This is a genomic window from Pseudovibrio sp. Ad5, assembly GCF_001623095.1.
In the GTDB taxonomy this organism is placed as follows: Bacteria; Pseudomonadota; Alphaproteobacteria; order Rhizobiales; family Stappiaceae; genus Pseudovibrio.
In genome coordinates this window covers 170,958-286,300 of sequence record NZ_LMCH01000061.1, presented here as the reverse complement: position 1 = coordinate 286,300, position 115,343 = coordinate 170,958, and the positions used below count along the sequence as shown (strand labels likewise).

Below are 115,343 nucleotides of genomic sequence, written 5' to 3'. Positions count from 1 at the left end.
CTGGCACTCGGGCGACAATTTCATCTGTCATTTCTGGACCAACTTTTTCGCGGGTATATTGAACGGTTTCTTTCGCGACCTGTTGAATTTCTTCAACTGAGAGGCCAAGGCTGGTCATCTCATTTAAGGCAGCCAATACGCCGACACTAGCATTCATTTTGCTGGCAAGGCCGCCCAGAAGCCCCTTGTTCTCAGTGGCTTCATCGATTGCAAGAAATCCCTCTGCAGCAGGGAAGGCCTCAAGCAATGCCTCGACTTCTTCTTTACTGCTGTTTTTGGCGATGAAGTTCAACATAATCCCAACAGCAGGTTGAGCCTTCTCAGGATCCAGTCCGGTTCTTTCGGTAATGCGATCAACAAGTACGTGCATTGTAATCTCCTGTCCCCTAATGAATCTAATATAGTGATCATTGGGTGCAATGTTAGAGACAACGAAACAGGCGCAGAGCAACTCTGTGTTACCATCACTAAAAAACAGGCCTAATCCCGTGTGTCTCCTTCAAATTCCGTATCGCATGGCCTCTTACGTGCCTTCGTTGTTCAAAGTATCGCTCACGCACCTTAAAAGAGTTTAACCGACCCGCTTAAACAGTGCAGCGGAATTACAAGTGGTTACCAAGGCAAAGCCGTAGCTTTGACTTTGGAAATTATGTTAGAGCTTCTAACAGCCTCATATCTACGCAGTGACCTGCGTCCTATCCCATCTTACAGGTGATACACACGAGCCTGCACTACAAAGGAATGAACCATGTCGAATCTCGACAAAGTCCTTGATCGTATTGACCAAAATTTGGATCAAAGTCTCGATCGGTTGTTTGACCTCCTGCGCATCAAAAGCATTTCTACTGATCCTGAATATAAAAGGGATTGCCGCGAAGCTGCTGAATGGATGGCTAAAGAACTGACTGCAATTGGCATTCCTTCAGAGGTCAGAGACACCACTGGCCATCCAATGGTTGTTGGTCATCGTGTTGCTGATGGAAAGCCGGGCCCACACGTTCTGTTTTATGGTCACTATGATGTGCAGCCAGTCGACCCGATTGAGCTTTGGAACGCAGACCCGTTTGATCCGCAGATTGTTACCCGTGAAGACGGCTCTAAAATGATCGTCGCTCGTGGGGCAAATGATGACAAAGGCCAGTTGATGACCTTTGTTGAAGCTGTCCGCGCCTGGGTTGAAGAATCTGGTGATGTTCCGATCAACATCTCTGTTCTGCTCGAAGGTGAGGAAGAAAGCGGTTCTCCATCCCTTCAGCCATTCCTGGATGCAAACAAAGAAGAGTTGTCTAAGGATCTGGCACTCGTTTGTGATACCTCCATGTGGGACAAAGATACTCCTGCAATCTCCGTCATGCTGCGTGGTTTGGTTGGTGAAGAAATCACCCTGAAGGGCCCAAGCAAAGACCTTCACTCTGGTATGTATGGGGGCGCAGCACGCAACCCGCTTCACGTCCTTTCTGATATGGTTGCTGGCCTGCGCGATGAAAACGGACGCATCACGCTTCCTGGGTTCTACGATGGTGTTCTGGAACTGCCGGAAGATGTCAAAAAAATGTGGGACAATCTTGGCTTCTCTACTGAGGAGTTCCTCGGTGGTATCGGCCTGAAGGATCTTGGCGGGGAAAAAGACCGCTCTGGCTTGGAGCAGATCTGGGCACGCCCAACCTGTGAGGTAAACGGCTTGTGGGGCGGGTACACCGGCGCGGGCTTCAAAACGGTTATCCCTGCAGAAGCACACGCAAAAATCTCCTTCCGTCTGGTAGGCGATCAGGATCCTGAGAAAATCAGAGCTGCATTCCACTCTTACCTCAAGTCCAAAACTCCGGCGGATTTTGAGCTGGAATTGCACCCGCATGGCGGCGATCGTGCGCTGCGCATGGACTTTGATGCACCAGCTCTGACCAAAGGCCGCGCTGCGCTCACTGCTGAGTGGGACAAGCCAGCGGCTTTGGTTGGCTGCGGTGGTTCCATTCCGATTGTTGGCAGCTTCAAGCGAACGCTCGACATGGACAGCCTGCTGATCGGCTTCGGTCTGGATGAAGACCAGATCCACTCACCAAACGAAAAGTACGAGCTGAAGAGCTTCCACAAAGGCATCCGGTCCTGGGCGCGTGTTCTGGAAGAGCTGGCGAAGTAATAAGCCATTGAAAATTTCTGGCTCTGGACTGTCTAGTTCAGAGCCAGCATCTTTGAATTGAAGTTGTATTTTGGGCTCAGCCGACTGGAGAATTGAAATGGCATCTATCTGCGTGTTTTGCGGATCATCAATCGGGAAACGTCCGGAATATGAAGCTGCTGCCCGCGTTTTGGGCACCGAAATTGCAAAGCGCGGCAATCGTCTCGTTTATGGCGGTGCTGAAGTTGGATTGATGGGTGTCGTTGCAAATGCAGCGCTGGAAGCCGGTGGCGAAGTCGTTGGCGTCTTGCCAGAAGCACTTGCAGCAAAAGAACTGGCACACAGATCTCTGACGGATCTCCACATTGTCGGTTCTATGCACGAGCGTAAAGCGATGATGGCTGATCTGTCTGATGCGTTTGTGGCACTGCCAGGCGGCATCGGCACCATGGAAGAGCTCTTTGAGGTTTGGACATGGGGGCAGCTCGGCTACCACAACAAGCCATGTGGTCTATACAACGCAAACGGTTTTTACGGGCGCATGCTGGCATTTCTGGACTTCATGGAAGAAGAAGCGTTCATGAAGAAAACACACCGTGAGATGCTGTTGGTTGGTGACAATCCGACCCAGCTGCTGGATCAGATTGAAAACTATCAGGCGCCGATCGGTCATAAGTGGATCACGCGCGCTGAAACTTGATGGCTTGACACTCTGCAGGACTGAATATCACTTGATTAAAGCATGCTACGCAAATGAAAATGAGCGCAGCATGCTTTAGTCCTGCAGATATCGTGGAAGGCGAGAAGGTTCGTTTGTCAGGTAAAGCGCAGCCAGCAAAAAGACGAAGCCAACGGCCTGCCCAATACCTATAGGTTCAGCAAAAACCCAATACCCTGTCAGGATCGCCAGTCCGAACTCAATGAAGCCGGTGGTATAGGCCGTTTTCCTGCCAGACTTGTCAGAACTTCCATAGGCAAGCAAAAGCTGCGGCAACAATCCTGCAATCAGTGCCAGCCCTAGAATTGGCAGGGTACTCGGCATGGAACCTTCACCATGCCACACCTTGAGTTCGACAAGAGCAAAAGGAACTGCTGTCAAAACCGCCCCGGCAAAAATACAGGCAGCAATGGACAGAGAAGGCAGGTAACTCGGCGTTTTACGGCTAACCATCTGCAAGCCGCCATAGCACAATGGTCCAATCAATCCGATTGCAACGGCGATAAAATCCACATCAGGCAGAGGTGTTGAGGCAATGATGATCAGCAGTGCGCCAAACACCAGTCCAAGCGTGAGCTTGTCACTGCTTCTCAATTTTTCGCCGCCAAGAGCTCTTAGTATCACCAGAAGCGCAGGATAGGAGAAGAACAGACTAGCTGCCAGATAGATCGGTAGCATGCTCAGAGCATAAAAATAGCTCCATGCCCCAAGACCCATAATCATACCAAACAGCACATAATGTCGGCTGCTTGGGCCGGACTTAAGCGCTTGTGGCAGGTACGGAGCAAGCAACACGGCTGGCAGAATGTAACGCAAGAGAACTGCGGCGCCAGGTGAGATGCCGGCGGCAAAGCCAATCTTTGCAAAATACGGGATGCTTCCGAAGCAGACGGCGCCCAAACCCAATGCAATCAGGCTCACAAGCTTGTGGCCTTTGCCTCCACTTTTAAATCCATGAAACATGAAGTCTAAGTAACGCCGATTGCTTCTACTCTGAAATAGGTTCTGGCCTCAAAGCCGCCACAAATATGAAACCTGCACGGACTAAGAGCAAGTTTATTCGCTGAGCCAGCTGAGTTTGAGCTCAGATGGCCACAGAAAATAGGCCTGTAATGAGGTTTATGCCAATTCAGGGTCAGGTGCACTCAAGGTTCAACCCAGCGCAGGAAGCCCACTCAGGTCTTTCAAAACAGCAGATGGCGCCAGGTCTGTATATTCATCTGGCATCTGAGAGCGATTAATCCAGACCGTCCGCATACCGTACTTTGTTGCACCTGCGATATCCCAGCGGTTGCTGGACTGGAATGAAATCGCTTCCGGATACATACGGAAATGTGTGGTCACAAGATCATAAACATCTGGATGCGGCTTGTAGGTTTGCACCGGATCAACCGAGAAGACCTCGTCAAAGGAATCCGTGATACCAGCGTTTTTAAGAGCGCCATCCATCATTTTCATAGGAGCGTTTGACAGGATCGCAAGCTTGGAACCACGTTCACGCAGATCTTTCAGCAGCTGAGGAACTTCCGGATAGCAATCTAATTCCCAATAGGCGGCCAACAGCTCATCGCGTGCGCTCTTGTTTGCTTCTGGTACAAGCGCAAATGCAGTGTCCAGAGCCTGAACTGTCAGCTCCCAGAAATCTACATATTGCTCCATAAGAGAACGAACCCAGGAGTATTCCAGCTGCTTCTCACGCCAGATGGATGAGAGTTTCTTGCCTTCAGGACCCACGGCACCCATGTGTTTTCTGGCGGCAGCATGCACGTCAAAAAGAGTTCCATAGGCATCAAAAACATAAACTGAGTGGCTCATCTCTGCTCTCCGGCTTTGCACCAAGCGTCAAGATTGGCAAATTCCAATACCTCTAAGAAAGCGATGTCATGCGTGTTCGTCAAGGCATGGTAAATACGTGCCCCCTATGCTTTGGGCGCAAAAATTTAACAATTGTTCCATGAAAACAACATTTCACTCCAAAATTGCTCATACACGCACAAAACACGGCCAGAATCTTTAGCCCGCTCTCACAAAGGTTGCGGCAATCTCAAAAGTCCTCAAAACACGATTGCATTAAAACTGTGCAAAAGAACAAAGAAGAGGCGTCAGGCCTGAAAACTACACGCAAGTCACAAGCCGCAATCTAATTGCGTTTTCTCACTATTTACTCGCGTGTAGTGACATTTAGTTGCGCTTCGGAGCTAAAATAGCTGCGGGATATAACTTTGAGCACGTTTGTGTTGGGCATGATGACCGCACCTTGGTGCTTTGTCTTCTTTGTCGAGAGTATGGTTGACCCCATTTGAATTCTCAGGTCGACTGACAATAGATAATTGGGCGGGGCCTTTCAGGCTCATAAGCCGACTTTTGAGGAGAGATTAATTATGGCCGAAATGTCGAAGACTCGGACATGGGTTGAAGGCAAATGGTACGAGGGTAATCCGCCACTGATCGGTCCGCGTACGCATTCTTTTTGGTTGGGTTCGAACGTATTTGATGGTGCCCGTGGATTTGAAGGCGTTATGCCTGACCTTGATTTGCATTGTGAACGTCTAAACCGGTCTGCCGTAAACCTTGGTATGAAACCAACCATGCGCTTTGAAGAGATGGTTGAACTCGCGACAGAAGGCATGACCAAGTTTGAAGCGGACGAAGCAGTTTACATCCGTCCGATGTACTGGGCTGAACACGATGGTCCTGGCATCATTGACGGTGATCCGGAATCTACTCGTTTCTGCATGTGCCTGTTTGAAGCTCCAATGCCGCCCAAAGGTGCTTCCAACAGCCTGACATTGTCTCCATTCCGCCGGCCAACAATGGAATCCATGCCAGTTAATGCGAAAGCTGGCTGCTTGTACCCAAACAATGCGCGGGCATCGCGTGAAGCAAAGTCCCGTGGCTTTGACAATGCGATCATGCTGGATGCTCTGGGCAATGTTGCAGAGCTGACCTCAGCCAACATCTTCATGGTCAAGGATGGTGAGGTGCTCACCCCTTATTGGAATGGCACTTTCCTGAATGGCATTACCCGCCAGCGCATTATCAAACTGCTCAGCAGCGCTGGCTATAACGTGCATGAAACAACGCTGACCTTTAAGGACTTCCTTGAGGCTGATGAGATCTTCTCAACTGGCAACTACGGCAAGGTGGTTCCAGTCCACAAACTAGAAGATCGCACAATGGATCATGGTCCTGTTGCTGCCAAAGCAAGAGAACTCTATTGGGAGTTTGCACACGCTAAAGTGCCTGCATAACCCCATAGGGATTGTTTGTTTTAAAGGGAGGCAGTGGCCTCCCTTTTTTATGCCGGTGTGAAACGCTTGATCGTGAGCAAAGCAGCAAGAATGAGAGCACCTGCAGCCACAAGCGAGGCAAGCAAAAAGTCGCCGTTCAGCTCATAGAGATAACCGGCAAAGCTCGGGCCAAACATCTGGCCTAAACCGAAGGCAGCGGTCATCAGGCCGACAATTTGGCGAGGGTTAGAACTTGCAAGACGACGCGCCTCAACAAGCCCGATCGATGTAATGCCAACAAACGTCCCACCCAACAGGATTGCAGCTGCTGAAAGCCCGGCGATAGTCGGCGTCAGAACACTCAAAGCCACGCCAATGGCTTCAAGTGTGCAGGCGACTGCAATTGCACGGCCATACCCGATACGGACTGCCAACTTCTCCCAAAAGAAAACGGAAGGGATGATCGCAAGTCCAACAAGCAGCCAACCAAGGGATTTCATTGGAGCCAGTTCAGGCGTCGAACTAGCCAATGCACCGAGGAATGTGGCGGTGATGACGTAGCCAAAACCGAAGCAGCCGTAAGCAAAGATCAAGCGCCACGCGCTCAGGTTCAGTGGCTTGTTCGTGGTCTCCGTTTGGGTGGCGTGAGAAGCTGCTTGAGGAGCAAGCTCTTTTCGTGGAGGAAGAAGAAACGGCACGCACAACGAAAGTAGAAGACTGAGCGCACCACTTGCGATCCAAAGCTGTGATGAACTTTCTAAGCTTGTGCCGAGCCATTCAATCATAAGGGACGAACCTGCAATGCCGATACCAACTCCAGTGAAATGGATCGGAAAGAGATGAAGGCTACGGGTCTCTGCCAGCCGCTGCATGACTATATTTGCGACCAAAACAAATGCATAAGCGCTTGCCAGCCCAGCTAGAAAGCGAATGACAACAAACCAGTAGACGCCAAGACTAAACGCCATGAAAAAAGTGACTACAGTGCTCGTGATCAACGCGATCATGAAGATACGATAGGGACCGCCGGGCAGGGGAGCGCGAGCTGCCAGCAGTGCTCCGAGCAGATAACCAAGATAATTGGAGGAGGCGACAAATCCTGCGTTGACTTCATTCAAAGTTCCGTCCTGCAACATGAACGGCAGAACCGGAGTATAGACAAATCTTCCGATACCCATGACTGCAGCCATAGCAAGGCAGCCACCCACCGCAGAAAGGACTGCAAACTGGTCTTTTTCGGTTGTAGTGGATGGTTTCATGAGTTTTTCGGAGGCATCTGACACAAATTGATTCCTTACAAGCCGCAGAATACAGCCAATAAAGTGACCTCACAGCTCCTGTAATTTCCAACTTAGAAGTTCTACTTACAAAAAAACAAGAAAAATATTTGCAAATTATGCTCTTCACCCGTTGCTCATACGGAAAAACATCACTATTTTGCACCATGAGTTGCAGCGCTGCTCGGTTGTAAAACTGAAAAGTACTGCGCCCAAAATTTCCTTTCCCATGGAGGTATACCATGTCTTTTGCTCTTGAAGACCTGCCATACGCATACGACGCTCTGGCCCCTTATATGTCTGCTGAAACTCTCGAGTTCCACCATGACAAGCACCATATGGCTTACGTAACCAACGGCAACAAGCTGCTCGAAGGTTCTGGTCTTGAAGGCAAAAGCCTTGAAGAGATCGTCAAGGAAAGCTACGGCACAAATGCAGGCCTGTTCAACAACGCTGGTCAGCACCTTAACCACCTGCACTTCTGGAAATGGATGAAGCCAAATGGCGGCGGTTCTTCTCTGCCGGGCGTTCTGGCTAAGAAGTTTGACGAAGATCTCGGTGGTTTCGACAAGTTCCGCGCTGACTTCATCAACGCTGGTGTAACCCAGTTCGGTTCCGGTTGGGCATGGCTGGCTGTTAAAGGCGGCAAGCTCGTGGTGATGAAAACACCTAACGGTGAAAACCCAATCGTACACGGCGCAACCCCAATTCTTGGCTGCGACGTATGGGAGCATTCCTACTACATCGACTACCGCAACGCGCGTCCTAAGTACCTGGAAGCGTTCGTTGATAACCTGATCAACTGGGAATACGTGGAAGAGCTGTACTCTGCAGCTGTTTAATCCCAAAGACAGATTATAATCAAGGCGGCCTCGTGCCGCCTTTTTTGTCTCGATGGCCTTATTTTTTTAAATTGTCACTATTGACAGTTAATTATTTGAAGCCTATCTCTACTCGTGTCCGATGAGTGAAAGCACATACCCATGCCGCGTCCTAGTGTTCAATCCGCCAGACTAAATGAAATTGTTGAAGCTGCTGCGAAATGCGTTGCTCAATATGGTTTGGAAGGCGTGACGCTGGAACGCATTGCTGAAGAAACCGGACTGAAACGACCGCTTATCAGGCACCATGCCGGTAATCGGGAAGAGATAATAAACGCTGTTGTAACCCATGTTCTGTCAGGCTTTGGTGAGTTGACGACAATGTTCGCAAACGCATTGCCAGCAAAACGTGGTTCCTACACTGCCGTTGATCATCTGTTTGATGATCACGGCCACTCTGATCCAGCTGAGATGATGGTGTTCCAATCCATTGTTGCAGCAGCAGACAGGTTTCCTGCTGAGGCAGAAGCTCTTCTGAAATGGGTTGGTGATTTTACAGCAGTTGTCGTCGAGGCAATTAAACGAGACTTTCCTGAAGTGGAGAGTGAAGCCGCCGAAACCGTTGCCCATGGCATCGTGGCACTCTACTTCAACGTTGATTCCTTGGCTCCCCTCAAGCCGCCACACGCGTGGAGGCGTTATGCAAAAAATGCAGCATTGCTGCTGCTGAGGTCCTTGGAAGATAATGCAGGTACTCAAAGAGCTCCTTAGAAAGATAATCAGCTACGGCAAGTGGCGAACCATTTTTGCTCTGATCCTGATTGCTACCTCACTTTACTACGGCTGGCAGTGGGTCTGGGGTGCGCTTTTCCTCCTCTGGACAGTTAGAGCGTGGCGGAGCCAATCCGTCTATGTTGTCGAAACTCTCACTCGTGGTGATAACCCGTTCCTGTTCTGGATCACGATCATCCTGTGGGCGACGCTTTCGCTCTATCTCATCCTCGCAGATCTAATAATGAAGCTAGGAGGCGTTCCCCATGTCTACTCATAGCAACGGTATGCCCGTTCTACCCAAAGAGGCCTACACCTCGCAAGAATGGTTTGATCGAGAACAGGCCGAAATCTTCTCCAAAACCTGGTCACTGGCAGGCTTTCAGGAGGACATCACTGAACCTGGCCAGTACATTTCCGTTCAGGCTGGTTTGAACAATATCTTCATCGTAATGGGTCGTGATCATCGCTTGCGTGCGTTTCACAACATCTGCCGCCACAGAGGCACCCAGCTTTTGCGAGCTGAAGGCAAGACGCAAAAGGCGATCACATGCCCTTATCATGATTGGACATATGATCTTGAAGGCAACCTGATTTCTGTCCCGGAAAAAGAAAAAGAGTTTCCCGGGATAGATTTGTCCTGCAATGGTTTGAAAAAGGCATCTGTCGATATCTGGCGCGGAATGCTCTGGGTGCACCCAGATGAAAATGCTCCATCTATCATCAATTGGTTTGGAGAGGTAGAGCCATATCTTGCGCCATATGATCCAGCTGGATTAATTGAGACGGAAGAGGGCTACTCAAAGCATGAGATCAAGGCCAATTGGAAAATTATCGTCGAGAACTACATCGACGGGTATCATCTGTCACACCTGCATTCTCATACGCTCAACATGTATGACCACTCAAAGATTGAGTGTGAGTTCATCGGCCCACACTTCGCCTTCTGGGAGCCCCTTGCAGATTTCTATGCAGCTGAAGTGGAAAAGGTCACACCAATGCCACTCATTCCGGGCATCCCGAAAGACAAGTTGGGAGCCTGGGTGCCAATGTTGTTTCCGGGGATTGGATTAGGTGAATCTGAGAATTCATGGTCCACCTTCCATATAACGCCAATCGCCCCGGACAGATCCGTGGTTGAGATACGGACCCGTGTGGCGAATGAATCCACTTGGGCCTTCACAAAAGCGGCCATGGCATCAGCCTCCTTCTGGGATAAGCATCTGGGTGCCAAATACAACGAAGATCCAAAAGCAGATCCGATGTCGTCTGGTGACTTTATGCAGGAAGATATCTACGCCTGCGAACAGCAGCAGAAGTCCCTGCAGAGTCCTTTCTTTGAACACGGCCCATCCTCCAAACACGGTGAAAAGCCCGTTCGCGATCATCAGCGTGTCGTGGCTGAATGGGTGGAGCGCAGATCGTGAGAAATATCGTTTATTCACTGAGGGTTTCAGAGGTTATCTCTGAAACAAAGTACGCGAAAACCATCCGATTTGACGTCCCTGCAGAGCTGAAGGAGGAGTTTTTCTGGAAGCCAGGACAACACATTACCATTGAGCTGGGTGTAAACGGCGAGAAGGTGCGTCGTCCCTTCACGATTTCAGCGGCCCCCAGTCACGGTAACGCACTACAGATCACGGTTAAACCCAATCCAGATGGCATTGTCTCCAAGTTCCTCTGTACAAAGGTGAAGGTAGGTCAGCAGCTAAATGTGATGCTACCCTTCGGAGGTTTCACGCTTGAGCCTCTAAAAGATCAGCAAAGAACGCTCTACTTCTTTGCCGGTGGCAGCGGAATTACGCCGGCTGTCGCAATGATTGAAGCTGCATTGGAAAGAGAGCCACGTTCAAAACTGTTCTTGCTCTATGCGAACCGGACAGCTGATGACATCATCTTTAAGGAACAACTGGAGCTGTTGGCAGAGCGCTTCCCGTCTCAACTGGAAATCAGGCATATTCTATCCAAACCATCCTTGTGGTCTATGTTCTCACCATGGAAATCTGGCCGGATAACCAAAGAGGTGGCCTTGGAGTATTTGTCTGGATGCCGCCCTGTTGCTCAGAATACGCAATACTTTATTTGCGGTCCCGGTACCATGAACGCAGATGTGCGCGAGGCTCTTCGAAACTGCGATGTTCCGACAGATCGTATCCATGCAGAGAGTTTTGGCGGGAACCTTGATACGCCAAAAGACGTGGCCAGCGTGCCAGCTCTGCTAAAGCTCGACTACTACGGCGAGACCATTGAGCTGGAAGTTGCAAAAGGGCAGTCGATTATGAATGCTGTCCGGGCAGCGGGCTTGGAGCCACCTTATTCCTGCCAGTCAGGAATCTGCGGAGCATGCCGGGCTCAGATCAAGAGTGGTGCGGTGAACATGAAGGCCAGAATGGCTTTGGAAGACTCTGAAGTCGCCAAAGGGGCAATTCTGACCTGCCAATCCTATGCAAAAACCGCAGAACTATCGATCAGTTTTAAGTAGTTCAAGATCCGAACAGTTTGGCGAAGAAGCCTTTTTCATATCCAAGCTGGCAACGGGATGTGATGATCTGGTCTAAGACCCCATTCATCAGATAGAGGAATGCTTCGCACTCACTCTGAGTTGTGAAGCAAGCCTCGGTTGAGACGTTATAGGGCTGATTATCACTCAAAACGCGCCCACCAACATTTGCTTGCCAGATATTGGACGCGCCATGTTCAGCAGTCGCAATGGAACAATCATACTGAGTGCCTTTCACGCGCGGCATGATTGGCCCTGTACGAGGTATCAGTTGTCGTTCCAGATAATTGGTGCTTGGTGGTTGACTGCAGCTGACCAGAAACAGAGACGCCGCTGCAAAGCAGGCGAGTGGGGCAATTGTCTTCATTTAATCAACGCTTTCGGGCCTTATCGGCCTCTTCTGTCAAAAGTGTATTTTAAAACCAGCCAAAAAGTCCTTTGTAATACCCGTGCTGGCAACTGGCACTGCGCGTAAGCTCCAAATACCCACGCATGAAATTCAGATAAGCCTGACACTTCTTCATTGTCCGAAAACAGGCAACGCTGGAGATATTGCGGCTGGGATCGCTGAAATACCCGGTCACAAACGCCTGATAAACATTCTCCGCCCCATCCTCTTTCACCCTGATCCGACAATCATACTGTGACCCATAAATCCGCGGCGCCGACCGCAAGTCATTCGGGATCAGATGATTGAACGGATAAAGCTTATTGTTGACCTGAGCGACTGTAGACGCAGGCAGCATAAGGATAAGAAGCAAGATAACCAGAATGGCACGCACAGGATGTTCCAGACTTTTTTTGTTGTTTATGTCTTTAACATTGAGCGCCAAGAGGAGTTAAAGCTCCTCATTCGACCAAATAATCTTAGTCCTATGTTGGTTCCAGTATTCTTAACGGAGTTTTTGAACTGAGAATAAGGTTAAGGCAAACTTGCAGCTATATTAATTAAAAAAGGCGCCCGTTTGAGACGCCTTTTTACATCACTTGGTGAAATTAGACTAGGCCTTGCCGGTCTGCTTTAAGGCAAAGGCATAGACCAAGGCGACCTCTTTCAGGCGATCGAAACGACCGGATGCGCCACCGTGGCCGGCATCCATGTTGGTGCGCAGCATCACCAGACTATCATTGGCCTTCTTCTCACGCAGTGTTGCAACCCACTTGGCAGGCTCCCAATAGGTAACGCGCGGATCAGTCAGGCCGCCAAGTGCGAAGATCGCCGGATAGTCTTTCGCTTCCACATTGTCGATGGGAGAATAGGAGGCGATATACCCATACGCGCTCTTATCGCGGATCGGATCTCCCCATTCCGGCCATTCAATAGGGGTCAGCGGCAACGTATCGTCGAGCATAGTGGTTAGCACGTCCACAAATGGCACTTCAGCAATCATTGCAGCAAAAGCCTCAGGTGCCATGTTTGCACATGCACCCATCAGCATGCCACCGGCAGAGCCGCCGTGCGCAACGATCCTGTCATGAGCGGTGAAGCCTTCGCTAGCCAGAAACTTCGAGGCTGCGATGAAGTCATAAAAGGTGTTCTTCTTGAATTCACGACGCCCGTTCTTGTACCAGGCATAGCCTTTGTCTTTGCCACCACGAATGTGCGCAATCGCATAAACAAATCCGCGATCAACAAGCGACAGGGCATTAGTGGAGAAGCTGGCAGGAATTGAAAGGCCATAGGACCCATACCCGTAAAGCAGGCAAGGAGCACTTCCATCCAGAACTGTCGAGCGTTTATAGAGCAGAGAAACCGGAACCAGTGTGCCATCATGTGAAGGAGCCATCAGGCGGCGCGTAATGTACTCAGAAGCATCGTGACCAGATGGCACTTCCTGCCGCTTGCGCAGCACTCTATCGCGCGTAGCAAGGTCATAGTCATATACTTCGCTTGGTGTTGTCATGGAAGAATACGTGAACCGGATGGTTGTGGTGTTGTATTCAAACCCTGCGGCTATACCGAGGCTATAGGCTTCTTCATCAAATTCAATGCTGTGTGAAATACCATCGATGAAACGATGGACGACAATGCGCGGCAAGCCATCAACGCGCTCAAGCCACACCATATAATCCTTGTAAACATCGTGCGATAGGATCAGACGGCCAGGCTTATGAGCAATCAGATCAACCCAGTGTGACTTACCCGGAAGAGCAAGTTGAGCGACGAGCGGCACGCTGACAATCTTGAAATCTTCAGCCTCACCAGCGTTGGTCAAGATCAGCAGGCGGTCACCATTGTCTTCAACGGAATACTCCACACCAGTCTCACGCTTGGCAACCAACGTAGGGGCTGCCAAAGGTTCATCTGCAGGAATAAGCCAAACCTCGGTGGTTTCATGGTCACCTGAACCAACACAAATGAAACGTCCGGATTGTGTTCTGCCAAGCCCAACAAAGAAACTTGTATCCTGTTCTTCATAAACAAGAACATCTTCAGACGGTGCTGTACCAAGCTTGTGGCGGAAGAGCTTGGAAGGGCGATGGTTCGCGTCTACCTGAACATAAAACAGATACTGACCGTCCGTAGACCAAACACCGCCTGCACCAGTGTCTGGTATGGTGTCTTCCAGATCCTGTCCTGTCGTCGTGTCGCGCACTTTCAGTGTGTAGTACTCGGAGCCTTTGTCGTCGTAGGCCCAGGCCAGATACCTATGATCATCGCTGTGAGATGCACCGCCAAATTTGAAGTATGCTTTGCCATCAGCTTCAAGGTCTCCATCGACAAGAACTATGGGGTCGCTTCCATCACGCTTGCTGCGCACAAATTTGGGATGTTGACCACCTTCAACAAACTTCGTCGCATAGGCGTACTCACCATCAGGAGAAGGAACTGAACTGTCGTCTTCTTTGATACGACCCTTTAGCTCTGCAAAAAGTGCTTTTTGCAGCTCTTTAGTGTCTTCCATCTCGTTTTCGGTATAAGCATTTTCTGCTTCAAGATAGGCACGGATCTCAGGATCAAGCAGAGTGGGGTCTCGCATTACCTCCTGCCAATTATCTGCGCGCAGCCAGGCATAAGGCTCGTTGCGAGTAAAGCCATGATGGCTGGTTTCATGAGTGCGCATCTGCGCGTTTGGTGGAGCTGACTTTTTCATTATACCTGACTGAGTTTACGCTTATGATTTTGAAATCTGAATTCTATTCTTCAGCATTTTAATCGGGAATGGGCATAAAGCCAGTTCCCGATTAAAACTTATCCCTGAGAAGATATGCGCTGAATCGAAGGTATAAATTTGAACCTGAAGCTTTTTACACCGATAATTTTCATGCTCATATGTCTTTCGAAGAGAGCAGATAATATTATTTCAATGTAATTAGAGTTGTTCTTCCACAGCTTCAAAACGTCGCTCTTTTGCCTCGCGATAACACCTATCTTGGATTTGATCAAAACTACGTGTCAGGTGTGAATGTCATCGAAGTACCATTCATGCAGTAGCGAAGTCCTGTTGGTGGTGGGCCGTCAGGGAAAACGTGTCCGAGATGTCCTCCACAACTTGCACAGCAAATCTCTGTGCGGACCATGCCAAGCGTAGCGTCTTTATGTTCTGTCACAGCATCGGGAGAGACCGCCTCAAAGAAACTTGGCCAGCCGCAGCCTGCATCAAATTTTGTGTCTGATTTGAATAGCTTAGAGCCACATGCTGTGCAGCTGTAGGTGCCTGTTTCAAAGGTATTCCAATAAGGGCCTGTAAAGGCTCGTTCGGTGCCTTTTTCCCTAAGGATACGATATTGCTCAGGGGTCAGTTGTTCCCGCCATTCCGACTCGGTCATGTCCTTAGGTGATTTTTTGTTAAACATGATAGAAATCCTTATTCACCGGGCTCAATGGTAGGGCCGTGTTAAGTTTACCAAGACATAAACAAACAGCCAATGCCTATAAGGCAAGTTACAATTAGGTGAGGTTAAAGTTTATTGGAGCCTGACAAAACTAGAATGTGATGAACTTGCCCTGCATGGGTGGGCAGATTATGTCTTTGGAGTGGTCGGGGGAGCGTGTTTGGCAAATTCGACTCGGTCTTATAGGTTAACCACACTAATAAATTTACGGAGTGCTACATGCCTTTATTCGGTGTCGAGGCAACGTTCTGGGCGTTATTAGGCCCGTTTGTTGCCGCTGCGCTTAGTCCCTTTCTGGCAAAGACTCTGAAACACAATGCTGCGTGGCTTCTCGCTGTTATTCCTGCATTGGCGTTCCTACAGTTTCTTTCATTTGTGCCAGGCATTGCCGAGGGGCAAACATTCAAGGCGAGCTTGGAGTGGGTTCCCACCTTCAACGTAAATTTCTCGATTTATCTGGATGGCCTGTCTGTCTTATTTGCGCTTCTGATTTCGGGAATAGGAACGCTCATTACGCTTTATGCAGGTGGATACCTGAAAGGCCATGAGAACCTTGGGCAGTTTCTGTCCTACCTGTTCCTCTTCATGGGAGCCATGCTGGGTGTTGTTGTTGCTGACAACGTCATCACACTCTTCGTCTACTGGGAGTTGACGTCTATCACGTCCTTTCTGTTGATCGGGTTTGACCACCTGCGCCGCGCCTCTCGCCGCTCTGCTGTGCAAGCGCTTGTTGTGACAGGCGGCGGTGGTCTGGCTCTGATGGCTGGTTTGATCCTGGCTGGCTACCAGGGTGGCAGTTTCGAGTTAAGTGAGTTGCTCAATTCTGGTGACGTTTTACGCGAAAGCCCATATTACACCGCGATCTTCATTTTGGTGGTGCTGGGCGCTTTCACAAAGTCAGCTCAATTTCCGTTCCATTTCTGGCTTCCAAACGCAATGGAAGCTCCGACACCTGTTTCTGCATACTTGCACTCTGCCACCATGGTGAAAGCCGGTGTTTACCTGCTCATGCGCATGCATCCGGTTCTGGGAGATACAGAACTCTGGATGACCGTACTTCCGATCTTTGGTGGCATCACACTGCTCGTTGGCACCATTCTCGGCATTCGGCAGACAGACCTCAAACTTGTTCTGGCCTACACAACAGTTGCGTCTCTCGGGTTGCTGGTGATGCTAACAGGCACATCTGACCCGGTGGCGATCCAAGGCGCCGTTATATACCTTTTCGCGCACTCACTCTTTAAGGGCTCTTTGTTTATGGTGGTCGGAACAGTCGACCATGAATCAGGTACACGCGATCTGAACAGAGTAGGGGGCTTGTTCTCACTGATGCCGATCACCGGTACAGCTGCGGTCCTCTCTGCGTTGTCAATGGCAGGTTTGCCACCTCTGGTCGGCTTTGTTGCGAAAGAAGTTCTTTATGACGGAACATGGCACGCTGTGAACGGTGGGCTTTGGACTGGCTTTGCCGTACTGGGCAACGCGATGATGTTTGCTCTGGCTGCAACCGTTGCCATTAAACCGTTCTTCGGCGCCAAGGTGAAAACACCAAAAGTTGCTCATGAAGGAACTGTCCTACTTGTTGCAGGATCAATCACTCTTGCGGTTCTGGGCTTGGCAGCCGGTGCATTCATCGCATCAGTTGGTCATCAGCTCTTGTCACCAATGACCTCTGCAATTCTGGGAACACCATTTGATGAAGAGTTGCATCTGTTCCCCACATACCTGTCACCAGCGCTCTACCTGTCTTTAGCGACAATTGCCCTTGGTATTATCATCTTCATGTACATGGATAAGCTCCGTGTGATTGTTGCTGATGCTCTGCGAACCATTGGGTGGGGACCGGATAAAGGCTTCGACCAGGTCCTGGAAATTATCATTCGTTTTGCAACCACGCTGACACAAACAGTTCAAACTGGCAGTATGGTCACCTATATGCGTGCAACGTTTACCGTAATCGCGCTAGTCCTGTTTGTACCAATGACCCTCACAGGCAATTGGCCAAAACTGCAAGGTATAGGCAGCTTCTACGCTTATGAGTGGTTTATTGCCGCGATTGCGGTGATTGGCGTTTATGCCGTGTTAACAGCACGCTACCGAGTAACGGCGATTGTCCTGCTTGGTATTCAAGGTTTTGCAGTGGCACTGATCTACCTGCTCTTTGGAGCGCCGGATCTGGCCTTCACGCAGTTTATGGTTGAGACACTCTCGGTTGTGATCCTTGCGTTGGTAATGACCCGTCTGAATCTGAAGCCAACCGATGCCCGGTCATCGCGTGGCAAAGCCTTTGATATCAGCCTGTCAGTGCTTTGTGGTGCGGGTATCAGCATGTTGCTGATGTCCATTATTCAACTGCCGTTTGACCCAACACTCTCTGAGTTCTTCACACAGTACAGTCGGACGATTGCGCACGGTCGGAACATCGTGAACGTTATTCTCGTTGATTTCCGCGGCTTCGATACGATCGGAGAGATCTCCGTTGTGATGGTAACGGGTCTGGCGGTCCTTGCACTTATCCGAGTGCGACCTAAATCAAACGGAAACTCGAACTCGGAGAAAAATCGCTAATGAATACGCTTATATTCAGAACGGTCGCTCCGTATCTCTCTGCCCTGATGATGCTTTTTTCCGTCTTCGTATTGCTCCGTGGGCACAACGAGCCCGGTGGAGGTTTCATCGGCGGGCTGATTGCCGTTTCCGCCTTCGCAATTTATGGCATTGCCTGCGGTGTCTCTGCAGTTCGCCGGGCAATGAAGTTTCATCCTATGTCCATTGCTGCGTCAGGCCTGCTCCTCGCAGTTGTCTCTGTGTTGCCGAGCCTGTTCTTCAGTCAGCCAGCAATGACAAGTCAGTGGCTTGCGCTTCCGTTTTTGGGCACGGTGATTGATCTATCAACACCGCTGTTCTTTGATATTGGAGTGTATCTGGTGGTGGTAGGAGCGATTTCTTCGATCGCTCTTTCTCTGGAAGAAAGGGCAGACTAATGGAAACGCTTTTCTCTGTTCTGGTCGGGATCCTTTTTGCAGGTTCCATCTATCTGCTTTTGTCTCGCAAGCTTGTACGGATCCTGCTGGGCATTGCCATTCTTGGAAATGCCGTGAATCTCTTGATCTTCACGGCAGGACGCCTGACACGGGATGTACCGCCAATTATTCCGCTTCAAAGCTATCTCCCCGTAGAAGCAACAGCGAACCCTCTGCCTCAGGCATTGGTGCTGACCGCAATTGTGATCTCGTTCTCCTTCCTGGCATTCTTCCTGGTCCTCGGGTACCGGGCCTATCAGGAGCTGGGAACAGATGACTTGCTTGATATGCGCGTCGCAGAACCCAAAGAACATTCTGAACCGCCGCTGGGGTACTAAGTAGATGGCTGCAACGAAAACAACAGTTGATATTACAGCGGCTATGGTGACGGAGGCGGTGCCTCTTGCCGACTGGCTATTGGTTGCTCCTGTCCTGCTCACCATGGCAGGCGGTGCAATTTCAATTATTTTCCGAAAGAAATCGGCTACTCAACCTTGGATCGCGATCACAACAATCGCACTGGTGATCCTTTCAAACATCGGCTTGCTCAACCACGTTCTCACCAACGGTGTTGTGACGATGGTGATGGGCAGTTGGCTCCCGCCATTCGGCATCGCTTTTACAGCTGATCCGCTCGGCGCGTTGCTGGCACTGACAGCCTCTGTCGCAACCATGTGTGTCGCCGTCTTCGCAATGAACTCAATTGCTGAAAACGAAAGACGCTACGGTTTCTATCCGTTCCTCCTGATGCTGCTCTGCGGTGTCACGGGATCATTTCTGACAGGAGATATCTTCAACCTTTATGTGTGGTTTGAAGTCCTGTTGATCTCATCCTTCGGTATGCAGATCCTCGGAAATGAAAAGGTGCAGATCGACGGTGCTGTAAAATATGCAGTGCTGAACCTGATTGCGACAACGCTATTCCTTGCCGCAACTGGCCTGCTTTATGGTCTGGTTGGTACGCTGAACATGGCGGACATCGCTGGCAAGCTGAAAGCCTTTGACAGCTCTGGTCCAATGCTTGGTTTGGCAACCTTGTACTTCCTTGCATTTGCAATGAAGGCAGCAGCGTTCCCAGTCAATTTCTGGCTTCCCGCCTCTTATCACACACCACGTTTGGTGGTAGCCGCAATCTTTGCAGGCTTACTCACCAAAGTAGGTGTCTATGCGCTGCTTAGAGTGATGCTTCTGCTGATGCCGGAAGGTCGTGACTGGCTCGCCTCTCTAATTGGAATAGTCGCCATCGCAACGATGCTGACCGGCTCACTTGGTGCGCTGGCTCAAACAGATATCCGACGGCTGATGGCCTATCTCGTCATCGCTGGTATCGGTGCCATGATGGCTGGTATCGCAGTTGGCAATGAAGTTGCTGTATCTGGTGCGATCTTCTACTCCATGCATTCCGTTCTCATCATGACCGCGCTTTACCTCCTGGTCGCCTTTATGTTCCAGATGAGCGGAACATTTTCCCTGCGGGAAATCGGAGGTCTCTACATCCGCACGCCTCTGGGCGCTGGAATAGGCTTGATCCTCTTGCTCGCAGTCGCAGGCTTGCCACCTTTCTCCGGTTTCTGGGCAAAACTGTTGCTCGTAGCTGGTGCGCTAGAAGCTGGTCGTGGCTGGGTCGCAGCTGGTATTCTGGTCTCAGGGCTGTTTACGACCATCGCTGTAGGACGTCTTTGGATCTTCGCATTCTGGCGGGGCGGGAACGAGCACACGGTGGATGGCATTCAAGCTCTCCCCATTGCCGGAAGCTCTGATGCCTCTGAGATATCGTGGAGCATCTGGTTGCCACTCGTCGTGTTGACCGCGCTGATCTTCATAATTGGAATTTTGCCGGAAACCATGATGTCCATAACTGAAAATGGAGCAAAAACGCTGATTGATCCGACAGCCTATATCGGTTCCGTATTTGGAGGCATCCGATGAACAACACGGTCTTTCTCATGAACTTGCTGCTTGCAGCAGCATGGGGTGCTGTTACCGGCTCATTCACACCGCTGAATCTGATTTTCGGTTTTATCTTGTCCAGTATTGCATTGTTCCTGATCCGGGAACAGATCGCATTTCGTGACTACTTTCAGCGCGGTGGGAAGATTCTCATTCTTGCTGGCAGCTTCTTCAAAGAGTTGGTGCTGTCCTCTTGGCGGGTGCTGATGATTGTTATCAAACCGAAGATCAATCTCCACCCAGGCATCATCGCAGTGCCGCTCTCAGTCAGCGAAGACTTTGAGATCACATTGCTGGCAAACATGGTTACGTTGACACCGGGAACGCTTTCCGTCGATGTTTCGGAAGATCGAAAGGTCTTGTTTGTGCATTGCCTCAACGTGCCAGACCCAGAAGAAACAATTGATGGCATCAAGAATGGTTTTGAACGTCAGATCTTGGAGGCGTTTCGATGAACGGATTTGAGGCTTTCGCATCAGATTTTCTGTATGCCTGTGTGAGCATCGCGCTCTTTATTCTCGGTCTGACATTCTTGCTGATTGTCTATCGCATCATCAAAGGCCCAACCTTGCCTGACCGTATTGTCGGACTGGATCTATTGGTGGTTGTCGCTATCGGCCTGATAGCGACTGTGGGTGTTGGGTCATCATACACGCTCTATATCGATATCTCGCTTGCACTCGGTCTTGTCGGCTTTCTGGCAACCGTTGCCTTCGCCCGTTTCATCTTAAATCGAGGGCAGGCCAAAGACTTTATTATCATGCAGGAAATCAAAGATTCCGAAAAGCAGGAGGAGCAGAAATGATGTCAGCAGTTATCTCTATCCTGACTGGGATTATGCTCATTATAGGAGCAATCTTCGCAGCTGGCGCAGCGCTTGGCATCAATCGTCTGCCAGACGTCTATACACGCATGCACGCAGCGTCCAAGGCGGGTACCTTAGGGTCTGGCTTGATGGTGCTGGCGCTTGGCCTCTATTCGCAACAGTGGGATGACTTCATGCGTGCTGTCGCGACCGTCTGCTTCTTTCTGTTGACGGCTCCGGTTTCTGCACACCTCATCGCACGCGCAGCCTATGTCGTGGGCTACAAACCTTGTAAGGAAACCAAGTTGGACGAGTTGAGTGTGACGAAGAAGTCTGCGGAGCCTGAAACACCGCAATAATATGTCAGCTTCGATCACAGTTTCTGGGGTTTAGTGCAACCAAATCACCAGAAATAATCGACAATGCCCTTTGGGAAGGCGGTTGACTAGAAACGTGAGTTTCACCGGCACCGCCTTGCCAACAGCCAATTACACAGCAAAGTCTCATTCTTTTACCTGTACATTAGGGCAAGCAGTTTATCTAGTTTACTTCTATGATTTCTCAAGTTTGTTGGAAGTCTGTAAGGTCCTTCTAAATCACAATGCACAAAAAACCATAGTAAATCTGCTTTTTCATACCGAATTTAACTTGTTATCCTTATTTCCTGTCTCTATAAAAGCCTCCTATGGTTTTTGCTTGTTTAGAGTCGAAGCTTAGCTGAGATAAGTACGGATCTAACGTTTAATCTTCGGATTGAAGTATTAGCTCTGTAGTAAGTAAGCACACCTACGAAATTTAGATCCACAAGATGACAGGTTAGAGATGAGCGAGATCCCTGCAGATAATAATTTGATGGAACTGACTGCTGATATCGTGTCAGCCTATGTTGGTAATAACACTGTGGCCTCTGCCGATTTGCCTGTGCTGATCAACGACGTTTACGTCGCTTTGCAGAAAACCAGTGGTGATCTTTCCGAGCCAGAGCCAGAGCCACTCAAGCCAGCTGTGCCGGTGAAGAAGTCTGTTACGAACGATTACATCATCTGTCTTGAAGATGGTAAGAAGTTCAAGTCCCTGAAGCGTCACCTACGCACGCATTACGATATGACACCTGAAGAATATCGTGAAAAATGGGGTCTGCCTTCAGACTACCCAATGGTTGCTCCTCATTACGCGGCAGCTCGTTCTGAGCTTGCTAAGAAAATGGGTCTCGGCCAGCAGCGTAAACGCGCTAAGTAATTTCAGGACATATCCTGACAGAAAACCAGCCTCAATCGGGGCTGGTTTTTTTTATTCCCCTTCTGCTGTTTCTTATCCCCTCATTATTGATGAATTTCCCTTAAGGGTGCACGTGTTGTGCATAGTGCCCTGGCACGCCTTCTTCGACCTTCCGTAAAGGTAAAATTAGTTCATCTGACACTAGAGCTTAAGTTCTAATTTTCTTGTGCTTTACTAAGTTGTGATCTCAAAACACCTGCAAGTCTCAAGAGTTAATTCAAAAAAATAATTCGATAAGGTTTTAAGGGCAGCTTTCGAAATTTCGAAGCTGGACTCAAAAATCGCTTAAGTCTGCCAGTCGTTTAGAAAAATTTATGCTTTGAGACCGCGAGGTACCAATCTTATCCCCCCCGAGTATCGCTAGGGCAACAATCAATTGTTCTTTGACGATAACCAATCAGTTCATTGGAGTAATTAAATGCCAAGATTTTCTGAGGGGGAGAAAAATGAAATGTCCAAGAGTCCGTGTTCGGAGTCTTCGGTTCATTCTGGACTGTCCCAAAAGCCTCTGTCAGCGGTGGACTGGATGGCGACAGGCCGTGTTGCACTTGCATTTGGATTGAAGCCAGAGGAGCTTCATTCTGCCTCCCGCGGTTATGCAAAAGCTGCACAGGCCCGCCAAGTCTCTATGTATATTCTTCACGTCTCAATGGGTATGACCCTGTCCCAAGCAGGTGCAGTCTTTGGGCGTGACAGAACAACAGCAGCTCATGCCTGCAAGGTGGTTGAAGATTTAAGAGAAGATCCGAAATTTGATGCTGTCCTCTCAGAGATAGAGGGGCAGCTGTCTGCGTCTGTTGCCAGTGCGCGCATGCATTCTTCCCTAAGCTCCGGAGGTCAGCCTGATGCCTACCCAGCCTGAGGAAGCAGTATCTGAAATACAGCTCATCAAATTCTGCAAAGGGCTAGCAGTTGCAAAGCAGCATGCGGAACCTGAGGGGGAAGCTAAAGCTGTCTTATCGCGTGCAATAGCCCTGTCGCTGGTTGCTCCCTATGCGCAGGGCTACCAGCTGACCAAAAAGGGCAAAAGCTGGTTGCGGCGAAAATTAAGCCTTGGAGGGTTGGAAACTCAATCTAAAACGGAGCAATCTCAGATCAATACCATCAACTCAGAAAGTCCACTGGCTTGGCTAAGGAGTAGAAAGGACAAAAAGGGGAGAGGATACATCTCGGAGCTCCAGTTTGAAGCAGGTGAGCGATTAAGAGAAGATTTCACCTACGCGCAACTTTGGGGAACCGTTAGATCGAACTGGCGCAGCGAGCAATCATCAAGATCGAGTACTAAGATAGATGATGTATCCGACAGCGTTTACGATGCCAGAGATCGCCTTCAAAGAGCTCTCTCAACTGTCGGACCAGAGCTCTCCGGCGTTCTCATGGATGTGTGCTGTTTCTTGAAGCCTTTGAAACAGGTTGAGAGCGAGCGTCAATGGCCACAACGAACAGCCAAGATTGTTCTGGGGTTGGCGCTAGATCGACTTGCTACACATTACGGCTCGTCTCGTAGTCGTGCGGTCGGTCCCGAAAACGCTCGAATGGCGAGTTGGGCAGCGTCTAATTCGGAGTTAGAGCATCGGATGCATCATCCTTGATACGCTGAACCATGGAACTCAAGCCATTGGAACGCTGAGGCGTCAGGTGTTCTTTGAGGCCAATCTTGCCAAATATACTCTCGATGTCCGTAGCAAGAATTTCCTTTGCAGAAACACCGGAGTATTGCGCAAGAACGATAGCAACAAGACCGCGAACAATGTGTGCATCGCTGTCGCCCTTATAGAACAGGATCGGGCCTTTATCGGTATCTTCCTGAATGTTCTTCGAAAGCCAGACCTGAGAAACACAGCCATGAACGCGGTTTTCCTCACTGCGTTCATCATCTGTCAGGGGCTCAAGTTCTCGACCCAGCTCGATGACATAGCGATAGCGGTCTTCCCAGTCTTCGAGGAACTCAAAGCCTTCCAGAATATCAGCGATCGCAGTGGTCATAATACTATTCTCTCACTCAGGGTTTTGAGGGCGTTTCTACCGCGCCAACCGGTTAGGGGCAATACGATTGGATTCAAAATATATAACGGCCCACACTCCAGATGAGAGTATAGGCCATAAATAGCTCAGATTTATGGAAATTGACCTTAATTCCGGCCGTAATACAGCGGATTAGGACGCGGTAACGGAACAGCAGCAACTGGAGTTGCATAGATTGGCTGAACTTCAGCAAATAGACCTTGTTCAGACGGATCTGCTTGCGCAGAGCTGTTCTGTTGCTGGTCTTGATCGAGTTGCCATGGAATGTCCCGATCAGCTGAACTAAGTGTACCGGAATGTGCAGGCTCGTCTGATGGGCTTGTAAGGCTCGGCAGCAGCTGGCCAGCTGCAACTTCATCAAACGGTATTGCCTCGATAGCATCCTGAGCTGACGGCAGAGCAGCAAACTTTGTGGGTTGCAGATCTTCTGTCTCACTGTCGCTGAGGTAATTGTAGGTCAAGCGAGCAGCTTCTTTTGCCTTTAAACCGACGAGAGTGATGACCGAGCCGCCCATCTCGCAAGCATTGGGATTACGATCACAAAAACCCCCAAGATCCTTCACGGTGGATTGAGCAGCAAGGTAAACCTGAACGATCCCAATAGATGGTGCATCCTCATCACTGCCAGTTCCAATTGGAAGCAGAAGCAGTACAAGTCCGATCCAAAATGTAGTTCTAAGCAAAAAGAACATTGGCTTCGCCCGTGGGTTTCAAGTGCGCCGAATAGGCTGACAATTTTTAGATAGTCGTTTAACTTGTTGAAACTATAGGGTTTACTCTCAAATATAACATATATTGTTCTCAATAAAATTGAATCAAATTTTATGTAAATTGGAAAACTACTGAAATTTATGGCTATTTTTGGTCTTTCGAAAAGTTGGCGAAGCGTATCTATGATTAATAAAAGGTGTAGAAAAAGTATCCCAGCGGTATCTTATTGAACTGAAAAGCCACCAGATGGAGCTCACAATTAAAACTCAAAAGTGCACATAAGAGTTTTTTTAAGCAAAACTTGATAGAAACAGTAGGGCTGGAAAACTGGAAACGAGCCCAATTTAACCCAAGGTTTTATGGTGGTTCTCGGTGGGCAGAGAGCTATTCAAAGTGGACTTGCTGAGGTGAGGGCGATATCTCTAACCTCTCAGGAAGACACCAGTTAAAATTGGTAGTGACCGAGTACTCGGGTAACACACAAATTGCGTTGAAAGAGGTAGTGCTTGATGGTGGGGCGAAAGCCAAACGGCAAAAAAGCGAGCAAAGGTGGAGCCCGTCGGGGTTCTGCACATACGCAGCCTGATGGTGATTACCAAATGCACGTAGACTATGACGAAGACGGTGTTTTCTATGAAAATGGCGAAGTCGATCATGCTGCTGTTGCTAACGCTGCCTCCAAAAAGTCTCCAGGCATGAACAAGCTCTCTACACTGGTGCTGTTAGGCTTCGTTGGCATGGCATCGCTGATCGCGGTGAACGCTGCCTTTTTGCAAGATGCCAAGCATCCCTCTCCAATAGTCGCCACTCGGGTTTTTCAAAGCCAGTTAGATAGCTCAGAACTTGTAAGAGCAACTCAGAGATTGAGACAGCAAGAGCTGGTTGCTGAAGTGCAAAAAGAACTGCGCCGTTTAGGGGTGTATCCGGGCAGTTTGGATGGCCAGTTCGGTCCCGCGACAGAACGGGCAGTCCGTGCTTATCAAAGACAACGCGCAATGAGTGAAAACGGGCAGGTGACCGAAGCGCTGCTCGCACGGCTGACAATGGACTTTGCCGCGTTTGCGCCGTCTCCAAACACCGCGTCTGCTGAAGGGGCTGAGATTCCTATTCCTCGGGCAAGTCCTGAGGAAATTGAAGCATTGACGCAAAGTGGCTCCAATCTGACACAAGTCTCCGGTCAAACGGATGCAATGACTGAGCGTATCAAGCGCCTGCAAAAAACATTGGCAGATCTGGGGTACGGCCCGCTTACAATTGATGGTATTCCGGGTGGCCAGACCGCTTCTGCAATTGCCGCATTCCAACGCGATAATGCTTTGCAGATAGACGGGCAAATGAGCGAAGCTCTCTTCTCTAAGCTTGCTACCGTCAGTGGCACGCGGATCTGATAGCGCGACTAATTCAATAAGAAAGACAACTTGATGCGAGTAACCTCTGAATTTTGGGTCGCTGCTTACACACGCCGGTGCTTCGGGGAAGGTGCTTTCGCAGGCATACGCCGCAAAGGCGCGCTGGAAGCAGGTGCAATCTTCATCATTGTTGATCGGTTGGACACGACCTACGACTTTTACGGTCCTGCCCCACAGTCTTTCTTTGAAGAGGAAAAGCCACTTGATCGCGAGTTTGAGTGTTTGATGGAAAAAACTTCACGAGAGGAAATTGAAGCCAAACTCACACGCGAAGAACGCATGGACCCTGACTTCTGGGTTGTCGAAGTTGAAGATAAGGAAGCCAGAAGCTTCCTGTCACTGCCAAAAGAGCCGGGGCCTGAAGATTTATTTTCAGGCTTTAAGGGTCGCAAGTTCTGAATGGTAATGTGAGGGCCGCGTTAAAGACGTGCCCTGGGCTTTGAGTTCCCGCACAACTGTCTCGGTTGCCTCAAAAATCGTGTGGTAGCGAGGCTGAGAAATCTCTCCACTCCAGCTGCAGAGCAACTGTCGCGCAATCTTCTTGCTAACACCAGCAGCAGACTTTTGCAGGTCTCTCATGCGATCCGTCTCAATGAGTGTGCCCCAAAACCGGACGAGCAGCTGATCGACAAGACGGGAAGAGAACCCAAGACCAACGAGCATGACAATGAATCCGTCCGGAGAAGAATGCGTACAGCATTGATGAATCTGATCTGGAGTCATGCGGCAGGCGTGCGCCAACTGGCCAACCATGCTCGTATGGCCAAATTTTAGCCCTCTAAGTGTTAGCTCCTGCGCCTCATTTTCCGTCAGAGCGTCAACCGTGTCATCTGAAGCAGAGGCATCTGACAGGCTTGCTGAGAGGTCTTTGTATGATGAGATCGGCGCGCTCTCCAGGAAAAGACCAAGCAGATCTTCTGCAAGCTCATCAGAGGAACTGGCTGGATGTGAAGGGGCAACGGTGCTCCTGGAATTGAGAGCAACGTATTCTCCAATCATCTGGTCATGGTCATTTGCAAGAGCTTGCATGAGAATGGCCGATTTGAGCAAAAGCCTCTGTTGCTGCAATTAGGAGTTGAGACCTGTCTTCCATGAGTTAAGGAACCTGTATACGCAAAACAATGATTTCTCGATGTTTTTCGCAATCGCCAGAAAAACACAGCGACACATATGACATCGAATATAATTACTAGCTAAATTTAGGAGCAAATGCTTTACAGCTCATTAACTGAAACTCCGCTTAACTGAGGCTTGGAAGAACCACAGAATTGACCGGTAAATGTGCCAGAGGACAAACTATGGGTACACTTCATGATCTCGTGATTGAGCGCTCGCGCAGGCAACCCTTAGAGATACGCAGAGGCTTTGATCGTCAGCTTTCATCAGCCCAGATCCATATATTCCCGGGTGTCTACAAAATGCCGTCAGGATTAGCCTGCCGCAGCAGAGTTGGTGTTATTCGCGTTGTAGAAGAGCACTCGGAATACGAGAGGGACTAGCTTCCTACGTTTTTTGCCTGTATCTCCATTGCTGCAAGCAGTGGGATTGTGAGACATGGGCAAATTCGGGAAAACAGAGTTGATCAGCAAAGGTCGCACCTTTGCGACTTGTCTCTTACTTGTGTCTTCAGCCACCCTGCTGTTGTCTGCATGCGCCAAGCCCACTGGAGATTTTGGCCGCGCTAAGCCCAATTTCCTTCATGACCGCGTCGCAAAAGATCTGGGTATGCTCTATCGTTATTCCCAGAAGCAAGACGTTTCCAACCTCAATTTGACAGATCAGGAAAATGAACTGCGCGATCGCGGATGGACACTGGTTGTTCCTCCGGCCTCTGAGGATTGGATTGGAGCCAACAAGGCTCAGTTGGAACGTCAGGGTTTTTTGAAAGATCCATACGCTGCGATCAATCCATCAAATTATTACGTTTATCTGCGCTCGGATAAGTACCGCTCCAGCGAAACGCGTTATACCCGCCTGATTGATGACATGGGGTCCGATCAAAAGCTCCTCCTGCCGTTTTGTAAAATTGCCCGTCAGGTTCTGGTGAGTGATCATGAGCGACTAGAGGCACTGAACCGCCAAACTCAGGTGAACCCGCAGTTCGCAACGGGAGTAAAGGCGAGGGTGCGCGAGAATAAGTCCTTTGTGGACTGGGTACTCCGCGCCACAGGCCGCCGCCTGCAGGCCTATCAGATCGCCATCAACGCGCTGGAAGTGGAAACCCCGTCTGCCCAGCAAATCTGGGACGCGAGCAAAGGCTATGAGCAGCTGCGTCGCACCTATGAAGAGCTGCCATCCAAATGCTATGCCGAAGTTAAGCGTCCGGCCGAAAAGGTTGAGAATCCGTCTCGCATCTTTACCGGATGGGGTTTAGAAAGCACTATTCCGCAAAAATAGCTGGAAGGTTTGCTCTAAATCTTTGGCAGATCAGAGCAAGTTGCGGATCGTAGTGCTGCTGAGATCTGTGGTAGATACGCGTTGGACGGTGCAAAGGCGCGGAACAACGCAAACCCCTTCAGCTCATTCGTCTCAACCACAATCATCTCTTCCAGGTCTTCTGGTGGGTTCTCACGCAGGATCGAAAGCTGCTGCGGTGTCAGCACCAGCATGCGCACAGCTTCGCCCTCAGACGTCTTGTCATTGAGACTGTAAGTCACCTGTCCCTTTTCATTGAACAGGCCAAGCGACCAGAACGGAGAGGGAGCAAACGCGCTCACAATCAGCGGCCCGTTCTCGAGGGAATAACGACAGATCGCATGGCGCATAGATGGGTCGAGATCCGGCAGAGGCTCACTACGTGGCAGGATCGGTGGCAGCATCTGAAAACTGCGATCCGCACCAAAGCCACCAACACGTTCGTAAGGAGAATGCGGAACATAAGCGGGAACGCTCAAAACAATGGCCACATGAATTATCCCCGCGACGAACAATCCGCCGACGCCCCACAAAATCCAACGAGGCGAAATGTAAAGGTCCTGTAGTTTTTTGAGTAGATCATTCATTTGCAGCTCACCAATTCAACAGCAGGCATCACTGGAGCACTCAAGCCGGCACCCGTGGTGTAGGGGATATCGTAAAGACGCATGGCAAACACCAGCCCGTTACTCCCCCCGGTTGGCAGCCAGTTCCCGGGTCGGGCTTCAGGAGAAACCTGAATTGCAAACGCGCCTGTGTGATCCGTCAAAATCCCATGGCTATGCAAGGAGGCGCGTCCAGCATCAGTCGCAAGCAGCTCCAGGGCGTTGTTCAAAGCCGTAATGGTCCAAAGCCGGGTAGATGGCACCTTACCGGCAATTCGGTAATTGCACTGGGGGTCTAGCGCCCGTCCGCTGTCATCAAAGGCAGCGTAAAACGCAATGCCTTCACCGCTTCCAAGCGGCACGCGCCCAGTTCGTGCAAAAATGGCTGTACTGTAAGGATCACTGTCAATCGTCCCTGCATGCGGGTGCGCAACCCACACACCGCTTTCCAGTGCGCTGAATGGAGAGCCTCTGTTGAGCGACAGATAAGCACTGCCTATCCCCACAATCAAAGCAATCATGATGGAGAATAAAAACGGCCCGAACGAGAAAAACGGCGCTTTGAAAAGCAATGGCGAAATATGAGGCCAAGGCTTTTGCCAGGAGGTTTCTCCATCAAAAATCTGGGTGGTTTCTGGTTCGCGAACCGCCACCAAAGGCATGTGAGGGGTGTGGGTCATCGGGTATAAGTCACATCCGCCTTTGCGTCAGAGCCCAGTTGGGCCTGCACGTTTGACTGAGAAATACTGTTGAATGGAAGCGCACGCAGCCGCTTCCCAAGCGCTTCCAGAACCTGCTGAGACGTTCTGTTGAGCAGTTCTGGCGGGCCAGTCACCTCAACATCACTGAGACCATTCGCGGCAATAACATCCTTACCTTCAGGCGGCTCCACACCGGGCATAGCTTTCAGCTCCAACCCCTGGTGCGCATACTTCATAAAGTTGCCCCAGGTCATCGCAGGCAAACTACCCCCGGTCATGCGTCGTGAGGAGGAGAAGTCGTCGTTTCCGTACCAGACCGCAGCTGCAAGGTTGCCCGTGTAGCCAATGAACCAGGCATCACGATAAGCCTGTGTCGTACCAGTCTTACCGGCAGCAGTAATCCCATCCAACCGGGCACGTCGGCCAGTGCCACGTTCCACTACATTCACCAGGATATCATTCATCATCGAAACCTTATCAAACGGCAGAATCCGCAGAGAAGGGCCAGCGTCACGATCATGGTTGTAAAGCAACTCACCTTTTGAATTACGCAGCTCTAATATGGCGTAGGGGTCAATTTTCTTCCCGCCAGCTGCGAAGGCCGCATAGGAACTTGTCATATCAAGAACCGTAACCTCAGAGACGCCAAGCGGCATAGCACGGGTAATACGCAGTTCGCTGTTGATCCCCATCATGTAGGCGGTGGTTGCAATCTTATCGCGCCCGATGGCCTGTGCCAGTCGAACGGGAATGGTATTGATTGACTTGGTCAAAGCGGTCTTCAGCGTCACGGCACCTGCATAGCGGCGGGTATAATTACGTGGACTCCAGCCGCCAATACTGATTGGACGATCGGGCACAACACTCTCGCTCTCATATCCATTCAGGAAGGCCGTCATGTACACAAACGGTTTGAACGAGGAACCTGGTTGGCGAAGCGCATCAGTGGCTCTGTTGAACTGGCTTTCATCATAATCGCGTCCACCAACCATGGAGCGCACGGCGCCCTCAGTGGTGATAACTGTCATGGCCGCTTCTTCAACACCGTAACGGTCACCGTATTGGCGTAAGGTGCTCTCGATTTGGTTGGTAGCTTCCTGCTGCATGCCCGGATCAAGCGTGGTGCGAACAGAAATAACCCTGTCATTACTGAGCTCTGGGTACTGTTCGGCAAGGTCTTTCACCTGTTCAAACGCCCAGTCGAGAAAATGATCCGGTGCCCGGCTCTTGGTCCGGTCAATCGCCTCTGCCGGGTTGCGCCGCGCGCCGATAACTTGGCCTTCAGTCATGAAGCCCGCTTGCACGATATTCGTCAGGACCTCGTTGGCACGAGCACGGGCAGAAGGCAGGTTTTTATGCGGCGCATATTTGGAAGGGGCCTTATAAAGCCCTGCTAACATTGCAGCTTCTGCCAGCGAAATTTCGCGCACGTCTTTACCGAAGTAAAATTCAGAAGCAGCAGCAACACCAAATGTCCCCGCGCCCATGTAGGCGCGATCGAGGTACAACTTGAGGATTTCTTGCTTCGTCAGGTTCATCTCAAGCCATAAAGCGAGATAAGCCTCTTTGATTTTGCGTTGTAATGTGCGTTCGTTTGAAAGGAACAGGTTTTTTGCCAGCTGCTGTGTAATCGACGAGCCACCCTGCACAACAGAGCGGGCTTTCACGTTGGCAACCATGGCGCGGAAGGTACCAACAAAGTCGATTCCCAAGTGATCAAAAAACCGTCTGTCCTCGGTAGCAAGGGTGGCCTGGATCACGTGATCGGGAATTTCATCCAGTGGAATTTTGTCGTTCAGCAAAATGCCGCGTTTGCCGATCGGGTTTCCGAACCGATCAAAAAAGCTCACGGAAAAGTCGGAGGTGGTTTTCCAGTCAGAACGCTCCGTTGCTTTAAAGGCCGGTTGCGCAAAGGTCAGCACGATCAGAAAGCCGAACGCGCAATAGGTCAGCCCTTCAGAAGCAAGCCCTGCAATAAACTTGGAGGGGCCGCGCAGAGAGAACCGGCGCATGAAGGCCGAGTACTCACGAAAGAACACCCCCAAAAACTGTGAGGTGTGCCAAAGCGCAGAATCCAGCCATGCATCGGTTGCAAGCATCCGCTGAGATAGATCCTGAAGGGTAAAAGATCGCTCCTTGCCCTTTTTTTTCACATTTTCAGCAGAATTTTCCGTGACATTCTGCTTTTCGCTGTTATCAGAGTTCTCTTCCAAACTGATTACCCGTAGTACCGGTCACACCCCTGAATGCGCAAAGGGGGACAATGAACCAAACCGAAGAACTAGCTAAGCGACATCCTCGCGATATTCCCATCGGAATTTTGCAATGAGAACGACATAAATGGTATCCGTAAACTCTGAGAGTCACCGCCCTTTCTGGCAGACCAAAACCCTAGATGAGATGACCCATGAAGAATGGGAGTCACTCTGTGATGGATGTGGACGCTGCTGCCTGAACAAACTTGAAGATTGGGACACAGGCGCAATCTACTGGACAAACGTTGCGTGCACTCTGCTGGATGGAACCACATGTAGGTGCAAAAACTATGAACAGCGCTTCGACACAGTGCCCGATTGCGTACAGCTTTCGCCGGAAACTGTAAGAACTTTGAAATGGTTACCGCCAACATGTGCGTATCGTCTAATCCGTGAGGGCAGGGATCTGTACTGGTGGCATCCGCTTGTTTCCAAAGATCCGCAAAGCGTGCATGACGCCGGAATCTCAGTCCAAGACAAAACCATCAGCGAAGATGGAATGGAGCCAGAAGAGTTCGAAAACTATCTCGTCGACTGGCCGGATGAGGAATACACCAAAGACTGATCCTGCAAAATATGTTTATTTTCAATTACTTCTCCACAGGTGAGAAGCGGGTATAAGTCAAAATTCAAAGCAATTGTAAAGCCAGCGCAGTGCCTCAGGGCCTGCGCTTTTTTTAATGTCGCATCAAAGCCTTACAGCTTTCTTTATTTAAAGTTGAACGAGTTTCAATCCTAACGTGAAACGGGGATAAGTGTCCATGCCTCTTTGGATGACTTACCTTAGGAATATAATCTTGACAGCGCGCCGCTGTTTTGATAGGGTTTTGGCATGCTAGAGAAAGTGTGACGGTGCCTGCAGAGGCAGTCTTACTCTTTCTATCTGCACTACATTTTAGAGAATTGACCAGCTGCTCCTTGTTTCAATGGGCGGCTTTTTTTGTGCCTACAGCGTACCGCCGAAAAGTGAACATCGGTTTTCGGACAACGATACGCGAACAGTTTTAGAGACAGGAGGAATGATGGCGGAGGAGCAAGAGCCCCAGCAAGAGGATGAGCAGGCAGCACGACTGCGTGTGCCATTAGAGGTCTGGCAGGTCGTCCGCCGCATGGTGGAAGAAGAGGCCATCTCAATTGCTGATATCGCTCGCAAAACAGGCCTGCCAAGCAGCACCATCACCACCAAGATTAAACGGGAGGGATGGCTGCGCAAGTGGGAGTTGGCGCAGGAGCTTGCCAGCTCTCAGCCAGAAGAACGCAGGCGCCTGATCGCCCGTCTCTATGCTGCCTTTGAAAAGCAGGTCAGCGCACTGGAAGCCAAACTGAAAAAGCTAAGCGGTGATCCGCAATCAGCAGCGGGAGAGATGGATGCCACAGCAAAAGCCATCACCAGCCTCGCCAAGACGCTGGATATGTTGATCGACCTGCAGCAAGCACACGGTGAGGACAACACAGAAGAGGTGAGTGATGACCAGATGCGACAACAGCTTTCGCAGCGCATTGAAAGCTTGTGTGGCGCAGGGCAAACTTCATGACTTTGTCGCCTCTTTGAATGCACATGAACTGAGTTATCTTCAATATAACTGGCAGGTGTTCGCGCACGCCCATCAACGACCGCCAGATGGAAGTTGGACCACATGGCTGCTTATGGGCGGACGCGGTGCAGGCAAAACCAGAGCAGGGGCAGAATGGGTCAGAGGCAAGGTTGCAGGGGAGGCATGGGCTGGTCCGGCGGCTGGCAATATTGCGCTCGTCGGGCAAACCTATGCAGATGTGCGGGAGGTGATGATCGAGGGCATTTCCGGTCTGCTCACCGTCCACCCAGCAGGCCACAAGCCTCAGTGGAACCCATCACGGCGCCGTTTGGAATGGGCGAATGGAGCGGTCGCTCGGGCCTTTTCATCAGAAGACCCTGAGGCTCTGCGCGGTCCTCAATTTGACGCCGCCTGGTGTGATGAAGCAGGCAAGTGGAGCAACGCAACAGAAACCTTCGACATGCTCCAGTTTGGTCTGCGTCTTGGGGTGCAACCACAGCAGCTGGTGACCACAACACCCAAGTCCACGCCGCTGTTAAAACTGCTGCTGCAAGACAAAGGCACCGTGGTGACCAAGGCTGGAACGAAAGCGAATGCCGCGTTTCTGGCAGAGGTGTTTCTGCTGCAAATGGCAGAGCGGTATGGTGGCACCCGATTAGGCCGGCAGGAGCTGGATGGAGAACTGATTGAAGACCGGGAAGACGCTTTGTTCGCCCGCAAATGGTTCGAGATGGGTCGGGTGCGGGATGCCCCCGAACTGAAGCGCATTGTTGTTGCCGTGGACCCGCCAGCCACATCAGGCAGGACTGCAGATTCCTGTGGCATCGTCGCTGCAGGTATCACAGAGGCAGGTGACCTGCATGTCTTGCGAGACAGAACCGCCCAGGGCCTGCGCCCCGCTGCATGGGCTGAGCAAGCCATCAAACTCTATCATGAGCTGGAGGCGGACTGCTTATTGGCAGAGGTCAATCAGGGTGGCGAGATGGTGCGTGAGGTCATTGAAAGTGTCGATGCCAGCGTGCCGGTAAAGTCCGTCCACGCAACCAAAAGCAAACGCCGCAGAGCAGAGCCTGTCGCCCTGTTGTATGAGCAGGGGCGAGTTCATCATTGCGGTGTCTTTCCTGAGCTGGAAGATGAACTCTCCGACTTTGGGGTTGGTGGCCTGAGCAACGGAAGATCACCAGATCGGCTGGATGCACTGGTCTGGGCCATAACAGAACTCAACCGACGCCCGGCAGGCAAACCACGCCTGCGCAAACTGTAAAAACACCAATAATTTGAAGGGTTAGCTCGCAAACTTGAATCTGTTTGTGAGGATTAGCCCTCCGTGTATCGCCGAAAAGTGGGAACCGGTTTTCGGATAAGGATACGCGAGAAAATGAGTTAAAGCTGTTTATCAAGGCAGACCAAAAGCAAACAGCTTTGTGCACTCAAATACATGAATCAAAACATTAAGTTAGAGCGAAAAGGACTCTGATCTCATGGGGTTACGCAGACTTCTTGATTCAGTTTTTTCACCAGTAACTGAGCAAAAGGCATCACGGGCAAAATCAGTCGCCTTCATGCGGTTTGGTGAAGGGGCCGTCTGGACCCCGCGCAACTATGAATCACTTATAAACCAAGGGTATTTACGAAATCCTATCGCCTACAGATGCGTACGCCTCATCTCCGAAGCCGCCGCAAACGTGTCCCTCACTGTGAAAGTGGGCGATGAAGAGCTGGAAGCCCATCCCCTGATGGAACTTCTGAACAAGCCCACCCCCATGCAAACACGGCGCTCGTTTCTGGAAGAAGTCTACGGCTTCCTGCTGGTCTCCGGTAACGCGTATATAGAGGCCGTCTCGCTGGAAGGCGCACCGCGTGAGCTCCACGCTCTCAGGCCCGACCGCATGAAGGTGCTGGTGGATGAGGTAGGCTGGGTGGAGGCCTACGAGTATCAGGTGGCAGGCCGCAAAGTAGAACTGCGCAAAGCCCCCGGTGACAAGGTCCAACCCGTCCTGCACATCAAGCTCTTCAACCCGCTCAACGACCATTACGGCTTCGCCCCCATTGAAGCCGCACAAATTGCCCTCGACATTCATAACGCAGCCGGAGAGTGGAACAAGTCTCTGCTTGATAACGCGGCTTGCCCGACGGGGGCGCTGGTCTATGGTGCAGGCGATGCGATGAACATGACGGATGACCAGTTTCACCGCCTCAAAGAAGAGCTGGAAAGCTCCTATCAGGGTGCGAAAAATGCTGGCCGCCCCATGCTGCTGGAAGGCGGGCTCGACTGGAAACAGATGGGCATGTCGCCCAAGGATATGGACTTCATTGAGCTGAAGAATGTCGCCGCCCGCGAAATCGCACTGGCCTTCGGCGTGCCGCCTATGCTGCTCGGTATTCCGGGAGACAACACCTACGCCAACTATCAGGAAGCCAACCGCGCCTTCTGGCGTTTGACGGTCGTGCCGCTCGCCGCGCGGGTTCTCTCCGAGCTCTCCAATTGGCTCTCTGCAGCCTATGACGAGCAGGTCACACTGGAGCTGGACCTTGATGCTGTCGAAGCGCTGGCGCTGGAACGCAAAGCACTGTGGGATCGCATCACCGCAGCGGACTTCCTTTCCCGCGATGAAAAACGCATCGCCGTTGGTTATGGGGCGGAGGGCAAAGATGAATGAGCTGCTGGCAGCGCTCGCTGCAAAAGGAGATCTTGCCCATGTGGCGCTCGGTGCCTGGGCAGGCACTTCCACATCACTGCTCTTGTGGGCATTAAAGCAAGTCATCCGGTTCAATCGCAGGTTCGAGGAGTTCATGAGTGAACTGGAAAAACTCAACCAGCTGCTGCGCATGGATCCATGAAAGTCGCACACTCAGACTATTGAGATTATTTGAAAGGTTGAAGGTGAAGCCTTGACCCAAAATCACAAAACACAAGCCGTGCCCGTTGAGCAAAAACAACAGCCAACTCAGCGCGGCAATGAAGCCCCTGCACAGACCTTCGCCAACTTCACCAAGGCACTCGCCGGAGCACTGGTGGAGCGACGCGCGGCAAAGTCGGAGGGAGCAAACTCCGGCAGAAAAAACAATTGAAAGCTCGCTAAGGGAGGCAATCAATTTGAACACAGATCACCCCATCGCAATTGAAGGTTACGCCAGCCGGTTTGAACTGAGCGATCAGGGCGGCGACGTGATGCGCAAAGGTGCATTTCAAAACACGCTGCAAAAGCAAAAACTCACGGATGTAAAAATGCTCTGGCAGCACGATCCATCCCACCCCATCGGCAAGTGGCTGCACATTCAGGAGGACAGCATCGGCCTCTTTGTAAAGGGCTTGCTCTATCCGGGCATCACACAGGGCCGGCAAGCCATCGCCATGGTGCAAACGGGTATTCTGGACGGACTGTCCATCGGCTTCAAAACCCGCCGCGCCCAACGCAACAGCAAAACCGGCAGACGGGATGTGCTGGCGGTAGACCTCTGGGAGATCTCGCTGGTCACGTTCCCGTTGCTGCCATCAGCACGGCTGACCGTGGTCTCCTGAAGCTCCTGATTATTTGAAAGTACGATCTGTGGTCCCAACTGGCACCGCAGTTTTTTTATATTCTTTATAAGGAAAATAATCCTATGAAAAACACATGCAATCCAGCATTGGAAACCAAAGACTTCGCAAGGGAAGCTGCAGGAAAATCAGCTCATCCCGCAATTTCTGGCCCGGCAACAGGGCAGTTTGTGTCCGGAATGGAGGCCTCTGGCAGCTTTAACCAGCTGAACCACGCTTATTCTGAGTACACCCAGACCAACGACATCCGTCTGGCTGAGCTGGAGCAAAAATCCGGCTCGGATGTGCTCCTGGATGAAAAACTGGCCCGTCTGGACGAGATTATCGACGGTCAGCTGCGCCACCTGAATGAGCTTCAACTCAAATCCCAGCGCTTGCCGCGCTCTACGCCAGAAACCACCGGCGGCCCATCAGCTGAGGTAGAGCACAAATCCGCGTTTGAGACTTATATGCGAGACGGGCAGGAGACCCGCCTTAAAACGCTGGAGCAAAAGGCCATGTCCTCTGGCACTGCTGGCGATGGTGGGTATCTGGTGCCGGAGCAGCTGGAAACGGACATCCTGCGCCGCATCACGGCCTTGTCCCCCATCCGCTCCATCGCGTCCAACCGCAAGATCTCAGGCGCATCCTACCGCCGTCCTGTTGTGACGGTGAACCCGGATGCGGACTGGGAAGGCGAAACCGATGCCCGCAGCACGCCCACAAACGCAATGAAATTTGAGATGCGGGAGGTAAAGATCTTCGAGCTTTCTGCTCTGCCAGCCGTCACCCAAACTCTGCTGGATGATGCTGCCGTCAACATCGGGGAAATTCTGGCAGAAGAGGTGGAAACTGTCTTTGCAGAAAAAGAATCCGCCGCCTTCCTCAATGGCAACGGCACCAGTCAGCCGCAAGGACTGCTCAAAGGCACCATCCATGGCTCGCTGGATGATACGGGCCTCTCCATCGGGTCCATCAAGACAGGACAGGCAGGGGCGTTTCCCTCTTCCAATGGAAGCGATCTGCTGATATCGCTGATTTACGGGGTCAAAACCGCCATTCGCCGCAACGCCCGCTTCCTCTTCAATCGCAGAACGCAAGCTGCCATCCGCAAGCTGAAGGACGGGCAGGGCAACTACATCTGGCAACCACCAGCCGCTGCAGGTGCTGACCCAAGCCTCATGGGCTTCCCGGTCACTGAAGCTGAACACATGCCAGACATGACCGCTGGCTCTGATCCATACGCTATCGCGTTTGGTGACTTCCACCGTGGCTACATGGTGGTGGACCGCGTCGGCATCTCTGTTTTGCGTGATCCGTACACCAGCAAACCAAACGTGCTGTTTTACATCACCAAACGCGTCGGCGGCGGCATCATGGATTTTGACGCCTACAAACTGCTGAACTTCAGCGCCTAATCATCTTCAACAACAATCGAGGAGGAGCCGCGGTGACGGCTATACTCACAGTGCCACCGGCTCTGGAGCCGGTTTCGCTTGCCCAGGCGCATGCGCAGCTCAGGGTCTCCCACACCCACGAGGATGATCTGATCGAGCGTCTGATCAAAGCCGCACGGGAACAGGTGGAGACACTCACACGGCGGGCCCTTATAGAACAGGAGTGGCGACTGCTTCTGGATGATCTTTCACCAGACCGCCTGATCCGCCTGCCTGTCGCGCCGGTCGCACAGATCCTGCAGGTCTACACCTATGACAGGGAAGGCAACCAACAGCTGGTGCCAGCGTCGAACTATCAGGTGGATTTGGCCGGAAATCCCGCCCGCCTGCGCTTCAAGGCAGGCGCGGTTGGGCCGTTGCGAGACCTCAACGGCATCGAGGTTGACTTCAAAGCTGGCTACGGCTCAGCAGCAACCTCGGTTCCCGCAGGCCTGCAAACCGCGATTCTGATGCTGGTCGGCTTCTGGTACGAGCGCCGCTCCATGCTGGAAGAAGATCGCCTCACAGGCCTCATGCCCCACGGCTTCGAGGCAGCACTCTCGCCTTACAAGGTGCTCAGGATATGAGAGCAGCAGGCACACTCAACGAGCCATTGCTGCTGCTTAGACCTGAGATCACCAACGGCACGGATGGCTCTATCACCAAAAGCTATCAGCAAGTCGCCATGGTCTGGGGGCTGGTAGAGGCATCCACTGGCTCACAGAGTACCGTGGCAGGCCGCATTGCCAGCGCTTACCCGCTCACGCTCACCCTCCGCCGCCGCACAGATGTGGCAGAGGGCTGGCGGGTGGAGCGGGATGGACAGAGCCTCAGGGTAAAAGCAGTTCTCCCGCACTCAGAGCAGGAGCCCTTCATGCAAATCCTTTGTGAGCAAGAGGAGGGCGATGATGGGGGAGCTTGAATTCCGCAAAGCCCTGTTTCAGGCAATCCACGCCAAGGCATCGCTAAAACCCTATCTGGGAGATCCAATGCGGGTGTTTGACGGCGTGCCAAGGGGAGCAACCTTGCCCTATGCAACGCTGGAGGCTGTCACCACACAATTGCTGACAGGCCATCTGGACGACGGCGGCAGGCTCACAGGTTCCATAGGCATCTACTCCCGCCATGCAGACCGGGCTCAAACCCAGGAGATCCTCCAGATCTTCAACGAACTGCTGGAGACGGGTGTCACGTCACCTGCCGGACTTGAAACCTCAGGCCTGACCATGACTGAAACCAGCTGCCGCCGTCTGGGCGATGGTCGCACATGGTACGGACGCATCAAGTTCTCCGTCCTGCTGCAAAAGACTGCTTAACACCAACCTTTGAGAGGAAAACAGATGGTCGCTCAGGCTGGAAAAGACCTGCTGTTGAAACTGGACACAGTGGGAGATGGCACCTTTGAAAGCGTGGCAGGTCTGCGCTCAAGACGCCTCGCCCTCAACGCCACGCCCATTGATATCACCGATGCCGAAAGCGCAGGCCGCTGGCGCGAGCTGCTGACAGGAGCCTCCACCCGCCACGCCTCGCTCTCTGGCAGTGGCCTGTTTCGCGACAAAGCATCCGCAGAAAAAGTCCGCACCGCTTTCTTTGCTGGAGAGCTGCATACATGGCAGGTCATCCTGCCCGGCTTTGGAACACTGGAAGGCCCGTTTCACCTGTCTGCATTGGAATACTCCGGCGACTACCGATCTGAAGTCACCTTCGAGATCTCGCTGGAATCCGCCGGGGCTCTCACGTTCACCCCGCTAACCTGAGGAGTACAGGATGCCACCTAAAACCTATGGCAGAGGCGTTAATCGCAGGCGCGGTGAAGTCCTCGCAGACCTTGGCGGTCAAAAGCACATTCTTGTGCTCACACTCGGGGCACTGGCAGAGCTGGAAGACGCGCTCAGCTGCAGCACATTACAGCAGCTGACCGAGCGGTTTTCCTCTGGGAAGCTGAGTGCTGCCGACATCATTAAAGTGCTCGGTGCAGGCCTTCGCGGTGGTGGACTTGTCATTGAGAATGAAGAGGTTGCAGAACTCTCCCATGAAGGCGGCGTTGCAGCTCTTGCCAAGCTGGCAGGGGAACTGTTGGTCGCCACGTTCTCTCCACCTCAGCAGTCAAAATCATGAAGCGCGGGCAATCTAAAAACCAAGCTGTGCCTTGGCATGATCTGTTGCACAAAGCCTGCCGGGAGCTTGGTTGGTCACCGCGCACCTTCTGGCAATCAACACTGGTTGAGCTGGAAATGGCTTTCACGCCACCGGGAACCCGCAATGCCCGCACGATCACGCGAGGTGTACTGGAAGGGCTGCTGGCCCAGTTCCCAGACAAAGAGGATCAACAAACACCATGACGGATAGTTTTAATGAACCGCTGAACGTAGAGGACGCGCGTGAGTTGGAAACAACCATGCAGGAGGTCAACGCCCTTGCCAAAGAGTTCTCTTCAGAGCTTGGCAAAGGCCTGCAAAGCGCAGTCACCTCTGGCAAAGACCTGCAATCGATCCTCTCACAAGTGGCGCTCAACATGTCCAGCTCTGCACTCAACAGTGCATTGAAGCCACTTGAAAACCTGCTTTCTGCTGGAATCTCATCAGCTATTGGCAATGTGGCAGGCGTGACGCCCTTTGCAAAAGGCGGTGTCGTTTCCAGCCCGACGATGTTCGCAGCAGGCAACACGGGCTTGGGGGTGATGGGAGAGGCGGGGGCAGAGGCAATCCTGCCTTTGCAGCGCGGCAACGATGGTCGTCTGGGCGTTGCCATGAATGCGGGCAACACGCAGCCCAACGTCACAATAAATGTGGCGACACAGGATGTGCGCAGCTTTGAAAGATCTCAGGGGCAGATTGCGATGATAATGGCCCGCGCCACCGGACGGGGGCGACGCGGGCTATGACGTCGGCATTGAAGAGGAGGGACTCAAGGACCGACGTGGCTTTGCTACCGGACGGTGGTAGCAAACTTTTTGGAAAAATCCGTTGCTTTGCAAAGAGGGAGGAGCATCGACAACGGGTCTACGCAAATCACGCAGATAACTTTCCCATGTCAAACCTATTAGATGCTTCGCGGGCGTCCAGCCTTGAGCCAAGTCAAACAGGAGGGTGAAATGCAACCATGTTTTGTTGATGAATCATTCCCACTTGGAATTTCCCTAGGGGCTTCTGTCAGAGTAGAAAAACGCAGTCAGGTCACAAGGTTACTCAATGGCGCAGAAACCCGAAACGCCATCTGGAAGGGAACGCGACGGCATTTTGATGTGGGGACCGGATTGCGCAGCTCGGCAGACCTGCAACGGGTGCTCTCATTTTTCGAAAAAGTGGGTGGTCGCCTCTGCGGATTCCGGTTTCGTGACCCCATGGATCATAAATCCTGCGCCTTTGATGCAACTCCATCTGCAACCGATGTGACGATCGGAACTGGCGACGGGACAACCAAGACGTTCCAGCTCATCAAGCAAGTGGGAGCGGCAAGCGTTGCCTGGCAACGCAAAATCACGAAACCAGTGGCAGGAACTGTCTCGGTTGCGGTCGCCGGTCAATTGAAAACCGTCGGCAGTGATGTGCTTCTCGATCCTCTGACAGGCAATCTTGAATTTCAGGCAGGCCACATTCCCTCAAACGATCAGGTGATCACGGCGGGCTTCCTGTTCGACACGCCCACGCGCTTTGAAAACGACCAACTGGAAATCAATCTCCTGCACTTCGAGGCAGGGCAGGTGCCGTCCATCCCCCTCGTCGAACTTCTCATCTGAAACCAACTCTGCGAGCAAACCCATGTTCAATGCTGCTTTGAAAGAACACCTGACCGGTGAGGGCACAACCGTGGCCTACTGCTGGCGCTTAACCGCTCCATCCGGCCTCAGCCTCGGTTTCACCACCCACGACCACCCAATCTCACTGCTCGGTAAAACCTATGAACCCGGCATCGGATTGGATGGCACTCAGGCCATGGCTCAATCTGACTTTCAAGCCGGACAGGAAGAAGCGCTGGGCGTCCTCTCTTCCGACAGCTTAAGCGAGAAGGAGTTGAGTGCGGGCCTTTGGGATAATGCCGAAGTCGAGGTCTATCTGGTCAACTGGCAAAAACCTGAGGAGCACCAGTTGCTCCGGCGCGGCTCTCTTGGCGAAATCACAAGAGATGCCGATGTTTTCCGTGCTGAGTTCCGCTCATTGGCCGCCAAACTCTCTGAGCCCAAAGGCAGGCAACTCTCCCATCAATGTCATGCAGATCTGGGAGATCATAACTGCGGGATCAGTCTGGACGCCGCTGCCTACACAAGACAGGTGAGTATCACAGGCAAAGAAGATGGCAATCGGTTGGTCATCGAAGGTAACACCGATATCGGCACTGGCTGGTGGTCCTTCGGCAAACTCACCTTTCAATCCGGCCCATACGCCAATCAACCCTTGCGCATAGCCAGTCACCTCATTGAGCAAGGCAAGCACAAGCTCACGCTCTGGGCTCCCGTGATCCTGGAGCAAACTTATCCGTTATTCGCGTCCGTTTCCGCAGGCTGCGATAAAAGCTGGAGCAGCTGCCAGACTAAGTTCCAGAACACCGAGAACTTCCGGGGCTTTCCTCATATGCCGGGCAACGACTTCATCCTTGCCGGACCTGAAAGCCAATCCGCTGCCAACAACGGCGAAAAGCTGGTGGAGTAATCATGCAGCAGTCTCCGCACACCCTCCTAAGGGAAGCGCGCAGCTGGGTTGGAACGCCTTACCAGCATCAGGCCACAACCAAAGGTGCCGGCTGCGATTGTCTTGGCTTTATCCGAGGCCTCTATCGCTTTTTGCATCACACCGAGCCACCCGTTCCCGCCAGTTACGCACCTGAATGGGCGGAGCTGAACGGCGAGGACCAGTTGCTTAACGCTGCGCATCAATATCTGAACGAGGTGCAAGGGTCTTTGCAAAAGCCAAAGCCAGCGGAGGTCATTCTGTTTCGCTGGGCACCGCAGTCTCCCTGCAAACACCTTGGATTTATGACCAGCAAAGACCGCTTCATCCATGCTTACGAGGCGGTGGGAGTGGTTGAAAGCCCGCTGGTGCCCATGTGGCGCAACAAGATTGCAGGGCGTTTTTCATTCTTCTCAAGTCAGTGATCCGGAAAGGACAGGACCATGGCAACAATGGTGCTATCAAGTGTTGGTGCAGCCGTTGGCGGCGCAGTCGGTGGCCCTTTCGGCGCTATCATAGGACAAACACTGGGGGCTATTGGCGGGGCGTGGATCGATCAGCAGATCTTCGGTGAAAACCGGGAACTCTCTGTCGGCAAGCTAGGCGACCTGCAATTGCAAACCGCAGCTGAAGGCGCATCTCTTCCCTTTGTCTATGGCCGTGTCCGCGTGACTGGCAACATCATCTGGGCAACGCGGCTCGAAGAGGTGGTCTCCGAAGAAAAGCAGGGTGGAAAATCCACTGGCTCATCGACCAGTATCACCAGCCACAGCTACTTCGCCAATTTCGCCGTCGCCCTTTGTGAAGGCCCTATCACCGCAGTACGCCGTGTCTGGGCCAACGGTACGGAGCTGGACACCAGCGCAATTAACATGAGGGTGTATCTGGGGGCAGAAGAGCAACAACCGGACCCCCTAATAGAAGCCAAGCAAGGCACTGCACCAGCCTATAGAGGCACCGCGTATGTGGTGTTCGAACGTCTCCCGCTGACTGAGTTCGGTAATCGGATCCCTCAACTCGCCTTCGAAGTGCTCCGCTCCATTGAACCACTGGAACAGCAGATCAAGGCGGTCACGCTCATCCCCGGAGCAGGCGAGTTCGCCTACCATCCGCAGGAAGTCATCGAGGAACTTGCCCCCGGCAACACCCGGAGCGTCAACCGCCATGGCAAGGGAGAGGAAACCGATCTGGTCTGCTCTTTGGATGAACTTCAGGCACTGTGCCCAAACCTGAAAAGCGTCGCGCTTGTCGTCGCCTGGTTTGGCGATGACCTACGCGCTTCCCAGTGCACCATTCAGCCCAAAGTGACCTACCAGACCACAAAGCACTTACCTGAGAACTGGAGCGTTGCAGGCCTGACCCGCGCTGAAGCGCAGGAGGTCTCCCGCATCAATGACAGACCTGCCTATGGTGGCACGCCCTCCGATGCCTCCGTCACTGAAGCCATCAAGGAACTAAAGCGCCGTGGCCTTGCCGTCATGTTCTACCCGTTCGTGATGATGGACATCCCCGATGATAACCAGCTGCCCGACCCATATGGCGCAACCAAGCAGTCCAGCTTCCCCTGGCGCGGACGCATCACCTCTGACATCGCAGCAGGACAACCCGGAACGCAGCAGGGAACCAGCGCAGTTACGCCTCAGATAGACGCTTTTGTCGGCTTAGGCAGTGACTGGCGGTTCCGCCGTTTCATCCTGCACTATGCCAATTTGGTAAAAGAGGCCGGGTGTGTGGAAGCGTTTCTCATCGGCTCAGAAATGCGCGGTCTCACCCAATGTTGGGCAGGCGGCGGCACGTTTCCTTTCGTTGATCACCTGAAAACACTGGTCACTGAGGTCCGTCAGATTGTCGGCAGTCAGACCAAACTTTCTTACGCAGCCGACTGGAGTGAATACGCGGGCCACACCCCTCAATCCGGTGACCTGCGATTTCCTCTGGATCCGCTCTGGGCACATGCAGACATCGATTTTGTCGGCATCGATAACTACCTGCCATTATCGGACTTGCGTCAGAACGATGACCCGCAAACAGCCTACAACCTCAAGGACCTTCGGGAGGGAGTAGCCTCCGGCGAATATTACGACTGGTATTATGCCAATGACTCAGACCGAGCTGAGAAAACCCGCAGCCCGATTACGGACGGAGCCTACAACAAGCCATGGGTGTTCCGGCAAAAGGACCTTCAGAACTGGTGGCAGAACCAACATTTTGAACGTGTTGCAAGTGCTGAACAGAACACGCCAACCCCCTGGGTGCCGCAATCCAAACCCATCTGGTTCACCGAACTCGGCTTTCCTGCAGTAGATAAAGGAACGAACCAGCCCAATGTCTTCGTGGACCCCAAATCTGCCGAAAGCGCATTGCCGCACTTCTCCAGCGGGCGGCAGGATGACCTTGTCCAGCGTCGCGCATTGGAAGCAAGCCTCAGTTATTGGGGAACAGACCATCCGGACTGGCCGCAAGGCGACAATCCAGCCTCAAGTGCCTACGCAGGTACGATGGTCGATGCGGACAACGCCTTCCTCTGGACATGGGACGCCCGCCCGTTCCCTGAGTTCCCGACATATTCCGATGTTTGGGCAGATGGTCAGAACTGGCAGCTCGGCCATTGGCTGACAGGTCGTCTCGGTGCAACCTCTCTCTCAGGCCTCATCCGTACCATGCGTGATGATTTTGGACACACCCAAGAGCTGACAGAGATCGCTGAACTGGGCGAAACCCTCGAAGGCCTGATCGTGACAGGCCCAACGTCCTTACGCTCTGCGCTTTCTCCCGTCCTGCAACTCGCCGGAGGCATCGCCGTTGATCGCGGAACCCATCTGGCCATCCTCCCCAAATACGCCAAGGCCACAGATTATGGAAAACTGAGCCTTGCTGACCTGCTGGAAGCTGAAGAGGAGGAGGGCTACATCTCCATCAGCCGCAATGATGGTAGCGACCTGCCAGCTGAACTCCGACTGCGGGGAATGGACCCCAATAACAATTATGAGCCTCTCGTCGTCTCCTCCCGCCGTCTGGAAGGCATGGACAGGCGCACCTCCAATATCCAGCTCCCCATCACAGCTTCGCTCTCCTCAGCCAAAAAGCTGGTTCAAAAAATGCACCAGAGCGTGTGGCTGGATCGGGAGGCCCTTCAGTTTAAACTTGCTCTGAGTAAAATTGCTCTGAGACCGGGGGATGTGCTTGAACTTCCCGGCGAGCTTCTGGGTGATGGCACCACTTCCGTTCAGTGCCGGATTGATCAGATCTCATCTGGTGCTCATCTGGACGTTCAGGCCATACGGCTCAACGGATATCCTAATATCGCTGCAGCAGTCACGGAGGGATCATCACAACGATCTTTCAACGACACCACCTCAGGTCCGCCAATTGTCAGCGTCTTGGATTTGCCAAGGTTCCACAGTGAGGGAGCGGATGATGGAAGCCCGGTGGTCGCTATCTACAATGCGAATTGGCCGAGTGCCTATCAGCTGTACAGCTCCAGCTCAGGTGAAGAATTCACACCGCTAGTGCAGGTGACAGAACCAGCCACCATGGGCATATTGCAAGAACCTCTCAGCCCCGGCCCACTTTGGCGATGGGATTTGGTCTCTCATATCACCGTAAAACTCTACGGAGGCCAGTTACAAAGCCGAATGCTACTCGATGTGCTGTCAGGCGCAAATGCCTGTGCCATTCGCAAAAATGATGAGTGGGAAGTGATACAGTTCTGTAAAGCAGAACTGATCGCCCCCATGACCTACAAACTCACGCAGTTGCTCAGAGGACAATTGGGTACGGAGCATCTGGTTGCTTCGTCGAGCGCTGAGAACGCTGATTTCATCCTGTTAGATCAATCCCTGCTGAAAATGCCATGGACCAGCGACAAAGCTGATGTTGCGCTCTCATATCGTGTCGTTCCAGCTGGCAAACCTCTGGGCTTTAAATGGGCCGTGAACACAAGCCATGCCGGAAAACAAAGCTCACTTAAACCATTCGCACCGGTTCATCTGAGTGCAAGCCAAGCAGATAATGGGGATTTGGAACTTAAATGGATTCGCAGAGCCAGATGGGAGGCGGACAGTTGGGCAACGCCAGATATTCCCCTCCAAGAGGATAAACTTCAGTTTTCTGTCACGCTTTATCGTCGGTTTGAAGGCGAAAATGAACGAACAGCCTTGCGTGAATACGAGGCCACACAGGAAAGCCTGACAATCCCACAAACCCAGCTGCAATCGCTATTTGGAGCAGGTCAGCATCTGGTGGCCTGTGAAGTTGCTCAAAACTCAACGAAATTCGGTTTGGGGACAACTTCAGATTGCTTGGCGAGCGTAACACTTTAACAATTGCTTTTACCGGATTATTTGCAAACCAAGCCAAGAAACATCACAGACCCCAGAGAATCTGCTAGGTCTTTGTTTTGAAATATATAACACCTCGTTCATGTGAGGTTCAGCCAGTGCCAGTTAGAAGACGCCCTATGAGACACCAATTCCACAACCTCTTTTTTCGCTCATTGATGGCACTGGCTTTGGCGGCAACGGTTTTTACATGGTCTGCACCTGCGCAGGCCGCGTGTTTGTCCTCCAGCCAGACCAGGCAAGCTGTTGCCAGCGGTCAGGCGCGACCTTTGGGTTCGCTGCGGGTCAATGGGCAGATACTTTCAGCCAAACTCTGTGAGCGAGGAGGGGGGTTGGTCTATGTGCTGTCCGTACTCAACAACGGCAACGTCTCGCAAGTGACGCTGGATGCACGAACTGGGCGCCGGTTGTAACCGAGCTGAGAAGAACTCTGGATAGAGATTTTTCTGCCTGAATTTGAACGAATTTTGGAAGCGATATTAGGCGATACTGCGCATTCCTATCTGAAAAGTGGGTAACGGTTTTCAGATAGGAATGCGCAACTGAAAAATTAAAGCAGTCTGAACTGCTTTATGAGCCTGAGTGCTTGTGTGGGGTAGATCTTATGCGAATGTTGATCGTTGAAGATGATCGGGATTTGAACAGACAACTGTCTGAAGCGTTGGAAGACGCCGGTTACGTTGTCGACAAAGCATATGATGGCGAGGAAGGCCATTTCCTCGGCGATACTGAACCTTATGATGCTGTCATTCTGGATCTTGGTTTGCCGCAGATGGATGGTCTCAGCGTATTGGAACGTTGGCGCAGAGACGGCCATTCCATGCCAGTCCTTATCCTGACGGCTCGTGATCGTTGGAGCGATAAAGTCGCTGGCATTGATGCTGGCGCAGATGATTACGTTGCAAAGCCCTTCCACATGGAAGAAGTGCTGGCACGGGTGCGGGCACTGGTGCGCCGCGCCGCCGGTCTGGCCTCCAACGAGATCTCCATTGGCGACATTGTTCTGGACACCAAAGCAGGCAAAGTGACGAAAAACGGCATGTCCGTAAAACTCACCTCTCACGAGTTCCGCCTGCTGTCTTACCTCATGCACCACAAAGGCCGAGTGATTTCCAGGACCGAACTGGTTGAACATCTGTACGATCAGGACTTTGACCGCGACTCCAACACCATTGAGGTGTTTGTAGGCCGATTGCGCAAGAAGTTTGGTAGTTCACTGATCGAGACCGTGCGTGGATTGGGCTACAGGTTACAGGAAGAAAATGCCTGATAAGAACAGCGCAGACACCAACAACTTGCAGGGGCTGCTCAACTGGAACCCCATCAGGTTCATTCGCAAGAAGCAACAGGCGTCATTGGCATGGCGTCTGATTTTTGTTGCAGGCCTGTGGGCTGTTGTCAGTCTTGTGGTTGCGGGTGCTATTCTTGTTGCTCTGTTTCGTGAGGCGGGTGAGAAAGCACTGGATGAGCGCCTTGAAGTCCACATGACAGCAATTGTCAGTGCGCTTGCTGCGGAAGGAGAGCAGAAGAACCCTGCATTAAGCCGTATCGGTGATCCACGGTTTAACATGCCGCTGTCGGGATGGTACTGGACCGTACAGCGCGGTGGCAAAGTTCTGTTTGAAAGCGAATCTCTTTTTGGTGACACGCTGCGCCTGCAAAACATGAAGGGCGAACTGGAACTCAAACAAAATATCACTGGCCCAGCTGGTCGCGATCTGCGCCTCTTGCAAAAGCGTATCCAGTTTGGTGGTCTCCAACCTGTAACAATTGCAGTTGCCGGAAGCACGCGAGAGCTTGGTGAAAGTACCGCATCCTTTGCATGGCAAGCGGCGATCACGCTGGGCGTTCTCGGTCTTGGTCTTGTCGCCGCCATCTTCCTGCAGGTGCGCTTTGGCTTGCGGCCGCTAACAGAACTTCAGGAGAGCCTTGGTCGGGTCCGTCAGGGAAAAGAGGAAGAAGTTCAGGAAGATCTGCCAAAAGAGCTGAAACCGCTCGCTGTTGAACTCAATGCTCTCATCCACTCAAATAGAGAAGTAGTGGAACACTCCAGAACTCAGGTGGGAAATCTTGCCCATGCCCTGAAAACGCCTCTCTCTGTCATTACCAACGAGGCTAGAAGTTCAGATGAACCGCTCGCCCTGAAGGTTTCGGAGCAAGCGGATCTTATGAGAGGGCAAGTTCAGCACTATCTGGAAAAAGCACGAATGGCGGCTCAGCGCCGGGTGATCGGAGTATCATGTGAGGCTGCTCCTGTCGTGTCGCGCATGGCGCGCGCTATGGAAAAAATCCATCGCGACAAAGAGCCGGAGATCACGGTTGATATGGATGAGACTCTGTTGTTCCGCGGGGAACAACAAGATCTGGAAGAAATCCTTGGGAACTTGTTGGATAACGCCTGCAAATGGTGTGATAAAAAAGTGTCAGTGGCGCTGAAAAGCAACAATTCCTCTGCGTCACTCATCGCTCTGATCGTAGAAGATGATGGCCCTGGGTTGGGGACTGAAGAGAAAAAACGTGCACTGCGCAGAGGGCAAAGATTGGATGAAACTGTTCCAGGAACGGGTTTGGGTTTATCCATAATTGTTGACATTGCAGGTATTTACGGTGGTTCATTTGAACTTGGTGATAGCGAGTTAGGTGGATTGAAGGCAACGGTGATCTTGCCGTCTCTGACAATCTGATCTGTTTTGGGGCAGGGGTTGCATCTGTTTCAAACAGTCCTGATAGTAAGTGTAACTGTGTTTTAAGGGGTTGCTCCACGATAGCGTTTTCAAGCTAATGACGCTGCTTTGGTTTGAGGCCTTACTGGAAGACCTTGGAAGGGACAAAGAGCCTTTCCGAAAACGGATAAGTCGCAAAAGCGACAAAGAGGATGCATGTTGGTGCGAAACTGGAAAAAACTGATGGTCTTACCTGTCGTTGTTGGCGGTTTAGCCAGCTGTGCGACATCTGATCATGCCACCAGTGCTCAAACCGATGCCGAATCCTCATCTATTTTCGGTTTCTGGTCTTCTGATAGTGAGCAGAATGCAGCAGCTCAGGCTGCAATCGACAGCGCCACAGAAGGCGAGTTGAAGCAACTGCTCAGAAGCGGTGACCTCGACACCGTCTATAAAGCACAGAGCAAAGCGTTGAATGCCTCTGATGCAGGCAACAAAGTTGTCTGGCGCAACCGATTCTCTGGCGCGCAAGGCACAGTTAAGTCTGGTCCGGTCTATTACGTGAATGACCGCCGTTGCCGCGATTTCCAACATACCATTGCGTATGATGAGAAAACGCAGCTGATCAAAGGTGCGGCCTGTAAGGACGGTGAGCGCTGGGCAGCGCTGAATTAGCCCAAAATCCCTCGCTATAAGCAGTTTTTGCTGAAGGAAACACACCTTTCGCATGCGGAAAAGGCTGCTTATCAAGATTTGATTAAGCAATTCCGCCGATAGTTTTGATCAACAAATACAATTTTAGCAGTTGTCGTCTGCTGCGAGTTGTGAGGGTTGAGCGTGTATAAGCTCAACCAGTGTAAAGCTGAGTACCAGAGAGATTTGGATGCACGAGGTCAACCATAAAGCATTGCAAATGGAGAAGGTGTTAGGAGCCTTGTCTCAATCTGCTTTGCGGATGTTGGAACGGTCTGTCGATGATACCGTGCAAAGCGGAACATCCGTGCCAAATGCCGAACTCATGCTGCTCACTATTCGCAGGCTCCTTGGTGAAGCCTCCTACATTCCTGAGAATAAGCTGTCTCTGGATACGCCACTCAAGCGCGCAATTCTAAGCCCCCTTCAACCATTCCTCATTCAAATACCGCTGAGCACGCCACAACAAGGTCGGATCGATGCCACAGTAATGGAGCCGCTCTGGACCTACATGCGCCAGGTGCTTCTTTCTAATGAGTTTACCGAAGCGGTAGAGGCCTTGGAAGAGCTGTGTCAGCAACAAGATTTGCCCACGACCCACGAAACTATCCAGAAAGCACTCTATACATGCGCTGAAGGTCTCCGTCTGCGTTTGGTTGCTGCTGCAAAAAAAGAGCTGGAAGCAGCAGATCAAGACATTCAGATAAAGACAAAGCTTCGCCGCAAGGTTGGAGGCCATGTCAATTTTGATTTCTTCTGTGACGTTCTGGTAATTTTGGAAAGAGCGCCTGCATGGGAAAAGGTGATAGCAGACACTCCACCTTTTGCAGAAGACATCCTGTCCATGACCTCCGGTAACAGTTTGGAAAACATGCGTGCCCATATGGAGCAGTACAGAGCTGAGGCCAATTATCTTGCAGCGCTGTCATTCCTTCGTCTGGACGAAGCGCCTGTTGATCTCATTAAACTGGCTCAAACCCTAGCTGCTGTTCCTGCTCTGAAAGATGTTACGGGCACCCCTTACGCAGCCTTTATAGAGTTTGCTTTGTCTTCTTTGGAGCAAAGTGTGTCTGTCGTTGAAGGTTGGCGCATGGAAGAGGAGGCCATTGTTGGGCTTCCGGAAGCAGCCAACGCCTGCTTGCTGCATTTTGAGGAACTGGAAGACCTTGAAGGCTTCAGCGCTTGTGGTCAATGGAATCAACGCGCAGTACAGCTCAAAAACCGTTTGTGTATTCTGCTACGCGATGAACTGCGCAACCTTCCGGCACAACTGGAGGAGGCAATTGCTTCAGAAACAAAACCTGACCTTGCAGATTTGCAGGGTGGTTATCGGCTGGTGCAGATTCAGCGCGCATATCACAAATGTTTGAGGGGATTAAAACTCGCCAAGTTAGCGTCGCAATATGCAGGTGTGCTTGGCTTGAACGAGCTGCAAATCTCAACCAGAGATCATGTCGAACGTTTCATCGATCGCAACTCCGAGAAGCTTTTGACAGCTCCCAAAGACGAGCAAAACAAGACTGAAAACCTTCCGAATTATGGCGAAATTTCGAGAAAATTGAGCCGTTTAATCTCGATGAGTGAGATCTCGCTGGAGCCGGAAGACACCGCGAACCTCATCCGCAGGCAGAAGACTTATCTGAAAGATGCCGCCTAACCCCCTAGTAGTGCATGCGTCTTTTAGAAAATAAGTGCAACTTCATAGGTATTTTGTGGGTATATGGCTTGTGCGACTGCCCGTCGCAGGGGGGGAACTGTTGCCTTTCACATTTAGAACCTGTCTATTTAAGCCACTATGACATTCTGGTTAGTTCTCGCAATTTTGACGGCGGCGGTCGCATTGGCCGTACTCGTTCCATTGGCTCGCTCTCCCAAGGTTAGTCCTGATGAGCGCAATGATGAAGCTGTGTTTCGTGCCCAGCTCGAAGAAATACAAAAAGATCTTGAGCGCGGTGTAATCGCGCCGGACATGGCAGAAGCCGCCAAAATTGAAGTGTCGCGTCGCTTGTTAGCCGCGCACAAGCAAAACCAGGGAGACCACCAGTCAGCTCCCTCTAAAATGCGCATGCGCATTGTGCAGCTGACAGCGGTTGTTTTGATACCTCTGGCAGCGCTAGGTATGTATTTACAATACGGTTCTCCGGAAATCCCTGACCAGCCACGCGCTGAGCGTTTGGCTGAAACCGCAGGGCAGGCTGATCTTGAAGTTCTGATTGCCAGGACTGAGGATCACCTCAAAGAAAACCCCAACGACGGACAGGGTTGGGCTGTAATCGCACCTGTTTACATGCGTACGAGCCAGTTTGATAAGGCTCGCCGCGCCTATGCGCAGGCGTTGAGCCAGTTCCCTGAAAATCTCGATTTTATGGTTGGTTGGGCTGAAGCAAGCATTTTCGCAAATGAAGGACAAGTGTCCGATGAAGTTGAAAAGGTTTTGCGTCGGATCAATCTTGCTAAGCCTGAAATGCTGCAACCCTACTACTATCTGGCAATGGCTATGGGCCAGAAGGGCCAGATAAACGAAGCGCTGGCTGCCTGGAATGCTCTGCTGAAGACTGCAGATCAAAATGCTCCTTGGGTGGACGCGGCAAAAGCACAGCGTGATGAACTGATCGCACGAGGCGCTGTTGTATCTGGTGAGGCTGCGGCAATCCCGGCACTTGGACAGCCTGCAGGACCTTCTGCTGATGAAGTTGAAGCAGCAGCTGAGATGAGTGCGGAAGATCGCAATGAAATGATCAACCAGATGGTTGTTCAGCTGGATGAACGCCTTAATGAACAAGGTGGTTCTGTTTCCGAGTGGGGACGCTTGATACAGGCCCGCATTATCCTCGGGGAGCAGGTGGAGGCCGCAAAAGCAGTCGCCCGCGCAAAGCAAAATCTCAAGGACGATGCAGCTGCACTGGAACAGATCAACCAACTGGCCACGAGCCTGAATTTGAGCCCTGTCGAATAAAGCAGGGGTTACATATCTTTGATGAATGCCAAGCGGTTTTCGGAAATAAGATATGCCTAGGACAAAGAGGTAGAGCTTCTTTTGATGTTCTATTGAGCTGCAGAATACAAACGCCGTAAGGCATTAGTTGGCAACGTATCTACGGAACTGCGAGTATGACACGTAAACAAAAAAGACTCGGGCTTATTGGTCTTGCGGGATTGGTGCTGGGGTCAGCTGTCGGCTTGGTTCTTTATGGACTCTCCAGCAGCGTGACTTATTTCCAGAGCCCAAGCGACATCGCTGAACAGCAAGTTGAAGTTGGGCAACGCATCCGTCTTGGCGGTTTGGTTGAAGATGACTCTCTTGATAAGAGCCGGGGCTCAGTGATCCTCTTCCGTGTGACCGATCAGGCAGAAGCTATTCCGGTTTCTTACAAGGGCATTTTGCCAGATCTGTTCCGTGAAGGGCAGGGCATCATCGCTGAAGGTCACATGGACGAGAAGGGTGTTTTCATTGCAGACACAGTTCTGGCCAAGCATGATGAAAGCTATATGCCAAAAGAGGTCTACGAGACCTTGAAGGAAGATGGCCACTGGATGGAAGAGGAACAGGCCGCCTCCGCAGAGCAAAGCACCAAAGTAAACTAAAAAGTAAAATCAACCGGCTCTGCCCAAAAGAGCCGGTTATCCAGCGCCAAATGGATACTAGGATATCGTAATGATAATTGAACTTGGCCACTATGCACTCATTCTGGCATTGGTAGTCGCGGCTGTTCAGTCGGTCTTTCCAGTGTGGGGTGCAGTGAATTCAGACCACCGTCTGATGGGGATGGCACCTGGCCTTGCCGTACTTATGTTCCTTTTGACTTGCGTTGCCTTTGCCGCATTGACCTGGGCATACCTGAACTCAGACTTCTCGCTTCTGAATACCTATCAGAACTCTCACAGCGACAAACCGCTGGTCTATAAGATCTCCGGTGTGTGGGGCAACCACGAAGGTTCTATCCTTCTCTGGGTGCTTATTCTGGTGCTGTTCGGTGCATTGGTTGCAGTGTTTTCACGCAACATTCCACAGCGTCTCCGGGCTGCTACTCTTGGCGCTCAGGGCTGGGTTTCCTTTGCATTCCTGCTCTTCGTCATTGTTGCATCAAACCCGTTCACCCGTATCAGCCCTGCACCCTTGCAAGGCTCGGGCCTCAACCCAATGCTGCAGGATGTCGGCTTGGCAATCCATCCGCCAATTCTTTACATTGGCTACGTTGGCTTCTCCATCGTGTTCGCATTCGCTGCAGCTGCGCTCATTCTTGGCAAACTTGATGCCGCCTGGGCGCGTTGGGTACGTCCTTGGATCCTCGTAAGCTGGATCTTCCTGACCCTCGGCATCGCAATGGGTTCTTACTGGGCTTACTACGAACTCGGCTGGGGTGGCTGGTGGTTCTGGGATCCGGTCGAAAATGCATCCTTCATGCCATGGCTCACCGGTACAGCGCTACTTCACTCCGCAATCGTAATGGAACGTCGGGATGCTCTGAAGGTTTGGACTGTCTTCCTTGCACTGCTGACATTCTCCTTGTCGCTGCTGGGGACCTTCCTCGTCCGTTCAGGTGTTCTCACCTCCGTACACGCATTCGCAGTTGATCCGGCACGTGGTCTCTTTATCCTTGCGATCCTGCTGATCTTTGTCGGCGGGTCACTCACACTGTTTGCCTGGCGCGCACCATTGCTTCGTCAAGGTGGCCTGTTTGCACCAATCAGCCGCGAAGGTTCGCTGGTACTGAACAACCTGTTCCTGACAACAGCCTGTGCCGCGGTCTTTGTCGGTACGCTTTACCCACTCGTTCTGGAAGCCTTCTCTGGCGACAAGATCTCCGTGGGTGCGCCATTCTTCAACCTGACATTCGGCCCAATCATGGTGCCAGTACTGATCCTGATGCCATTTGGTCAGCTTTTGGCATGGAAGCGTGGTGATGCGTGGGGTGTGGCCCAACGATTGACCTCCGCTTTTGTCATCGCAATGCTAGCGACTTTCGGCCTGATCTGGTTCATGGGCGTCAGCACAACAAGCATTATGACAGCGCTTGGCTTCGGTTTGGCATTCTGGGCGATCTTTGGATCCCTTTGGGAAATCGTTGAACGTTCTCAGCTGTTCAAAATTGGCTTTGGTCGTTCCATGGCCCGTATCAAAGGCTTTGCACCAACTGTCTGGTCTACTGTGCTGGGCCATGCTGGTCTTGGGATTACCGTTCTGGGTATTGTGACAACAATGGCGTTCGAATCTGAACGCGTTGAAGTGATGCGCCCAGGCGATACGCTGGAACAGAACGGTTACAATGTGACCTATGAGAAGAGCTGGACCCAAAATGGTCCGAACTATCAGGAGATGGTCTCCCAGTATACTCTTCGCAAAGGTGGCAATGTCGTCGGTATCATGGAGCCATCCAAGCGTGCTTATAATGCCAGCGGAATGCCAATGAGTGAAACATCCATTGCGACCTTCGGCTTCTCGCAGGTGTACTTTGCAACGGGTGACTCTGACGCAAATGGTGGTATTGTTACGCGCATCTACTTCAAACCGCTGATCACGCTGATCTGGATTGGTACTCTGCTTATGTCTTTGGGTGGTTGTATTGCCCTCTTTGATCGTCGCCTGCGTGTTGGTGCTCCTGTTTCAGCCCGCAAGCGCAAAGGCGTAGCAGGCGGTGTTGCAACAGCAACCCCAACTCCGGCGGAGTAATGGCCATGAAGATGAAGTTCGTACTGGTATTGATCTCTTCTGTTCTTCTGGGAGCTCCAGCTGCTTATGCAGTCAATCCGGATGAAGTCTTGAAAGATCCTGTTCTGGAAGAACGTGCACGCGAAATTTCCAAGGAAGTGCGCTGCGTGGTCTGCCAGAACCAGTCTATCGACGACTCCAACGCTAAACTGGCGAAGGATCTACGCCTGCTGGTGCGTGAGCGACTGGTGGAAGGGGACAGTGACAAGGAAGTCATGGACTATCTTGTTGACCGCTATGGTGAGTTTGTCCTTCTCAAACCGCGCTTTGCGTTCCATACCCTGTTTTTGTGGGGCGGTGGACCTCTCGCATTACTGCTTGGAGGCTTTTTCCTGTGGCGTACATCGCGAAAGAAAAAGCATGCACCGCTGAAGAGCAGTACAGCGGGTGTCAAGCCACTCTCGGAAGAAGAGCAGGCCGAACTCGACAAGCTCATGTCTTCTAAATAAGACTAATAACAGAGCCCCGCAGACATGGTTTGCGGGGCTCACGTTTAATCACATCTTCTTGCAACCAGTTGAATTGTAAAGACGCCTGTAAGCGCGCACTAGATACCTGTCTCTTAATATATATTCCGAATGTGCCAGCTGCGCAGGAAATGACAGGAACAGTTCAAATGGCAAACGATCCCATTAAATTGGAATTTGAAGGCTCTCAGGGAGCGCATCTTGCAGCGCGTCTGGACACACCAGACGGTGAACCAAAGGCCTATGCCCTGTTCGCCCATTGCTTCACTTGTTCCAAGGATCTTTCCGCAGCACGACGCATTGCATCTGCTTTGACCAAAGACGGGATTGCTGTTCTGCGCTTTGACTTCACTGGTCTTGGCAACAGCGGCGGCGACTTTGCCTCCACCAACTTCTCATCAAATCTTCAGGATCTTGTTCGCGCCGCTGATTACCTGCGAGAGCATTATGAAGCACCAAAGCTGCTTGTAGGGCATTCTCTGGGCGGCGCAGCTGTGCTTGCAGCAGCCTCTGAGGTGCCAGAGGTAAAAGCAGTTGCAACAATCGGTGCACCAGCCTCAGCAGATCATGTGATTCATAACTTTGGGGCTTCCCTTGATGAGATAAAAGAGAAGGGCGAAGCTACCGTCCAGCTCGGTGAACGACCGTTTAAGATTAAACGCCAGTTTATCGAAGACCTTGAAGCGCAGGATGTTCGGTCGCGCGTTGCTGTGCTGAAAAAGGCAGTGTTGGTTCTTCATTCGCCAATTGATGCCACGGTTGGCATTGAGAATGCTGCTCAGATTTTTGAAGCAGCGAAGCATCCGAAATCATTTGTGTCTTTGGATGATGCCGATCACCTGCTGTTTAAATACAAAGATGCAGATTATGCAGCACGCGTGATTGCAGCATGGGCAAGCCGCTACATGCAGGGCTAATAAAAGACTGGTGGGAGCAACTACGAAGTTTTCCCATCATTACAGAAGATTAATGTGGCAGATAGGTGTTTGTAAGGTTCGCTCTGGCATAGTCATTCTCAACGAAATGCAAAAGCCCGTTTTCCCCGGTTGGGCTGAGATTGACTAAATGGAGTTGAGCCAAATGAAGTTGACCAAGAACGCAAGTTCCAGCGTTGTTTCCCTGTCTGCTGCAAAAACCACTTCCAAACGTCGTTCCCGTCTTCTCAATGGCACCATGGCACTGGCAATTGCAGGTGCAATGGTTGCTCCGCTGACACTTGTTCCGGCAACCGCTCAAGCCGAGCCTGTCCGCGTAAACGCGCCAGCAATGCCGAGCTTTGTTGGTTTGGTCGAAGCCGTTCAGCCAACAGTTGTTTCTGTGCGTGTTCGCTCTGAGGTTAAAGAGAATGATCGTCTGGCGGGCATTCCTCCAATGTTCCGCGATATGCCGGATGATCACCCACTGCAGAAGTTCTTCCGCGAGTTTGGTGGACCAGGTGGTGAGCAAAAAAAGAAAGCCCCACCACGCAAGCGCTTCGATCAATCTCAAGGGTCCGGCTTCTTCATCTCTGATGATGGCTATGTAGTGACCAACGAACACGTGGTTGAAGGTGGAACAGAGTTCACAATCGTAACCAGTGAAGGCGAAGAACTGGAAGCCTCATTGGTTGGTTCTGACAAGCGTTCTGATCTGGCTCTCCTGAAAGTGGAAAGCGAAGAAAAGTTTGAATACGTCGCCTTTACAGATGATGCACCACTGGTTGGTGAATGGGTCGTCGCAGTTGGCAACCCGTTCGGTCTGGGTGGCACTGTAACGGCAGGCATTGTCTCCGCCCGTGGTCGTGACATCGGCGCTGGCATCTATGACGATTTCCTTCAGATTGATGCCTCTGTAAACCGTGGCAACTCCGGTGGTCCTGCATTCAACGTGAAGGGTGAAGTTGTCGGCGTGAACTCTGCGATTGTGTCTCCAAGCGGTGGCAACGTGGGAATCGCATTTGCGATCCCGGCGCAGACTGCAAAAAAGATCATCTCTGACCTGAAAGAAGACGGCGCAGTAACCCGCGGCTGGCTTGGCGTTCAGATCCAGCCTGTGACCAAGGACATCGCTGAATCCCTCGGTCTCGAAAACGAAAACGGCACGCTGGTTGCCGAAGTTCAGGGCGATACCCCTGCAAAAGCAGCTGGCTTCCAGGCTGGTGATATCATCCTCAAGGTCGATGGTGAAGAAGTGAACGGCCCACGTGAACTGGCAAAGGTCATCGCCGGATATTCACCAAACACCGAAGTGAAGATCGAATACTGGCGCAATGGTGAAATCGAGACCGCGACTGTGAAGCTCGGCACTATTCCTGAAGAGAAAAAACAAGCCTCAGCGAGCAAAAGCAAGGATGCGAATACCGCATTGGTAGACAGCCTTGGCTTGGAACTGGCAACTGCTGAACAGGCAGGTGTTGATGAAGAAGGCGTTGTTGTCACCAAAGTAGATCCAGATGGACCTGCTGCTGACAAAGGCCTCGCACCTGGTGCGATCATCACCGAAGTTGCTGGTGTTAAAGTTGAAACACCAACGGATGTTGCAGAACAGGTTGATACAGCACGTGAACAAGGACGCAAGGCAGTTCTGCTGCGTGTCACCCGTGGTGAGAACACACTCTTTGTAGCGATCCCGCTGGAAAAGGGTGAAGAATAAGCCACTTACAAGAATGCGGATCACGAGAAACGCCCCTCTCGTGATCCCTCGTCGAAACACCAAAGATACCCTCACAGGTGTTTCGGTTGTTTGAGGGGCTGATAGCAAGGGTAGCCCTCTACTTGATGTCAGTCCTAAAAACCAATGCTGGAAGAAAAGGCAGGGACCTTATCATCTGCCAACTTCACCTATAAAACTCATGCAAATGCTGACGGTTACCCCCAACAGCATTTGCTTTTTTTTATCGTTTCCCGTCAATGTGAGGAAACGACCAATGCCTTGCTCTGGGAAATGAAAAAATGAGAATCTTGATTATTGAAGATGATCGGGAAGCGGCAGACTATCTGCTCAAAGCACTGAAAGAAGCAGGGCACTCACCTGATCACGCAGACAATGGCGAAGACGGACTTGAGCTGGCAATCTCCAACACGTGGGACGTGCTCGTCGTTGATCGCATGCTGCCCAAACGTGATGGCCTCTCCATCATCGAAACACTGCGCGCCTCTGGTGATGAAACGCCCGTATTGATCCTCTCCGCGCTTTCGCAAGTAGATGATCGCGTTACCGGTCTGCGCGCAGGCGGAGATGACTACCTTTCAAAACCCTACGCCTTTTCTGAGCTGCTCGCCCGCGTTGAAGTGCTGAGCCGCCGTAAAGCTGGCCCACAAGTTGAAACCAAGTTGCAAGTTGCTGATCTTGTGCTGGATCGCCTCGCGCACTCTGTTAGCCGTGCTGGGCAGGAGATCGTGCTGCAGCCCCGTGAGTTCCGCCTTCTTGAGTACCTCATGAAGCATGCCGGACAGGTAGTGACACGCACCATGTTGCTGGAAAACGTCTGGGACTATCATTTCGATCCGCAGACCAACGTGATTGACGTTCACATCTCAAGGCTTCGGTCAAAGATCGACAAAGGGTTCGACTTCCCGTTGCTTCATACTGTTCGTGGTGCAGGGTATTCCATCCGTGACAGCTCTAACTAGGATCCTCTCAACCACAGCCTTCAAGCTGGCCGCAATCTACCTGACGTCGTTTACGGCGCTCTCTGTGTTTCTGTTCATCTTCATCTCGCAGAACACCGATGACCTGATGAACAAGCAGGTGGTGCAGACGGTTGATGCAGAAATTCAGGGCCTTGCCGAACAATATGCACAAAACGGCATCAACGGGCTCGTAGTTGGTGTGGAGCGCCGCGTCCGAAGCCCGAACTCAAACCTCTACCTCATTCTGGACTACTCTGGAAACGTCATTACGGGCAATATCGCCTACCTTCCTGAGAAAGTTCTCTCAGTGTCCGATGGCCGAATTCAGTTTGTCTCCTACACACCACTAGGGTTTGCTGAGACGGACCAGAACAAAGCCAAAGCGATCGTCCGCATCTTCGAATTGCCCGGCAACTTCAAGCTGCTGGTCGGACGTGATCTGGAAGATCAGGTCCATCTGAAAAGCTTGCTCGGTGACGCTTTGACCCTCTGGTTGGTCGGAATGGTCGTTTTGGCTGGCATCACATGGTTCTTCCTCAATCGCCGTATCCTGAAACGCATCGATAACTTGTCCATGAGCTCCCGTCTGATAATGGAAGGTGATCTTGCCGGTCGCCTCGATGTGACTGGTAACGGAGATGAGTTCGATCGTCTGGCAAGCAACCTCAATGTGATGCTGGATCGCATTGAAGAGCTGATGAAGGGCCTTAAGGAAGTCTCCGACAATATTGCCCATGATCTCAAAACACCGCTCACACGTATGCGAGGGCGCGTGGAAGCTGCACTGCGGCAAAACTTGAGTGAAAATGAAGGCCGCGAATGTCTGGAAGAGACACTGGTTGAGACCGATGAGCTGATCAACACCTTCAACGCACTGCTGCGCATTGCACGTGTGGAAGCTGGTTCCACTGGAGCGGAGCTGCAATCAATCAAGCTGGGCAACATCGTCAAGGACGTGTGCGAACTTTATGAACCCGTTGCCGAAGATGATGGTGTCGAGTTCTCTGTTTTACTGGAAGATGAGCCTGTCATCGAAGGCGATCGGGAGTTACTGGCGCAAGCTCTCGCAAACTTGATAGAAAATGCTCTCAAATACGGTCGCCCAACCGAAGAGAATGTCAAACCCACAATCAAAGTCGTACTGTCTGGAAATGATGAGCAGGCTATACTCAGCATAGAAGATAATGGTGCTGGTATTGCTGCTGCTGATCGTGAGCGGGTGTGTAATCGCTTCGTTCGGCTTGATAGCTCTCGCCATGCACCGGGTTCTGGGCTTGGATTGTCACTTATCAAGGCGGTGGTAACTCTCCATCATGGAGAATTGCAGCTAACATCGGCTGGGACAGCAGATGATTCTGAAAGTGATAAGCAATCTGGCCTGCGGGCCCGGATTGTTCTGCCTTTAAACAAAGGGCAAAGAGGTGAGGGAGAGGGCAACGAAGCATGGGACAAGGCTCGGAAGAAGAACGCCACCAGCTAAAAAGCAGCATTCTGAAGCGCGAACATCGTGAAGGAGCTCTTGCTCCTTTATTTGAGCGCTTGGAACGCCAGCCCATCTGTGCAGATGATGATCTGGGTGATCGGCACCTGAAAGATCTTACTGAGAAGCTGGAACGTAAGGACCTCATTTCTGAGTTTGAACAGCTCTGTCAGGGCGCCCCCCATCTGCGCAGCTTTGTAAAAGGCTTCATGGTCAGTGCGCCGTTCCTGCGCGAGACCATGCTGCGCGATGTTCAACGCTTCCTGCGTATCTTGAACACGCCGCCAGAAGAGACCATTGCGATCCTTTTACAGGACTGCCTGAATGCCCGACCTGAAAGCGAAGCTGCACTTATGCAGTCGCTGCGTCTGGCAAAACAGGAAATGGCTCTCACGGTTGCGTTGGCGGATATTGCAGGTGCATGGCCGCTGGAAAATGTAACGGGTGCTCTCACCAAGTTTGCAGATGCATCATTGACCGCCTGCCTACGCTTCTGCCTTCGTGAGCTTGAAGTCAAAGGTAAATTTATTCCGGTTGATCATGATGAACCGGAAAAAGAGGCAGGTTTCTTCATTCTGGCCATGGGCAAGCATGGTGCAGGTGAACTTAACTACTCCTCAGACATCGATCTGATCGTTCTTTATGATCCTGAGCGTAGCCGCCTGATTGGTGGTGCAGAAGCGCCTGTTGAGTTTGTCCGTATCACCCGCCGTCTGGTGAAGCTCATGAACGAGCGTACCGGGGATGGATATGTTTTCAGAACCGACTTGCGCTTACGACCAGATCCAGGAGCAACGCCGCTGGCAATCTCTGTTCCTGCAGCGCTGGTCTATTATGAAAGCCTGGGCCAGAACTGGGAACGTGCAGCGCTCATCAAAGCACGCCCATGTGCAGGCGATATTGAAGCCGGTGAGATCTTCCTTGAAGAAATACGCCCATTCGTCTGGCGCAAATATTTGGACTATGCCGCCATTTCAGATGTGCACTCCATCAAACGCCAAATCCATGCTCACAAAGGCTTCAGCAAAATCACAGTTGCTGGTCATAACGTAAAGCTGGGACGAGGTGGCATTCGTGAAGTTGAGTTTTTCGCGCAGACCCAACAGCTGATCGCAGGTGGCCGCAACCCGCAACTACGCGACCGGCGGACACTGATCACGCTGGAAAGACTGGCTGATTGTGGCTGGATCGACCAATCCGCTGCAGAAGATATGGAAGAAGCCTATCGCTACCTGCGCGAGGTTGAGCATCGCATTCAGATGATCAACGATGAGCAGACCCACATCCTGCCTAAGGATGAAGAGGCATTAGCACGTGTCTATCACCTTATGGGCATTCAAGGTCGCTCTGAGTTTGCTGACACGATCCGCTCTAAGTTTGAGTTGGTGCAAAAACACTACTCTGGCTTGTTTGAGCATGAGCCAGATTTGGCAACCAATCTTGGCAATCTGGTCTTCACAGGAGATGATGAAGACCCCAATACGCTCGAAACTCTCAGCCAGCTTGGCTTCCAAAGGCCCGTTGATGCAATCCGCACGATCCGCCAATGGCATTACGGCAGATATCCGGCAGTTCGTGCGCCAAAGTCTCGTGAACGGTTGACCGAGTTCACCCCAATCCTGCTGGATGCATTGGCGCGTACAGAGAATGCAGACAAAGCACTGCTCACATTTGACTCCTTCCTCTCCAAACTGCCAATGGGAGTGCAACTCTTCGGGTTGCTCAAGTCTAACCCGCACCTGTTCAACTTGCTGACGATGGTTATGGGCAACGCACCTCGTATGGCCGAGATCGTCTCCAAACGCGTCCACGTTCTGGATGCGCTTCTCGACCCGGCATTCTTTGGTGGGGCGCCGTCTGCAGAGCAGATTGAAACAGCGCTTGCTGTGACGCTCGATCAGGCTGGGTACTATGAAGAAGCGCTCGACCGGGCGCGTATCTTTGTACAGGAGCAACAATTCTTGCTCGGCCTGCGCTTGATCACAGGAACGATCACAGCAGCAGAATTAGGGCAGGGGCTTTCAACACTTGCAGACGCAGTGCTCTGTCAACTGCTGCCACGTGTTCAGCAGGAACTGGAAGATGCTCACGGCAAAATTCCAGGAGCTGAACTTGCTCTTGTTGCCATGGGCAAACTGGGTGGACAGGAAATCACTTGTGCATCGGACCTTGACCTGATCCTGCTCTACGATTTCCCCGAGGATGTCGTGCAAAGTGACGGCAAACGTCCGTTGGCTCCAAGTCAGTATTACAGTCGCCTCACACAGCGCCTTGTATCCGCGCTGACTGCGCCGACGGCAGAAGGCGTCCTCTATGAGGTCGACTTCCGTTTGCGGCCCTCAGGTAACTCCGGACCACTTGCAACGCGTTTTGCATCCTTCAAAGACTATCAGTCCAACGATGCCTGGACGTGGGAGCATATGGCCCTGACGCGTGCTCGTGTCATCACCAGCTCAAGCCCTGAGTTCGCTCAGCAGATCGACTGTGCAGTCTCCCAGCTGTTACAGGACAAGCGAGACATTGACAAACTAGCTCGTGATGTCTGCGATATGCGTGCGCGCATCCAGAAAGAAAAGCCAGCAAAGAGCCCATGGCAGATCAAGGGTATTCCGGGTGGCTTGATCGACATTGAGTTCATCGCCCAGTTCTTGCAGTTGGCTCACGGTGTCGAGCATCCTGAAGTCCTGCAGGCGCGTACCGAAGATGCATTGCTTAAGGCGCGTGATTTTGGAGTATTGCGTGAAGAGGATGCTGACACGCTTATTCCAGCCCTTCGAAACTATGAGGACCTGACGCAGATCCTGAAGCTTGCTCAAACCGGTCACTTTGATCCAAAAACAGCTCCGGGCGGCTTGCTCGACCTTCTTGTAAATGCAGGAGGTGAGCCAGACTTTGAACGTCTGACCATCTACATGCAGGAACAACAGATCATGGTCCGCAGAACCTTTGAACACCTCATTGGCAAAGTGGAAGAAGCTGAAAAGACCAGCTAAGACACTTTACATCTAAGAAAACAAAAAGGCCGCTGATGAAGCGGCCTTTTCTTTTAAGATTGTCTTCTTGCTCTTAAGCAGCGTTCAGGTTGCTGATGCCTGTCAGGCGACCTTTGTCGCGTCCCTTTGCTTTCAAGGGCAGCTTAATCGTAACCTCGGTGCCTGTGCCAACTTCAGAAGCGATTTCCATGTAACCGCCGTGCAGCTCGCTGAGAGACCGTGCAATTGCCAGACCAAGGCCAGACCCTTTGTGCGTCTTGGTGAATTGGTTTTCCACCTGCACAAACGGCTTGGCAAGACGGTCGATATCCTTCTTGGAGATTCCGATACCATTGTCAGAGATCTTGAGTTCAGCAAAGGCACCCACCTTGCGGGCAGAGACCCGAACCTCACCATTGTCTGGTGTAAACTTGATGGAGTTTGCAAGCAGGTTGAGTAGGATCTGCTTAACAGCGCGGCGGTCAGCCTGCAGATGCATGTGAGGCAGATTTTCGCTAACAACCTTGATGTTCTTCTCAGCTGCTGTTGCAGAGATAATCCGGGCTGCATCCTGAACGATCTGCTGGATCTGAACATCCTCAACAGACAACTCAATCCGGCCCGCTTCAATCTTTGACATATCCAGAATGTCGTTGATCACATTCAGCAGATAGTTACCGGAGGAATGAATGTCCTTGCAGTATTCTTTGTACTTGTCGGAACCAAGGTCACCGAACATGCCTTGATCCATAATCTCAGAGAAGCCGATGATCGCGTTCAGCGGTGTTCTCAACTCGTGGGAGATGTTTGCAAGGAATTCGGACTTCGCTTGGTTTGCATCTTCCGCGCGGGTCTTCTCATCCGCATATTTCTCGGTCAGTTCCACCAGCTGTTGAGCCTGTAGTTCAAGTTTCTGGCGGGACTGGCGCAAGTCGGCAATGGTCGCCATATGACCGCGCTCAGACTCAAGCAATTTCTCTTCTTTACGCTTCAGCTCTGTAATGTCGGTGCCAACGGAAACGAAGCCACCATCTTTGGTCCGGCGTTCCGATACCTGTAACCAGCGACCACCTTCCATCTCGACCTTGTAGGAACTGCCCATATCGCTGTCGATGTGGTCGCCTTCCTCAGGCTCAGAAATAATCGGTTGGCTTGCCGAGGACATGACAGTCGCATAAGGCGTGCCCGACTGCACGACATGGTCTGGCAGCTGATGCAGCTTGCGGTAGTTGGAGTTACACATCACCAGATGGTTGTCAGCATCCCACAAGACAAAGGCCTCGGAGATGTTCTCAATCGCATCACGCAGGCGTAGATCAGCAGTACGGCTCTGCTCTGCCAAGCGCTTCTGCTCGGTCACATCCATACAGATGCCGATCAGGTGAGGCTCATTGGTGCCCGCATCAGTTTGAACTTCAGCACGAACCCGAAGCCAGACCCAGGAACCATCACTGTGACGCATGCGCCATTGACGATCCACGTTGCTCTTGCCGGTATCCAGCAGGCTCTTTGCAAGATCGTAAAGATCAACGTCATCAGCATGGGTCAGGGATTGGATCTCAGCAAAGCCCATAATATCATTACGCGGATCCATGCCCAGCATCTCATAAAGCGAGGCGGACCAGAACACGCGGCCACGGGAAAGATCCCAGTCAAACAGGCCGCAGCGACCACGGTTGAGGGCAGCGTCTATGCGAGAGCGCGTCGCCGAGTAAATGCCATCTGCCTGTTGCGCTCGGGTTGCCTGCGCAAAATAGGCGTAGATAATGACCAGCAGCACCATGGAAGTTGCAACAAAGATCGTGACATTGGCGGAAAGTTCAGCACGCCAGGAAGAGAAAATCGCGTCTTCTGGCTGCATGATAGCAACCATGCCGATTTTGTTTGGTAAATGATGAACTGTTGCCCGGGTTGCGTCTTTGGTGCCCTCATTGAGCGTCAGCACACCTGCGCGCTTTCCAAAGAACGTCATTGGCTGAGTGTCACCAAGGAAGCTGGTAATTTTCAACCCTTCCATATCAGGGCGGGTCGGAGCACTGGCAACAATGGTACCGTTCGGGTCAGTCAACAGAATTTGGCGGCTTTGGCTGGTGGCCCGGGGGGGCAGGGCCTCAGAAAGTGCACGCTGCAAAGCAGAAGTCAGGCCGGCGGAGCCTTTTTCTTGCTCGGAAATTTCAATGCTGGCGGTCAGGGCAGTTGCAATAAGTGTGAGATCGTCCTGAGCCTTCTGGCTGACATTCTCATAATTGTAAGCAATCTCAAGTCCGCGGAAGATAGCGGTACACGCAATGAACACGATGCAAAGAGCAGGAATAATTCTGCGCATCATTGGTTCCGTTGTTAAGAGGCGTTGGTAGGCTGGTTGAGCGAGCAACTTGATATGTCCGGTCAGAGCGTCTTTTTTGCCTGTCCGTTTGGTCGAGTTCAAGAGTCGTCGAGCGGTCGCGCCCCCTGCAAAGGCTCGTGCCATGAATGCCCCCATGTGTCAGATTCCGCCGCAAATAACTCGGGTTGCAATTCACCCGAATCACATTCATTTGAATCTATCCGAATCAACTTGTCCAGAGTCTCGACACAAAAAAATGGTTAACGGCAGCGCTTTTTGCTGCCGTTAATTTTCATAGGACTCTCAGAGACTTCGCTGGGTGCAAAGTAGACTGTCTTAGTCTAGACACAGCTCAACTATTTCTTTGACATCAGTAGAGAGTTGCTGATCAGCTGCAAGAATTCGCTTCAAAGCGGTCTCTGCCTTTACTCTGCGTTCCGCATTCATATTCTTCCAGGAGCCAAAGCTTTTGACCATTCTGGAAGCAACCTGAGGGTTAATCTTGTCCAATTGCAACGTGATTTCAGCAAGATAATCATATCCTGAACCATCAGCCGCATGGAAACCTCTTGTATTGCCGCCTAGGAAGCCACCAATGAGCGCGTAGATACGATTTGGATTATCCCAAGAAAATGCCGGATGTTCTGTAAGAGTACGTAGAGCGCCAATCGTGTCTTTGCTCGGCGCGCTGGCCGCGACACCCAGCCATTTATCCATGGCAAGAGCAGTGTCCTTGTGGCGTTCCTCAAAGGAAGCCATGGCTTCTTGCGCCCCCGCCAGCTTGAACTTGACCAGGCAGTTCAAGGCGCTGATCCGGTCCGTCATGTTATCGGCAGCATCAAAATGTGCCTTAGCCAGAGTAGCGCTGCCTTCACTATTACTTGCTGCTAAGTAAGACAAACAACGCAGCTTCAGCGCACGTTTGCCAGCTGAAAGAGCATCCGGGCTAAACGTTGCTGGCATCTCCAAAGCATCATAGATACGCTTGAAGGTGTCATAGAGTGCAACGCCGATCTCTTTGGAGAACGCATCACGGGCATCACCGATCGCATCAGTATCGACGTCTTTGCCGATTTCAAGTGCGATTGTCTGCTCGCTAGGCAGCATCAGGCCAAAACCACGGAACGCATGGTCAAGGTTCTCATCCTCTGCTATGTGACCGAGCGCCTCAATGAAGGCGTCCTTGCCTGTCGGCTCTGCACCATTGGTCAGTTCAATAAGCAGATCGGTCATCAACGTCTGAGCAGCCTGCCAGCGATTGAACGGGTCAATGTCATGTCGCATCAGGAAGATCTGATCTTCACGGGACAGACCTGTTTCCAATTTAACTGGAGCCGAGAACTCACGCAGAAGGGAAGGAACTGGCCTACTGCCAATACCATGGAAGACAACGGTTTGTTTGTTGTCGCTCAGACACAGCAAGTCGCCATCGACTTGAGCACCTTCGGCATTGGAATAGGCGAGATCATCTCCATTCGGGCCAACCAAGCCAAAGCGAATTGGAATGAAGAATGGTTTCTTTTGGTCTTGTCCAGGTGTTGGAGCATTAATCTGTTCCAGCTCCAGAGTGAAAGTCTTTGCAGCTTCGTCGTAAGAACTTTTTGCTTTCACAACTGGTGTACCGGACTGGTGGTACCACAGGCTGAAATGAGACAAATCGATCTTGGTCGCATCTTCAAAGCACTTGAGGAAGTCCTCAATGGTTGAGGCATCACCATCATGTCGCTCGAAGTAAAGATCCATCCCTTTTCTGAAGTTGTCTGCACCAAGAATAGTCTTGATCATGCGAACCAGCTCAGCGCCTTTGTCATAGACAGTCGCCGTATAGAAGTTGTTGATCTCTTTGTATTCTGTCGGGCGCACTGGATGCGAAAGAGGTCCCTGATCCTCAGGGAACTGACGGGATTTCAGGCGGATCACATCAGCAATACGCTTCACAGGGCGAGAACGTTCATCAGAAGAAAACTCCTGATCGCGGAATACAGTGAGACCTTCCTTCAGGCAAAGTTGGAACCATTCGCGGCAGGTGATACGGTTGCCAGTCCAGTTGTGGAAGTATTCATGGGCAACAACGGTCTCAATACCCTCGTAGTCTGTGTCGGTTGCTGTGTCACTATCCGCCAGAATGAACTTGTCATTGAAAATGTTGAGGCCCTTGTTCTCCATCGCACCCATGTTGAACGCAGAAACAGCAACAATGTTAAACACCTCAAGGTCGTACTCGCGGCCAAATACTTTCTCGTCCCACCGCATGGACCGGACCAGACTGTCCATGGACCAGTCTGCGCGGTCCTCATTGCCTTTCTCGACAAAGATGTTCAGATCGACTGGTGTGCCGGAAGCTGTCGTATACTTTTCTGAAATGCAGGCAAGATCGCCAGCAACAAGCGCAAACAGATAAGCTGGCTTCGGGTGTGGATCATGCCACACGGCAAAGTGACGGTCAGTGCCTTCAATGTCACCTGCGTTCTGTGGATTGCCATTACCCAGCAAAATCGGATTGGTCGCTTTATCAGCCTCAATGCGTGTCGTGAATACTGAAAGCACATCCGGGCGATCATAGTAATAAGTGATCCGGCGGAAGCCCTCTGCCTCACACTGAGTGCAGTAGATGCCCTGAGAAAGGTAAAGCCCTTCCAGCTTGGTGTTCGTGGTTGGGTTCACCTTGGTGATAACTTCCAACTGGAAGCGCTCAGCAGGTGGTGCATGAACCGTCAGCTTGTCTGCAGAGGCTTCGAAAGCGTCTTCTGCTAATGGTGCACCATCAATAGCGGCTGAAATTAGCGTAAGCTCGTCACCATCCAGCTCAAGTGGAGCTCCGTCTTCTATGCCATCACGCTTGGAAATGGTGAGGGTGGAGATAACTTCGGTTGCTTCTGGTTGAAGTTTGAAGACAAGAGAAACACTCTCAATGACGTAGGGTGTCTCTGTGTAGTCTTGCAGTCTAATGAGCTGAGCTGTTTCAGATCGCATACCTGTTCTCCCAGTAAGTGTTAAAGCAGCTTGATCACCCCTTGGCGCAGCGCTTCCAAATTTTTATGTAGATCGGCGGTACCGTTGAAAACGGTTCCGGTCAAATGCAGGGAATGAAAACCTCATCACTTTTGCACCCAAAAATCAAATTATCAAGCAAGGGAAGGACTGGAAGGAGATCATGACAGATCCTCGTAAGCACTATCCCGAAAAAACAGGTAGCACTGAGCTCCTGAAACAGATCTATACAAAAAGGCTGAGGTTGCTTCCGTGACAGCTCCCCTGGAAAACATAAAAGTATTGGAACTGGCGCGCATTCTGGCAGGCCCATGGATTGGACAAACCCTTTCTGATTTGGGTGCCGATGTCATCAAGGTGGAAAGCCCGCGCGGTGATGATACCCGGACCTGGGGACCTCCGTTTGTCGAAGAAGAGGGCGGAAGCAAAAGTGCAGCCTACTTCCATGCCTGCAATCGCGGCAAGCGCTCCATAACTGCTGACTTCTCAAAGCAGGAAGACCTTGAGTTGATTTATGATCTGGTACGTCAAAGTGATGTGCTGATCGAAAACTTCAAAGTTGGCGGGCTAGCCAAGTTTGGCCTTGACTATGATAGCCTCAAGAAGATCAATCCGAAGCTGATCTATTGTTCCGTGACTGGTTTTGGTCAGGATGGCCCTTATGCCCATCGCGCTGGATACGATTTTATGATTCAGGGCATGGGCGGTATTATGGATCTGACTGGTTCGCAAGGCGGCGAGCCACAAAAGGTAGGCGTTGCTTTTGCTGATATCTTCACGGGCCTATACGGGGTCATAGGTATTCAGGCAGCTCTGCGCCGCCGTGACCTGACCGGTGAAGGCGAATGGATCGATATGGCTTTGCTGGATGCTCAGGTCGGTGTTTTGGCCAATCAGGCGATGAATTATCTAAGCAGCGGTAATGTCCCTAGCCGTATGGGCAATGCTCATCCAAACATCGTTCCATATCAGGTTTTTGAAGTGAAGGATGGTCATCTCATTGTGGCGGTTGGCAACGACACTCAGTTTGCGAACTTCTGCAAGATTCTCGGGCAGGAAGAACTGTCTGAGGACGGGCGCTATGCGACCAACCCGTCTCGTGTGAAGCACCGCGAGGAATTAACAGAAAAGCTTCAGGCTCTCGTGCTGAACTTCAATCGGGATGAACTCCTGTCAAAAATGGAAGAACGCGGCGTTCCGGCAGGTCCGATCAATACAGTTGCTGATGTTTTGCAGGATCCGCAAATTGAACACCGGAAAATGAAAGTCAACTTGCCAACAACATCTAAGCATCAAGGCGAGCAAACCTATGTCCGTACGCCAATTCGGTTTACTAATTCTAAGCTGAAACTGGAGAAGGGTGCACCAGCTCTCGATGAGCATAGAAATGAGATATTGAGAGAATTAGGCAAAGAAGCAGTAGAATAAAGACTAGCGACACTATGTGCAGGAAGGCAGTTTGACCCTCGGTCCGGGGAGTGGTTTAACGGGCTGGCATTCCTCACACAGGTGGGTCACGGTTTGAAGCTTTGGAATAGGATCAGGCGTAAAGCAATCGGCATACGGCGGTGCTATTATAAGTTGTCATTGACGTGGTTGGTGAGCCTTACCTTCGTGACTGTGGTGACCTTGTGCGGCGGTATTGTGCTGTACATGTCTGTTCATACCAACCTGAAGAACACCCGAAGCTTGATCGAAAAAGCGTCGATCATGTCCACCGAGGCAATCAACAATGCCTTGAGTGCCTATATGACCCCTGCATTTTCCTCGGTACATGCAATCAAAGTTTATGCGGAAGAGCAGCCAACGGCGCAAAATGCGATCTTTCGTGCACGCCAGACGTTTCGTGGCGTGTTGTTCGGGGTGAAAAGTGTCGAAGGCTTGGTGTTGTCACTGCCCAACGGAACAGTCTGGGGCTTGCGTCACGCCGAAAACCGGCAAGATCTGATCTCATTCCAGCCTGAACAAGATCTGTTTGAATTCTCCAGAATGCAAAGCATCGATGCGCAAACTGCCGAAGACCCATTCTGGGGAGATTTCTACGCATCTGGTGAAGACCCATTTGCAACAGCGACAAGCGCTATCAAGTTTGATGGAGAGACGATCGGCTACGTTTCCGCAATCATCACGATGAAGGGAGTTGGCTCGGTCCTCGCCTCTTCAAAAGAAGATGGTATTGGAAACGAAGTAGACGAAGAGGATGTCACTCGCTTTATCCTGACTGACAAAAATCGGGTGCTCGCGTATTCCTCTCCAACCAATGAGCTGCAACAGCACAATCTGCTGGCGCATGTCACAGAGTTTGGAGATCCCGTTCTTGCAAAGTTTGAGGGCAGTAAAGCACAACCATTTAGTCAGCGCGCGCGCAAACGAGGTGTTGAACTGCATCTCATTTATGATGGCGAGGACATGTATGTTCTTGTTTTACAAAAGCTTGTTTCACCAGATGGCGAGGTCTACTACGTCGGTGAATATCAGTTGGCAAACTCGCGTTATGATGAGTTTACTCGCCTGATTAACTCGGTCTTTGCTGGCGTGGCTGTTGTGTTCCTGTCCGCACTTGTGGCGATCTTCTTCGCGCGTCGTCTGTCATCGCCGCTGAAAGGCATTGCTGCACGCGCTCAAAAGTTCGGTGCTCTGGAGTTTGAGCACCTCGAACCACTGCCACGCAGTCATATTCGTGAAGTAGATCAGATTACGTCTGCAATGAATGCCAGCACCAGCGGCTTACAAGCCATGAGCCGGTATATCCCAAAGTCACTCTATTCCAAGTTGATGGCTATGGGGATCGACCGTGCAGCCAAAGCGAAAGAAGCTGAACTGACGATCCTGTTTACCGACATTGAAGGTTTCACGTCGATCTCCGAACACAGAAGCGCTGGCGAAGTGGCTGGACTGCTCAATGATCACTTCAAACTGCTTGTGTCTGCTGTGGAGGCTCATCAGGGGACTGTCGATAAATTCGTCGGTGACGGCATGCTCGCATTCTGGGGTGCACCAAACGAGATGGAAGATCATGCCCGCCGCGCAATCTTGGCTGCAGAAGATATGGTCAGCGCCATCCAGCAAGCCAATGCAGTTACACCCGAAAATGCTTTGAATGTACGGATTGCCATTCACACAGGCCCAGTAATTGTTGGCAATGTGGGAGCAGTCGAACGTTGGAATTACACCATTGTCGGCGATGCCGTGAATGTGTGCAGTCGCCTGCAAAGCCTGGGTGGTACCATCTCCTCCGTTAAAGGAGCATGTGTGGTGTTGAGCGGTGAAACTGTTGAGAGGGCAGGCCGACCCGATAACGTAACCCATCGCGGTAGCCATGACATTCGTGGCCGGAAGGGCAAAGTCGAGGTTTGGCAGCTCAACTCGACCATATGCGACGACTGATAATCCCGGCATTGTCTTCTAGTTTAATTTAAGTGTGCCACGTAACCCAACCTCATTGAAAGAAAGCCCTGTTCTAGTGTGAAAGCCGCGAAAGGTTTTCTCGCGTGCGCTAGCAACAGACCAGTGAGGAAGGGACGCACGTGAACCTGCTTGACGTCAAAGGGTTGTCGGTAGAGTTTCATGGAGACGAAGGGCATCACCAAGTTGTCCGCGATGTGTCTTTTAGTGTCCCGGAAAACAAATGCGTCGCTTTGGTTGGTGAGTCAGGGTCTGGCAAGACTGTGATCTCCAGAGCGGTTATGGGGATCCTTCCTGCAAAATCTCGCATCACATCAGGTCAAATTTTATTTCGGGACAATCGCAAAAACGGTGAGAAAGTAGACATTGCAAAACTGCCGCCGGCTGGTCCTGCCATGCGCGCCATTCGCGGCGATCAGATTGCAATGATCTTTCAAGAGCCCATGGTCTCGCTCTCACCACTGCACACCATTGGAGATCAGATCAGCGAAGCAGCAAAACTGCACCGCTTTGTTGGCACTAAAGAAGCCCAGGAACTGACCAAGGATATGCTGCGTCTGGTTCATTTCCCTGAGCCCGAGCGCGCAATCCGTGCCTATCCATTTGAGCTCTCTGGCGGCTTACGGCAACGCGCACTCATCGCCATGGCGATGATCTGCCGCCCCACGCTTCTTATTGCAGATGAGCCGACAACTGCGCTGGATGTTACCATTCAGGCCGAAATTCTGAAGTTGATTAAGGAAGTGCAAGCTGAACTGAACATGACGCTACTCATGATCACGCATGACTTTGGTGTAGTCACAAATATGGCTGATGAGGTTGTCGTGGTCTACAACGGTGAGGTCATGGAAAAGGGTAGTGTTGAAGACCTGTTCCTGACCCCGCAGCACCCTTATCTGAAAGCGCTGCTCAACGCGGTTCCTTCGCTTTCTATGGAGCCGGATGAACGCCTTGTTCCAATCCGCCCAATCAAACCCCGCACGCATCATTCTGACTTTCAGCCAAGTCCGGTTGGCAAAGCTCGCGCATTCCGTGGAACGCCGCTCATTGAGCTGGAAGGCGTTTGTAAGAACTTCACATTCAAGAACCTGCGCGGCAAAAAACGCAGAGGCATGACAACCGCACTCGACAATGTATCTTTGACGGTCCGTAGAGGTGAATGCCTTGGTATTGTTGGAGAGTCAGGTTCCGGAAAAACCACAGCCGCGCTTGCTATGCTGCGAGCTTTTCCTTTGACGCGTGGCAAAATCTCCTACACCACTGAGGACGGCGCACGCGATATTCAGGGTTTTTCTGAAAAAGAGCTCTTCCAATACCGTAAACGGGCTCAAATTATCTTTCAGGACCCGTTTTCTTCGTTAAACCCACGCCGTACACTCAACGAGATCTTGCAGGAGCCGCTCGTCATACACCGTATGGGCGACAGCCTCAGTCAAGGAGCGCGCATCCGGGAACTGATTGATCTTGTCGGCTTGTCGCCAAGATATCTGCGTCGTTACCCGCATTCCTTCTCCGGAGGGCAAAGACAACGTATCGGGATCGCAAGAGCTCTGGCGCTAAACCCGGAGTTCTTAATTTGCGATGAACCAACATCAGCGCTTGATGTCTCCGTTCAGGCACAGATCTTGAACCTTCTCAAAGACCTCAAAGATGAGTTGGGCCTGACCTATGTTTTCGTCAGCCACAACCTTGCTGTGGTTGACTACATTTCTGATCGCATAGCAGTTATGTGCAAGGGCAAGGTTGTCGAAGTCGGACCAACGCGGCAGATCATAGATAATCCGATCCATCCCTATACGCGTACACTTCTCAAAGCAGTGCCAGAACCCTCTTTGGACCACAAACTGGATTTTTCATCTCTGGCAGGAACCGCAAGCTCAGACCCGACACAATGGCCTTCGCCCTACCGGATGCGCTACTCAACCGTACCGTATTTGGTTGAGATTGAGACAGATCATTGGGTATGTGCTCCGGGAATGGAAAGCATGCGCGATATCGTGGGTTTAGGGGGGAGCCATATATGAGAAAATTTGGCCTCCTCACAACGGTTGTTATGCTTATCAGTCTCGCAGTACCTACGGTCTCGGCAGCTCTGGTCCTGAAGGAAACTCCGGGAATTCCGCCGGGCCTGCCATCTATCGTAGATCGTGTTCCCAAAGAACCACTTGTGACCTACCCTGATGATATTGGCCGTGTAATCGGAGTGCAGGGTGGTGCGATGCATACGCTCATTTCGCGGCCTAAAGACGTGCGCCTGATCAATGTGTGGGGCTATGCAAGGCTGGTTGGATACAATGAAAACCTCGAGTTAAATCCAGACATTTTGGAGAGCGTAGACAATCACTATGACAAGGTCTTCACTCTAAATCTGCGTGAAGGCCATAAATGGTCTGATGGAAGTTCCTTTAATGCAGAAGACTTTCGGTTTTGGTTTGAAGATGTCGCCCTAAACGAGGAACTGAACCCCATCGGCCTACCAGGGTTCATGCTGGTGGATGGTGAAGGTCCTGAGTTCTCAGTTATTGATGAGACGACTGTTCGTTTTGAGTGGCATGAGCCAAATCCTCTGTTCCTGCAAGAACTTGCAAAAGCACGCCCACCGTTCATTTACCGGCCAGCTGCTTACATGAAGCAGTTCCATGAAGAATATGGAAATCCGGAATTTATCAGGCAGATTGCTCGAATTGAGAAAGTGCGTGGGTGGGCACCTTTGTTCAACCGCATGGACGACATGTACGGCGCATCCAATCCGCATATCCCCACGTTGCAGCCATGGGTGCCACGAAACACTTCGGGTGATCGCAGGGCAGTTATGGAGCGCAATCCGTTCTTCCATCGCGTAGACAGTGCAGGCCAGCAACTTCCCTATATCGACCGCATAATTATGGATGTGGTGGATGGTAAACTTATTCCGGCAAAGGCGCTGGCTGGTGAAAGTGATTTGCAGGCACGTGGGCTTGGGTTCTCTGATATTTCCGTTCTTAAACGTGGTGAACAGACACAGGATTATGACACCCGTCTCTGGCTCAACTCCAAGGGATCTGAGATTTCGATCCTGCCCAACCTCAGCGTCAAAGACCCAACATGGCGCAAACTCATGCAGGACCGCAGATTTCGCCATGCACTCTCGTTGGGCATTGATCGTGAACTCATAAATAAAGTGCTTTATTTTGGTTTGGGGAGAGCTGGCAACGATACGGTTCTCAACATTTCTCCGCTGTATCAGCCAGATTTTCAAACGGCTTGGGCGGAATTTAATCCAGACCTTGCCAACCAGTTGCTGGATGATATTGGACTGACAGATAGGCGAGGAGACGGCGTACGCTTGCTGGAAGACGGACGCCCGCTGCAACTCATTATTGAGACCACAGGCGAGAGTGCTGAACAGGATGATGCGCTGGAGCTTGTTGCAGAAACCTGGAAGGAAATCGGTGTTTCTGCTTTTATCCGCCCAAGCCAGCGCGACACGATCCGGGCTCGCGCGCTCTCTGGAACTTTGATGATGTCTGTCTGGTCCGGTTTTGAAAACGGTGTACCAACAGCAGATATGCCGCCGATAGATTATGCTCCCACGCGCGAAGATTTTCTCTCATGGGCTCCATGGGGCAACTACTATGAGAGTGACGGACACGCAGGTGTTAAACCTGATTGGCCCCCGGCAATTCGATTGATTGAGCTCTTTGATCAATGGCTCGTGAGCAGTAGTTTTGAAGAACGGGATATGATTTGGGAGCAAATCCTGCAGATTCACGCAGATGAAACAATTCATATCGGTCTGGTCAATGCTGTCCGGCAGCCGGTGGTTGTTAAGGGGCTTTTGAATGTACCTGAAATGGGCATTTATGGATGGGATCCCGGTGCTCAGTTCGGCATCCACCGCATGGATCTCTTCTTTTTTGAAGATCTCTTACCGGATGAAGACGATCTCCCTCATTGATTATTTCACTTGCCTTAAGCGCGGGCTAATAGGGCTTCTCAAACCTGATTAGATTTTCTCAGAGAAAGCCAAGAGAGCTCCTTTAGACTTCACCCACGAGTGGTGTGAGAAAAGAAAGGGAAGCGGGTGCTCAATTACATCCTGCGGCGGCTGTTGGTGATGATACCAACGCTTGCTGCCATCAGTTTCCTGGTTTTCTTCATCATTGAATTGCCGGAAGGGGATTACATCTCCAACCAGATCTCCATGCTCCGCTCAACCGGAGAAAGTGCTTCCATTGGCAGATTGGAGTTTCTGCGTAAAGAGTTCGCTCTCGATAGGCCGTTTGTGGAGCGTTACGGAATTTGGGTGGGGCTCTGGCCCGGACCCAATGGTTTTGATGGATTAATTCAGGGCAATTGGGGCTGGTCCTTTGAGTATGACCAGCCAGTCGGTGAAGTGGTTGGCCCAACATTGCCGCTTACAGTTGCGCTCAACCTTGCTACGATCCTCTTCATTTACTGCGTTGCCTTTCCTATCGGCATTTACTCCGCGACACATCAGTATTCGGTGGGGGATTACACCTTCACACTTATTGGATACCTCGGTCTAGCGACCCCTAACTTCCTGTTGGCATTGGTTTTAATGTATCTGGCCAACAGCTGGTTTGGACTGACGGTAGGGGGCATCATGGAGGAGCACTACATTGGCGAACCCATGAGCGGCGGTAAAGCCCTGTCTATTGTGGCACATCTTATTGTTCCGGTGATTGTCATCGGAACATCCGGCACAGCCGCCATGATCCGCCGATTACGCGCTAATCTTCTGGATGAGATCTATAAGCAATACGTCACCACTGCTCGTTCAAAGGGAATGCGAGAAAGCAAACTCCTCGTCAAATATCCCCTTCGTGTCGCTCTCAACCCATTCATAGCAGATATAGGCAATTTAATTCCCTCGCTTGTGTCAGGCTCGGTTATTGTTTCTGTCGTCCTCAACCTTCCCACTGTCGGTCCTGTCCTTCTTGGAGCACTTCAATCGCAGGACCAGTTCCTTGCAGGGTTTATCCTCCTCTTCGTCTCTATCCTCACATTGATTGGCATGTTGGTCTCTGATGTCTTGCTTGGTTATCTGGATCCACGAATTCGCCTTGGCAAAGAAGGGGCAAGACAATGAGCCCGGGCGAACGTGGAGAGGACAAAGCAGAGCACTACGTCAACCCAAAGGGCTTTGACCCCAAGGATGTAGAGATCCTGACCCGAGAGCAGGAGAGATATTATCAAGCGCCACAATGGAAAATCATCTGGTGGAAGTTCCGCAAGCATAAGCTGGCCGTTATCTCAGCGATCATTCTCTTCTTCTTCTACCTATGCGTCCCTTTTGCAGAAATTATTGCACCTTATCCAGTGGCAAAGCGAAACGTAGATTTCCTCTTTGCTCCGCCACAAGCCATCCACTTGTTCCATGAAGGCAAGTTGGTTGGACCCTTTGTGTATGGTCTGAACCCTTCAGTTGATCTGGAAAATTTGAAGTGGGTCTATGAAACAGACACCACAAAAGTTCAAAAGCTCCGGTTCTTTTGCAAAGGAGACCCCTACAAGTTCTGGGGCTTGTTTCCCGCAAGCCTTCACGTCATTTGCCCTGCGAAAGACGGGACACTGTTTATTGCAGGTACGGACAGATTGGGGCGTGATCAATACTCAGGCCTCGTCTATGGAGCACGGCTGTCTCTCACCATTGGTCTTGTCGGTGTAAGCATATCCATGGTGCTTGGTGTCTTGCTCGGCGGACTTGCTGGTTTCTTCGGTGGGTGGATCGATAGCTCAATTCAACGCGTTATCGAAATTATGCGCTCATTGCCCGAACTCCCACTCTGGATGGCTCTATCTGCCGCCTTGCCCATAACATGGTCGCCAGTCTGGATTTACTTCGGCCTGACGGTCATTCTGGGCCTGTTGGACTGGCCGGGTTTGGCGCGTGCCGTCAGATCTAAATTGCTCTCACTGCGAGAAGAAGAATATGCCAAGGCTGCAGCTCTGATGGGCGCTAGCCCAAGTCGTATTATCGTCAAACACTTGCTTCCCGGTTTCACGAGTCACCTTGTTGCATCAGCAACGCTTTCTGTACCGGCGATGATACTTGGTGAAACGGCTCTGTCCTTCTTGAATCTCGGACTGAGGAGGCCTGCTGTATCCTGGGGTGTTCTTCTCAATGAAGCCCAGAATATCTCCGTTGTTACCATTTATCCGTGGTTGATGGCGCCGGTTATTCCGATCATCATTGTCGTGCTTGCCTTCAACTTCATGGGCGACGGGCTGCGCGATGCAGCTGATCCGTATAAGTAGCTGGAGCCTCAATATAATGGAAGATCTCTCAGGTGATTGGGATCGCCAGTACGAAGCAGGTCGCTGGCATTTTCTTAATGATATCAAAGAGGCTGCGCGCTACGGAATTCTCTCCGCATGGCTTAGGCAAACTGCAGCAACACGTGCGGTCCTTGATGTCGGTTGCGGTGAAGCAATTCTGTATCACTATCTCAAGTCATCAGGCTTACAGCGGTATTGTGGTGTCGATCTCTCAGAAATTGCACTAAGCAATGCCAAGGTTGTGGAGGAGCATGTGCAACTGGTGCAATCTGATCTTGAGAGCTTCAACGCTAATCCAGAGGAGACGTTCTCAGCAGTTGTCTTCAATGAAGTGCTCTACTTTTGTGAAGAGCCAGAGTTGCAACTCAATCGCTATGCACAATTTCTTGAAGATGACGGCGTTATTGCAATCTCCATGTACACGCCAGCGCGAGAAAAATCAGGGGCAAACAAGTCCATTAAGAAGATCTGGGATGAAACGGACAAAACAGATCATTGGCAAGTGCTCGATGACCTTGAGTTAAAGTCTTTTTCAAAGAATGTAGGGTGGAAACTTCGGTTGGTCAGACCTGCCCGGCAGCCAAAGTGAAATCGCGTTTTGCTTGATCCAGAAGGTCTCGAGAACTAAGCCATTTAACTGCAGGATGAGCAGACGTGAGCTTGAAAAATGCCTCCAGAAACTCAGAGCAGCCTTCACCGTGATCAAGATGATGTGTCAGCAGTCCGATCGGCTCAGCGACATTGGTTCGACGTCGGCAAAGCTGCAGATCTAACCGTTTGCGAGCGGCCTCCCAACCGATAAAGCGTTTGTTTTTCTTCCATTTGATGATGTCGACGTGGCTTTGGAGGCGTGGCAGGCGGAAATGATTGATCCAGGTAAATGCGGATAATCCGTAATCGGCTTGCTGCTTGAGGAGTTGCACAGCACGGGGCGCAATCCGGTTCCAGGGAGGCACAAACAACGGCACAAAGCGTTCACCGAACAAGTTTTGCAGGATCACTCGGCCTTCTGCCAGTTCTTTTGCCATCTCCTTAGACGTTCGCCGCCAGCCAAACTCACTGGCTTTCTCGCCGTATATTTTCTTCTGATAATTCTTATGCTGCCAACCATGATGAACGGCATGAACATCCTGCGTGTTCGCAAGACGCTGTGCGAGTGCATCTGTTGCGAACTTGGGAATAACGGCAAGCGAAAGCGGAATGCGGAACTGGTCAGAAAACACAAGCAATTCTTCAAGCGCAGGAGTTGGCGAAACAGCATCATCGTCCCGCCACCAGAACTTGACAATAAGGCCGCGCTCTTCAAACCAATTGAGGTGCTGGGTGAGATGATGTTCAAACACCCCTTGGCCGTCACCTGCGAATTGTTCGGTTTCCGGAACAGGCTCAACGACAGGAGCGATACTAGAGATCACGAGAAACGTTCCTCTCCCAGATAATCCCGAGTGCGTGGTCCATGGGTGTTTCCATGCCAAGATCTGCGGCAAGCACTTGAGCTGAAATCTCCGCTCCATTGAGCGCTACGTGTAAGTCTGGCGCTGGAAGGGAGAGTGCTTTTTGTGCTGCTTGTGCAAGCGTATTAGGGCTGAGCACTTTTTCGGGAACAGCCACCGCTCTGTGATGCTTCATGAGGCTGAGCGCGCGTTGAGTTTGCTCTGTCTCAGCTTCTTGTGCGAAAGGAACCAGAACGGATGGAATGCCTGCACGCAGGATATCGACAACCGTGTTGTAACCAGCTTGAGAAATAGAAAGTTTGGCATTCTTCAAAAGCGCAGGGAAGTCTTTTCGAGCCCGCTCAATAATGAGCTCTGATGAGGAGTGCCTGAAAAGCTGGTGGAACTCAGCGTCGGGAACGTCCTGTCCAACAAGCACGCGCCACCGGTGGCTGATGTTGGGTGACATATGGTTGGGAGCAGAAAGCGCAGCCCGCAACAAAGCAGAGCCGACAGCTCCACCTCCACACGAAACAATAATCTCACCTGCACCGTCAATTGAAGGTGCGGATGTTGTACGGTCATCACTGATATAGCCGGTGTAGCGGATATGCGAACTCACCCTGTTTGAGAACGGAAAACTCTCATCAAACGTAATGAGTTGCGGGTCTGAATGGACAAGGATCCGATCATAAAAGGCGGAGGCTTGTGAGGCCATCCATTCTTCCTTCCATAACTCGTCCTTGCGCACCAGAATGTCACGCACGGAGCAAACGACCCAGGGCGGGGAGAGTTTGCTGCCAGCACATTCAAGAAGACGCGTCATCTCGGCTGCAAACATCCTGCGCCCAAAGGGGTAGGTTTCTGTGATCAGCAAGTCAAAATGCTCAGAGGAAAAGGCAGAAAGGGTTGCCGTGATGCGTTTCTCCCACCACGCCTCATCAATCGGGACGTTATGTTCATCCAGCAGAACATCAAATTTTGCACTGGCAGCACGTACAGCAGGCAGCCGGACAACAGATAGCCCATCACAATTCAACGTGTCAGGAATACGGTTCCCAGTTGCAAGGGTCACTGCAATGCCTTGACGAACCAGCGCCTTGGCAAGCGCCATTGCCCGGACGATATGGCCCGAGCCAAGTAAGTGCTGAACATGGATGAAGGCTTTCATCATCGGCCTCCGTGAACTCTCCGTTTAAATTTGTGATGTTCAAGAGCTGCGTTGAGCACCTTATCCAGCCCTCTCGCACCAGCTTCAAGACTATGGTTTTTGTGAATGTTTTCTATAGCTGCGAGCGCCATATTCTCCCGCTTGTGTGTGTTTTTTATGAGAGACATCAGGTTCTGAGCCAAAGCAGAGGCGTCGCCTTCATCTGAAAGCAAACCACTGGTACCTTCCTCCACGATGTCAGGTACACCAAACACCCGCCCACCAACCACGGGCAAGCCACAGGATTGAGCCTCCAGAAACACAAAGCCAAAGGCTTCACGAATGGCAGGCCAGACAAAAATGTCGTGAGACCGGTAAAGACGCGGCATCTCTTGCCAAGGGATGAGCCCGACAAACTCGGTGCGTGCCGGATCAAACAGCGGTTCAATCTCACCTCGGGCTGGTCCGTCTCCGGCAATGGTCAACCGCCATGGCAAATCGGCAATCTGTTTCAGGGCAGCAGCAAGCACCATGTATGAAAATTGCTTGTCGCCTTCACGCATCATACCTGCACATAGCAGCCGTATCTTTCCATCAGCCGAGCCTTTGGTGACACTGTGACTGACCTCAAACTTTGCAGTCTCCAAAAATGGTGGCAGAACCGTCAGAACGTCTTCATTCAAGACCTCTTTCAGACATTGCGCATCAGATTTGGTCAGAGCGACCACCTGACTGGCCTGAGCAAGAGCTGCATCAGCTGCATTAAACCCGAGAGCCCAGTTGCCTGCCTGTCGTTTTGGGGCACGACTGGCTTCCACGACCACATAAGGAATGTTGAACTTTGCGCAAAGGTACGGGCCGATCCAGTCAGGTGCTTTGTGGTAGAGATGATACGTGAGAAACACATCAGGCACTTCACTGTGTTCAATCCAGCGCTCTGCGATAGCTTTTGCCTCTGTAAGCGCCAGCTCTTTCACGTCGCGTGTCACGTCCTCACCACCCTCAGCGCGCCAGCTGCGAAAAGTGGAGGCAATTTCAACCTCATGCCCCGCCAAATGCAATGCTCGCACGATCAATCGCCCCATGGTTCGGTCTCCCGAAGGCACAGGGTGGTCAATAGGCTTCATGGGCGCTGTAAAGGCGACTTTCATCAGCAGAGCTCCAAACTTCTCGAGAACTTCTCCTCTAGAAAATCCAAACCGGGCGAAGCACTGAAACGGCGATGAACGCTTTCAAACGCATTGGTTCCAATGCGCTCTCGTTCAGAAGGGTGTGTGATCAGAAGCTGCAGTGCCTCTGATAAGGCTGAGATGTCTTCAGCAGGGCAAAGCAGGCCAGTCTCATTACTTTCAATGATCTCAGGAAGAGCAGATACCTCTGTTGAAACACACGGCAACGCCATAGCTTGTGCTTCCATCACCACGTTCGGCAGACCGTCCCGGTCACCTGACTTTGAGACACGGCAGGCAAGAGCGAATATATCGGCGTTTTCCATCTCTTCCAACACAAGTTTCCGCGGTTGGGCTCCCAGCCACGATATACGGTCATCCAGACCAAGTTGCATACCAAGGTCCTTGAGTGAACATGACAGCTCACCTCCACCGATGTGGGTGAAGTGCCAGTTCAAATCCTTTGGGAGTTTGCTGAAAGCGCGCAGCAAGTTGTCATAACCCTTCTTGTCTACCAGTCGCCCGACGGAGATAATCCGAACGCCGTCTGCTCCTGTTCCATCCCGTAACGTGGCAGGATGGGGAGCCTCAGGAAATCCGCAAAAATCGAGACCATGATAAACAAGACTGATTTTGTCAGCTTCCTTGCAAAGGGAACGCAGGTAAGCAAGGTTTGCTTTGGTACAGGTTACTCCCCAGGCAGCATCAGCAAGTTTTGTCTCAAGCTCCCACCGTTCTGTGGTCCATATGTCTTTGGCATGAGCTGAGAATGACCAGCGACGCCCCGAGAGCAGAGCTGCGTAACGTGCAACACTACAAGGGCTGTGAAGGTAATGCGTGTGTATCCAGATAACATCCTCTGGCAGTTCATGTGCCATCACACAAGCTTGCCCCCATCGGCGGAAGCGCTCTGCATTTTTCTTGTGCTCTAGGTCTTTTTCAAAACATGCTCTGGCTGCTGCATATGCCGGTTGCTTCTTCGCCCATGCCATAGCTTTTTGGACACGAGGAGGATCATCCTTGAGATACTCAGTGAGGTAAAGCACGTCGGAAGTGATCTTCTCGTGGACGTCATGCACATAAGGATCATAGGGGCGACGCAGCGCGACAATAAGCTGGCCTACACCGCGTTCCTGCAGGCCGTAGATTTCCTGGGCAATAAAGGTCTCGGAAAGACGAGGATACCCTTTAACAACTACAGCAATGCGACCAACTTCCATCACTACCCCGCATTATATGTCAGTTTGACATCGTCTCGAGGACCAAGACGTTGTGATAAATGCTGTTCACGCATGCCAAGAATTTCGGCAGTTCGCAGATTGATAATATCCAACCCGCCCAGATAGTTTTCTGAATGAGCATGAGACGGTGGTGCGATAAATGGTAGGTTTGCCAATGCTTTCACCATCAGCTCTACACTCGGGTATGAGTCAATCGGAAGCATTTGCGCAAGACCCAGCCGCTGGGCTTGCTCTGCTCGAATAGCCTGCTCTCTGCGTGGCACAACACGTGGAACCAGAAGGGCTGGATTGTCAAAGGAGAGGATTTCGCAGAACGTGTTGTACCCTCCCATGCCAATCACAGCAGTCGCATTGGCCATATAGGGCTCAATTTCTGGGGTAAATCGAAGGATCTCAACATCGCGCAAATGAGATGCACGCGTTGTAAACGCTTCCACATCTGCCTTGCTCATGAAGGGGCCAAGGACAATGAGAGCAGGGAACAAGGGACGCAAACGTGCTTCATAGGCCCGTATGACCCAATCGACGAGCTCAACACCGTCACCACCCCCGCCCGGGGTCACCAACACATAAGGGGCACCATCAAAGGGCGCTGTGAAATCCTGAGCTGAACTTGGCATTGACCGGCGCAGGTAACCGGTAAAAAGCGTCTTTTCCATCACCGACTGGTCAAAGCCAAGCCCATCCAATGGATTGTTCATCACTGAAGGGCCGTAAACCCAGATTTCATCATAAAGATCATTGAGAGCAGGGTAGGCTCGTTTGCGAAGCCACTCCTCCTTCAGAACATGTGGGTCATCCATCACATCGCGAAGACCCAAAACCAGCCGCGTTTTTTGCCCCTTGAGGTATTGAAGCGAGGGGAGAACCTCACCACGCAGCCCAAGCGGCTCCTTATCGACGATGAAGATATCAGGTTTAAACACCTTGGCCGTGTGTTCGATGATGGATGATCGGATGGCGATAGTCTCATTGATATCAAGCTGCAAGGAGAGCGAAGTGTACTCCCCACTGCGCAGTTTGATCACGCCCGGAATGCGGACAAAATCGACCCGGGAACGAAACTCGAAACTACCAATGATGGGAGATCCTGAAAGGATGAGAACGGACATTTCCTGAAAGGAGCCAACCAAAGATTGTGCGATTGTGCGGCACCGCCGCAGATGGCCCAATCCAAAGGTGTCGTGGCTATAAATCAGAATTTTTGGCGTCATTACCGTCATGCGCTTCTTATTCCATCTGCTGCGCATAAACCTCAGCATCAGATCAGTTTGGCGGGGGAGGGCCACCAAGGAACGGTCAGACCTGCTTTGAAGCGTTTAAACACCAAAGAAGTACCCCCATAAATCCAAGGGATCTTGCGGGTTTATGCCGTTTTTTAAGATCTTGAAGCGTAAAGTTCCCTTGCGTCAGTTAGAGCGTAAATCGCATCGCCTCAGTTTGGGTTAGCCTGATCTGAGCTTAATCGGAGTGGACATGGAAAAATCGCTTTTCCAATTCATCTGGAAGAACTCAGCCCGCTATCAAGTGGCGATTCTTCTAGTCACCATATTGTCCTATCCGGTGAGTTACATCCTGCTGGATCTACCTAAGACAATTACCAATGAAGCAATTCAGGGTAGCAATTTTCCAGTAGAACTTTTCGGAATGCAGCTCGGTCAGATTCAGTATCTGGCGGTGCTGTGTATTTTGTTTTTGGTTCTTGTTGTTGTTAGCAACTGCATCAAGCTCTACCTCAATGTCTACAAGGGTAGACTGGGTGAGAGGATGCTACGCCAGTTGCGGTTTGAGCTGTTTCAGCGCGTACTCCGCTTCCGCCTGCCTCACTTTAAGAAGGTCAGCTCCGGCGAGATCATACCAATGATTACCGCCGAGGTCGAGGATGTTGGTGGTTTTGTTGGCGAGGCCTTCGCTTTACCAGCCTATCAAGGCGGAATGCTGGTCGTTCAGGTCGGCTTTATTTTCATGCAGGACCCACTGCTCGGGCTGGCCGCTATCTCACTTTATCCGGTGCAGGGATATATCATCCCCAAGCTTCAACAGAAGGTCGTTCGCCTGTCTCGCCAACGTGTGAAGAATGTGCGCGTGATCGCCGATAAGGTGGGGGAGAGCATCTCAGGTATCTCCGAGATTCATAGCAACGACACCTCAGCGTGGCATTCAGCAGACCTCTCAGACAGACTCTATCGAAACTTCCGTATTCGTTTCGATATCTATAATCGCAAGTACTTCATCAAATTCGTCAATAATTTCATGAATCAGCTGACGCCGTTTTTCTTCTACTTTATCGGCGGCTATCTGGTCATCAAAGGGCAGCTCAGCATCGGTGCGTTGATTGCGGTGATTGCAGCCTACAAGGATCTGGCTGGTCCATGGAAAGAGCTGCTGGCCTACTACCAAATGACCGCAGACGTCTCAGTCAAATACCAGACAGTGGTTGAAAACTTCGATCCACCTGATCTCTACGACAAGCAACGCCTGCTGGATGATGAATCTCTGGTGCTCACAGGCCCACTCACCTTGGATAAACTAGCGCTATCAGGAGTAGGGACCGGGCAGGAAGTGCATAATGTTTCACTTAATGTCGAGCCGGGTAAACCACTGGCTGTTTCTGGTGTGGATGGTTCTGGACGCGCTGAATTGTTGCAGATGGCAGCTGGATTGCTGAGCCCCACGTCAGGATCAGTCACCATCAACAACACCAATTTCGAAAGCATGCCAGAAGCGACCCTGGGTCGGCAGATTGCCTACGTGGGTGGTCATTTGCATGTCTGGACAGGGACAATTCGAGATAACCTCTTCTACGGGCTGCGTCATCGGCCTCAGGAAAAGGTCGAGTATGAAGGCAGCGATCTGAGGAAAAGGCAGCGTCAGTTGAAGGAAGCTGCCATGACACTCAATCCTTACTTTGATTTGAAAGCGCGCTGGGAAGATTACGAATTAGCTGATGCTGGGTCCATGCAGGAGTTGGAAGACAAAGCCCTCGAGCTGTGTAAAGTGGCAGGTTTCTCCCGTGATCTGTACTTACTGGGCGTCGAGACAGTGATCAATCCAAACGAGACTGAAGAGCTCAATGGCGGCCTCATGCCCAAACTGGTTGAGGCGCGAAAAGCCTTGCGCGAGAAAATCCAAAATGACACGAAACTTCAAAATCTTGTCGAGTTCTGGGACCCTGAAAAATTCAATATGTCTGCTAATCTGGCGCAGAACCTGTTTTTCGCCAGCCCCAAAGAACACTTTATGACCATTGAACATGTTCCGACAGACCCGCAGATTTCAGCTTTCCTCAAAGAGACCGGGTTTGATGTGCTCCTGGCAGATATCGGACTGAAAATCGCAAAGACCATGGTCGAGCTGTTTGCTGATGTCAGCGCAGACAGTGATTTGCTGAACAGGTACTCTTTCATCAGTCGTGAGGATCTTCCGGAGTTTGCCCGTATTGTGAATGAGCAAAAGGGTGAACAGCGGCGCAAACGGCTCAAAGATGTAGATCGGGCCCGTTTGATTGCGTTGGCGCTCAAGCTCATTCCAGCAAAGCACCGCCTTGGCGTTCTGGATGATGATATGCGGGAGAAAATCCTGGCAGCTCGGAAACAGTTTATGGAAACAGTGGGCAAAGACAATGAGCGTTTCGAGTTCTTTGATCCAGACACTTATCTCACAACTTTGAGCATCGAGGACAATCTGGTCTTCGGCCACGCAAGGTTGGACCGCCGCGATGCCCGCCAGAAAATACAACAAGTTCTGCAAGAGCTCGTGCGTGAAAGAGATCTGATCGCCCCAATTCGCCGCGCTGCCTTCGATTATCAGGTAGGCATTGCTGGTGCGAAGTTATCCTCCCATCAACGCAGGTTGATCTGTCTGGTTCGTGCCCTGTTGAAGAATGCACACATCTACGTTCTGGATGAGACAGCAAACAGTGTAAGTTCAACAGATAAGACCCTGCGCGAAGACCTCAGGAAGCTCATGAGTGATAAAATTCTCATGTTCGGAGTAAGTAATGAAAGTGTTGCTGAGGAGTTTTCTACGACGCTTCACCTAGAAAATGGGAGGGTTATCGAAAGATAGTCTTGGGAACTATGGTGAAACAAAGGCGAGATGATGTGAGCTGGAACACAGTTTGCTGGGAGAACTTCAGCTATGCTCATCAAGTTATTGGGAGTGAAATGTGACTATTGATGCAGAAGTCCAAGCTTTAAGCCGTGTCCCTCTCTTTCAGGGATTGGAACCAAGCAAACTGCGTCTTCTTGCGTTCATCAGTGACCGCATGGAGTTTCAGGATGGAGAGCATTTGTGCCATCAAGGAGATGATGGAGACAGTGCATTTGTTGTCCTCTCCGGTGAAGTTGCTGTGTTTGTTGATGAAAATGAGGTTGCGAAGGTTGGACAATATGCCATCATTGGTGAGATTGCGATCCTGTGTGATGTGCCAAGAACAGCGACCTTACAGTCAGTGGGTACAACTCACATTCTGGCAATATCCAAAGACGATTTTTTGAAGCTCATCGCGGAGTTTCCGAAAGTTTCGCTCGAGATTATGCGTGTATTGGCGTTGCGATTGGAAAAAACGACCAGAGAACTTGCGCAGGCACGCCCTGCGTCCACTTGAAAGGCCAGATTACTTGAACGAGTTTTCTCTTAAAATTTGGGGTGTTCGCGGTTCAACAGCTGCTGCTGGTCCCGAAACACTTAGATACGGCGGAGAAACAGCCTGCTTTGAAATTCGGGCGGGGGACGTTCTGTTGATGGTCGACTGTGGGTCTGGCGCACGCAATCTGGGCAAAGAGTTGATGAAAGGCCCGCACCGCGACATCGATCTTCTCTTCACGCATACACACCTAGACCACATCTGTGGTTTGCCCTTCTTCGAGCCGGCGTACGATCCCAATTTCAGTATTCGTCTAACCGCAGGCCATTTTAATGACCCGTGTGATTTGAAGGATATCATCTGTCGGATCATGTCACCCCCTATTTTCCCGGTAGGAGCGAACACGCTAAGTGCTGTTTCCTTTAAAAGTTTCAAGGCAGGGGACACCCTGAAGAAAGACAATGGGCTGATAATCAAAACCGTTGCGCTAAACCATCCTGGCGGTGCCTGTGGCTACCGGATGGAGTACAATGGTAAGTCCATGTGCATCATCACAGATCACGAAATGGGGAGCGCATCTCACGATGCTGCTGTCCTAGAGTTTATCCGTGATGCAGATGTTGTGATCCAGGATGGGATGTACACCTGTGCCGAATACCCTAAGTATAAGGGTTGGGGACATTCCACATGGGAGCATGTGGTCGGAATATGCCAGCGCGCCAACGTGAAAACGCCCGTGATCTTTCATCACGATCCGCGTCGCACGGATGATGAATTGGACGAGATAGGTTTGGCTGCCCAGCAGATGCATCCACGAGCAATCGTGGCCTCTGAAGGGATGGTCTTCAAACCTTAAGTTCATTCACCCGTCGCTCGCAACAGATCGAATGAAACTGCGAGCAAACCAGCAACACCTGTTGAATGGTGTGACGGGAGACAAGTGTGGCAGTTGGAAGTGGTCCAGAAAATTCCGATCCTTCAAAAAAACGTGGATCTGAGAAAAAGCCGGATGTGGACTTGAGCGAAAAGTTCCATGGCATCTCTTACCAGAAGAAAGCTGAACCTAACTTCTACCAGCAGCTGAAGCGCGGTGTTTTAGGGCCAAAAGCTCCGGAAGGAGACTTGCCTTTGCGTGTGCGTAGTGAAGTAGCGCGTCAGGAAGCGGCCTCCGAACGTCTGATCGGCATCGTCCAGCTCGGAGTCATCATCTTCTTCGCTGTTCTGTACGCCCTTGCTCCGAGGGCGGAAGGCACTATGGGCTTCAACTTCGTTCCCATCGCCTTTTCCTGTTATCTCGTCTTTACGCTTATACGTATTTACGTCTCTTTCAGAACGACCCTGCCGGTCTGGTATCTGGTCCTGTCTATCATGGCAGACGTGGCGCTTCTGGTCGGATTGATTTTCTCCTTCCACATCCAGTATGCCCAGCATCCCACTTTTTACCTCAAGGCCCCGACCTTGATGTACCTGTTCCTGTTCATCGCTCTGAGAGCCCTCCGCTTTGATCCAAGATACGTGATCCTCACTGGCGTTTTCGGAGCTTTGGGATGGTTGGGTCTGGTGTTCTACGCTTTGACATATCAAGGTGGCTCAACACTCATCACTCGAAACTACATCGAATATCTGACGGGCGAAGCGGTTCTCATCGGGGCAGAGCTGGATAAGTTGATAATCATCCTGTCAGTGACAGCGCTTCTTGCCCTTTCGATTTTCAGAGCCCGACGGACCTTCTTCTCAGCCATTCGCCAAAAGAATGCAGTAAAAGACTTGAGCCGATTTTTCACGCCGGAAGTTGCAAATTCCATTGTGGAATCTGAAAGCAGGCTTATGGCTGGAACCGGTGAAATCCGGGATGTTGCCATCCTTCTTGTAGACATCCGGTCCTTTACAAAAACTGCCGCCAAACTGCCGCCAGAAACCACCATGCGTGTTCTGAGCCTCTACCAAAAGAAAGCTGCAAAGGTGATTTTGGGAGAGGGAGGCAAAATTGATAAGTTCCTTGGTGATGGAATTCTTGCAACCTTCGGCGCTGTATCAGACAGCGAAACGTATGCAGCTGATGCGTTGCGAGCAGGTGTCGAACTGACTCACATTCTGGAGGAAGAGTGCGCCGATCTGGAAGCTGCAGGCTGGCCCATGAAATTTGAAGTTGGTGTAGGGGTCGCAGCAGGTCCGGTCAGCGTCGGAGTTGTTGGTGTGCGGGACCGGTTGGAGTTCACCGTGATCGGTGATGCTGTCAACCGCGCTGCAAAGCTGGAAGCCGCCAACAAGGTCCAGGGCACGCGGTTCCTGACAGATGGTGCAAGTTATTCCATGGCTCTACGACAAGGGTATAAGGGAAACATGATAGATTTAAAGTCTGAGTGTGTTGCGGGAATCAATGGAAAAGTAGACCTTGTGGCTTTGGCGTGAGAATGATTTTCTCATGCCGACCCGCAATCCAGCATTTTGCTGCTTTCAAAGAATTTTGGCGGGAGCTTTGAAAGACAGCGGGGCAAACAAAATGAATCGGGATGGGATTCCATGCAACTTAATAAAGAAATTGCAGCCGTTGTAACCGGCGGCTCATCAGGTCTTGGCGCGGCAACCGCACGGAAATTGGCTGGCCATGGCGTTAAAGTAACTCTTTTCGACGTGAATGAAGAAGCTGGTAAAGCACTGGCACAAGAGATTGGTGGTCAGTTCGTCAAAGTGGACGTCACCAGCGATGACAGCGTGAAAGCAGGTCTGGATGCAGCTGAAGCAGCGCACGGCCCAACACGTATTCTCGTCAACTGTGCAGGTATCGCGCCTGTTGCAAAAACCACCTCTCGTGGTGAGCCGCACCCAATGGATATGTTCCAGACGGTGATCAACGTAAACCTTGTCGGCACATTCCGCTGTACGTCGTTTGCTGGAACACGCATGGCAAATCTTGAGCCACTGACAGAAGATGGTGAACGCGGCGTGATCATCTCCACTGCATCTGTGGCAGCATTTGACGGTCAGATCGGCCAGGCAGCTTATGCAGCGTCTAAAGGTGGCATCGCCGCTCTGACATTGCCTGTTGCACGCGACTTGTCTAAGTCCGGCATCCGCGTGATGACTGTTGCACCGGGTATCTTCGAAACTCCAATGCTTCGTGGCCTCTCTCAGGAAGTGCAGGACTCACTCGGTCAGCAGGTGCCGTTCCCGTCCCGTTTGGGCCGCGGCGACGAATACGCTCAGCTGGTGGAAGCAATCTGCACCAACCCAATGCTGAACGGTGAAACCATCCGCTTGGATGGCGCAATCCGTATGGCACCGCGCTAAGCAATTCTCTGGTCTGAGAGCGTTGAGTTCTCAGGCCAGCTTCTGGTTGCGAAACAACCAGACCTACCAATATGGTCTAATCCAAAGGTCGACTAAGTGCTTAGGCACACCCTCGTGCAGTGGTATCTTAGTCCTGCTAAGTTCATCGGATTGTAATTTATAGATCCGATTCCTAGAGGCCTTCATGGCGACCTATACCAGCTCCACTCCCCAACAGTTCTTCGGCGACCTTCCAGAACAGACTGATGTTCTGATTATTGGCGGTGGCGTGATTGGCACCTGCACAGCCTACTGGCTGGCACAAAAGGGTGTGAACGTGACACTCTGCGAAAAGGGCCGCGTTGCCGGAGAACAGTCGAGCCGCAACTGGGGCTGGGTCCGCCAGCAAGGCAGGGATGCCGCAGAACTCCCCATATCCATGGAAAGCAGCCGGCTCTGGCAGCAGCTGATGAAAGAAACCGGAGAGGATCTCGGGTTTCGCCAGGAGGGTGTTTATTATCTGGCAGAAAAACAAGAGGACCTCAAAAACTATGAGGACTTTCTTGAGCTCGCCAAACAGCATCAACTCGATACCAAGCTCCTCAGTAAAGACGAGGTCTACGCCAAAATTCCGGGGCGTGATGGCAAATGGGTTGGCGGAATGGTCACACCAAGTGATGGCCGTGCTGAGCCATGGATAGCTGTGCCCGCGATTGGCAGAGCAGCGGAACGCAACGGTGCTGTGATCGTTGAAGACTGTGCAGTGCGTACGCTCGAGATTGAAGGTGGTAAACTCACAGGTGCTGTGACCGAAAAGGGGACGATCAAAGCAAACCGTGTCCTGATCGCTGCTGGTGCATGGTCCTCACTCTTTGCACAAAATCTCGGCGTGTCCATGCCTCAGCTATGTGTGCGGGCAACTGTGGCTGCAACCAAGGCTGCGCCTGATCTTTTCAACGGCAACGCTGCAGACGGCACATTCGCGTTCCGCAAAAGAGTAGATGGTGGCTACACACTTGCGGTCAGTGATATTCATGATCACTACATCGGTAAGGACTCGTTTCGTCACCTCTTCAAGTGGCTTCCTGCTGTGAAAGCGTCCTTCAAAGGCATTTCCTTTGGCATGAACCCACCAAAGAACTATCCAGATTCATGGGCGCATAAGTGGCATTGGTCTGGAGATGAAGTCTCACCGTTTGAAACATGTCGTGTGCTAAACCCTGATCCAAGCCCGAAAGCTCTCAAACGCATTCAGGATCGTCTGGTTGACCGCTTCCCTCAGCTCAAAGGGCTGCAAATGGAAGAAAGTTGGGCTGGAATGATTGATGCAATGCCGGACTTTGTCCCGATCATGGATGAAGTCCCAACGCAAAAGGGCGTGTTTATCGCAACGGGTTTTTCCGGGCACGGGTTTGGCATTGGTCCAGCAGCAGGGCGCATAATGGCAGATTTGCTCATGGACAAACCAGCTGGCTACGACCTGATGCGCTTCCGTTATTCGCGTTTTTTCGATGGCTCCAAAATCAAGCTCGGACCCTTTATCTAACCTCCTTGAGTAAGTGACGTGATTTATTCAGAAAATACACCGCAGCAGTTCCATGGAGAACAGCCGCAGGAAACAGATGTGCTCATAATCGGCGGGGGCATCATTGGTGTGTGTACCGCCTATTACCTCGCCAAGAAGGGCGTAAGCGTCACTCTTTGCGAAAAGGGGAGAGTTGCAGGAGAACAGTCCAGCCGTAATTGGGGTTGGATTCGCCAGCAAGGACGTGATGAGCCGGAAATCCCGCTCTCTATCGAAGCTCGCCGTTTGTGGGCTGAGCTCAGCGAAGAGACAGAGGAAGACCTCGGCTACAGCGCGAGCGGCGTCTACTACCTTGCTGAAAAGCATGAGGACTTGGAAAACTTCGAGAAGTTCGTCGAGCTTGGCCGGAAATATGATCTTGATACCTGCATGATCTCAAGAGCGCAGGTTCATGAAGATATCAAAGGTAAAGAAGGCCGCTGGATCGGCGGAATGCATACTGCCAGTGATGGTCGTGCTGAACCCGGGCAGGCGACGCTCGGCATCGCAAAAGCTGCAGAGCGACTTGGAGCTGTCATTTGCGAAAACAACGCTGTTCGTACATTGGTAAAGTCCGGTGGCGAGGTTGTGGGCGTTGTCACAGAGCAAGGCGAGATCAAAGCAGGACAGGTAATGCTGGCAGGTGGGGCATGGTCTTCTTTGTTCGCCGCCAATGCAGGCATTAAACTGCCTCAACTTTCTGTAGAGTTGACCGTTGCAGCAACGCAAGCCGTACCGGATGTCTTCCCGGCAAATGCCTCAGACAACACTTTTGCTATGCGCCGCCGTCAGGATGGTGGCTACACGCTGGCACTGAAGAACAACCAGACCCATCATATTGGTCTGGATTCATTTCGGTTCCTGAAAGAATGGCTGCCCAACATGGCCGAAAACCTCAAGGGTACCAGCATCAAACCATGGTCTCCAAAAAACTACCCTGATCACTGGATGCAAAAAAGACGTTGGACCGGAGCGGACATAACACCGTTTGAAGCAATGCGCGTCCTCAACTCCAAACCTGATCAGAAAGAGCTGGGTGCTCTAACACAAGCACTCGCTGATCGTTTCCCGCAGCTCAAGGGTACGAAACTGCAATCCGCCTGGGGCGGCCTCATTGATGCCATGCCAGACTTTTTGCCGGTGATCGATAGAGCTCCAAATCTGGATAACCTGCATATCGTGACGGGTTTCTCAGGCCATGGGTTTGGAATAGGCCCATCTATTGGACGTCTTATGGCAGATGTGCTCACAGGGAAACCAGCTGGTCACGATCTCTCCAGTTTTGCCTTTAACCGCTTCTAAAAGCTGCAAGACTTGAGGCACGAGCAGGCGACACCCGAGAAATGCTCAAGCGATCAGAAGGGGAGAGGCGTACCCGCGGGTACTCTTTTTCTCATTAGTGTTGTAAGCTGAAGAAAAGTTGCCAAATTAGTCCGATAAAACTAACTATACCGCAACGCGTAAATAACATATTCGCCAGATTGGGGTTTTCGATGCCAAACTATCGTTCGCGCACTTCCACACACGGCCGCAACATGGCAGGCGCCAGAGGCCTGTGGCGGGCAACCGGTGTTAAAGAAAATGACTTCGGCAAGCCAATTATTGCTGTCGTCAACTCCTTCACGCAGTTCGTGCCAGGCCACGTGCATTTGAAAGACCTCGGCCAGCTCGTCGCTCGCGAAATTGAGCAGGCCGGTGGCATCGCAAAAGAGTTCAACACCATCGCAGTCGATGACGGCATCGCAATGGGTCACGACGGCATGCTCTACTCCTTGCCATCTCGTGAGTTGATCGCCGACTCCGTGGAGTACATGGTCAACGCCCACTGCGCAGATGCCATGGTCTGTATTTCCAACTGTGACAAGATCACTCCAGGCATGCTGATGGCGTCTTTGCGCCTGAACATTCCAACCGTGTTTGTGTCCGGTGGACCGATGGAAGCTGGCAAAGTAACGCTCGCAAACGGTGAAAAACGCAAAGTTGACCTTGTCGACGCAATGATCGCCGCAGCTGATGACAACGTTTCTGACAGCGACGTTGAAAGCATCGAGCGCAGCGCATGCCCGACGTGTGGCTCCTGTTCTGGCATGTTCACCGCAAACTCCATGAACTGTCTGACAGAAGCTCTGGGCCTGTCCCTTCCGGGCAATGGCTCAACTCTGGCAACGCATTCAGACCGTAAACGCCTGTTCATCGAAGCTGGTCACCTGATCGTAGATCTGGCAAAACGCTATTACGAACAGGAAGATGAGAGCGCACTGCCGCGTAACATTGCAAACTTCAAAGCTTTTGAAAATGCAATGATTATGGACATCGCGATGGGCGGTTCCACCAACACCGTTCTGCATTTGCTGGCCGCAGCGCAGGAAGGTGAAGTGGACTTCACCATGGAAGACATTGACCGTCTATCTCGCATTGTACCAGTGTTGTGTAAGGTGGCTCCATCGATCGCCAACGTCCACATGGAAGACATTCACCGCGCAGGTGGTATCCTCGGTATTCTGGGTGAGCTGGACCGTGCAGGCCTTATCGATACCTCAGTAAAATCAGTACATGCCAAAGACTTAGCCGATGCTCTTGAGCGCTGGGATATCAAACGCACAGACAGCACAAGCGTACGCGAGTTCTTCTCAGCAGCACCTGGTGGTGTGCCGACACAGGTCGCCTTCTCTCAAAGCTCCCGCTATGCGGAAGGCGTTGATGAAGATCGTGAAAACGGCGTTATCCGTTCCAAAGAACATGCCTTCTCACAGGATGGCGGACTGGCAGTTCTCTACGGCAATCTGGCAGAAGACGGCTGTATCGTTAAGACAGCTGGTGTAGATGAGAGCATTCTCACATTCTCCGGCCCTGCACGCATCTTTGAATCTCAGGACACAGCAGTCAGCGCGATCCTGACAGGTAAAGTGAAAGAGGGCGACATCGTTCTCATTCGTTACGAAGGCCCTCGTGGCGGTCCGGGCATGCAGGAAATGCTGTATCCAACCAGCTACCTCAAGTCCAAAGGCCTCGGCAAAGCCTGCGCACTCATCACAGATGGCCGCTTCTCTGGTGGGTCTTCCGGTTTGTCCATTGGCCATGTCTCCCCGGAAGCAGCTGAAGGCGGCAATATCGGCCTGTTGGAAGAAGGCGATATGATTGATATCGACATTCCAAACCGTAAAATCGAGATGCGTGTTTCTGATGAAGAGCTTGCCTCCCGCCGCGCTGCGATGGAAGCAAAAGGGAATGCTGCATGGAAACCTGTTGAGACGCGTAAGCGCAAGGTGACCACCGCGCTGAAAGCCTATGCTGCCATGACCACCAGCGCATCCAAAGGCGCAGTTCGTAAAGTTGACTAAGTCTCAGGTTCAATAAAACATTCAAAAGCCCCGTAGAGATCATCTCTGCGGGGCTTTCTATTGAAAGGACCGTGTTCTGAGTGTTTAGCTCGGCGCACTCACATATCGCAGATAGGGCAGGACTGTTTTCACAGAGCCAAATTTAACTTCTGCGTCTTCGGTACTGACGGCTGGGGGCACGATCACATCCTCGCCAACAGTCCAGTCCGCAGGCGTTGCAACGCCCTTGGCAGACATCTGAAGCCCGTCCAGTGCACGCAGTATTTCTGCAAAATTTCGCCCAACGGTCATAGGGTAGGTCATCATCAGCTTCACTTGCTTGTCCGGCCCAATGATGAAGACAGAACGAACTGTTGCTGAATCAGCAGGTGTGCGGCCATCAGGTAGCACATATTCAGCAGGCAGCATATCGAAGGCTTTGGCCATTTCAAGACCAGCATCGGCTACAATCGCAAAGTCTGGCTTTGCACCGCCAACAGATTCAATGTCGACTTTCCACTTCTTGTGGTCTTCCACGCCATCAACTGAAACGCCAAGAACTTTAGTGTTACGCTTGGCCCATTCATTACCAAGCTGGGCCACAGCACCGAACTCAGTCGTGCAAACAGGTGTAAAATCCTTAGGGTGAGAGAAGATGATCGCCCAGCTGTCTCTAACCCAATCGTGCAGACTTATCTCTCCATGATCAGTAGGAACAGTCAAATTAGGGATCGTGTCGTTTATGCGTAAAACCATGATTTGTCCTCGTCTGATATGGCACTAAGACTGAGATAAGACTGCAATATGCCTTTTTTCGGCCTGCCAACATCTTCGTTCAGATTAGCTTTCAGCGAAACAATAGAAGCAAAATGTGGGAACATGCCATCTTTAATTTTTGGCAGAAGAAGTTCTAATCTGTGTCGAAACGGGAGGGTATAGAAGTTTGAGCTTCTGACTTGACAGTTCGTGGTTATAAATCTGTCTTATGAAGTCACCAAACAACAGGAGATCAGCATGATCACACCAGTGGTGAAAACGATTAAGGTGAACTGTAGTCCGGAAAGAGCCTTTGAGGTTTTTACAAGTGATTTCAGCAAATGGTGGCCAATTCAAACCCATTCTGTAACAGCAATGAGTGGCGGCGAACTGCCCGAGGTCTTTTGTGAGCAGCAGGAAGGCGGCAAGCTATATGAAGTCGCAAAAGATGGCACACGCCATGATTGGGGAACGCTCAAAATCTATCAGCCCTCACATGCCCTTTCGATCCTCTGGCACATTAATAACCCGGAGAGCATGGCAACCTGTGTGGATGTGACGTTTGAGAAGGATGGTGAAGGCACCAGAGTGGTTTTAAGCCATCACGATTGGGAAAAGCTTGGCGAAATCGGCTCCACAATGCGCGAAAGCTATAACAATGGCTGGGTCAGCGTGTTTGAGGTGAATTTCAAAAACGCGTGTAATTCCAGTTCTGCTTAGAAAGCAAAGCTTCGCTGTTTTATTCTCCAGCGAAGCCTGTCTATTACCCGCGCCAGTTCAGCAGGGCCTTTTCCGCTTTCCCGATCAACCAGCTGACGCACAGCCCCAAAATGGAAAGCATCGCAACGCCGACGATCAACTGATCTGTTGCGAACAAGGAACCTGCCATCAACACATAAGCGCCGATGCCGTATTCTGCGCCAATCATCTCTGCGGCGACCAGCAGAATAATTGCTATGCTCGCGGAGATCCGAGCACCTGAAAGGATCGCTGGTAAAGCGCCTGGCAAAATGATCTTCCGCACAATGGAAAGCCAGCTCATACCGAAGGATTGCCCCATGCGGATCAACCCACGCTCCACATGGTCAACGCCGCCATAAGTGGCGATGACTGTAGGAAAAAACGTACCAAACAGGATTGTCGCAACTTTGGAACCTTCCCCGATTCCAAACCAGATGATGAAGAGCGGCAGCAGGGCAATCTTCGGGATTGGGAAAAACGCTGAGGTAAGCGGCAATAGGCTGGATCGCGCCAATGAAAACAGCCCAATCAGCAATCCCACCAAAATGCCAAGTGCAGTTCCAATGCTCCAGCCAAAGACAAGCCGATAAAGACTTGTGCTCACGTGCTTCCAGAATAAACCCGAATTATAGAGATCTAAGAAGGCCTGAAACGCTTCCGACGGCGCTGGTAAAACCAAATTGCTGATGATGCCTGTGCGGGAGCCAAATTCCCAGAACAACACCAATGCCAGAAACACAAATGGAGCAACAAAGCGGATTGAGCGTGGCTTGAACCCGCCTCCACGAAAAGGAACTTTCTTGCGGTTTATCTGATCAGACATCGGCAAGCTCCCTATCTGCAGCAAGAGCTTCTTCGCGCATCATATGCCATAACTGCTGCTGCACCTCCTCAAGCTCCACAGCTCGCTCCCGGCGTTTTTCAAGAGGGATCGAGATCTCAACAACATCGCGAACCTTGCCCGGGCGGCGAGACAACACAATGACCTTGTGGCCAAGGCGAACAGCTTCAGCAAGATTATGCGTCACATAGCAAGCAGAGAATGCCTCACGGGCCCAAAGAGCCACCAGATCATCCATCAGAAGTTCTCGTGTCTGGCTGTCCAAAGCTGACAGAGGCTCATCCATGAGCAGAAAGGCTGGACGCACAGCCAACGCTCGCGCAATTGCCACACGCTGCTTCATCCCACCGGATAACTGACGTGGAAGTGCATCATGAAACTCTGAGAGGTTGGTGCGTGCAAGCACATCATCAATGATCGCCTTGCTCTGCTGTTTGGATAGCTTGTGGTCTTCAAGCACCAAAGAGATATTCCCGGCCACAGAGCGCCATGGCAGCAACGCAAAATCCTGAAAGATGTAGGTGAGGGGATTGAGAGACCCTTCTGGCGCCTGACCTGCAATATAAGCGGCGCCCTTGCTCGGCTCTTCAAGTCCGCCCATCAGACGCAGCAACGTAGATTTTCCGCAACCGGACGGACCGATGATCACGGCAATCTCGCCGGGCTCAAAGGTCAGGTTGATATCATTCAGAACCTCGACAGAGCCGTAGGCATGCGAGAGATTTTCAATGGAAATTTGCATGTAATCCAACCGGATTAAGGGAAAAGGCATTGCCCACCCGCAGCGGGCAATGCGTGTGTTGGATTAGAAGGTTTCGACGAACTTCACATCAACCAGCTTGTCGAGTGTTACACCTGCTGGCACCAGCTTTTCGCTCTTGAACCAGTTGAGCTGGTCTTCAACACTCGCCATGTTTAGCGCAGCACCTTCGTTAAGACGCATCGCTCCATTGCGAATGGATGGAGCAGCTTTCTCATATGAACGATCAGCATAGACGTACTTATGAATGAGCTTCACCATGTCTTCAGCCGCCGCATCTCCTGCGGATTTGTCCACCAGAGTCGCGTTAAAATCAGCTGCGCCTTTAGAGTAGGCACCAAGGAAGGTCTTTACCAGCTCAGGATTACTATTAATGTTCTTCGCGGAGGTAAAGACAGTGGTCACCTGATAATTCGGTACATAGTCAGAGACTTTGCCGATCATTTCCACTTGTGGGGACTTGGCAAGGCCTTTTGCGATGTGGGGAACAATAGACCACGCATCAATCTGACCACTCTTCAGCGCACCAATCACAGCGCCTACTTTTTGGAGTGGGCGAATCTTGATGTCTTTGCGCCCAAAACCTTCTTTATCTGCAATCTTATGTGCCATGTAATGGAAAGACGAGCCTGCTGTCGTCACACCAAAGCTCTTGCCTTTCAGATCAGCCGGAGTTTTCAGGCCTGCATCAAACGCAGCTTTTGAGGCAAGGATCATCTGGCCGTCAATGCCAGCTTCTTCCTGTAGTGCGCCACCAATCACTTTCACAGCGCCCTTATCGGCAAGACTGATCAAGCCACCGGAAATTGCGGTAAGGCCGAAGTCCACATCGCCGGAGGCGATAGCAAGCGCCATTGGTTGTGCTGCCTGAAAGAACTTGAACTCAACTTCCAGACCAGCCTCGTCGAAATAACCCTTTTCAAACGCAACAAAATTCGCCGCATGAGAAGTGAAGCGCAAGGCGCCGACAGTGATCTTCTCTGCTGCAGTTGCTGTAGTCGCAAACGTTCCTGTTAGAACCGCTGCGCCCATCAAAACGCCGCTTAAAATACCGCGTACCTTCATCTTTATCCTCTTTAGTGAACCTTGAGAGCAAACTCTCGTCAATCAAAGCGTAATCCCGAAAAGTGGCAACTGTTCTCCGGTAGGATACGCAGTAAAGATCTTTTGCAGTCTATAGATCCCTATGGAAAATGACTGCGTCAATCACTTCAATCGTGCATAGATTAGTCATATAACGCAACCCGGCGCACATGAGACTTGCAATATTCTCAATCTGAATAGGTTCACGTTCACTATCCAGCGCATTTATATGCTGCAATTCCACAACAATGCGACCAAAGATGCTTCTAGGTTTCGTGCAGATAAACCATCTATACAAAATTCTAGGAGAAAGGCCGGAAGTGATCGCTCAATCCCGGCCTTTAATTTAGTCCAATTGATGAATTCAATTTGGTCAGAGAGTCGATCTAGCCACCGGTAAGAAGTTTGGTCATCACATTTTCAATAATCTTGTGACCACCGTCTTGATCGAGGGACATGATAGACTCTGGATGGAACTGAACAGCGCCAATAGGCTCATTCTTGTGTTCAATTGCCATGATCACACCGTCTTTGGTCTCTGAGGTTACCTCAAAGCAATCTGGCAACACATCCCGTTTAGCAAACAAGGAGTGATAACGGCCAACACTGACAGGTGAACTCAGCCCATCAAACAGCTTGGAACCGTGACTGAAGGAAACAAGAGATGGCTTGCCATGCACAGGCACATCAAGCTGGTCAAGTTCACCGCCAAACGCTTCAGTCAGCGCCTGCAGACCAAGACACACACCAAAAATTGGCAGCTTGCGTGCACGGGCCCGTTCGATGGTAGCCCGGCAGTCAAAGTCCTTCGGAGAACCTGGGCCTGGGGACAACACGACCAGATCCGGACTAACCTGATCAAAGACGTCATCTAGCACTGGACTACGGTAAGTCACAACCTCAGCGCCTGTCTGACGGAAGTAATTTGCCAGTGTGTGCACGAAACTGTCTTCGTGGTCGACGAGTAGAATCTTCTTGCCTTTGCCCGGTTTAGCCTTAACCACTTCCTCTTCAGAGGTAAGCGCAAGTCCAGCTTCGCGAACCGCAGCAATCATCGCAGATGCTTTCAGCTCAGTCTCAGCTTCTTCATCCTCTGGGATGCTGTCATAAAGCAGCGTGGCACCTGCACGGATCTGAGCTACACCATCCTTGATGCGAACTGTGCGCAGGGTCAGACCTGTGTTCATATCGCCATTAAACAGCACAGCACCGATCGCACCGCCATACCATGCACGAGAACTCCTTTCGTGATCCTCGATAAACTGCATAGCCCAACGCTTCGGCGCACCAGTAACAGTTACAGCCCATGTATGAGAAAGGAACGCATCCAGCGCATCCTTGCCATCAAGCAGAGTGCCTTCGATGTGATCCACGGTATGAATCAGACGAGAATACATCTCGATCTGACGACGACCAATCACGCGGACAGACTCTGGAACACAGATGCGGCTCTTATCATTCCGGTCCACGTCAGAACACATGGTCAGTTCTGCTTCGTCTTTGGCGGAGTTCAGCAGCTTGCGGATTTGTGCTTCATCTTCAATCGCGTTCTTGCCGCGGCGGATCGTGCCAGAAATCGGGCATGTCTCCACACGGCGACCACCAGTCACTCGCACATACATCTCAGGAGAGGCACCAACCAGATATTCGGCGTTGCCTAGGTTGATGAAAAAGGAATAAGGCGAAGGGTTGATCTGCTGCAAACGGCGAGAAACAGCGGATGGTGGGTTTTTGCAAGGCTCATAGAACACTTGTCCCGGAACGGTCTCAAACAGATCACCGCGCTTGAAATAATCGACTGCAGAGCGCACCAGATCAGCGTACTCACCCGGTTCATGGTCACCCCGTGCTGGAGTTTCAGTCGCTGCTTTGTAGGGTGTTTCTTCACCATCACGCGGCAGACCGTCTGTCGTTTTGGCATTGAACTCAAAATCGTATTCCAGCACATGGGCTTTACGGCCATAGTGGTCAACAATCAGGATTTCATCGGGCAGAAACAACACCATGTCCCGCTGGTCGTCAGGACGTTGCAGCTTCTGATTAATCGGCTCAAACTGGAACGTCAAATCATATCCGAATGCACCATACAACCCGAGCTGATCGTCGTCACAGGAAAACAGATCAACAAGTGTACGCACCACGGAGAAGGTTGAAGGCTGGCGGGAACGCTCTTCCTCTGAAAAGGCTCTGTCCGGCGTCTTGATAGTCAGATCAATGCGGTACTCATCTGCATTGAAATCTGCGATATCCTCGTGACCATCCAATGCGCCATGAACGGCAGGCATCAGCACGCGCCCACGCTCGTTTAGCGCTTGAATGGTAATCTTGCGATCATTGGATTCAATCAGCAGCGGTGGGTTGGCCAACGCCATATCCCAGCGCGTGTAGCGGCCCGGATATTCGTAGGAAGAGGAAAGCACAGCACCGCGTTGACGGTCCAGCCTGTCCATCCATTCGCTTGTACCAGCGGCATAATCAGCATTTCGGCTTTTACGGCGGATGATAACGCCGCCTTTGCTCTTATAAGTCCGTTCTGCCGTAATCGGCATGGTCAATCCTCCGGGTCGTGCACACCTGTTTCCGATGTTTGCGAGGCGGTAGATACAACAAAGCCGCCTGCAGAAAATGCGGCGGCTTGGAAATTACAGGTCAACAAGACATGCGTGTTCAGCCACCGTCACCGGCGCCACCACCACAGCATGTTTTGTGCTTGCATAGTCATCATGCGATTTTCATAACCTAAGGAGCTCATAGGTGCAACTCCTGAAACAAAATTGCACCCAGCAATGAAAAGAAGAGCCCTTCAACCCATCGTGAAGAGCTCCCCATCATCAACTTAAGCACACGCGTGCTGGATCAGGCGGTCTAGGAAACCGTCGCACTTTTCGAGTTCGGACTGTTTGATGTACTCGTCCGGTTTATGAGCTTGCTCGATGCTACCTGGGCCACACACCACGGTTGGGACTTTCAAAATGGTCTGGATCAGGCCGGCTTCTGTGCCATAAGCAACTTTTGCGTGGTCGTTGCGACCAGCCAGTTTCTTCGCCAGAACAGTCACATCCGCTTCAACTTCCGTATCCAGTCCTGGGATCTCAGAGTAAGGAATGAGCTCGATATCTGCCTTTTCAGAAACTTTGCGCATTTCAGGAAGAAGCTCCTCCGTGGCATAACGCCTGATCTCGTCCATGCAAGCTTGGAGGCTTTCAGTTGGCAGCACACGGAACTCGAAGATGACTTCGCAGTGTTCAGGCACAATGTTGAGTGCAGTGCCGCCCTTCATGACACCTGTGTGAGCCGTGGAATATGGCAAGTCAAACAGATCATCGCTCGGGCCCGCTGCCAGTTCCCGTGCCATCTCTTCAAGTTTTGCAACAAGACGAGCGCCATAATGCACGGCGTTTACGCCCTTTGGTGCAAGGGAGGAGTGGCAGGAAAGGCCGGTAAACACAGCGCGGTAGGAGGCTTTGGATTTATGTGCCACTACAACCTGCATTTCAGTCGGCTCACCAACGAAACATGCTTCCGCCTGAAAGCCTTCGCCAGCAAGTTTGTACAGCACAGGCTGAACGCCGGTACAGCCTGTTTCTTCATCATAGGAGAACATCAGGTGAAACGGTTTGTTCAGCGGCGCCTTGAGCATCTCTGGCACTTTGGCAAGAGAGCACGCTACGAAGCCTTTCATGTCACAGGAACCGCGACCGTATAGCAGACCGTCTTCTTCGCGAAGGGAGAACGGGTTACTGCTCCAGTCTTGCCCTTCAACCGGCACCACATCTGTGTGACCTGAAAGAATGTAACCATCGGTCCCATCTCCGCCGATCGTCGCAAACAGGCTCGCCTTCTCACCCGTCTCGTCTGGTAGAATGGAAGAGGAGACCCCCAGATCATTAAGATACTCTTCGATCCACTTGATCAGGGGGAGATTGGTTTTTGCGCTGACCGTGTCAAAGCTAACCAGCTTTGCAAGGACTTCTTGGCTTGTCATTGTCATGGAAATTTCTTTCAGGAAATCGGAATCGTGAGTTCTGACTATAGAAAGAGAAATCCATAAGGAAAAGTACGTTTACGAGCTTTCGTTGACATGCCGCAGCGTTGTTTCGCCTTTACCCCACAGCCATGCCGCTCCGCGCACACCAGAGCTGTCGCCGTGTTTGGCCTTGCGGATATCAAAATCATAACCATCAGAGAAAATGTAAGGACGCATCGCAGCAGGAAGATCCTTGTAAATCTCCTCCACGTTGGACATTCCACCAGCGAGTACAAAACAGTCCGGATCTAAAATGTTGGCTGCCATCGCCAAGGCGCGGCCTAAGCGGCTTACATAACGCTGATAGGTGCCCATGGCAGCTTCATCACCAGAGCGCATCAACTCAATGATCTCACGGCCCTTAAGAACCTTGCTGGTGGCATTCTCATAATCCCACTGGAAACCTGTGCCAGAGCACAAAAGGTCAATCGTACCGTGGTGTCCGGTCCAGTTGAGCGGCCCTGGGAACTCGCCTTCCTGCATCCACGGCACAGTAACGTTGCCCCATTCGCCGCCAATGCCGTTAGCGCCTTTATGGGGACGTCCATTAATCGCAATGCCTGAGCCACAGCCAGTGCCAATGATGATGCCGTGAACAACTCCGCATCCTGCTCCCGCTCCATCAATGGCCTCAGATACCGCCATGCAATTGGCATCGTTTTGAATGCGCACTTCACGGCCAAGCGCATCTGTAAGATCTTTATCGAGAGGTTTCCCGTTCATCCAGGTGGAGTTTGCGTTCTTAACCAGCCCCGTGCTGGGCGAGATAGAACCCGGAATGCCAATGCCCACTGTGCCGACTTCGCCAGTCGCCGCCTCCGTTGCAGCAACCAGTCCGATAACAGCTTCTACGCAACCCTGATAGTCGTTCTTGGGAGTTGGAACGCGTTTGCGAAACAGTTCTTCACCTTCGTTAGAAAGTGCCAGCGCTTCAATTTTAGTACCACCCCAGTCAAGTCCAATTCGCATGTTCCAGTTATTCCCCCATTACAATCATAAAAGGCATTCGCCTCTGTATTCTTTGTTCTTTTCTGGATTAGTCACGTCGCTGGGGCATTTCAAAAGCACCCGCGTCGTTTCCATCCAATGCATCCAGCTGTTTGCCGTAGCTTTTAAATTTTCTCAAAATCTCTTTCATCTCAGTTGGAGAAAGAGGTGCAGGTTCTCCCAGAACCAGCGCAGACAAGTACTGATCAGCCAATGCTTCCACTTCACCGGCAAGGCCAAACGCTTTGTGCAGCGATGGACCAAAAGCGATCTGTCCATGATGTGCCAAAAGGCAAGCCTTCCGGTCTTCTAGCGCATTGATCATTGCTTGAGATAGGGCTTTGGTTCCGAACGTGGCGTAATCTGCGCATTTGATCTGATCACCGCCAGCAACAGCCACCATATAATGAAAGGCCGGAATGCCTTTGTTATGGGTTGAAAGCGCAGTCGCTCTGGCTGAATGACAGTGAACAACCGCCTCTGCTTCTTTGTAGTTCCGGTAGATGTCCATATGCATGCGCCACTCGGACGAAGGCAAGTAATCCCCAAAGTATCCGCCTTCAAGATCCATGAAGACAATCTTCTTGATCTCCAGGTCTTCGTAAGGAATGCCAGAAGGGGTGATGAGCATACCGTTTTCATATCGGGCGCTCACGTTGCCGGAGGTTCCATGTGTCAAACCAGTGCTTTGTAAAGCACGCGCCGTTCTTATAACTTCCCGGCGAAGCTGGTTCTCAGCTGTTGTCATAACATGTCTCCGATTGCTGTAGCCTGAGCAAATGCAAGGCTAGCTGCATTGGTTTGCTTCAGGCAATAGCGCTCAATGCGTATCTTTGTTCTCTTTTTCTCTGCGCCTGCGCAAGGCTTCGTTGAGGTCTGGTGCCGCAGAAACAAGGATACGTGTGTAAGGATGTTTGGGATTGGAAAAGACTTCTCCGGTTGGACCTTCTTCAACAATCCGGCCAGCGTTCATCACAATCACCCGGTCAGTAATAGCCTGCACAACAGACAGATCGTGTGAAATGAACAGATAAGCCATACCTAGCCGATCACGCAAATCTGCAAAGAGATCCAGAATTTGTGCTCTGATGGAAACATCAAGCGCAGAAACGGGTTCATCCGCGACGATCAGGCTTGGATTGGTGACCAGCGCACGAGCAATCGCGATACGCTGCCGTTGTCCGCCAGAAAATTCGTGCGGATATTTGTTGGCATCTGCAGAAGAAAGCCCCACGCTTTCCAAAACCTCATGAACGCGTTTTTTACGTTGAGAACGAGACAGTTCGTTGCGCATGAGGTGCAAAGGCTCACCCACGGTACGTTCAACAGTATGCCGCGGATCAAAGCTTCCATAAGGATCTTGGAACACGGCTTGAATGCCCAGCTGCAAATCCTGACGGTCTTTTCGTGAAACCGAGTAAGGATCTTTGCCAAGAAACTGGATATGGCCAGCGTTCGGAGGCGTCAGTCCCAAAATAGTGCGTGCAAGGGTGGATTTACCGCATCCACTTTCACCCACCAGTCCCATGCTCTGACGAGGGGCGACGTGGAAGGAGACATGTTGCACGGCCCGGTGCCATTGTCTGCGTGTGAAGATGCTGGCGCGAGGGAGAGGATATTCCCGCAGCACATTGCTCACCTTCAAGAGCGGCTGTGTGACCTCGTCAACCGGCTCTTGCCGCGGAACAGGTACGTGATTGGAGGCTTCAAACAGCTTCTTGGAATAGGGGTGAGAAAGGTTGTCGAACAGCTCACAAGTTGGGCCGCGCTCAACAATCACCCCGTCCTTCATAATCGCAACAGTGTCCGCCATGTCAGCAACAACGGCCAGATCGTGCGAAATGAGCAGCATGGCCATCTGTTCTTTGCGCACGATGTCTTTCAGCAATGTCAGGATCTGCGCCTGAACCGTCACATCAAGTGCGGTGGTCGGCTCATCAGCAATCAACACCTTGGGCTTACAGGCGATGGCAATGGCGATGACAACGCGCTGCCTCTGTCCGCCGGAAAGCTGGTGAGGGAAACGATCAATCAAACCATATTCAAGACCAAGACCAACCCGTTCCAGAACATCGATGGTCTGGTCCATCGCTTCCTTGCGCGTAAGACCCTGGTGCCAGCGAAGGCCTTCAGCAACTTGCTCGCCAATGGTGCGGGTTGGGTTGAGAGCGGTCAGCGGCTCCTGGAAGACCATAGAGATGTCTTTGCCACGTACATGGGTCATCTCTGTATCTGTAGCGCGCGTGAGGTTCTTGCCCTCAAACATCAGATCACCAATCTGATGAGCACCCTCTGGTAAAAGCTGCATTGCTGAGAGCGCACTCATGGATTTACCAGAGCCACTTTCGCCGACGAGACCGAGAATTTTGCCCTGCTCAAGGTCAAAGCTCACATTGCGCAGGATCGGCTTGCCAGAAATGGAAACGCAAAGGTCAGTGGCGGAAAAAACAGAGGTCACGCAACTCTCCTCCGCATCTTCGGATCCAGTAAATCCCGTAGTCCGTCGCCAAGAAGGTTAAAGCCGAGAACAGAAAAGATAATCGCAAATCCCGGATAAAGCGCCAGCTGCGGTGCAAAAGCAACCATGGTCTGGGCCTCATACAACATGCGGCCCCAACTCGCCATGGGTGGTTGCGTCCCCAAACCAAGATAGGAGAGACCTGCCTCTGAAAGGATTGCAAGAGAAAGCTGAATGGTCGCCTGTACAATCAGCAGGTTGGCAATGTTCGGAATAACGTGTTCCAGAGTGATCAAGAACGAGCTCTTGCCGGAAAGACGGGCGGCAAGCAAAAACTCGCGTCCTGAAAGAGACAAGGCGCCACCGCGAGCAACGCGGGCAAAAACTGGAATATTGAAGATGCCAATCGCAATTACAGCGTTGATTGTTCCTGGTCCAAAGATGGATGTGATGAGCACGGCGGAGAGCAGAGACGGAAATGCGAAAATCAGATCATTGGTGCGCATCACCAGCTCTTCCAGAAAACCCTTTTGGGCCGCTGCCAGTAGTCCCAATGGCACGCCAATCAGCATACCGATGCCAACAGCAATCAGCGCTACAATAATGGAGGTGCGGGCGCCAACCATCAGCATGGAGAAAATATCGCGACCATACTGATCCGTCCCAAACCAGAATTCAGAACTCATCGGCTTAAGGCGCTTGGAAACATCCAGAACATCGATGGCATAGGGTGTCCAGAAGAGGGAAGTAACCCCGGCAATGAGAATAACGAGAGCAAGCACTGCCCCGATCACGAAAGAACGACTGTGAAAGGCTTTCTTCCAGATGGAGATTTCGTCAAAACTGGCAAGCGGCGGATAACTTGGGAGTTCCTGATTCATGCACGTCGCCTCAGTCTCGGATCAATGGCTGCGTAGGCGATGTCGACAAGGAATGTCACAAAGATTGTAAGAGCAACGAGCAACATGACACTGCTCTTCACTACGATCAGATCGCGCTGAGTAATGCCTTGGAAAATCAGGCGCCCTAGGCCTGGTAGGTAAAAGAGGTTTTCAATAATCACCGTACCTGCGATCAGGAAAGAGAACTGAAGACCCAGAATAGTCAGGACCGGAATAAGAGCATTGCGTACGCCGTGTCTCCAAAGCGTGGCTTTGTTGGAGAGCCCTTTGGCACGCGCTGTGCGGATATAATCTTCATGCAAAACATCCAGCAAGGCTGAGCGCATCACGCGGGCCAGAATACTCGCTTGGGGAAGAGCCAGCGCGATAACAGGCAATAAGAGCGCCTGCAATGAGCCAAAAAAGCTCACATCCCAGCCCGGGAAACCACCAGATGGTAAAACCCGCAGTACAATCGCAAACACGTAAACCAGCAAAATGGCAATCCAGAAGTTCGGGATAGCAATGCCGATCTGGGCAATGGACATAATACCTGTGTCGATGACCTTGCCATGATAGCGGGCAGAGTAAACGCCGATCGGTATAGCAATGACTGTCGAGAGGATCAGTGCGCCAGTTGCAAGTGGAAGGCTGACCTGAATGCGTTCGCCGATCAGTTCAGAAACCGGAACTGAATACGTGTAGCTCACACCAAATTCACCCCGCAACATGCCCAGCAACCAGTTCACATAGCGGGTGGATAAAGGAGCGTTGAGGCCAAGTTCAGCGCGCAGAGCTGCGAGTGTGTCAGGCTGCGCATTCAGCCCAAGCATCACTTCAGCCGGATCACCGGGAATAACCTCAAGCACAACGAAGATGACGAGGCTTGCGGCCAGGAGAGTTGTCAGTAAGCCTATGAGACGAAGGAACGCAAACCAGAGCATCGGACAAATCCGCTAAACCAATCAAACTTGCGTTGCACAAGCAAATTGCACAATGAGAGAAAAGGGTTACCCCTAAAGTAACTGCCAGTTTGGCAACCGCTTAAACCATATAATTTGGAATAGCAATTGAGAAGGACTGCGATTGCGGTTGCAACCGCAGTCCTGTGCAAATATCTACGTGTATTTGCTAGGTGTTTTTAGTTATTCGCCCAATAGACCTGCGACAGATCGTTACCCGGTGTAGGGGAGTTTCGCCAAAGCCCCTTCACATTGGCATTCCACACTGCAGATTTCGCCAACTGGAACAGGTAGACGTTCACAGCATCCTCGGAGATGACTTGCTGTGCCTGCTTCAAAAGCTCATACCGCTTCTCTTCGTCAACAGTCACATTCAGCTCTTCAATCAGTTGCTTGAAAGCATCACTGTTGTAGTTGAAGTAGTACTTATCGCGCGCATAGATACCAATATCCATCGGCTCAACATGAGAAACGATTGTGAAATCGTAATTGGTTTCCTTGAAGACCTCGGAAAGCCACTGCGCCCATTCAACAGGCACGATCTTCAAATCAATGCCGATCTTCTTCAGATCGGAGGCAATCAGCTCACCACCACGACGGGCATAGGTCGGTGGTGGCAGTTTCAGCGTTGCGCTGAAGCCATCTGGATACCCAGCTTTGGCAAGAAGCTCTTTCGCTTTTGCCGGATCGTAAGGGTAAAGCCCTGTCAGATCATTATAAGCGGGATGGTGCGGAGCAAAGTGCGTTCCAATTGGCGTACCAAGTCCAAACATTGCCCCGTCAATCAAGGCTTGCTTATTGACCGCATGCGAGATTGCCTGACGCACGAGCTTGTTCTTGAGCGGGCCGCGAGTGTTGTTCATCGCAAGGATGGTTTCACCCTCAGTCGTGCCAATAGCAACTTCAAAGCGTGGGTCCGCTTGAAATTGAATAATGGTCTCTGGAGCGGAAAATGTCGGGAATGCATCCAGATCGCCAGAGATCATTGCAGCAAAAGCGGCATTAGGATCAGAGATGAAACGGAAAGAGGCTTTGTCCAGCTTCGGTTGTTCACCCCAATACTGGTCGAAACGGGAAATCCGAATTTCCTGCCCCTTCATCCAACGGTCAAACTTGAACGGTCCAGTGCCCACAGGCTGCGTCTTGTTCGTCTCAGCCGTTTTAGGAGATACAATTACCGCATCGCCCCAAGCCAGATTGTAAGCGAGGTTTCCACTTGGCGTGGTGAGCTTGATATCAACGGTTTGCGGATCTACGACAACCACATCAGAGATCGCTGCAAAGAGCGGCTTCTGTGCATTTACGCTGCCTTCAGCGCGTGCACGATCCAAGGAAAACTTTACGTCATCAGCAGAAAACGGCGTTCCATCATGAAAGAGGACACCCGTCTGCAAATGGAAGCGATAGGTCATGCCGTCTTCGCTCACATCCCACGATTTGGCGAGAGAGGGCAGAACACTTCCGTCTGGCCCAATACGTGTCAGGCCTTGAAAAACGTTTTGATAGACCACTTCATCGATTGCAGCTGCAGCCCCTGCAGTTGCATCAAGATGCGGTGGTTCGAGTACCATTCCCAAAGACAGGGAAGATTTGGCTTCAGCAGAACCGTGCGCACCTGTTAGTGCAGCAAGGACGAGGGCCGCGCCTCCGGCAAGGCAAAGCAGCCGGCTTTTTAATGACTTTGCATGCATTCCATTCCGTCCCTTATACTTTAAGAGTGCACGTGATCAGACAGTGTTCTTGTTATTGGTCTTGCATCAAGCCCCGTCAAAAGAGAGTACGCGGCCAGTGCCATCACTTTGGCGCTGTCAACGAGATCCTCAATTCCAACAAATTCGTCCGGCCTATGCGCCATCTCAAGTTTGCCTGGACCATACGCAATACAATCGTGCAAGTGGCCCAATCGTGTTATGTGCTTCTGATCATAAGTCCCCGGAGAGACAACATATGATGCATCTTTTTGAAGCACGTCTTTAATTCCGCCTGCAACAGCGCGAGCGACTGGGGAGTCTTTCTCTGCCATCACGGGGAGAACTTCAAGGAGATCCTTAAGTTCATATTCGAAATTTCTACGTGTTTTACGCAGATTTTCTAATATTTCAACTATCTCTTGTTTCACATCCTCCAGCGGCTCCTCAATCAGGAAACGACGATCCAGTATGATGCGGCAACTATCTGCAACGCAAGGGGAGGGAAGACCATCGTGTCCTTCATCCTGCCCGCCATGTAAGGAATTGATATTTAACGTGGATGATCGGGCGCCTCTAGGAATAACCGGCATTTGTGTTTGTTTTTTGCTGAGCGCAGGGTAAAGCTCGTTTTCCAGCACATTCAGGAAAGCACTCATGTGACGAATTGCGCTGTCACCCAAAAACGGCATTGAGCCGTGAGCAATCGAACCACGCGTCTCAATTTCACTCCACCACACCCCTCGGTGCCCAAGACAAACCTGATCCTTGTGCAAAGGTTCGGGGATGATCACATGGTCGACACGCGGTTTGGAAAAGTAGCCATGTCTGGCAAGATAAGCCACACCGCCAAGGCCGCCAGATTCCTCATCAACCGTTCCTGATATCTCGATAGCACCACAAAACTCTGGGAAGCATTCAATCAGAGTCTCTGCCGCGATTATGGAAGAGGCCAGACCGCCTTTCATATCACAGGCACCGCGCCCAAAGACCTTTCCGTCCTTTACCACGCCAGCAAAGGGATCAACCGTCCAGCCATACCCCACCTCGACAACATCAATATGGGAGTTGAAGTGGACACAAGGACCGGGACCGCGACCTTCATAGCGACAAATGACATTGATACGCGGGTAGCGGTCAGAGTCTCCGGGGGTGCTCTCTCCTCTGACATATTCGACAGCAAAGCCTTTACGCTTCAAGCGCTCGCCGATGAACTCTGCACAGGGACGATAAGCTTCTCCGGGAGGGTTGATTGTCGGAAAAGCTATCAGGTCACGAGTGAGCGCAACAAGCTCATCCACTTTCCGCTCAACGGATTGGCTTAATTCCTCCCGCATCTTCCCCCCAGAACAAATGCTTAAATGAATTAAATGATATCGTGACCGTTCCCAAATCGACTGAATACCCCTGAAAAATAATGGAGTATCTCGGAGCACGCAGACTGGTAAAAAGCCTTAATTATTTTCGAGAGAATGTGTGGAACACTGAAACTCCACGTGTTTTGAGGGTTTTGGGCTACAGCATCTAAGTTTACGAATAGTCTATTCGTTTGTTTGAAAGTGATCCTGAAAATATGACTGGCAATAGCATAAGCAAAATCACGCCTGTGATTCTGTCGGGTGGGTTTGGATCTCGCCTCTGGCCTCTGTCCCGTAGAGAAAGGCCAAAACAATTCTTGCCAATCTTTTCAGGTCAAAGTCTCTTTCAAAAGACATGTGAGCGTGTCAGCTCCCAGCAGTTCCGTGCACCGCTGGTTATCTCAAATCAGGATCATCGCTTCCTGATCGGTGAGCAAATGGCCGAACTTGGGATAGAGCCACAAGCTATAGTATTAGAGCCATGCGGACGAAACACGGCTGCTCCCGCTGCACTCGCTGCA

104 protein-coding genes and 1 pseudogene (2 of these 105 cut by a window edge) are annotated in these 115,343 nt (G+C 51.5%); 71 read left to right on the top strand and 34 right to left on the bottom strand.

Annotation, left to right across the window (positions count from 1 at the left end; translation table 11 throughout):
* Window positions 1-370, bottom strand: the 5' portion of a protein-coding gene (locus PsAD5_RS19330) for a DUF2780 domain-containing protein (protein WP_082597153.1). It extends 20 nt beyond the left edge of the window; the window shows 370 of its 390 coding nt (coding positions 1-370); the start codon lies at window positions 368-370; the stop codon falls past the left edge of the window.
* Between the two features lie 378 nt (window positions 371-748).
* On the opposite strand from PsAD5_RS19330, the gene PsAD5_RS19325 reads away from it, so the two are divergent.
* Entirely contained in the window at window positions 749-2,137 is a 1,389-nt protein-coding gene (locus PsAD5_RS19325; protein WP_063293258.1) for a dipeptidase, read from the top strand.
* A 97-nt stretch (window positions 2,138-2,234) separates the two neighbouring features.
* Window positions 2,235-2,816, top strand: coding sequence for an LOG family protein (locus PsAD5_RS19320; protein WP_063288149.1), 582 nt, complete (start codon window positions 2,235-2,237; stop codon window positions 2,814-2,816).
* A 75-nt stretch (window positions 2,817-2,891) separates the two neighbouring features.
* Here the strand turns inward: PsAD5_RS19320 and PsAD5_RS19315 are convergent, their stop codons facing one another.
* The gene (locus PsAD5_RS19315; RefSeq protein ID WP_063293257.1) at window positions 2,892-3,797 is read right to left on the bottom strand and encodes a DMT family transporter; all 906 of its coding nucleotides are present in this window, start codon (window positions 3,795-3,797) and stop codon (window positions 2,892-2,894) included.
* Between the two features lie 189 nt (window positions 3,798-3,986).
* Entirely contained in the window at window positions 3,987-4,649 is a 663-nt protein-coding gene (locus PsAD5_RS19310) for a haloacid dehalogenase type II (RefSeq protein ID WP_063293256.1), read from the bottom strand.
* Between the two features lie 566 nt (window positions 4,650-5,215).
* On the opposite strand from PsAD5_RS19310, the gene PsAD5_RS19305 reads away from it, so the two are divergent.
* Entirely contained in the window at window positions 5,216-6,085 is an 870-nt protein-coding gene (locus PsAD5_RS19305; RefSeq protein WP_057465858.1) for a branched-chain amino acid aminotransferase, read from the top strand.
* Window positions 6,086-6,132: 47 nt separating this feature from the next.
* On the opposite strand, the gene PsAD5_RS19300 is transcribed toward PsAD5_RS19305, so the two are convergent.
* A complete protein-coding gene (locus tag PsAD5_RS19300; RefSeq protein WP_063293255.1) occupies window positions 6,133-7,347 on the bottom strand; it encodes a YbfB/YjiJ family MFS transporter in 1,215 nt (404 codons plus the stop codon).
* Between the two features lie 236 nt (window positions 7,348-7,583).
* Here PsAD5_RS19300 and PsAD5_RS19295 point away from each other — a divergent pair, with 236 nt between their 5' ends.
* From PsAD5_RS19295 to PsAD5_RS19275, 5 genes are all read left to right on the top strand, one after another.
* Window positions 7,584-8,183, top strand: coding sequence for a superoxide dismutase (locus tag PsAD5_RS19295; protein ID WP_063293254.1), 600 nt, complete (start codon window positions 7,584-7,586; stop codon window positions 8,181-8,183).
* A 141-nt stretch (window positions 8,184-8,324) separates the two neighbouring features.
* Entirely contained in the window at window positions 8,325-8,933 is a 609-nt protein-coding gene (locus PsAD5_RS19290; RefSeq protein WP_063288153.1) for a TetR/AcrR family transcriptional regulator, read from the top strand.
* Entirely contained in the window at window positions 8,908-9,213 is a 306-nt protein-coding gene (locus PsAD5_RS19285; protein ID WP_063293253.1) for a hypothetical protein, read from the top strand. Before PsAD5_RS19290 ends, PsAD5_RS19285 begins: the two co-directional genes overlap by 26 nt.
* Window positions 9,200-10,360, top strand: coding sequence for an aromatic ring-hydroxylating oxygenase subunit alpha (locus tag PsAD5_RS19280; protein WP_084406007.1), 1,161 nt, complete (start codon window positions 9,200-9,202; stop codon window positions 10,358-10,360). The genes PsAD5_RS19285 and PsAD5_RS19280 overlap by 14 nt, the downstream gene beginning before the upstream one ends.
* Window positions 10,357-11,415 carry a ferredoxin--NADP reductase gene (locus tag PsAD5_RS19275; RefSeq protein WP_063293337.1) on the top strand — a complete coding sequence of 353 codons (1,059 nt, stop codon included), beginning with the start codon at window positions 10,357-10,359 and terminating at the stop codon, window positions 11,413-11,415. Before PsAD5_RS19280 ends, PsAD5_RS19275 begins: the two co-directional genes overlap by 4 nt.
* Window position 11,416: 1 nt before the next feature.
* Here PsAD5_RS19275 and PsAD5_RS19270 read toward each other — a convergent pair whose 3' ends face one another.
* From PsAD5_RS19270 to msrB, 4 genes are all read right to left on the bottom strand, one after another.
* Entirely contained in the window at window positions 11,417-11,800 is a 384-nt protein-coding gene (locus PsAD5_RS19270) for a hypothetical protein (protein ID WP_057465863.1), read from the bottom strand.
* Window positions 11,801-11,849: 49 nt separating this feature from the next.
* On the bottom strand, window positions 11,850-12,266 hold the full coding sequence (locus tag PsAD5_RS28365) for a hypothetical protein (protein WP_208981839.1): 417 nt from the start codon (window positions 12,264-12,266) through the stop codon (window positions 11,850-11,852).
* 168 nt (window positions 12,267-12,434) lie between these two features.
* Window positions 12,435-14,528: a S9 family peptidase gene (locus PsAD5_RS19260; RefSeq protein WP_063293252.1), complete on the bottom strand. Its 2,094-nt coding sequence runs from the start codon at window positions 14,526-14,528 to the stop codon at window positions 12,435-12,437.
* Between the two features lie 295 nt (window positions 14,529-14,823).
* The gene (gene msrB / locus PsAD5_RS19255) at window positions 14,824-15,231 is read right to left on the bottom strand and encodes a peptide-methionine (R)-S-oxide reductase MsrB (protein WP_063293251.1); all 408 of its coding nucleotides are present in this window, start codon (window positions 15,229-15,231) and stop codon (window positions 14,824-14,826) included.
* Window positions 15,232-15,489: 258 nt separating this feature from the next.
* Here msrB and PsAD5_RS19250 point away from each other — a divergent pair, with 258 nt between their 5' ends.
* The 10 genes from PsAD5_RS19250 (at window position 15,490) to PsAD5_RS19205 (ending at window position 23,918) form a co-directional block, all read left to right on the top strand.
* Window positions 15,490-17,838: a putative monovalent cation/H+ antiporter subunit A gene (locus tag PsAD5_RS19250; protein ID WP_063293250.1), complete on the top strand. Its 2,349-nt coding sequence runs from the start codon at window positions 15,490-15,492 to the stop codon at window positions 17,836-17,838.
* Entirely contained in the window at window positions 17,838-18,254 is a 417-nt protein-coding gene (locus PsAD5_RS19245; RefSeq protein WP_057465865.1) for a Na+/H+ antiporter subunit B, read from the top strand. Before PsAD5_RS19250 ends, PsAD5_RS19245 begins: the two co-directional genes overlap by 1 nt.
* Window positions 18,254-18,631 (top strand): Na+/H+ antiporter subunit C, encoded by a 378-nt coding sequence (locus PsAD5_RS19240; RefSeq protein ID WP_057465866.1) that lies wholly within the window; start codon window positions 18,254-18,256, stop codon window positions 18,629-18,631. The genes PsAD5_RS19245 and PsAD5_RS19240 overlap by 1 nt, the downstream gene beginning before the upstream one ends.
* Window positions 18,632-18,635: 4 nt before the next feature.
* The gene (locus PsAD5_RS19235; RefSeq protein WP_063288157.1) at window positions 18,636-20,222 is read left to right on the top strand and encodes a Na+/H+ antiporter subunit D; all 1,587 of its coding nucleotides are present in this window, start codon (window positions 18,636-18,638) and stop codon (window positions 20,220-20,222) included.
* Window positions 20,219-20,698 carry a Na+/H+ antiporter subunit E gene (locus PsAD5_RS19230; RefSeq protein ID WP_057465868.1) on the top strand — a complete coding sequence of 160 codons (480 nt, stop codon included), beginning with the start codon at window positions 20,219-20,221 and terminating at the stop codon, window positions 20,696-20,698. The genes PsAD5_RS19235 and PsAD5_RS19230 overlap by 4 nt, the downstream gene beginning before the upstream one ends.
* Window positions 20,695-21,048 carry a cation:proton antiporter gene (locus tag PsAD5_RS19225; RefSeq protein WP_057465869.1) on the top strand — a complete coding sequence of 118 codons (354 nt, stop codon included), beginning with the start codon at window positions 20,695-20,697 and terminating at the stop codon, window positions 21,046-21,048. Before PsAD5_RS19230 ends, PsAD5_RS19225 begins: the two co-directional genes overlap by 4 nt.
* Window positions 21,045-21,407, top strand: coding sequence for a monovalent cation/H(+) antiporter subunit G (mnhG, locus tag PsAD5_RS19220; protein WP_063293249.1), 363 nt, complete (start codon window positions 21,045-21,047; stop codon window positions 21,405-21,407). Before PsAD5_RS19225 ends, mnhG begins: the two co-directional genes overlap by 4 nt.
* 463 nt (window positions 21,408-21,870) lie before the next feature.
* Window positions 21,871-22,287 (top strand): MucR family transcriptional regulator, encoded by a 417-nt coding sequence (locus PsAD5_RS19215; protein ID WP_008549808.1) that lies wholly within the window; start codon window positions 21,871-21,873, stop codon window positions 22,285-22,287.
* Between the two features lie 490 nt (window positions 22,288-22,777).
* Window positions 22,778-23,188 carry a helix-turn-helix domain-containing protein gene (locus PsAD5_RS19210; protein WP_063288158.1) on the top strand — a complete coding sequence of 137 codons (411 nt, stop codon included), beginning with the start codon at window positions 22,778-22,780 and terminating at the stop codon, window positions 23,186-23,188.
* Window positions 23,172-23,918, top strand: coding sequence for a DUF6456 domain-containing protein (locus PsAD5_RS19205; RefSeq protein WP_063293248.1), 747 nt, complete (start codon window positions 23,172-23,174; stop codon window positions 23,916-23,918). Before PsAD5_RS19210 ends, PsAD5_RS19205 begins: the two co-directional genes overlap by 17 nt.
* Here the strand turns inward: PsAD5_RS19205 and PsAD5_RS19200 are convergent.
* Window positions 23,881-24,312 carry a SufE family protein gene (locus tag PsAD5_RS19200; protein ID WP_063293247.1) on the bottom strand — a complete coding sequence of 144 codons (432 nt, stop codon included), beginning with the start codon at window positions 24,310-24,312 and terminating at the stop codon, window positions 23,881-23,883. The two genes, PsAD5_RS19205 and PsAD5_RS19200, sit on opposite strands and share 38 nt — an antisense overlap.
* A gap of 146 nt (window positions 24,313-24,458) precedes the next feature.
* Window positions 24,459-25,043, bottom strand: a complete 585-nt coding sequence (locus PsAD5_RS19195; RefSeq protein WP_057465874.1) for a DUF5330 domain-containing protein — start codon at window positions 25,041-25,043, stop codon at window positions 24,459-24,461.
* 528 nt (window positions 25,044-25,571) lie between these two features.
* Between PsAD5_RS19195 and PsAD5_RS19190 the strand changes: the two genes are divergently transcribed.
* Both PsAD5_RS19190 and PsAD5_RS19185 read left to right on the top strand, forming a co-directional pair.
* A complete protein-coding gene (locus PsAD5_RS19190) occupies window positions 25,572-26,450 on the top strand; it encodes a peptidoglycan-binding domain-containing protein (RefSeq protein ID WP_063293246.1) in 879 nt (292 codons plus the stop codon).
* A 33-nt stretch (window positions 26,451-26,483) separates the two neighbouring features.
* Window positions 26,484-26,870 carry a DUF1491 family protein gene (locus PsAD5_RS19185; protein ID WP_063293245.1) on the top strand — a complete coding sequence of 129 codons (387 nt, stop codon included), beginning with the start codon at window positions 26,484-26,486 and terminating at the stop codon, window positions 26,868-26,870.
* Here the strand turns inward: PsAD5_RS19185 and PsAD5_RS19180 are convergent.
* Window positions 26,844-27,500, bottom strand: coding sequence for a hypothetical protein (locus PsAD5_RS19180; protein ID WP_208988703.1), 657 nt, complete (start codon window positions 27,498-27,500; stop codon window positions 26,844-26,846). The two genes, PsAD5_RS19185 and PsAD5_RS19180, sit on opposite strands and share 27 nt — an antisense overlap.
* Window positions 27,501-28,025: 525 nt before the next feature.
* Between PsAD5_RS19180 and PsAD5_RS19175 the strand changes: the two genes are divergently transcribed.
* Complete coding sequence (locus PsAD5_RS19175; RefSeq protein WP_063293244.1) at window positions 28,026-28,868, top strand: hypothetical protein; 843 nt, start codon at window positions 28,026-28,028, stop codon at window positions 28,866-28,868.
* Between the two features lie 14 nt (window positions 28,869-28,882).
* Here PsAD5_RS19175 and PsAD5_RS19170 read toward each other — a convergent pair whose 3' ends face one another.
* From PsAD5_RS19170 to PsAD5_RS19160, 3 genes are read right to left on the bottom strand one after another with little or no spacing between them, the layout of a single operon-like run.
* On the bottom strand, window positions 28,883-29,473 hold the full coding sequence (locus PsAD5_RS19170) for a DUF1254 domain-containing protein (RefSeq protein WP_063293243.1): 591 nt from the start codon (window positions 29,471-29,473) through the stop codon (window positions 28,883-28,885).
* Window positions 29,470-30,171, bottom strand: a complete 702-nt coding sequence (locus PsAD5_RS19165) for a DUF1214 domain-containing protein (RefSeq protein WP_063293242.1) — start codon at window positions 30,169-30,171, stop codon at window positions 29,470-29,472. The genes PsAD5_RS19170 and PsAD5_RS19165 overlap by 4 nt, the downstream gene beginning before the upstream one ends.
* The gene (locus tag PsAD5_RS19160) at window positions 30,168-32,405 is read right to left on the bottom strand and encodes a transglycosylase domain-containing protein (protein ID WP_063293241.1); all 2,238 of its coding nucleotides are present in this window, start codon (window positions 32,403-32,405) and stop codon (window positions 30,168-30,170) included. The genes PsAD5_RS19165 and PsAD5_RS19160 overlap by 4 nt, the downstream gene beginning before the upstream one ends.
* Window positions 32,406-32,532: 127 nt before the next feature.
* On the opposite strand from PsAD5_RS19160, the gene PsAD5_RS19155 reads away from it, so the two are divergent.
* The 33 genes and pseudogenes from PsAD5_RS19155 (at window position 32,533) to PsAD5_RS18995 (ending at window position 65,562) form a co-directional block, all read left to right on the top strand.
* Window positions 32,533-33,012 (top strand): YcgN family cysteine cluster protein, encoded by a 480-nt coding sequence (locus PsAD5_RS19155; RefSeq protein ID WP_057465880.1) that lies wholly within the window; start codon window positions 32,533-32,535, stop codon window positions 33,010-33,012.
* A 457-nt stretch (window positions 33,013-33,469) separates the two neighbouring features.
* Window positions 33,470-33,982 (top strand): hypothetical protein, encoded by a 513-nt coding sequence (locus PsAD5_RS19150; RefSeq protein ID WP_063293240.1) that lies wholly within the window; start codon window positions 33,470-33,472, stop codon window positions 33,980-33,982.
* Entirely contained in the window at window positions 33,915-35,246 is a 1,332-nt protein-coding gene (locus tag PsAD5_RS19145; RefSeq protein WP_193777049.1) for a DNA-packaging protein, read from the top strand. Before PsAD5_RS19150 ends, PsAD5_RS19145 begins: the two co-directional genes overlap by 68 nt.
* Before the next feature lie 217 nt (window positions 35,247-35,463).
* Complete coding sequence (locus PsAD5_RS19140) at window positions 35,464-36,642, top strand: phage portal protein (protein ID WP_063293238.1); 1,179 nt, start codon at window positions 35,464-35,466, stop codon at window positions 36,640-36,642.
* Window positions 36,635-36,823, top strand: coding sequence for a hypothetical protein (locus tag PsAD5_RS19135; RefSeq protein ID WP_063293237.1), 189 nt, complete (start codon window positions 36,635-36,637; stop codon window positions 36,821-36,823). The genes PsAD5_RS19140 and PsAD5_RS19135 overlap by 8 nt, the downstream gene beginning before the upstream one ends.
* Window positions 36,824-36,874: 51 nt before the next feature.
* Window positions 36,875-37,054 carry a hypothetical protein gene (locus PsAD5_RS19130; RefSeq protein ID WP_057465885.1) on the top strand — a complete coding sequence of 60 codons (180 nt, stop codon included), beginning with the start codon at window positions 36,875-36,877 and terminating at the stop codon, window positions 37,052-37,054.
* A gap of 25 nt (window positions 37,055-37,079) precedes the next feature.
* Window positions 37,080-37,505, top strand: coding sequence for an HK97 family phage prohead protease (locus PsAD5_RS19125; protein ID WP_057465886.1), 426 nt, complete (start codon window positions 37,080-37,082; stop codon window positions 37,503-37,505).
* Window positions 37,506-37,588: 83 nt separating this feature from the next.
* On the top strand, window positions 37,589-38,920 hold the full coding sequence (locus tag PsAD5_RS19120) for a phage major capsid protein (RefSeq protein ID WP_084406006.1): 1,332 nt from the start codon (window positions 37,589-37,591) through the stop codon (window positions 38,918-38,920).
* A 32-nt stretch (window positions 38,921-38,952) separates the two neighbouring features.
* On the top strand, window positions 38,953-39,525 hold the full coding sequence (locus PsAD5_RS19115; protein WP_193776948.1) for a head-tail connector protein: 573 nt from the start codon (window positions 38,953-38,955) through the stop codon (window positions 39,523-39,525).
* Window positions 39,522-39,860, top strand: a complete 339-nt coding sequence (locus PsAD5_RS19110; RefSeq protein WP_063293235.1) for a phage head closure protein — start codon at window positions 39,522-39,524, stop codon at window positions 39,858-39,860. Before PsAD5_RS19115 ends, PsAD5_RS19110 begins: the two co-directional genes overlap by 4 nt.
* Entirely contained in the window at window positions 39,847-40,254 is a 408-nt protein-coding gene (locus PsAD5_RS19105) for a DUF3168 domain-containing protein (protein ID WP_208981841.1), read from the top strand. Before PsAD5_RS19110 ends, PsAD5_RS19105 begins: the two co-directional genes overlap by 14 nt.
* Window positions 40,255-40,278: 24 nt before the next feature.
* Window positions 40,279-40,695: a phage major tail protein, TP901-1 family gene (locus PsAD5_RS19100; RefSeq protein WP_063293233.1), complete on the top strand. Its 417-nt coding sequence runs from the start codon at window positions 40,279-40,281 to the stop codon at window positions 40,693-40,695.
* 10 nt (window positions 40,696-40,705) lie between these two features.
* On the top strand, window positions 40,706-41,056 hold the full coding sequence (locus PsAD5_RS19095; protein ID WP_057465890.1) for a gene transfer agent family protein: 351 nt from the start codon (window positions 40,706-40,708) through the stop codon (window positions 41,054-41,056).
* Window positions 41,053-41,280, top strand: coding sequence for a phage tail assembly chaperone (locus PsAD5_RS19090; RefSeq protein WP_063293232.1), 228 nt, complete (start codon window positions 41,053-41,055; stop codon window positions 41,278-41,280). The genes PsAD5_RS19095 and PsAD5_RS19090 overlap by 4 nt, the downstream gene beginning before the upstream one ends.
* Complete coding sequence (locus tag PsAD5_RS19085; protein ID WP_063293231.1) at window positions 41,277-41,822, top strand: phage tail tape measure protein; 546 nt, start codon at window positions 41,277-41,279, stop codon at window positions 41,820-41,822. The genes PsAD5_RS19090 and PsAD5_RS19085 overlap by 4 nt, the downstream gene beginning before the upstream one ends.
* 210 nt (window positions 41,823-42,032) lie before the next feature.
* Window positions 42,033-42,677 carry a DUF2460 domain-containing protein gene (locus tag PsAD5_RS19080; protein ID WP_193778163.1) on the top strand — a complete coding sequence of 215 codons (645 nt, stop codon included), beginning with the start codon at window positions 42,033-42,035 and terminating at the stop codon, window positions 42,675-42,677.
* A gap of 22 nt (window positions 42,678-42,699) precedes the next feature.
* Complete coding sequence (locus PsAD5_RS19075) at window positions 42,700-43,587, top strand: DUF2163 domain-containing protein (protein WP_063293230.1); 888 nt, start codon at window positions 42,700-42,702, stop codon at window positions 43,585-43,587.
* 2 nt (window positions 43,588-43,589) lie between these two features.
* Window positions 43,590-44,030: a peptidase P60 gene (locus PsAD5_RS19070; protein WP_063293229.1), complete on the top strand. Its 441-nt coding sequence runs from the start codon at window positions 43,590-43,592 to the stop codon at window positions 44,028-44,030.
* 18 nt (window positions 44,031-44,048) lie between these two features.
* Window positions 44,049-47,927: a baseplate multidomain protein megatron gene (locus PsAD5_RS19065; protein ID WP_063293228.1), complete on the top strand. Its 3,879-nt coding sequence runs from the start codon at window positions 44,049-44,051 to the stop codon at window positions 47,925-47,927.
* A gap of 137 nt (window positions 47,928-48,064) precedes the next feature.
* On the top strand, window positions 48,065-48,358 hold the full coding sequence (locus PsAD5_RS19060) for a PepSY domain-containing protein (protein ID WP_208981842.1): 294 nt from the start codon (window positions 48,065-48,067) through the stop codon (window positions 48,356-48,358).
* A gap of 191 nt (window positions 48,359-48,549) precedes the next feature.
* Window positions 48,550-49,215, top strand: coding sequence for a response regulator transcription factor (locus PsAD5_RS19055; protein WP_057465896.1), 666 nt, complete (start codon window positions 48,550-48,552; stop codon window positions 49,213-49,215).
* A complete protein-coding gene (locus PsAD5_RS19050) occupies window positions 49,208-50,629 on the top strand; it encodes an ATP-binding protein (RefSeq protein ID WP_063293226.1) in 1,422 nt (473 codons plus the stop codon). The genes PsAD5_RS19055 and PsAD5_RS19050 overlap by 8 nt, the downstream gene beginning before the upstream one ends.
* Window positions 50,630-50,851: 222 nt before the next feature.
* Window positions 50,852-51,283, top strand: a complete 432-nt coding sequence (locus PsAD5_RS19045; protein ID WP_208980734.1) for an RT0821/Lpp0805 family surface protein — start codon at window positions 50,852-50,854, stop codon at window positions 51,281-51,283.
* A 208-nt stretch (window positions 51,284-51,491) separates the two neighbouring features.
* Window positions 51,492-52,958 carry a hypothetical protein gene (locus tag PsAD5_RS19040; RefSeq protein ID WP_063293224.1) on the top strand — a complete coding sequence of 489 codons (1,467 nt, stop codon included), beginning with the start codon at window positions 51,492-51,494 and terminating at the stop codon, window positions 52,956-52,958.
* A gap of 138 nt (window positions 52,959-53,096) precedes the next feature.
* Window positions 53,097-54,257, top strand: coding sequence for a c-type cytochrome biogenesis protein CcmI (ccmI, locus tag PsAD5_RS19035; RefSeq protein WP_063293223.1), 1,161 nt, complete (start codon window positions 53,097-53,099; stop codon window positions 54,255-54,257).
* A gap of 155 nt (window positions 54,258-54,412) precedes the next feature.
* Window positions 54,413-54,886: a cytochrome c maturation protein CcmE gene (gene ccmE, locus PsAD5_RS19030; protein WP_082597161.1), complete on the top strand. Its 474-nt coding sequence runs from the start codon at window positions 54,413-54,415 to the stop codon at window positions 54,884-54,886.
* 70 nt (window positions 54,887-54,956) lie between these two features.
* Complete coding sequence (locus PsAD5_RS19025) at window positions 54,957-56,972, top strand: heme lyase CcmF/NrfE family subunit (RefSeq protein ID WP_063288184.1); 2,016 nt, start codon at window positions 54,957-54,959, stop codon at window positions 56,970-56,972.
* A gap of 5 nt (window positions 56,973-56,977) precedes the next feature.
* On the top strand, window positions 56,978-57,460 hold the full coding sequence (locus PsAD5_RS19020) for a cytochrome c-type biogenesis protein (protein WP_206599746.1): 483 nt from the start codon (window positions 56,978-56,980) through the stop codon (window positions 57,458-57,460).
* Window positions 57,461-57,627: 167 nt separating this feature from the next.
* A pseudogene (locus PsAD5_RS19015) lies at window positions 57,628-58,386 on the top strand (alpha/beta hydrolase family protein); the annotation flags it as partial.
* 172 nt (window positions 58,387-58,558) lie between these two features.
* Window positions 58,559-60,109: a Do family serine endopeptidase gene (locus tag PsAD5_RS19010; protein ID WP_063293334.1), complete on the top strand. Its 1,551-nt coding sequence runs from the start codon at window positions 58,559-58,561 to the stop codon at window positions 60,107-60,109.
* A 299-nt stretch (window positions 60,110-60,408) separates the two neighbouring features.
* Window positions 60,409-61,089 (top strand): response regulator transcription factor, encoded by a 681-nt coding sequence (locus PsAD5_RS19005; RefSeq protein WP_057465903.1) that lies wholly within the window; start codon window positions 60,409-60,411, stop codon window positions 61,087-61,089.
* Entirely contained in the window at window positions 61,073-62,569 is a 1,497-nt protein-coding gene (locus tag PsAD5_RS19000; RefSeq protein WP_063293220.1) for a sensor histidine kinase, read from the top strand. Before PsAD5_RS19005 ends, PsAD5_RS19000 begins: the two co-directional genes overlap by 17 nt.
* Window positions 62,533-65,562 carry a bifunctional [glutamine synthetase] adenylyltransferase/[glutamine synthetase]-adenylyl-L-tyrosine phosphorylase gene (locus PsAD5_RS18995; protein ID WP_063293219.1) on the top strand — a complete coding sequence of 1,010 codons (3,030 nt, stop codon included), beginning with the start codon at window positions 62,533-62,535 and terminating at the stop codon, window positions 65,560-65,562. Before PsAD5_RS19000 ends, PsAD5_RS18995 begins: the two co-directional genes overlap by 37 nt.
* Before the next feature lie 73 nt (window positions 65,563-65,635).
* Here the strand turns inward: PsAD5_RS18995 and PsAD5_RS18990 are convergent, their stop codons facing one another.
* Together PsAD5_RS18990 and pepN are read right to left on the bottom strand one after the other, a co-directional pair.
* On the bottom strand, window positions 65,636-68,011 hold the full coding sequence (locus PsAD5_RS18990) for a PAS domain-containing sensor histidine kinase (protein ID WP_063293218.1): 2,376 nt from the start codon (window positions 68,009-68,011) through the stop codon (window positions 65,636-65,638).
* A gap of 192 nt (window positions 68,012-68,203) precedes the next feature.
* A complete protein-coding gene (gene pepN / locus PsAD5_RS18985) occupies window positions 68,204-70,840 on the bottom strand; it encodes an aminopeptidase N (protein WP_063293217.1) in 2,637 nt (878 codons plus the stop codon).
* A 270-nt stretch (window positions 70,841-71,110) separates the two neighbouring features.
* Between pepN and PsAD5_RS18980 the strand changes: the two genes are divergently transcribed.
* From PsAD5_RS18980 to PsAD5_RS18950, 7 genes are all read left to right on the top strand, one after another.
* Window positions 71,111-72,286, top strand: a complete 1,176-nt coding sequence (locus tag PsAD5_RS18980; protein WP_063293216.1) for a CaiB/BaiF CoA transferase family protein — start codon at window positions 71,111-71,113, stop codon at window positions 72,284-72,286.
* A gap of 171 nt (window positions 72,287-72,457) precedes the next feature.
* The gene (locus tag PsAD5_RS18975; protein WP_208988702.1) at window positions 72,458-74,245 is read left to right on the top strand and encodes an adenylate/guanylate cyclase domain-containing protein; all 1,788 of its coding nucleotides are present in this window, start codon (window positions 72,458-72,460) and stop codon (window positions 74,243-74,245) included.
* 140 nt (window positions 74,246-74,385) lie between these two features.
* On the top strand, window positions 74,386-76,287 hold the full coding sequence (locus PsAD5_RS18970; protein ID WP_063293214.1) for an ABC transporter ATP-binding protein: 1,902 nt from the start codon (window positions 74,386-74,388) through the stop codon (window positions 76,285-76,287).
* Window positions 76,284-78,200 carry an ABC transporter substrate-binding protein gene (locus PsAD5_RS18965; protein ID WP_063293213.1) on the top strand — a complete coding sequence of 639 codons (1,917 nt, stop codon included), beginning with the start codon at window positions 76,284-76,286 and terminating at the stop codon, window positions 78,198-78,200. The genes PsAD5_RS18970 and PsAD5_RS18965 overlap by 4 nt, the downstream gene beginning before the upstream one ends.
* Window positions 78,201-78,326: 126 nt before the next feature.
* On the top strand, window positions 78,327-79,355 hold the full coding sequence (locus PsAD5_RS18960; protein WP_063293212.1) for an ABC transporter permease: 1,029 nt from the start codon (window positions 78,327-78,329) through the stop codon (window positions 79,353-79,355).
* On the top strand, window positions 79,352-80,524 hold the full coding sequence (locus PsAD5_RS18955) for an ABC transporter permease (protein ID WP_063293211.1): 1,173 nt from the start codon (window positions 79,352-79,354) through the stop codon (window positions 80,522-80,524). Before PsAD5_RS18960 ends, PsAD5_RS18955 begins: the two co-directional genes overlap by 4 nt.
* A gap of 16 nt (window positions 80,525-80,540) precedes the next feature.
* Complete coding sequence (locus tag PsAD5_RS18950; RefSeq protein WP_063293210.1) at window positions 80,541-81,134, top strand: class I SAM-dependent methyltransferase; 594 nt, start codon at window positions 80,541-80,543, stop codon at window positions 81,132-81,134.
* On the opposite strand, the gene PsAD5_RS18945 is transcribed toward PsAD5_RS18950, so the two are convergent.
* Genes PsAD5_RS18945 through PsAD5_RS18925 form a run of 5 tightly spaced genes read right to left on the bottom strand, consistent with a single transcriptional unit; the run spans window position 81,109 to window position 86,761 of the window.
* A complete protein-coding gene (locus PsAD5_RS18945; RefSeq protein WP_063293209.1) occupies window positions 81,109-81,960 on the bottom strand; it encodes a polysaccharide deacetylase family protein in 852 nt (283 codons plus the stop codon). The two genes, PsAD5_RS18950 and PsAD5_RS18945, sit on opposite strands and share 26 nt — an antisense overlap.
* Window positions 81,950-83,149 carry a glycosyltransferase family protein gene (locus PsAD5_RS18940; protein ID WP_063293333.1) on the bottom strand — a complete coding sequence of 400 codons (1,200 nt, stop codon included), beginning with the start codon at window positions 83,147-83,149 and terminating at the stop codon, window positions 81,950-81,952. Before PsAD5_RS18940 ends, PsAD5_RS18945 begins: the two co-directional genes overlap by 11 nt.
* A complete protein-coding gene (locus PsAD5_RS18935) occupies window positions 83,149-84,279 on the bottom strand; it encodes a glycosyltransferase family 4 protein (RefSeq protein WP_063293208.1) in 1,131 nt (376 codons plus the stop codon). The genes PsAD5_RS18940 and PsAD5_RS18935 overlap by 1 nt, the downstream gene beginning before the upstream one ends.
* Window positions 84,279-85,517, bottom strand: coding sequence for a glycosyltransferase family 4 protein (locus tag PsAD5_RS18930; RefSeq protein ID WP_063293207.1), 1,239 nt, complete (start codon window positions 85,515-85,517; stop codon window positions 84,279-84,281). Before PsAD5_RS18930 ends, PsAD5_RS18935 begins: the two co-directional genes overlap by 1 nt.
* Before the next feature lie 2 nt (window positions 85,518-85,519).
* The gene (locus PsAD5_RS18925) at window positions 85,520-86,761 is read right to left on the bottom strand and encodes a glycosyltransferase family protein (protein WP_063293332.1); all 1,242 of its coding nucleotides are present in this window, start codon (window positions 86,759-86,761) and stop codon (window positions 85,520-85,522) included.
* A 253-nt stretch (window positions 86,762-87,014) separates the two neighbouring features.
* Between PsAD5_RS18925 and PsAD5_RS18920 the strand changes: the two genes are divergently transcribed.
* From PsAD5_RS18920 to ilvD, 8 genes are all read left to right on the top strand, one after another.
* Window positions 87,015-89,606 carry an ABC transporter ATP-binding protein/permease gene (locus PsAD5_RS18920; protein WP_063293206.1) on the top strand — a complete coding sequence of 864 codons (2,592 nt, stop codon included), beginning with the start codon at window positions 87,015-87,017 and terminating at the stop codon, window positions 89,604-89,606.
* Between the two features lie 100 nt (window positions 89,607-89,706).
* Window positions 89,707-90,147 (top strand): cyclic nucleotide-binding domain-containing protein, encoded by a 441-nt coding sequence (locus PsAD5_RS18915; RefSeq protein WP_193757786.1) that lies wholly within the window; start codon window positions 89,707-89,709, stop codon window positions 90,145-90,147.
* A gap of 13 nt (window positions 90,148-90,160) precedes the next feature.
* Window positions 90,161-90,982 (top strand): MBL fold metallo-hydrolase, encoded by an 822-nt coding sequence (locus PsAD5_RS18910; protein ID WP_063293205.1) that lies wholly within the window; start codon window positions 90,161-90,163, stop codon window positions 90,980-90,982.
* A gap of 86 nt (window positions 90,983-91,068) precedes the next feature.
* Window positions 91,069-92,538 (top strand): adenylate/guanylate cyclase domain-containing protein, encoded by a 1,470-nt coding sequence (locus PsAD5_RS18905; RefSeq protein WP_057465918.1) that lies wholly within the window; start codon window positions 91,069-91,071, stop codon window positions 92,536-92,538.
* Between the two features lie 111 nt (window positions 92,539-92,649).
* On the top strand, window positions 92,650-93,417 hold the full coding sequence (locus PsAD5_RS18900; protein WP_057465964.1) for an SDR family NAD(P)-dependent oxidoreductase: 768 nt from the start codon (window positions 92,650-92,652) through the stop codon (window positions 93,415-93,417).
* Between the two features lie 184 nt (window positions 93,418-93,601).
* Window positions 93,602-94,942: an NAD(P)/FAD-dependent oxidoreductase gene (locus PsAD5_RS18895; protein WP_063293204.1), complete on the top strand. Its 1,341-nt coding sequence runs from the start codon at window positions 93,602-93,604 to the stop codon at window positions 94,940-94,942.
* Window positions 94,943-94,960: 18 nt separating this feature from the next.
* The gene (locus PsAD5_RS18890; RefSeq protein WP_063293203.1) at window positions 94,961-96,262 is read left to right on the top strand and encodes an NAD(P)/FAD-dependent oxidoreductase; all 1,302 of its coding nucleotides are present in this window, start codon (window positions 94,961-94,963) and stop codon (window positions 96,260-96,262) included.
* 191 nt (window positions 96,263-96,453) lie between these two features.
* Complete coding sequence (gene ilvD, locus PsAD5_RS18885) at window positions 96,454-98,301, top strand: dihydroxy-acid dehydratase (protein WP_063293202.1); 1,848 nt, start codon at window positions 96,454-96,456, stop codon at window positions 98,299-98,301.
* 84 nt (window positions 98,302-98,385) lie between these two features.
* Here the strand turns inward: ilvD and PsAD5_RS18880 are convergent, their stop codons facing one another.
* Window positions 98,386-99,036, bottom strand: coding sequence for a peroxiredoxin (locus PsAD5_RS18880; RefSeq protein WP_063293201.1), 651 nt, complete (start codon window positions 99,034-99,036; stop codon window positions 98,386-98,388).
* A gap of 258 nt (window positions 99,037-99,294) precedes the next feature.
* Here PsAD5_RS18880 and PsAD5_RS18875 point away from each other — a divergent pair, with 258 nt between their 5' ends.
* A complete protein-coding gene (locus PsAD5_RS18875) occupies window positions 99,295-99,756 on the top strand; it encodes an SRPBCC family protein (RefSeq protein WP_063293331.1) in 462 nt (153 codons plus the stop codon).
* 43 nt (window positions 99,757-99,799) lie between these two features.
* Here PsAD5_RS18875 and PsAD5_RS18870 read toward each other — a convergent pair whose 3' ends face one another.
* The 12 genes from PsAD5_RS18870 to PsAD5_RS18815 form a co-directional block, all read right to left on the bottom strand.
* Entirely contained in the window at window positions 99,800-100,600 is an 801-nt protein-coding gene (locus PsAD5_RS18870) for an ABC transporter permease (RefSeq protein ID WP_063293200.1), read from the bottom strand.
* On the bottom strand, window positions 100,593-101,360 hold the full coding sequence (locus tag PsAD5_RS18865) for an ABC transporter ATP-binding protein (RefSeq protein ID WP_063293330.1): 768 nt from the start codon (window positions 101,358-101,360) through the stop codon (window positions 100,593-100,595). The genes PsAD5_RS18870 and PsAD5_RS18865 overlap by 8 nt, the downstream gene beginning before the upstream one ends.
* Window positions 101,361-101,423: 63 nt before the next feature.
* Window positions 101,424-102,443, bottom strand: coding sequence for an ABC transporter substrate-binding protein (locus tag PsAD5_RS18860; RefSeq protein ID WP_063293199.1), 1,020 nt, complete (start codon window positions 102,441-102,443; stop codon window positions 101,424-101,426).
* A 404-nt stretch (window positions 102,444-102,847) separates the two neighbouring features.
* Window positions 102,848-105,010, bottom strand: a complete 2,163-nt coding sequence (locus PsAD5_RS18855; RefSeq protein ID WP_063293198.1) for an anthranilate synthase component I — start codon at window positions 105,008-105,010, stop codon at window positions 102,848-102,850.
* Between the two features lie 287 nt (window positions 105,011-105,297).
* Window positions 105,298-106,452 carry an acetylornithine deacetylase gene (gene argE / locus PsAD5_RS18850; RefSeq protein WP_063293197.1) on the bottom strand — a complete coding sequence of 385 codons (1,155 nt, stop codon included), beginning with the start codon at window positions 106,450-106,452 and terminating at the stop codon, window positions 105,298-105,300.
* Window positions 106,453-106,524: 72 nt separating this feature from the next.
* The gene (locus PsAD5_RS18845; protein ID WP_063293196.1) at window positions 106,525-107,457 is read right to left on the bottom strand and encodes an ROK family protein; all 933 of its coding nucleotides are present in this window, start codon (window positions 107,455-107,457) and stop codon (window positions 106,525-106,527) included.
* A gap of 67 nt (window positions 107,458-107,524) precedes the next feature.
* Complete coding sequence (locus PsAD5_RS18840; RefSeq protein WP_063293195.1) at window positions 107,525-108,223, bottom strand: class II aldolase/adducin family protein; 699 nt, start codon at window positions 108,221-108,223, stop codon at window positions 107,525-107,527.
* Between the two features lie 72 nt (window positions 108,224-108,295).
* On the bottom strand, window positions 108,296-109,933 hold the full coding sequence (locus tag PsAD5_RS18835) for an ABC transporter ATP-binding protein (protein ID WP_057465929.1): 1,638 nt from the start codon (window positions 109,931-109,933) through the stop codon (window positions 108,296-108,298).
* Window positions 109,930-110,814, bottom strand: a complete 885-nt coding sequence (locus tag PsAD5_RS18830; RefSeq protein ID WP_063288211.1) for an ABC transporter permease — start codon at window positions 110,812-110,814, stop codon at window positions 109,930-109,932. The genes PsAD5_RS18835 and PsAD5_RS18830 overlap by 4 nt, the downstream gene beginning before the upstream one ends.
* Window positions 110,811-111,758: an ABC transporter permease gene (locus PsAD5_RS18825; protein WP_063288212.1), complete on the bottom strand. Its 948-nt coding sequence runs from the start codon at window positions 111,756-111,758 to the stop codon at window positions 110,811-110,813. The genes PsAD5_RS18830 and PsAD5_RS18825 overlap by 4 nt, the downstream gene beginning before the upstream one ends.
* Window positions 111,759-111,955: 197 nt before the next feature.
* Entirely contained in the window at window positions 111,956-113,467 is a 1,512-nt protein-coding gene (locus tag PsAD5_RS18820; RefSeq protein WP_063293194.1) for an ABC transporter substrate-binding protein, read from the bottom strand.
* Window positions 113,468-113,487: 20 nt separating this feature from the next.
* Window positions 113,488-114,801 carry an acetylornithine deacetylase/succinyl-diaminopimelate desuccinylase family protein gene (locus PsAD5_RS18815; protein WP_063293193.1) on the bottom strand — a complete coding sequence of 438 codons (1,314 nt, stop codon included), beginning with the start codon at window positions 114,799-114,801 and terminating at the stop codon, window positions 113,488-113,490.
* Window positions 114,802-115,037: 236 nt separating this feature from the next.
* On the opposite strand from PsAD5_RS18815, the gene PsAD5_RS18810 reads away from it, so the two are divergent.
* Window positions 115,038-115,343, top strand: the start of a protein-coding gene (locus PsAD5_RS18810) for a mannose-1-phosphate guanylyltransferase/mannose-6-phosphate isomerase (protein WP_063293192.1). The gene runs 1,098 nt beyond the window's last position; the window shows 306 of its 1,404 coding nt (coding positions 1-306); the start codon lies at window positions 115,038-115,040; its stop codon lies beyond the right edge, outside the window.

What these genes read in the sequence shown, in the direction of transcription:
- PsAD5_RS19105 (WP_208981841.1), top strand. Translation starts at nt 39,847, where the DNA reads ATGGGGGAGCTTGAATTCCGCAAAGCCCTGTTTCAGGCAATCCACGCC.
- PsAD5_RS19120 (WP_084406006.1), top strand. Translation starts at nt 37,589, where the DNA reads ATGAAAAACACATGCAATCCAGCATTGGAAACCAAAGACTTCGCAAGG.
- PsAD5_RS19235 (WP_063288157.1), top strand. Translation starts at nt 18,636, where the DNA reads ATGGCTGCAACGAAAACAACAGTTGATATTACAGCGGCTATGGTGACG.
- mnhG (WP_063293249.1), top strand. Translation starts at nt 21,045, where the DNA reads ATGATGTCAGCAGTTATCTCTATCCTGACTGGGATTATGCTCATTATA.
- PsAD5_RS18815 (WP_063293193.1), bottom strand. Translation starts at nt 114,801, where the DNA reads ATGCGGGAGGAATTAAGCCAATCCGTTGAGCGGAAAGTGGATGAGCTT.
- PsAD5_RS18940 (WP_063293333.1), bottom strand. Translation starts at nt 83,149, where the DNA reads ATGAAAGCCTTCATCCATGTTCAGCACTTACTTGGCTCGGGCCATATC.
- PsAD5_RS18955 (WP_063293211.1), top strand. Translation starts at nt 79,352, where the DNA reads ATGAGCCCGGGCGAACGTGGAGAGGACAAAGCAGAGCACTACGTCAAC.
- PsAD5_RS19100 (WP_063293233.1), top strand. Translation starts at nt 40,279, where the DNA reads ATGGTCGCTCAGGCTGGAAAAGACCTGCTGTTGAAACTGGACACAGTG.
- PsAD5_RS19170 (WP_063293243.1), bottom strand. Translation starts at nt 29,473, where the DNA reads ATGAATGATCTACTCAAAAAACTACAGGACCTTTACATTTCGCCTCGT.
- PsAD5_RS18880 (WP_063293201.1), bottom strand. Translation starts at nt 99,036, where the DNA reads ATGGTTTTACGCATAAACGACACGATCCCTAATTTGACTGTTCCTACT.
- PsAD5_RS19095 (WP_057465890.1), top strand. Translation starts at nt 40,706, where the DNA reads ATGCCACCTAAAACCTATGGCAGAGGCGTTAATCGCAGGCGCGGTGAA.
- PsAD5_RS19185 (WP_063293245.1), top strand. Translation starts at nt 26,484, where the DNA reads ATGCGAGTAACCTCTGAATTTTGGGTCGCTGCTTACACACGCCGGTGC.
- PsAD5_RS18925 (WP_063293332.1), bottom strand. Translation starts at nt 86,761, where the DNA reads ATGACGGTAATGACGCCAAAAATTCTGATTTATAGCCACGACACCTTT.
- PsAD5_RS19050 (WP_063293226.1), top strand. Translation starts at nt 49,208, where the DNA reads ATGCCTGATAAGAACAGCGCAGACACCAACAACTTGCAGGGGCTGCTC.
- PsAD5_RS19065 (WP_063293228.1), top strand. Translation starts at nt 44,049, where the DNA reads ATGGCAACAATGGTGCTATCAAGTGTTGGTGCAGCCGTTGGCGGCGCA.
- PsAD5_RS18990 (WP_063293218.1), bottom strand. Translation starts at nt 68,011, where the DNA reads ATGGCACGAGCCTTTGCAGGGGGCGCGACCGCTCGACGACTCTTGAAC.
- PsAD5_RS19005 (WP_057465903.1), top strand. Translation starts at nt 60,409, where the DNA reads ATGAGAATCTTGATTATTGAAGATGATCGGGAAGCGGCAGACTATCTG.
- PsAD5_RS19110 (WP_063293235.1), top strand. Translation starts at nt 39,522, where the DNA reads ATGAGAGCAGCAGGCACACTCAACGAGCCATTGCTGCTGCTTAGACCT.
- PsAD5_RS18995 (WP_063293219.1), top strand. Translation starts at nt 62,533, where the DNA reads ATGGGACAAGGCTCGGAAGAAGAACGCCACCAGCTAAAAAGCAGCATT.
- PsAD5_RS19155 (WP_057465880.1), top strand. Translation starts at nt 32,533, where the DNA reads ATGGTATCCGTAAACTCTGAGAGTCACCGCCCTTTCTGGCAGACCAAA.
- PsAD5_RS18845 (WP_063293196.1), bottom strand. Translation starts at nt 107,457, where the DNA reads ATGCGAATTGGACTTGACTGGGGTGGTACTAAAATTGAAGCGCTGGCA.
- PsAD5_RS19145 (WP_193777049.1), top strand. Translation starts at nt 33,915, where the DNA reads ATGACCAGATGCGACAACAGCTTTCGCAGCGCATTGAAAGCTTGTGTG.
- PsAD5_RS19315 (WP_063293257.1), bottom strand. Translation starts at nt 3,797, where the DNA reads ATGTTTCATGGATTTAAAAGTGGAGGCAAAGGCCACAAGCTTGTGAGC.
- PsAD5_RS19305 (WP_057465858.1), top strand. Translation starts at nt 5,216, where the DNA reads ATGGCCGAAATGTCGAAGACTCGGACATGGGTTGAAGGCAAATGGTAC.
- PsAD5_RS19180 (WP_208988703.1), bottom strand. Translation starts at nt 27,500, where the DNA reads ATGCAAGCTCTTGCAAATGACCATGACCAGATGATTGGAGAATACGTT.
- argE (WP_063293197.1), bottom strand. Translation starts at nt 106,452, where the DNA reads ATGACAATGACAAGCCAAGAAGTCCTTGCAAAGCTGGTTAGCTTTGAC.
- PsAD5_RS19045 (WP_208980734.1), top strand. Translation starts at nt 50,852, where the DNA reads ATGGTCTTACCTGTCGTTGTTGGCGGTTTAGCCAGCTGTGCGACATCT.
- PsAD5_RS19210 (WP_063288158.1), top strand. Translation starts at nt 22,778, where the DNA reads ATGTCCAAGAGTCCGTGTTCGGAGTCTTCGGTTCATTCTGGACTGTCC.
- PsAD5_RS19135 (WP_063293237.1), top strand. Translation starts at nt 36,635, where the DNA reads ATGAATGAGCTGCTGGCAGCGCTCGCTGCAAAAGGAGATCTTGCCCAT.
- PsAD5_RS18865 (WP_063293330.1), bottom strand. Translation starts at nt 101,360, where the DNA reads ATGCAAATTTCCATTGAAAATCTCTCGCATGCCTACGGCTCTGTCGAG.
- PsAD5_RS19025 (WP_063288184.1), top strand. Translation starts at nt 54,957, where the DNA reads ATGATAATTGAACTTGGCCACTATGCACTCATTCTGGCATTGGTAGTC.
- PsAD5_RS19060 (WP_208981842.1), top strand. Translation starts at nt 48,065, where the DNA reads ATGAGACACCAATTCCACAACCTCTTTTTTCGCTCATTGATGGCACTG.
- PsAD5_RS19205 (WP_063293248.1), top strand. Translation starts at nt 23,172, where the DNA reads ATGCCTACCCAGCCTGAGGAAGCAGTATCTGAAATACAGCTCATCAAA.
- PsAD5_RS19310 (WP_063293256.1), bottom strand. Translation starts at nt 4,649, where the DNA reads ATGAGCCACTCAGTTTATGTTTTTGATGCCTATGGAACTCTTTTTGAC.
- PsAD5_RS19190 (WP_063293246.1), top strand. Translation starts at nt 25,572, where the DNA reads ATGGTGGGGCGAAAGCCAAACGGCAAAAAAGCGAGCAAAGGTGGAGCC.
- PsAD5_RS19085 (WP_063293231.1), top strand. Translation starts at nt 41,277, where the DNA reads ATGACGGATAGTTTTAATGAACCGCTGAACGTAGAGGACGCGCGTGAG.
- PsAD5_RS19165 (WP_063293242.1), bottom strand. Translation starts at nt 30,171, where the DNA reads ATGACCCACACCCCTCACATGCCTTTGGTGGCGGTTCGCGAACCAGAA.
- PsAD5_RS19325 (WP_063293258.1), top strand. Translation starts at nt 749, where the DNA reads ATGTCGAATCTCGACAAAGTCCTTGATCGTATTGACCAAAATTTGGAT.
- PsAD5_RS18930 (WP_063293207.1), bottom strand. Translation starts at nt 85,517, where the DNA reads ATGGAAGTTGGTCGCATTGCTGTAGTTGTTAAAGGGTATCCTCGTCTT.
- PsAD5_RS19215 (WP_008549808.1), top strand. Translation starts at nt 21,871, where the DNA reads ATGAGCGAGATCCCTGCAGATAATAATTTGATGGAACTGACTGCTGAT.
- pepN (WP_063293217.1), bottom strand. Translation starts at nt 70,840, where the DNA reads ATGCGATCTGAAACAGCTCAGCTCATTAGACTGCAAGACTACACAGAG.
- PsAD5_RS18900 (WP_057465964.1), top strand. Translation starts at nt 92,650, where the DNA reads ATGCAACTTAATAAAGAAATTGCAGCCGTTGTAACCGGCGGCTCATCA.
- ccmE (WP_082597161.1), top strand. Translation starts at nt 54,413, where the DNA reads ATGACACGTAAACAAAAAAGACTCGGGCTTATTGGTCTTGCGGGATTG.
- PsAD5_RS18830 (WP_063288211.1), bottom strand. Translation starts at nt 110,814, where the DNA reads ATGAATCAGGAACTCCCAAGTTATCCGCCGCTTGCCAGTTTTGACGAA.
- PsAD5_RS19070 (WP_063293229.1), top strand. Translation starts at nt 43,590, where the DNA reads ATGCAGCAGTCTCCGCACACCCTCCTAAGGGAAGCGCGCAGCTGGGTT.
- PsAD5_RS18840 (WP_063293195.1), bottom strand. Translation starts at nt 108,223, where the DNA reads ATGACAACAGCTGAGAACCAGCTTCGCCGGGAAGTTATAAGAACGGCG.
- PsAD5_RS19230 (WP_057465868.1), top strand. Translation starts at nt 20,219, where the DNA reads ATGAACAACACGGTCTTTCTCATGAACTTGCTGCTTGCAGCAGCATGG.
- PsAD5_RS18950 (WP_063293210.1), top strand. Translation starts at nt 80,541, where the DNA reads ATGGAAGATCTCTCAGGTGATTGGGATCGCCAGTACGAAGCAGGTCGC.
- PsAD5_RS18820 (WP_063293194.1), bottom strand. Translation starts at nt 113,467, where the DNA reads ATGCATGCAAAGTCATTAAAAAGCCGGCTGCTTTGCCTTGCCGGAGGC.
- msrB (WP_063293251.1), bottom strand. Translation starts at nt 15,231, where the DNA reads ATGTTTAACAAAAAATCACCTAAGGACATGACCGAGTCGGAATGGCGG.
- PsAD5_RS18895 (WP_063293204.1), top strand. Translation starts at nt 93,602, where the DNA reads ATGGCGACCTATACCAGCTCCACTCCCCAACAGTTCTTCGGCGACCTT.
- PsAD5_RS19320 (WP_063288149.1), top strand. Translation starts at nt 2,235, where the DNA reads ATGGCATCTATCTGCGTGTTTTGCGGATCATCAATCGGGAAACGTCCG.
- PsAD5_RS19195 (WP_057465874.1), bottom strand. Translation starts at nt 25,043, where the DNA reads ATGTTCTTTTTGCTTAGAACTACATTTTGGATCGGACTTGTACTGCTT.
- PsAD5_RS19270 (WP_057465863.1), bottom strand. Translation starts at nt 11,800, where the DNA reads ATGAAGACAATTGCCCCACTCGCCTGCTTTGCAGCGGCGTCTCTGTTT.
- PsAD5_RS18965 (WP_063293213.1), top strand. Translation starts at nt 76,284, where the DNA reads ATGAGAAAATTTGGCCTCCTCACAACGGTTGTTATGCTTATCAGTCTC.
- PsAD5_RS19200 (WP_063293247.1), bottom strand. Translation starts at nt 24,312, where the DNA reads ATGACCACTGCGATCGCTGATATTCTGGAAGGCTTTGAGTTCCTCGAA.
- PsAD5_RS19020 (WP_206599746.1), top strand. Translation starts at nt 56,978, where the DNA reads ATGAAGATGAAGTTCGTACTGGTATTGATCTCTTCTGTTCTTCTGGGA.
- PsAD5_RS18875 (WP_063293331.1), top strand. Translation starts at nt 99,295, where the DNA reads ATGATCACACCAGTGGTGAAAACGATTAAGGTGAACTGTAGTCCGGAA.
- PsAD5_RS19250 (WP_063293250.1), top strand. Translation starts at nt 15,490, where the DNA reads ATGCCTTTATTCGGTGTCGAGGCAACGTTCTGGGCGTTATTAGGCCCG.
- PsAD5_RS19175 (WP_063293244.1), top strand. Translation starts at nt 28,026, where the DNA reads ATGGGCAAATTCGGGAAAACAGAGTTGATCAGCAAAGGTCGCACCTTT.
- PsAD5_RS19010 (WP_063293334.1), top strand. Translation starts at nt 58,559, where the DNA reads ATGAAGTTGACCAAGAACGCAAGTTCCAGCGTTGTTTCCCTGTCTGCT.
- PsAD5_RS19150 (WP_063293240.1), top strand. Translation starts at nt 33,470, where the DNA reads ATGGCGGAGGAGCAAGAGCCCCAGCAAGAGGATGAGCAGGCAGCACGA.
- PsAD5_RS19140 (WP_063293238.1), top strand. Translation starts at nt 35,464, where the DNA reads ATGGGGTTACGCAGACTTCTTGATTCAGTTTTTTCACCAGTAACTGAG.
- ccmI (WP_063293223.1), top strand. Translation starts at nt 53,097, where the DNA reads ATGACATTCTGGTTAGTTCTCGCAATTTTGACGGCGGCGGTCGCATTG.
- PsAD5_RS19260 (WP_063293252.1), bottom strand. Translation starts at nt 14,528, where the DNA reads ATGAAAAAGTCAGCTCCACCAAACGCGCAGATGCGCACTCATGAAACC.
- PsAD5_RS18920 (WP_063293206.1), top strand. Translation starts at nt 87,015, where the DNA reads ATGGAAAAATCGCTTTTCCAATTCATCTGGAAGAACTCAGCCCGCTAT.
- PsAD5_RS19285 (WP_063293253.1), top strand. Translation starts at nt 8,908, where the DNA reads ATGCAGGTACTCAAAGAGCTCCTTAGAAAGATAATCAGCTACGGCAAG.
- PsAD5_RS19280 (WP_084406007.1), top strand. Translation starts at nt 9,200, where the DNA reads ATGTCTACTCATAGCAACGGTATGCCCGTTCTACCCAAAGAGGCCTAC.
- PsAD5_RS19245 (WP_057465865.1), top strand. Translation starts at nt 17,838, where the DNA reads ATGAATACGCTTATATTCAGAACGGTCGCTCCGTATCTCTCTGCCCTG.
- PsAD5_RS18855 (WP_063293198.1), bottom strand. Translation starts at nt 105,010, where the DNA reads ATGCCGATTACGGCAGAACGGACTTATAAGAGCAAAGGCGGCGTTATC.
- PsAD5_RS18870 (WP_063293200.1), bottom strand. Translation starts at nt 100,600, where the DNA reads ATGTCTGATCAGATAAACCGCAAGAAAGTTCCTTTTCGTGGAGGCGGG.
- PsAD5_RS19080 (WP_193778163.1), top strand. Translation starts at nt 42,033, where the DNA reads ATGCAACCATGTTTTGTTGATGAATCATTCCCACTTGGAATTTCCCTA.
- PsAD5_RS19055 (WP_057465896.1), top strand. Translation starts at nt 48,550, where the DNA reads ATGCGAATGTTGATCGTTGAAGATGATCGGGATTTGAACAGACAACTG.
- PsAD5_RS18825 (WP_063288212.1), bottom strand. Translation starts at nt 111,758, where the DNA reads ATGCTCTGGTTTGCGTTCCTTCGTCTCATAGGCTTACTGACAACTCTC.
- PsAD5_RS19225 (WP_057465869.1), top strand. Translation starts at nt 20,695, where the DNA reads ATGAACGGATTTGAGGCTTTCGCATCAGATTTTCTGTATGCCTGTGTG.
- PsAD5_RS19090 (WP_063293232.1), top strand. Translation starts at nt 41,053, where the DNA reads ATGAAGCGCGGGCAATCTAAAAACCAAGCTGTGCCTTGGCATGATCTG.
- PsAD5_RS18860 (WP_063293199.1), bottom strand. Translation starts at nt 102,443, where the DNA reads ATGAAGGTACGCGGTATTTTAAGCGGCGTTTTGATGGGCGCAGCGGTT.
- PsAD5_RS19240 (WP_057465866.1), top strand. Translation starts at nt 18,254, where the DNA reads ATGGAAACGCTTTTCTCTGTTCTGGTCGGGATCCTTTTTGCAGGTTCC.
- ilvD (WP_063293202.1), top strand. Translation starts at nt 96,454, where the DNA reads ATGCCAAACTATCGTTCGCGCACTTCCACACACGGCCGCAACATGGCA.
- PsAD5_RS19075 (WP_063293230.1), top strand. Translation starts at nt 42,700, where the DNA reads ATGTTCAATGCTGCTTTGAAAGAACACCTGACCGGTGAGGGCACAACC.
- PsAD5_RS18935 (WP_063293208.1), bottom strand. Translation starts at nt 84,279, where the DNA reads ATGAAAGTCGCCTTTACAGCGCCCATGAAGCCTATTGACCACCCTGTG.
- PsAD5_RS19040 (WP_063293224.1), top strand. Translation starts at nt 51,492, where the DNA reads ATGCACGAGGTCAACCATAAAGCATTGCAAATGGAGAAGGTGTTAGGA.
- PsAD5_RS19290 (WP_063288153.1), top strand. Translation starts at nt 8,325, where the DNA reads ATGCCGCGTCCTAGTGTTCAATCCGCCAGACTAAATGAAATTGTTGAA.
- PsAD5_RS19295 (WP_063293254.1), top strand. Translation starts at nt 7,584, where the DNA reads ATGTCTTTTGCTCTTGAAGACCTGCCATACGCATACGACGCTCTGGCC.